The organism is Methylobacterium persicinum (assembly GCF_022179525.1).
Taxonomy (GTDB): domain Bacteria; phylum Pseudomonadota; class Alphaproteobacteria; order Rhizobiales; family Beijerinckiaceae; genus Methylobacterium; species Methylobacterium persicinum.
Genome location: NZ_BPQX01000034.1, coordinates 1 through 95,593 on the forward strand (window position 1 = coordinate 1; position 95,593 = coordinate 95,593).

At 70.3% G+C, this 95,593-nt stretch carries 90 protein-coding genes and 1 tRNA gene; 54 read left to right on the plus strand and 37 right to left on the minus strand.

Annotated elements, in window-relative coordinates; genetic code table 11:
• Window positions 1–121: 121 nt before the first annotated feature.
• The 3 genes from MFF22_RS15160 to puuE all read right to left on the minus strand — a co-directional run bounded on the left by MFF22_RS15160 (window position 122) and on the right by puuE (window position 2,160).
• Entirely contained in the window at window positions 122–637 is a 516-nt protein-coding gene (locus MFF22_RS15160; RefSeq protein ID WP_238249815.1) for an ureidoglycolate lyase, read from the minus strand.
• A gap of 78 nt (window positions 638–715) precedes the next feature.
• On the minus strand, window positions 716–1,225 hold the full coding sequence (gene uraD / locus MFF22_RS15165; protein WP_238249816.1) for a 2-oxo-4-hydroxy-4-carboxy-5-ureidoimidazoline decarboxylase: 510 nt from the start codon (window positions 1,223–1,225) through the stop codon (window positions 716–718).
• Window positions 1,222–2,160, minus strand: coding sequence for an allantoinase PuuE (gene puuE, locus MFF22_RS15170; RefSeq protein WP_238249817.1), 939 nt, complete (start codon window positions 2,158–2,160; stop codon window positions 1,222–1,224). The genes uraD and puuE overlap by 4 nt, the downstream gene beginning before the upstream one ends.
• Before the next feature lie 106 nt (window positions 2,161–2,266).
• Here puuE and uraH point away from each other — a divergent pair, with 106 nt between their 5' ends.
• Entirely contained in the window at window positions 2,267–2,635 is a 369-nt protein-coding gene (gene uraH, locus MFF22_RS15175) for a hydroxyisourate hydrolase (RefSeq protein WP_238249818.1), read from the plus strand.
• 15 nt (window positions 2,636–2,650) lie between these two features.
• Here uraH and MFF22_RS15180 read toward each other — a convergent pair whose 3' ends face one another.
• The 4 genes from MFF22_RS15180 to MFF22_RS15195 all read right to left on the minus strand — a co-directional run bounded on the left by MFF22_RS15180 (window position 2,651) and on the right by MFF22_RS15195 (window position 5,656).
• Window positions 2,651–3,487, minus strand: a complete 837-nt coding sequence (locus MFF22_RS15180) for an alpha/beta fold hydrolase (protein ID WP_238249819.1) — start codon at window positions 3,485–3,487, stop codon at window positions 2,651–2,653.
• Window positions 3,488–3,541: 54 nt separating this feature from the next.
• Complete coding sequence (locus MFF22_RS15185; RefSeq protein WP_238249820.1) at window positions 3,542–3,970, minus strand: DoxX family protein; 429 nt, start codon at window positions 3,968–3,970, stop codon at window positions 3,542–3,544.
• A 40-nt stretch (window positions 3,971–4,010) separates the two neighbouring features.
• Entirely contained in the window at window positions 4,011–4,643 is a 633-nt protein-coding gene (locus MFF22_RS15190; protein WP_238249821.1) for an alpha/beta hydrolase, read from the minus strand.
• Between the two features lie 80 nt (window positions 4,644–4,723).
• The gene (locus MFF22_RS15195) at window positions 4,724–5,656 is read right to left on the minus strand and encodes a ring-cleaving dioxygenase (protein WP_238249822.1); all 933 of its coding nucleotides are present in this window, start codon (window positions 5,654–5,656) and stop codon (window positions 4,724–4,726) included.
• Between the two features lie 113 nt (window positions 5,657–5,769).
• Between MFF22_RS15195 and MFF22_RS15200 the strand changes: the two genes are divergently transcribed.
• Window positions 5,770–6,684 (plus strand): LysR family transcriptional regulator, encoded by a 915-nt coding sequence (locus MFF22_RS15200; protein WP_238249823.1) that lies wholly within the window; start codon window positions 5,770–5,772, stop codon window positions 6,682–6,684.
• A gap of 58 nt (window positions 6,685–6,742) precedes the next feature.
• Here MFF22_RS15200 and MFF22_RS15205 read toward each other — a convergent pair whose 3' ends face one another.
• Complete coding sequence (locus MFF22_RS15205) at window positions 6,743–8,587, minus strand: methyl-accepting chemotaxis protein (protein WP_283206183.1); 1,845 nt, start codon at window positions 8,585–8,587, stop codon at window positions 6,743–6,745.
• 688 nt (window positions 8,588–9,275) lie between these two features.
• On the opposite strand from MFF22_RS15205, the gene MFF22_RS15210 reads away from it, so the two are divergent.
• Entirely contained in the window at window positions 9,276–9,740 is a 465-nt protein-coding gene (locus tag MFF22_RS15210; protein ID WP_238249825.1) for a PAS domain-containing protein, read from the plus strand.
• On the plus strand, window positions 9,668–10,369 hold the full coding sequence (locus MFF22_RS15215) for a PAS domain-containing protein (protein WP_238249826.1): 702 nt from the start codon (window positions 9,668–9,670) through the stop codon (window positions 10,367–10,369). Before MFF22_RS15210 ends, MFF22_RS15215 begins: the two co-directional genes overlap by 73 nt.
• Before the next feature lie 21 nt (window positions 10,370–10,390).
• Here MFF22_RS15215 and MFF22_RS15220 read toward each other — a convergent pair whose 3' ends face one another.
• On the minus strand, window positions 10,391–12,079 hold the full coding sequence (locus MFF22_RS15220) for a hypothetical protein (protein WP_238249827.1): 1,689 nt from the start codon (window positions 12,077–12,079) through the stop codon (window positions 10,391–10,393).
• A 259-nt stretch (window positions 12,080–12,338) separates the two neighbouring features.
• Here MFF22_RS15220 and MFF22_RS15225 point away from each other — a divergent pair, with 259 nt between their 5' ends.
• The 3 genes from MFF22_RS15225 to rpsI all read left to right on the plus strand — a co-directional run bounded on the left by MFF22_RS15225 (window position 12,339) and on the right by rpsI (window position 14,044).
• Window positions 12,339–12,920 carry a CoA-binding protein gene (locus MFF22_RS15225; RefSeq protein WP_238249828.1) on the plus strand — a complete coding sequence of 194 codons (582 nt, stop codon included), beginning with the start codon at window positions 12,339–12,341 and terminating at the stop codon, window positions 12,918–12,920.
• A gap of 174 nt (window positions 12,921–13,094) precedes the next feature.
• A complete protein-coding gene (gene rplM / locus MFF22_RS15230) occupies window positions 13,095–13,556 on the plus strand; it encodes a 50S ribosomal protein L13 (RefSeq protein ID WP_238249829.1) in 462 nt (153 codons plus the stop codon).
• 2 nt (window positions 13,557–13,558) lie between these two features.
• Entirely contained in the window at window positions 13,559–14,044 is a 486-nt protein-coding gene (gene rpsI / locus MFF22_RS15235) for a 30S ribosomal protein S9 (protein WP_238249830.1), read from the plus strand.
• 194 nt (window positions 14,045–14,238) lie between these two features.
• Here rpsI and MFF22_RS15240 read toward each other — a convergent pair whose 3' ends face one another.
• Window positions 14,239–14,745, minus strand: a complete 507-nt coding sequence (locus tag MFF22_RS15240; RefSeq protein WP_238249831.1) for a hypothetical protein — start codon at window positions 14,743–14,745, stop codon at window positions 14,239–14,241.
• A gap of 185 nt (window positions 14,746–14,930) precedes the next feature.
• Here MFF22_RS15240 and argC point away from each other — a divergent pair, with 185 nt between their 5' ends.
• From argC to MFF22_RS15255, 3 genes are all read left to right on the plus strand, one after another.
• A complete protein-coding gene (gene argC / locus MFF22_RS15245; protein WP_238249832.1) occupies window positions 14,931–15,878 on the plus strand; it encodes an N-acetyl-gamma-glutamyl-phosphate reductase in 948 nt (315 codons plus the stop codon).
• 425 nt (window positions 15,879–16,303) lie between these two features.
• Window positions 16,304–17,281 (plus strand): quinone oxidoreductase family protein, encoded by a 978-nt coding sequence (locus MFF22_RS15250; protein ID WP_238249833.1) that lies wholly within the window; start codon window positions 16,304–16,306, stop codon window positions 17,279–17,281.
• A gap of 188 nt (window positions 17,282–17,469) precedes the next feature.
• Entirely contained in the window at window positions 17,470–17,670 is a 201-nt protein-coding gene (locus MFF22_RS15255) for a hypothetical protein (protein WP_238249834.1), read from the plus strand.
• 153 nt (window positions 17,671–17,823) lie between these two features.
• On the opposite strand, the gene dinB is transcribed toward MFF22_RS15255, so the two are convergent.
• The 5 genes from dinB to pabB form a co-directional block, all read right to left on the minus strand.
• Entirely contained in the window at window positions 17,824–18,906 is a 1,083-nt protein-coding gene (dinB, locus tag MFF22_RS15260) for a DNA polymerase IV (RefSeq protein ID WP_238249835.1), read from the minus strand.
• Window positions 18,907–19,251: 345 nt separating this feature from the next.
• A complete protein-coding gene (locus tag MFF22_RS15265; protein WP_238249897.1) occupies window positions 19,252–19,629 on the minus strand; it encodes a DoxX family protein in 378 nt (125 codons plus the stop codon).
• A 23-nt stretch (window positions 19,630–19,652) separates the two neighbouring features.
• Entirely contained in the window at window positions 19,653–20,546 is an 894-nt protein-coding gene (locus MFF22_RS15270; protein ID WP_238249836.1) for an aminotransferase class IV, read from the minus strand.
• On the minus strand, window positions 20,533–21,138 hold the full coding sequence (locus MFF22_RS15275; RefSeq protein ID WP_238249837.1) for an anthranilate synthase component II: 606 nt from the start codon (window positions 21,136–21,138) through the stop codon (window positions 20,533–20,535). The genes MFF22_RS15270 and MFF22_RS15275 overlap by 14 nt, the downstream gene beginning before the upstream one ends.
• Window positions 21,135–22,505: an aminodeoxychorismate synthase component I gene (gene pabB, locus MFF22_RS15280; protein ID WP_238249838.1), complete on the minus strand. Its 1,371-nt coding sequence runs from the start codon at window positions 22,503–22,505 to the stop codon at window positions 21,135–21,137. Before pabB ends, MFF22_RS15275 begins: the two co-directional genes overlap by 4 nt.
• A gap of 193 nt (window positions 22,506–22,698) precedes the next feature.
• Between pabB and rimO the strand changes: the two genes are divergently transcribed.
• A complete protein-coding gene (rimO, locus tag MFF22_RS15285) occupies window positions 22,699–24,060 on the plus strand; it encodes a 30S ribosomal protein S12 methylthiotransferase RimO (protein ID WP_238249839.1) in 1,362 nt (453 codons plus the stop codon).
• Between the two features lie 136 nt (window positions 24,061–24,196).
• A complete protein-coding gene (locus tag MFF22_RS15290) occupies window positions 24,197–25,126 on the plus strand; it encodes an AEC family transporter (RefSeq protein WP_238249840.1) in 930 nt (309 codons plus the stop codon).
• Between the two features lie 7 nt (window positions 25,127–25,133).
• Here the strand turns inward: MFF22_RS15290 and mazG are convergent, their stop codons facing one another.
• The 3 genes from mazG to MFF22_RS15305 form a co-directional block, all read right to left on the minus strand.
• Window positions 25,134–25,937: a nucleoside triphosphate pyrophosphohydrolase gene (gene mazG, locus MFF22_RS15295; protein WP_238249898.1), complete on the minus strand. Its 804-nt coding sequence runs from the start codon at window positions 25,935–25,937 to the stop codon at window positions 25,134–25,136.
• Window positions 25,938–26,018: 81 nt separating this feature from the next.
• Complete coding sequence (locus MFF22_RS15300; protein WP_238249841.1) at window positions 26,019–26,294, minus strand: hypothetical protein; 276 nt, start codon at window positions 26,292–26,294, stop codon at window positions 26,019–26,021.
• Between the two features lie 6 nt (window positions 26,295–26,300).
• Complete coding sequence (locus MFF22_RS15305; protein WP_238249842.1) at window positions 26,301–28,163, minus strand: glycosyltransferase family 2 protein; 1,863 nt, start codon at window positions 28,161–28,163, stop codon at window positions 26,301–26,303.
• Between the two features lie 165 nt (window positions 28,164–28,328).
• Here MFF22_RS15305 and MFF22_RS15310 point away from each other — a divergent pair, with 165 nt between their 5' ends.
• From MFF22_RS15310 to MFF22_RS15350, 9 genes are all read left to right on the plus strand, one after another.
• The gene (locus MFF22_RS15310) at window positions 28,329–29,144 is read left to right on the plus strand and encodes a transporter substrate-binding domain-containing protein (protein ID WP_238249899.1); all 816 of its coding nucleotides are present in this window, start codon (window positions 28,329–28,331) and stop codon (window positions 29,142–29,144) included.
• 197 nt (window positions 29,145–29,341) lie between these two features.
• Window positions 29,342–31,030: a methyl-accepting chemotaxis protein gene (locus MFF22_RS15315; RefSeq protein WP_238249843.1), complete on the plus strand. Its 1,689-nt coding sequence runs from the start codon at window positions 29,342–29,344 to the stop codon at window positions 31,028–31,030.
• Between the two features lie 68 nt (window positions 31,031–31,098).
• On the plus strand, window positions 31,099–31,980 hold the full coding sequence (locus tag MFF22_RS15320; RefSeq protein WP_238249844.1) for a LysR family transcriptional regulator: 882 nt from the start codon (window positions 31,099–31,101) through the stop codon (window positions 31,978–31,980).
• A 273-nt stretch (window positions 31,981–32,253) separates the two neighbouring features.
• Window positions 32,254–32,994 carry a hypothetical protein gene (locus tag MFF22_RS15325; RefSeq protein WP_238249845.1) on the plus strand — a complete coding sequence of 247 codons (741 nt, stop codon included), beginning with the start codon at window positions 32,254–32,256 and terminating at the stop codon, window positions 32,992–32,994.
• 253 nt (window positions 32,995–33,247) lie between these two features.
• Window positions 33,248–33,400, plus strand: coding sequence for a hypothetical protein (locus MFF22_RS15330; RefSeq protein ID WP_238249846.1), 153 nt, complete (start codon window positions 33,248–33,250; stop codon window positions 33,398–33,400).
• Between the two features lie 12 nt (window positions 33,401–33,412).
• Window positions 33,413–33,712 carry a DUF3892 domain-containing protein gene (locus MFF22_RS15335; RefSeq protein WP_238249847.1) on the plus strand — a complete coding sequence of 100 codons (300 nt, stop codon included), beginning with the start codon at window positions 33,413–33,415 and terminating at the stop codon, window positions 33,710–33,712.
• Between the two features lie 432 nt (window positions 33,713–34,144).
• Entirely contained in the window at window positions 34,145–35,833 is a 1,689-nt protein-coding gene (locus tag MFF22_RS15340) for a thiamine pyrophosphate-binding protein (RefSeq protein ID WP_238249848.1), read from the plus strand.
• A gap of 65 nt (window positions 35,834–35,898) precedes the next feature.
• Window positions 35,899–36,153: a type II toxin-antitoxin system prevent-host-death family antitoxin gene (locus MFF22_RS15345; RefSeq protein WP_238249849.1), complete on the plus strand. Its 255-nt coding sequence runs from the start codon at window positions 35,899–35,901 to the stop codon at window positions 36,151–36,153.
• Window positions 36,150–36,578, plus strand: a complete 429-nt coding sequence (locus MFF22_RS15350) for a type II toxin-antitoxin system VapC family toxin (RefSeq protein WP_238249900.1) — start codon at window positions 36,150–36,152, stop codon at window positions 36,576–36,578. Before MFF22_RS15345 ends, MFF22_RS15350 begins: the two co-directional genes overlap by 4 nt.
• A gap of 1 nt (window position 36,579) precedes the next feature.
• Here the strand turns inward: MFF22_RS15350 and MFF22_RS15355 are convergent, their stop codons facing one another.
• Window positions 36,580–37,905, minus strand: a complete 1,326-nt coding sequence (locus MFF22_RS15355) for an Nramp family divalent metal transporter (RefSeq protein WP_238249901.1) — start codon at window positions 37,903–37,905, stop codon at window positions 36,580–36,582.
• Between the two features lie 153 nt (window positions 37,906–38,058).
• Between MFF22_RS15355 and mntR the strand changes: the two genes are divergently transcribed.
• On the plus strand, window positions 38,059–38,517 hold the full coding sequence (gene mntR / locus MFF22_RS15360) for a manganese-binding transcriptional regulator MntR (protein WP_238249850.1): 459 nt from the start codon (window positions 38,059–38,061) through the stop codon (window positions 38,515–38,517).
• Window positions 38,518–38,526: 9 nt separating this feature from the next.
• Here mntR and MFF22_RS15365 read toward each other — a convergent pair whose 3' ends face one another.
• Complete coding sequence (locus MFF22_RS15365) at window positions 38,527–39,711, minus strand: zinc-binding metallopeptidase family protein (protein WP_238249851.1); 1,185 nt, start codon at window positions 39,709–39,711, stop codon at window positions 38,527–38,529.
• Window positions 39,712–39,944: 233 nt separating this feature from the next.
• Between MFF22_RS15365 and MFF22_RS15370 the strand changes: the two genes are divergently transcribed.
• Genes MFF22_RS15370 through MFF22_RS15380 form a run of 3 tightly spaced genes read left to right on the plus strand, consistent with a single transcriptional unit; the run spans window position 39,945 to window position 46,694 of the window.
• A complete protein-coding gene (locus MFF22_RS15370; RefSeq protein ID WP_238249852.1) occupies window positions 39,945–43,220 on the plus strand; it encodes a transglutaminase family protein in 3,276 nt (1,091 codons plus the stop codon).
• Window positions 43,217–45,745, plus strand: coding sequence for a circularly permuted type 2 ATP-grasp protein (locus tag MFF22_RS15375; RefSeq protein ID WP_238249853.1), 2,529 nt, complete (start codon window positions 43,217–43,219; stop codon window positions 45,743–45,745). Before MFF22_RS15370 ends, MFF22_RS15375 begins: the two co-directional genes overlap by 4 nt.
• A gap of 49 nt (window positions 45,746–45,794) precedes the next feature.
• Complete coding sequence (locus MFF22_RS15380; RefSeq protein ID WP_238249854.1) at window positions 45,795–46,694, plus strand: transglutaminase family protein; 900 nt, start codon at window positions 45,795–45,797, stop codon at window positions 46,692–46,694.
• Between the two features lie 184 nt (window positions 46,695–46,878).
• On the opposite strand, the gene MFF22_RS15385 is transcribed toward MFF22_RS15380, so the two are convergent.
• Both MFF22_RS15385 and MFF22_RS15390 read right to left on the minus strand, forming a co-directional pair.
• Window positions 46,879–47,424 (minus strand): c-type cytochrome, methanol metabolism-related, encoded by a 546-nt coding sequence (locus MFF22_RS15385; protein ID WP_238249855.1) that lies wholly within the window; start codon window positions 47,422–47,424, stop codon window positions 46,879–46,881.
• A gap of 86 nt (window positions 47,425–47,510) precedes the next feature.
• The gene (locus tag MFF22_RS15390; protein ID WP_238249856.1) at window positions 47,511–49,214 is read right to left on the minus strand and encodes a lysine--tRNA ligase; all 1,704 of its coding nucleotides are present in this window, start codon (window positions 49,212–49,214) and stop codon (window positions 47,511–47,513) included.
• 199 nt (window positions 49,215–49,413) lie between these two features.
• On the opposite strand from MFF22_RS15390, the gene MFF22_RS15395 reads away from it, so the two are divergent.
• Window positions 49,414–49,896 carry an SRPBCC family protein gene (locus tag MFF22_RS15395; RefSeq protein ID WP_238249857.1) on the plus strand — a complete coding sequence of 161 codons (483 nt, stop codon included), beginning with the start codon at window positions 49,414–49,416 and terminating at the stop codon, window positions 49,894–49,896.
• A gap of 255 nt (window positions 49,897–50,151) precedes the next feature.
• Window positions 50,152–50,478 carry a hypothetical protein gene (locus tag MFF22_RS15400; RefSeq protein ID WP_238249858.1) on the plus strand — a complete coding sequence of 109 codons (327 nt, stop codon included), beginning with the start codon at window positions 50,152–50,154 and terminating at the stop codon, window positions 50,476–50,478.
• Window positions 50,479–50,591: 113 nt separating this feature from the next.
• Here the strand turns inward: MFF22_RS15400 and fdhE are convergent, their stop codons facing one another.
• The 5 genes from fdhE to MFF22_RS15425 all read right to left on the minus strand — a co-directional run bounded on the left by fdhE (window position 50,592) and on the right by MFF22_RS15425 (window position 57,150).
• Window positions 50,592–51,605 carry a formate dehydrogenase accessory protein FdhE gene (gene fdhE, locus MFF22_RS15405; RefSeq protein ID WP_238249859.1) on the minus strand — a complete coding sequence of 338 codons (1,014 nt, stop codon included), beginning with the start codon at window positions 51,603–51,605 and terminating at the stop codon, window positions 50,592–50,594.
• Between the two features lie 151 nt (window positions 51,606–51,756).
• On the minus strand, window positions 51,757–52,479 hold the full coding sequence (locus MFF22_RS15410) for a formate dehydrogenase subunit gamma (protein ID WP_238249860.1): 723 nt from the start codon (window positions 52,477–52,479) through the stop codon (window positions 51,757–51,759).
• A 129-nt stretch (window positions 52,480–52,608) separates the two neighbouring features.
• Entirely contained in the window at window positions 52,609–53,541 is a 933-nt protein-coding gene (gene fdxH, locus MFF22_RS15415) for a formate dehydrogenase subunit beta (RefSeq protein ID WP_238249861.1), read from the minus strand.
• Window positions 53,542–53,556: 15 nt separating this feature from the next.
• Window positions 53,557–56,637 carry a formate dehydrogenase-N subunit alpha gene (gene fdnG / locus MFF22_RS15420; RefSeq protein WP_238249862.1) on the minus strand — a complete coding sequence of 1,027 codons (3,081 nt, stop codon included), beginning with the start codon at window positions 56,635–56,637 and terminating at the stop codon, window positions 53,557–53,559.
• Between the two features lie 183 nt (window positions 56,638–56,820).
• Complete coding sequence (locus MFF22_RS15425) at window positions 56,821–57,150, minus strand: hypothetical protein (protein ID WP_238249863.1); 330 nt, start codon at window positions 57,148–57,150, stop codon at window positions 56,821–56,823.
• 276 nt (window positions 57,151–57,426) lie between these two features.
• Between MFF22_RS15425 and MFF22_RS15430 the strand changes: the two genes are divergently transcribed.
• The 7 genes from MFF22_RS15430 (at window position 57,427) to MFF22_RS15460 (ending at window position 63,598) form a co-directional block, all read left to right on the plus strand.
• A complete protein-coding gene (locus MFF22_RS15430) occupies window positions 57,427–57,579 on the plus strand; it encodes a NepR family anti-sigma factor (protein ID WP_370877566.1) in 153 nt (50 codons plus the stop codon).
• A 329-nt stretch (window positions 57,580–57,908) separates the two neighbouring features.
• Entirely contained in the window at window positions 57,909–58,937 is a 1,029-nt protein-coding gene (locus MFF22_RS15435; RefSeq protein WP_370877565.1) for a sulfate ABC transporter substrate-binding protein, read from the plus strand.
• Window positions 58,938–58,950: 13 nt separating this feature from the next.
• Window positions 58,951–59,826, plus strand: a complete 876-nt coding sequence (gene cysT / locus MFF22_RS15440) for a sulfate ABC transporter permease subunit CysT (protein ID WP_238249866.1) — start codon at window positions 58,951–58,953, stop codon at window positions 59,824–59,826.
• Window positions 59,819–60,700: a sulfate ABC transporter permease subunit CysW gene (gene cysW / locus MFF22_RS15445; RefSeq protein WP_238249867.1), complete on the plus strand. Its 882-nt coding sequence runs from the start codon at window positions 59,819–59,821 to the stop codon at window positions 60,698–60,700. The genes cysT and cysW overlap by 8 nt, the downstream gene beginning before the upstream one ends.
• Window positions 60,701–60,716: 16 nt before the next feature.
• A complete protein-coding gene (locus tag MFF22_RS15450) occupies window positions 60,717–61,742 on the plus strand; it encodes a sulfate/molybdate ABC transporter ATP-binding protein (protein ID WP_238249902.1) in 1,026 nt (341 codons plus the stop codon).
• A gap of 146 nt (window positions 61,743–61,888) precedes the next feature.
• Window positions 61,889–62,044: a hypothetical protein gene (locus MFF22_RS15455; RefSeq protein WP_007563230.1), complete on the plus strand. Its 156-nt coding sequence runs from the start codon at window positions 61,889–61,891 to the stop codon at window positions 62,042–62,044.
• A 204-nt stretch (window positions 62,045–62,248) separates the two neighbouring features.
• Window positions 62,249–63,598, plus strand: coding sequence for an MFS transporter (locus tag MFF22_RS15460; protein ID WP_238249868.1), 1,350 nt, complete (start codon window positions 62,249–62,251; stop codon window positions 63,596–63,598).
• 247 nt (window positions 63,599–63,845) lie between these two features.
• Here MFF22_RS15460 and MFF22_RS15465 read toward each other — a convergent pair whose 3' ends face one another.
• From MFF22_RS15465 to MFF22_RS15480, 4 genes are all read right to left on the minus strand, one after another.
• Window positions 63,846–64,556, minus strand: coding sequence for a DUF1013 domain-containing protein (locus MFF22_RS15465; RefSeq protein ID WP_238249869.1), 711 nt, complete (start codon window positions 64,554–64,556; stop codon window positions 63,846–63,848).
• A 165-nt stretch (window positions 64,557–64,721) separates the two neighbouring features.
• Window positions 64,722–65,621, minus strand: a complete 900-nt coding sequence (locus MFF22_RS15470) for a hypothetical protein (RefSeq protein ID WP_238249870.1) — start codon at window positions 65,619–65,621, stop codon at window positions 64,722–64,724.
• A 48-nt stretch (window positions 65,622–65,669) separates the two neighbouring features.
• Window positions 65,670–66,614, minus strand: a complete 945-nt coding sequence (locus MFF22_RS15475) for a ribose-phosphate pyrophosphokinase (protein WP_238249871.1) — start codon at window positions 66,612–66,614, stop codon at window positions 65,670–65,672.
• A gap of 157 nt (window positions 66,615–66,771) precedes the next feature.
• Complete coding sequence (locus MFF22_RS15480) at window positions 66,772–67,008, minus strand: DUF4170 domain-containing protein (RefSeq protein ID WP_238249872.1); 237 nt, start codon at window positions 67,006–67,008, stop codon at window positions 66,772–66,774.
• Window positions 67,009–67,263: 255 nt separating this feature from the next.
• On the opposite strand from MFF22_RS15480, the gene MFF22_RS15485 reads away from it, so the two are divergent.
• The gene (locus tag MFF22_RS15485; protein WP_238249903.1) at window positions 67,264–67,686 is read left to right on the plus strand and encodes a hypothetical protein; all 423 of its coding nucleotides are present in this window, start codon (window positions 67,264–67,266) and stop codon (window positions 67,684–67,686) included.
• 28 nt (window positions 67,687–67,714) lie between these two features.
• Here the strand turns inward: MFF22_RS15485 and MFF22_RS15490 are convergent, their stop codons facing one another.
• Together MFF22_RS15490 and MFF22_RS15495 are read right to left on the minus strand one after the other, a co-directional pair.
• Window positions 67,715–67,930 carry a hypothetical protein gene (locus tag MFF22_RS15490; RefSeq protein ID WP_238249873.1) on the minus strand — a complete coding sequence of 72 codons (216 nt, stop codon included), beginning with the start codon at window positions 67,928–67,930 and terminating at the stop codon, window positions 67,715–67,717.
• 71 nt (window positions 67,931–68,001) lie between these two features.
• A tRNA-Sec gene (locus tag MFF22_RS15495) sits at window positions 68,002–68,094 on the minus strand.
• Between the two features lie 175 nt (window positions 68,095–68,269).
• Between MFF22_RS15495 and MFF22_RS15500 the strand changes: the two genes are divergently transcribed.
• The 9 genes from MFF22_RS15500 (at window position 68,270) to MFF22_RS15540 (ending at window position 79,052) form a co-directional block, all read left to right on the plus strand.
• Window positions 68,270–70,657, plus strand: a complete 2,388-nt coding sequence (locus tag MFF22_RS15500; RefSeq protein WP_238249874.1) for a sensor histidine kinase NtrY-like — start codon at window positions 68,270–68,272, stop codon at window positions 70,655–70,657.
• Complete coding sequence (ntrX, locus tag MFF22_RS15505; protein ID WP_238249875.1) at window positions 70,654–72,018, plus strand: nitrogen assimilation response regulator NtrX; 1,365 nt, start codon at window positions 70,654–70,656, stop codon at window positions 72,016–72,018. Before MFF22_RS15500 ends, ntrX begins: the two co-directional genes overlap by 4 nt.
• 189 nt (window positions 72,019–72,207) lie before the next feature.
• The gene (gene hfq / locus MFF22_RS15510; RefSeq protein WP_238249876.1) at window positions 72,208–72,459 is read left to right on the plus strand and encodes an RNA chaperone Hfq; all 252 of its coding nucleotides are present in this window, start codon (window positions 72,208–72,210) and stop codon (window positions 72,457–72,459) included.
• Between the two features lie 344 nt (window positions 72,460–72,803).
• A complete protein-coding gene (gene hflX / locus MFF22_RS15515) occupies window positions 72,804–74,213 on the plus strand; it encodes a GTPase HflX (protein WP_238249877.1) in 1,410 nt (469 codons plus the stop codon).
• Window positions 74,214–74,224: 11 nt separating this feature from the next.
• Window positions 74,225–75,484: an adenylate/guanylate cyclase domain-containing protein gene (locus tag MFF22_RS15520; RefSeq protein WP_238249878.1), complete on the plus strand. Its 1,260-nt coding sequence runs from the start codon at window positions 74,225–74,227 to the stop codon at window positions 75,482–75,484.
• 130 nt (window positions 75,485–75,614) lie between these two features.
• Window positions 75,615–75,845, plus strand: a complete 231-nt coding sequence (locus MFF22_RS15525; protein ID WP_238249879.1) for a hypothetical protein — start codon at window positions 75,615–75,617, stop codon at window positions 75,843–75,845.
• A gap of 119 nt (window positions 75,846–75,964) precedes the next feature.
• Window positions 75,965–76,852: a putative selenate ABC transporter substrate-binding protein gene (locus tag MFF22_RS15530; RefSeq protein ID WP_238249880.1), complete on the plus strand. Its 888-nt coding sequence runs from the start codon at window positions 75,965–75,967 to the stop codon at window positions 76,850–76,852.
• Window positions 76,853–76,863: 11 nt separating this feature from the next.
• A complete protein-coding gene (locus tag MFF22_RS15535) occupies window positions 76,864–77,529 on the plus strand; it encodes an ATP-binding cassette domain-containing protein (RefSeq protein ID WP_238249881.1) in 666 nt (221 codons plus the stop codon).
• Complete coding sequence (locus MFF22_RS15540) at window positions 77,529–79,052, plus strand: PhnE/PtxC family ABC transporter permease (RefSeq protein ID WP_238249882.1); 1,524 nt, start codon at window positions 77,529–77,531, stop codon at window positions 79,050–79,052. The genes MFF22_RS15535 and MFF22_RS15540 overlap by 1 nt, the downstream gene beginning before the upstream one ends.
• Before the next feature lie 134 nt (window positions 79,053–79,186).
• Here MFF22_RS15540 and MFF22_RS15545 read toward each other — a convergent pair whose 3' ends face one another.
• Both MFF22_RS15545 and MFF22_RS15550 read right to left on the minus strand, forming a co-directional pair.
• Window positions 79,187–81,430 carry a TonB-dependent siderophore receptor gene (locus MFF22_RS15545; protein WP_238249883.1) on the minus strand — a complete coding sequence of 748 codons (2,244 nt, stop codon included), beginning with the start codon at window positions 81,428–81,430 and terminating at the stop codon, window positions 79,187–79,189.
• Between the two features lie 279 nt (window positions 81,431–81,709).
• Window positions 81,710–82,924 (minus strand): alpha/beta hydrolase, encoded by a 1,215-nt coding sequence (locus tag MFF22_RS15550; protein WP_238249884.1) that lies wholly within the window; start codon window positions 82,922–82,924, stop codon window positions 81,710–81,712.
• A gap of 241 nt (window positions 82,925–83,165) precedes the next feature.
• Here MFF22_RS15550 and MFF22_RS15555 point away from each other — a divergent pair, with 241 nt between their 5' ends.
• The gene (locus tag MFF22_RS15555) at window positions 83,166–83,348 is read left to right on the plus strand and encodes a hypothetical protein (RefSeq protein ID WP_238249885.1); all 183 of its coding nucleotides are present in this window, start codon (window positions 83,166–83,168) and stop codon (window positions 83,346–83,348) included.
• 9 nt (window positions 83,349–83,357) lie between these two features.
• Here the strand turns inward: MFF22_RS15555 and MFF22_RS15560 are convergent, their stop codons facing one another.
• A complete protein-coding gene (locus MFF22_RS15560) occupies window positions 83,358–84,986 on the minus strand; it encodes an acyl-CoA synthetase (RefSeq protein ID WP_238249886.1) in 1,629 nt (542 codons plus the stop codon).
• 66 nt (window positions 84,987–85,052) lie between these two features.
• The gene (locus MFF22_RS15565; protein ID WP_238249887.1) at window positions 85,053–85,610 is read right to left on the minus strand and encodes a PAS domain-containing protein; all 558 of its coding nucleotides are present in this window, start codon (window positions 85,608–85,610) and stop codon (window positions 85,053–85,055) included.
• Window positions 85,611–85,968: 358 nt separating this feature from the next.
• Between MFF22_RS15565 and MFF22_RS15570 the strand changes: the two genes are divergently transcribed.
• The 9 genes from MFF22_RS15570 (at window position 85,969) to MFF22_RS15610 (ending at window position 95,298) form a co-directional block, all read left to right on the plus strand.
• Window positions 85,969–86,616 carry a division plane positioning ATPase MipZ gene (locus MFF22_RS15570; protein ID WP_238249888.1) on the plus strand — a complete coding sequence of 216 codons (648 nt, stop codon included), beginning with the start codon at window positions 85,969–85,971 and terminating at the stop codon, window positions 86,614–86,616.
• Entirely contained in the window at window positions 86,600–86,977 is a 378-nt protein-coding gene (locus MFF22_RS15575) for a ribbon-helix-helix domain-containing protein (protein ID WP_238249889.1), read from the plus strand. The genes MFF22_RS15570 and MFF22_RS15575 overlap by 17 nt, the downstream gene beginning before the upstream one ends.
• Window positions 86,978–87,430: 453 nt before the next feature.
• On the plus strand, window positions 87,431–88,651 hold the full coding sequence (locus MFF22_RS15580; RefSeq protein WP_238249890.1) for a septal ring lytic transglycosylase RlpA family protein: 1,221 nt from the start codon (window positions 87,431–87,433) through the stop codon (window positions 88,649–88,651).
• Between the two features lie 171 nt (window positions 88,652–88,822).
• A complete protein-coding gene (locus tag MFF22_RS15585) occupies window positions 88,823–90,055 on the plus strand; it encodes a D-alanyl-D-alanine carboxypeptidase family protein (protein WP_238249891.1) in 1,233 nt (410 codons plus the stop codon).
• 24 nt (window positions 90,056–90,079) lie between these two features.
• Window positions 90,080–90,781 carry a dTMP kinase gene (tmk, locus tag MFF22_RS15590; protein WP_238249892.1) on the plus strand — a complete coding sequence of 234 codons (702 nt, stop codon included), beginning with the start codon at window positions 90,080–90,082 and terminating at the stop codon, window positions 90,779–90,781.
• Entirely contained in the window at window positions 90,771–91,820 is a 1,050-nt protein-coding gene (locus MFF22_RS15595) for a DNA polymerase III subunit delta' (protein WP_238249893.1), read from the plus strand. The genes tmk and MFF22_RS15595 overlap by 11 nt, the downstream gene beginning before the upstream one ends.
• A gap of 41 nt (window positions 91,821–91,861) precedes the next feature.
• The gene (gene metG, locus MFF22_RS15600) at window positions 91,862–93,433 is read left to right on the plus strand and encodes a methionine--tRNA ligase (protein WP_238249894.1); all 1,572 of its coding nucleotides are present in this window, start codon (window positions 91,862–91,864) and stop codon (window positions 93,431–93,433) included.
• 229 nt (window positions 93,434–93,662) lie between these two features.
• Window positions 93,663–94,451: a TatD family hydrolase gene (locus tag MFF22_RS15605; RefSeq protein WP_238249895.1), complete on the plus strand. Its 789-nt coding sequence runs from the start codon at window positions 93,663–93,665 to the stop codon at window positions 94,449–94,451.
• Window positions 94,452–94,494: 43 nt separating this feature from the next.
• Window positions 94,495–95,298: an MBL fold metallo-hydrolase gene (locus MFF22_RS15610; RefSeq protein WP_238249896.1), complete on the plus strand. Its 804-nt coding sequence runs from the start codon at window positions 94,495–94,497 to the stop codon at window positions 95,296–95,298.
• Window positions 95,299–95,593 lie beyond the last annotated feature (295 nt).

Sequence of the window (95,593 nt, forward strand, 5' to 3'; positions counted from 1 at the left end):
CGATGGATGCCACCCGCCGGGAGATCCCCGGCGGGTGGCATCCATCGTCACGAGGATGTCGGCGTTCGTCAGGAGCAGGGAGGTCATCGCGTCTCTCTCCGGGCCTTCGGGTGGGGACCGGTCACGGCAGGGCCACCGTCCAGGGCTCGTCGTAGACGAACTCCTCCAGGTTCGCCCCGGCACCGCCCCGGTCCACGACGACGAAATCCTGGGCTTGGCCGAACGGGGTGAGCACCCCATGCCAGGTTCCCGGGGCATAGCACACGCCCTGCCACGGGGCGGTGAGGAAGGCCTGCGGCCGGCCCGGCCGGCCGGCCTCGTCGGGGCATGTCACGACGAGGAACGGAGCCGCGTTCAGGGGGATGAAGGCCTGGCTGCCGAGGGGATGGCGCTCCACGAGACGGAACACCAGGGGAAGCGGGTAGGGCTGCGCCTCCACGAGGCCGACCACGGCGCGGGCTCCCTCGCCGGCCACGCGGATCTCCGCGAGGTCATGGAAGCGGCGCGCCATCCCGGCATTCATCGGCCGCGGCGGGGTGCCGGCCCTGTCGATGACCGATCCGAAGGGCGCGAACCCCTCGGCCGTGAGGGGGCGGGCCGTGAGGAGTCGGCCGTCGGGAAGGGAATGCGTCGTCATCGCCCGCTCGGGAGTGGTGTCGTCCTGCCCGTATCCGCCGGGAGCGCCCCGGGCGCCAGCCTCCCCGATCCCGCGCCGTCAGCCGTCGACCACGGATTCCAGGCGCAGGGCCGCGATCCGCCCGACCTGCCGCAGGGCCTCCGCCCGCTCGGCCTCCGGTGCGTGGGTCAGGCGCCGCTCCAGCGCGGCGAGGATCGCCTCCCGGTCGAGGCCCCGGACGGCGATGATGAACGGGAAGCCGAATCGGTCCGAATAGGCCCGGTTCAGGGCCTGCATCCGCGCGAGCGAATCGGCGGGGGCTTCGAGGAGGCCGCTGCCGCCCTGCTCGCTGAGGGAATGCGGGGTCAGCTCGCCCTTGAGGGCGGCGCCCCCGGCGAGTTCGGGGTGGGCGCGGAGCAGGGCGAGCTGCCGCGCCGGATCGGCCTGCGCCACGATGGCCTCCATCGCCCCGTGCAGGTCGCCCCGGGAAGCGAACGGCCGGCGGGCGAAGGCCGCCTCGGCGACCCAGGGCGAATGCTCGTAGATCGTCCCGAGGAGGGCCACGAAGGCGTTCCGGGGCAGGGCGTTCAGGTCGGCGATGGCGATCACGGGCACGGTCCCCCGTGGGGCATGGGGTGATGCTCCGCCCAGTGCCGGGCGATGTCGATCCGCCGGGCCACCCAGACGTCGGGATGGGCGAGGACGTGGTCGAGGAAGCGGGCGAGGGCGGGCAGGCGCGCGGGCCGCCCCACGAGCCGGCAATGCAGGCCGACGGAGAGCATCTTGGGCGCGCTCGCCCCCTCCGCGTACAGGCAGTCGAAGGCATCGCGCAGATGGGCGAAGAACTGCTCGCCCGAGGGGAAGCCGCCGGGCACGGAGAAGCGCATGTCGTTGGTGTCGAGGGTATAGGGCACGACGAGGTGATCCCGGCCCGCCGCCCGGACCCAGTAGGGCAGGTCGTCGGCGTAGCTGTCCGAATCGTAGAGGAAGCCCCCGTGCTCGACGACGAGGCGGCGGGTCTGGGGGCTGTCCCGGCCGGTATACCAGCCCAGGGGAGCGTCGCCGGTCAGGGCGCGGATCGTCTCCACCGCCCGGGCGAGGTGCTCCCGTTCCACCGCCTCCGGGACGTCCTGATAGGGCAGCCAGCGCCAGCCGTGGCCGGCGATCTCGTGGCCGTCGCGCAGGAAGGCCTCCACGGCGGCGGGGTTGCGCGCCATCGCCAGCGCCACGCCGAAGATCGTGAGGGGCAGCCCCCGCTCCCGGAACAGGCGCAGGACCCGCCAGACCCCCGCCCGGGCGCCGTACTCGTAGAGGCTCTCCATGCTCATGTGGCGGCTGGGGAAGGGCAGGGCGCCCGCGATCTCGGAGAGGAAGACCTCCGCATGGGGGTCGCCGTCGAGGACGGAGCGCTCGCCGCCCTCCTCGTAGTTCAGCACGAACTGGACGGCGACCCGGGCGCCGCCGGGCCAGCGCACCGGGGGTGGGGTCTCGCCGTAGCCGATGAAGTCGCGGGGGGCGTCGTCGCCGGAATCCGACACGGTCATCGGCCCCCTTCGTGCAGGATCGGGTACATTGCCGGTCCACCCTCCGCGCAAGGCGCTCCCGGACGGGCGCGCTGCAAGCGGTGTGCCCATCCAGAAGGACTATCCCATGGGTCACGTCTCGACGCACGTCCTCGACACCGCCGCTGGACGGCCGGCGGCGGGGGTCGCCATCACCCTGCGCCGCCTGACCGCGGACGGGCCGGGCGAGCTTCTGGCCCGCGCGGTCACCAATGCCGACGGGCGAACCGACGGCCCCCTCCTCGAAGGGGCGGCCCTGACCGCCGGCACCTACGAGTTGCTGTTCCAGGTGGGCGCGTATTTCGCCCGGTCCGGCGCCGCGGGCGGGAGTGGGGACGGGGAGCCCCCGTTCCTCGACGCCGTCCCCGTCCGGTTCGGCGTGTCGGATCCGGACGGGCGCTACCACGTCCCCCTGCTGATCACCCCGTGGAGCTACGCCACCTACCGGGGGAGCTGATCTCCCCGGACCGGGTCAGCTTTGCACGAAGGCGAGGAGGTCGGCGTTGAGCACGTCGGCGTTCACGGTGAGCATGCCGTGGGGATAGCCGGGATAGGTCCTGAGGGTGCCGCTCCGCAGGTGCGTGATCGCCTTCAGGGCCGCGTCGGCGATGGGCACGATCTGGTCGTCCTCCCCGTGCAGCACCAGAGTGGGCACGCCGATGGCCTTCAGGTCCCCGGTCTGGTCGGTCTCCGAGAAGGCTTTGATGCCCTCGTAATGGGCCAGCGCGCTGCCCATCATGCCCTGCCGCCACCAGTTCCGGATCACGCCCTGCAGGGGCGTCGCCCCGTCCCGGTTGAAGCCGTAGAACGGGCCGGTCGGGACATCGAGGAAGAACTGGGCGCGGTTGCCGGCCAGCGCCGTGCGAAACCCGTCGAACACCTCTTTCGGCAGCCCCTCCGGGTTGTCCCCGGTCCTGATCATCAGGGGCGTGACGGCGCTCACCAGGACGGCTTTGGCGACGCGGCCCTGCGGCTCCCCGTGCCGGGCGACGTAGCGGGCCACCTCGCCGCCGCCGGTCGAATGACCGACATGGACGGCGTTCCGCAGGTCGAGGTGCTGCACGACCGCCGCCGCGTCGGCGGCGTAGTGGTCCATGTCGTGGCCCCAGCCGACCTGGGCCGAGCGGCCGTGGCCGCGCCGGTCATGGGCCACCACCCGGTAGCCGTGGCCGACGAAGAACAGCATCTGCGCGTCCCAATCGTCCGACGAGAGCGGCCAGCCGTGGTGGAAAACGATCGGCTGCGCGTCCTTCGGGCCCCAATCCTTGAAGAAGATCTCGGTCCCGTCCTGTGTAGTGACGAATGGCATGGTCGGCTCCTGTCGGCTCGTGAAAGAATTGCCGTTCGCATGATGGGCGCCTGATCAATCACGCCCCTGCCGGGCATCGAGGCTGATTCTGCCTGCACCGAAGGCGACAACTTGAAGCAAGCCGCCGGCCATGGCGAGATTCTTCAGGAAGTGGATCATCTGGTTCTGGTCCGTGAAGGCCGTGTGAAAGGTCAGCGCCGTGACCACCGCGAAGGCCGCGAGCACCAGGGCGACGATCCGCGTCCGGTATCCGGCGACCAGGAGCAGCCCGCCGCCGATCTCGACCGCCGTGGCGGCGGCATAGGAGATCTCGGGGAACGGCAGGCCCACGGCCTCGATCGTGGACAGGGTGGCGGCCGGCGCCATGAGCTTGCCGGCTCCGCTCGCGAGGAAGATCGCGCTCATCAGGAGGCGGCCGGCAAGGGGAAGCGCACCGCCGGTGATGGTGCGGGCGGGGGTGAGGGGGAAGGCGTGGGAGGTCATGGCGGCATCGGTCCTGTGCGGGTTTCGGGTCTGGCGATGGTCAGGCCGCCGCCGGGGCGGGGAGGGCGGCGATCCATGCGGCGGCAAGGCCGATCTCGGCCTGCGACAGGCCGTGGCCGGCGGGCAGCATCCGGTGGGTGACGGCGGCGCCCCCCGCCTCGAGCTGCCCGGCGAGGCGGCGGGCGTTCTCGACGGGGACGATGGGGTCCATCGCGCCGGAGAGGATCAGCACCGGCTTGCCGGCGAGATCCGGCCGGGGCGGTGTCGCGAAGGGCACCATCGGGCGGATCAGCACCGCCCCCGCCAGGGTCTCCGGCCGCTGCAGCAGGGTCGCCGCGGCGATGTTGGCGCCGTTCGAGAAGCCGAGGGCCAGGGGGGCCTCGAGGCCGTAGCGCGACCGGGCGGCCGCGACGAAATCCGCGAGGTCGTCCGTGCGGCGGCGCAGGTCGTCCTCGTCGAACACGCCCTCGGCAAGGCGGCGGAAGAAGCGCGGCGCGCCATTCTCGCTCACCGCCCCGCGGGGGGAGAGGAGGGGCGCGCCCGGCGCCACCGCCCGGCCGAGGGGCAGGAGATCCGCCTCGTCGCCGCCGGTCCCGTGCAGGAGCAGCACCGGGGGCAGGCCGGCATCGCCGGGCTCGAAGCGGTGGACGAAGGACAGGGATTCGGCTTGCATGACGGCCTCCTGGAGGACGGAGTGAAGGGCGGACGGCGCCCCCTCTTCCCGCCTGCGGGACGAGGGGGCTCCCTTACGGATCACGCGAGGGCGGGGAGCACCGCCTCGATCTCGGCCCGGTGCCGTTCCAGGCCCGGGGACAGCTTCAGGGCCTGGCCGAGGGCGTCCTGCGGTTCGTCGACGGCGAAGCCGGGGGCGTCGGTGGCGATCTCGAACAGCACCCCGCCGGGCTCCCGGAAGTAGACCGAGCGGAAATACTGGCGGTCCCTCTGCTCGGTGACGCCGAGGCCGTAGGTGCCCTGCAGGGCCTCGGCCATGGCGGCCTGGGCCCCGTCGTCGGCGGCCCGGAAGGCGATGTGGTGCACCGAGCCCGCCCCCTGGCGCCCCGGCAGGAAGGAGCCCACCGCCCGCAGGGTGACGTGGCCGCCCCGCGCCGCCGTGCCGGAATAGCGGGTCGCCGACCCCTCCCGGCCGGTCTCGCGGAAGCCGAACACCCCCGTCAGGATCGCCGCCGTGGCCTCGCCATCGGCCAGCAGCAGCGTCACCCCGTGCAGGCCGGTGATCGCGTGTTCGGCCGGAACATCGCCGCCGGTCCAGGCGGAGGCCTCGCCGTCCGAGCCCTCGCCCCCGACGAGGGCGAGCATCATCCCGTCGGGATCCCGGAAGCGCAGGGTCGGCTCGCCGAAGGCCTGCACCAACGCCTCGTGGCGGACTCCCTTCTCCACGAGCCGGTGGGTCCACCAGCCGATCGAGGCGCGGGGCACCCGGAAGGCGGTCTCCTGGGTCTCGCCGATCCCGACCCGGCCGGGGGCGGCATGGGGGATCGGGAAGAAGGTCAGGATCGAGCCCGGATGCCCGGCCTCGTCGCCGTAATAAAGGTGGTAGGTCCCTGGGTCGTCGAAGTTCACCGTCTTCTTCACGAGCCGCAGGCCGAGCACCCGGGTGTAGAAGTCGAGGTTGCGGGCGACGGGGCCCGAAAAGGCGGTGACGTGGTGAAGGCCGGTCTCGGACATGGCGTCGTCTCCAGGGTGCGCCCGGCGGGGCGTCTGCGATGGACACAATCTGCCCCTTGCCCTGGCCCGTTAAAATAGAAACGATGGAAACTCATCGTTTCCGGAATTGAGCCATGCGCCTGCCCGATTTCGAAGCCTGGGCCATCTTCGCCAAGGTGGTCGAGACCGGTTCCTTCGGGGCCGCCTCCGTCGAACTGTCCCTGTCCAAGGCCACCGTCTCGAAGGCGGTGGGTCGGCTCGAGGCGCGGATCGGCGCCCGGCTGTTCCACCGGACCTCCCGGCGGCTCGCCCTGACCGAGGCGGGCCTCGCCGCTCGGGACGACGCGGCGCGGATCCTCGCCGAGGGGGAAGCCGCCGAGGCGCGGGCCACGGCCGGGGCGTCCCTGCCCCGGGGCCTCGTGCGCCTCGCGGCGCCGATGAGCTTCGGGGTGCTCCATGTGGCGCCCCTGCTGCCGGCCTTCCTGGAGAACCACCCGGCGGTGTCGGTGGACCTGCACCTCGCTGATTCGGTGATCGACCTCGTGGGGGGCGGGTTCGACATCGGCTTGCGCATCGCGGCGCTGCCCGATTCGTCCCTGCGGGCGCGTCGGCTCTGCCCGGTCCACCGGTCGCTGGTCGCCACGCCGGGCTACCTCGACCGGCGCGGGCGTCCCGCCCACCCGGACGAGTTGTCCGACCATGCCTGCCTCGGCTACGCCTACCTGCCGAGTCCGGACCGTTGGCGCTTCCGCCATGCGGACGGGCGGGAGGCCCATGTGGTGCCCGGTGGGCCCATGCGGGCCAACAACGCCGACGCCCTGGCCCCGGCCCTGCGGGCGGGGCTCGGCCTCGCCCTCCAACCCGACTTCATGATCTACGACGACCTCGCCGCCGGCCGTCTGGAGCGGGTCCTGCCGGACTGGTCGGCCCCGCCCATCGCGCTCCACCTCGTGATGCCGCCGGGCGAGCCCCGGCCGGCCCGGGTCACCGCCCTGATCGGCTACCTCGCCGAGACTCTGGCCGCGGCTCCGTGGGCGCGGGAGGCCTGATATCCCCCCGCCATCCCCGCCCTGAGGGTCGGCGGAGGGGTCGGCGGCCTGGCCCCTGTCAGCTCGCCATCTGCCGGGAGGCCTCGCGGACCTGCCGGGTCGATTGGTCGAGGTCCTGGCTGGCGCTGGCGATCAGGCCGACATTGCGGCTGATCTCATCGACGGCCGTCGTCATGGCCTGCATGTTCGCCGACATCTCCCGGGCGACGGCGGCCTGCTGCTCCACCGAGGCGGAGATCGCCGAGGAGATCTCGTTCACCTCGCCGATGGTTTGGCCGATCCCCACGATGGCCGAGGCGGCCTCGCCCGCGGCCTTCTGGGTCTGGGAGATCTGGGCGCTGATGCTCTCCGTCGCCTTGGCGGTCTGGGCGGCGAGGTTCTTCACCTCGGCCGCCACCACGGCGAACCCCTTGCCGGCCTCCCCCGCCCGGGCGGCCTCGATGGTGGCGTTGAGGGCCAGCAGGTTGGTCTGCGAGGCGATGTTGTCGATCATCTCCACGACGGCGCCGATGCGCTGGGCCTCCGCGGCGAGGCCCCCCACCACCGCCGAGGTGGCGTTGGCCTGATCCACCGCGCGGTTGGTGATCTGCACCGCCCGCTGCACCTGCTGGCTGATCTCGCCCACCGAGGCGGCCAGTTCCTCCGCCCCCGCCGCCACGCTCTGGACGTTGCCCGAGGCCTGCTCCGAGGCGCTGGCGGCGCTCACCGCCTGCTCGGAGGAGCGGGTGATGGCGTCGGCCACGGCGTCGAGGTCGCCGTCGATCGCCCGCTGGAGCCGGTTGCGCTCGAGGCGCTCGGTCACGGCCGGGGTGACGTCGGTGGCGAACTTCACCACCTTCACGAGGCGCCCGGACGCATCCCTCACCGGGTTGTAGGTCGCCTGGATCCACACCTCCCGCCCGCCCTTGGCGATGCGCTTGTATTCGGCGGCCTGGAACTCGCCCCGGCGCAGGGCTTCCCAGAACCGGGAATAGGCGTCGGACTTGACCTCCACCGGATCCACGAACAGGGCGTGGTGCCGGCCCCGGACCTCGTCGAGGCCGTAGCCCACCACCGCGAGGAAGTTCGGGTTGACGTCGAGCACCTTGCCGTCGAGGTCGAACTCGATGATCCCCTGAGAGCGGTCGAGGGCCCGGAGCTTGCCCTCGAAATCGGCGTTGCGCAGCTTCTGTTCGGTGACGTCGGTGGCGAACTTCACCACCTTCGCGACGCGACCGGACACATCCCTCACCGGGTTATAGCTTGCCTGGATCCATACCTCGCGCCCGCCCTTGGCGATGCGCTTGTACTCGGCGGCCTGGAACTCGCCCCGGCGCAGGGCCTCCCAGAACCGGGAATAGGCATCGGCCTTGACCTCCGCCGGATCCACGAACAGCGAATGGTGCCGGCCCCGGACCTCGTCGAGGTCGTAGCCCACCACCGCGAGAAAGTTCGCGTTGGCATCCAGCACCTTCCCGTCCAGGTCGAACTCGATGATCCCCTGAGAGCGGTCGATCGCCCGGAGCTTCCCCTCGAAATCGGCGTTGCGCAGGATCCGCTCCGTCACGTCGGAGACGAGCCCCAGGATCCCCGTCACCTCTCCCTTGCGCCCGCGCAGGGGTAGGTACTCCTCGCGCAGCCACAACTCGCGCCCGGTGGCGCTCGTGCGCCGGACTTCCTGCAGGCCGGGCTCCCCGCGGCGCAGCCCGTGCCAGAAATCCCGGTAGGCGGTGCTCTCCCGCTCCCCCGGCTCCACCAAAATGGCATGATTCCGACCGATCAGGTCCTCGGACTGGTAGTCGAGCATGGCAAGAAAACGCGCATTTGCAGACGTCACGGTTCCGTCGGGGCGGAGCTCGATGACGGCGACGTGATCCCGGATCGCCTGCGCATGCGAGGGGAAAGCAGCAGCCCAGAACGCCATTATAATTCCTCTGCGCTAAATCAATCAGTGATTGCCTTAAGCTCTAATTAGACGTTCGCGCCTTACCGAAGAGTCAAACCGAAAGCTGATTTATGCTGATTTCGGTCCTTATCAGGTCTAAAATCGTCTGATTTTCTGTTATAAAAACCCTCAAATTGTTGAACGTGCGCATTTTCATGTCATATCGGGGGAAAGTCGGCTATAAAATTCGCAGATTGGCGGCCGCATGCCTCCTTAAGCCGCACAAAGGCGTCATCTTGCCGGTTCGGGCGGCGTCCGCAACTTACTTCTTTCGAACCATGATTGCGAGCACCGGGCGCCAAGAGCCGAAAAATGGACTTCTATCTATCCGTAACGGGCAACTCTATTCCCGAATCGCGATTTTATTTCTATGCTTGAATCGATAATGCGATTTGGGATTGATTGACCAATTCGATTATAAACTTGCATTTTGCAGGATAGTGCGACAAAAAGCCCCCATGAATTGATCCATGGCGGCTTGCGCATTTTGCCCGATCCTCCATCAAGAACGTACCAAGCGCCCGGAGGAAACGCGTCGTTCTATTCCTTGCGGACGCTGAATGAGTGATCTTCTGAGCGAGGATCTGTCTTTGGTACCGTTCACGGCCGCCCGTGGGGCTGGCCACCCTTCATGATTTGACCGGATAGCCGGAACAGGCCGCACCCCATGCCCACCCGCTCCCTCATGCGAATCCAGGCGGATCCTGCCCCGAAGGGGGGAGCCGCGCGCTTTTTCTCGTCACGCAACTACCTCAAGATCATCGAGGATACGGGGGAGGTCGGGTTCTGGTCGGCCGACCTGCGCGTGGGCACCCTGGACGCGACGCCGGGCCTCTACCGGATCCTCGGCCTCGATCCCACGATCGAGATCCCCATCGCCCTGTTCGTCGACATGATCCACCCGGAGGATCAGCCGGTCCACGGCGACCAGTTCGCCATGCTTAGCGCGGGGCAGCCGATCAACCGGGAGTTCCGCATCATCCGGCCGGACCGGACCCAGCGCTGGCTCCAGCACAGGGGTGGGGGGCCCTCGGGCCGGACGGCCGGCCGAGCTACGCCATGGGCGTGGTGTTCGACGTCACCTCCCGGCACGATGCGATGCAGGCGGTGCTGCAGCGCCACGACCGGCTGAACGCCCTCGTCACCGTCACGGCCTCCGCCTTCTGGACCACGAGCCCCAACGGCGAGCTCAACGAGTGCGCGCAGTGGATGGGGCTGACGGGGCAGACCTACGCCCAGACCCGGGGGCTGGGCTGGCTCGATGCCGTCCACCCGGAGGACAGGCCGCGGACCCAGGCGGCCTGGATGACGGCCGTGCAACACGCCTCCGCCTACAACACCGAGTACCGGATCCTCTGTTCGGATGGGATCTACCGCTGGTTCAATTCCCGGGGCGCGCCGGTCCTCAACAAGGACGGCACCGTGCGGGAATGGGTCGGGATCTGCCTCAACGTGCCGGGCCAGAGCCGCTATGGCGCCCAGGGGCTCGCCGCGTCCGACGCGAGGACCGAGGCCGAATCGGCGGACCGGCCCCTCACCGCGGCGCAGGTGCGCGCCGCCCGGGGCATGGTCGGCCTCTCGAAGGAGGAACTCGCCAAGATGGCGGGCGTCTCGATCTCGACCATCGTGCGGCTGGAAGACGTCAACTCGCCGGTGCGCCCGCGGCACGACACGGTGATGGCGGTGCGCCGGGCCCTGGAGCAGGCCGGGGTGGCCTTCACCTTCGAGGCCAACGCCAAGCCCGGCGTGCGCGAGGTGTGAGCGGCGGCGGCGGGGCCGCCCTCAGAACGGGTAGTAGCGCAGGGAGGTCAACCCCGTGACGAGGTGGGCGGAGGGCTGGATGCCCTGCGCCCCGCGGAAGGCGTCGCGCTCGGTGTAGGAGACCTGCGCCCCCGCGACGAGCCGCCCGAACTGGCCCTTGTACAGGTCGTGCCAGAAGCCGCCGGTGATCTGGCGGATGTCCCGGGTTTCGGCCTGGCACGTCCCGCTGGCGGCGCCTTCGACGTCGCAGCCCGTCACGACCAGGGTCGGCGAACCGTAGCCGGCCGTGCTGGCGGCCCCGGCCCGGGAGGCGTGCTCCCAGCCGGCGTAGACGTAGAGGTCGGTCCCGGGCTGGACGTGGAACACGCCCCCCGCCAGCAGCTGGAAGACCGGGATCGGCGCGATGGAGCCGTCGGCCTTCAGGGCAAAGTCCGGCAGCTGCGAGGATCCGTAGCGGCCGATGCCCTGGCCGGCGAGGCCGCTGACCTGGAGGTCGAGGCGCTTGTCGATGACCGGCAGGGTCGCCGCGCCGCCGAAGCCGTAGCCCACCGCCCCATCCGAGCGGCCGGGGCTGCGCAGGGTCCCGGCCAGGGCGGTCGGCGCGACCCGGTCGTCGAAGAACCGGACCAGCCCCTTCACCTCGTAGTGGCCGAAGCCCGGCTCGAAGGCGAGCTTGCCGGCGATGTCGGGAACGCTGTTGTTCGAGTAGGTGGTCGAGTTGTTCAACAACCCCGCCGCGTCGCCGGAGTTGTTGACGTTGACCGTCGACGGCGCCGCGAACGGGCTCGGCGGCAGGATGCTCTGGGGCGATTCGAAGGACAGGCCGGCCCAGAGGCCCGGCATCACGTCCTTGACCACCCGCACCTGCGGGTTGCGCGTCCAGTTGAAGCCCACGACGTACTGGGCGTCGATGGTGAGCGGGATCTGCTCCTTGAGGGGCGTGATCCCGGCGAGGTCCGTGGTGATCAGGCTCCAGGCCTGCCCCGCCAGGACGTGCCAGCCGGTATCGAGGGAATCGACGGTGGCGAAGATCTGCCGGATCCGCGGGACGTAGCTGTTGCTCTCGCGGGAGTTCGAGGTGACGCCCGCGGCCAGGAAGTCGATCTCGTAATAGCCCGAGACCTGCAGGGTCGGCTCGACCCGGGCGGCGAACAGGCCGGAGAGCCGGCTCTGGCGGGCGGAGAAGCGGAACTCGCTCTCCCGGGATTGCGGGCCGTTGCGGAACGGGATGCCGTTGAAGTCGGTGGCAACGTCGGAGACGACATTCGCGCTCCGGTAGAATCCGGCGAGTTCCACGAAGCCGCCGGGGGTGAAGCACATCGCCGGACCGAGGGCGTAGCTGCCGGCGTTGCAGATGAGGTCGTTGGCGAGGATCACCGGCGTGTGCTCGCTCGCCGCCGGCCGGGCGCCCCCGGGGCCGCCGGCCTGGGCGACCTGCTGCTGGCGGCTCTGCCGTTCGGCGAGGCGGGCCTGCTCGCGGGTCAGGGCGCGGCGCTCCCGGGCCTCCCCGACGAGGGCCTGCCGCTGCGTCCCGGCCTGTCGGCGCAGGGCGGCGAGCTCCTGCTGCATCGCCAGCATCTGGCGCTGCATCGCATCCATCCGGGCTGCCATCTCGGCAACGCTCTGGGCCCGGGCTGGCCCGGCGGCCAGGGTGGCCAGGGCGACGGAGGCGCCAAGCGCCGCCTTCCGGTGCTTCGTGAGGGATGACATCACAGCCCCGCGGGACGGGCGCCGCGACGGACATGCCACCGGGCGCGGGAAGGGAAGGCCATGCTGGGCTTCCCCGCGCGACACTTGCATGACGCTTAGGTGATCGCTCAAAGGTTGTATAACGGCGGTGACGATCCGGGTCCGTTTCCCGCGCCGGCGTGGCTTGGCGGTGACAACCTGGAGCAAGTCCCGCCGCGTTGACGCCGGGTCGGACGGGGGCGTAGCCCGTGCATCCGGAACCCTGCTTGGCGGCCCGACCATGACTCACGACCTGGACGACATCGCCGCGCGGCACGCCCGCTATCGCGACGAGGCGATCCGCACCATCCTCGACGGGACCCGCAGCATCGCCCTGGTCGGCGCCTCCGCCAACCCGGCGCGGCCGAGCTGGATCGTGATGAAGTATCTCCTCGCCCGGGGCTACGCCGTCACGCCGGTCAACCCCGGGCTGGCGGGGCAGGATCTCCTCGGGCGGCGGGTGGCGGCGACCCTCGCCGAGGTCCAGGCCGCCCTCGGCGGGGCGCCCATCGACATGGTCGAGATCTTCCGCAACTCCGCGGCGGCCGGGGGTATCGTGGACGAGGCGCTGGCCCTCGACCCCCTGCCCAAGGTGATCTGGATGCAGCTCGGCGTGCGCGACGACGAAGCCGCCGGCCGCGCCGAGGCCAGGGGCGTCACCGTCATCATGAACCGCTGCCCCAAGATCGAGTACGGGCGCCTCTCCGGCGAGATCGGCTGGACGGGGGTGAATTCCCGCATCCTCAGCGCGAAGAAGCCGGTCCTCGCCAAGGGCGGCGTGCAGAAGCTCACCATCGCGGACCGCCGCTCGCCCCGCTCCTGACGACGCGGTATCATGATACCGCAACGGTGAACCCGCTCTCGGAACACGCGTTTTCGGCTCCGGCTCACGCGATTTCCTGTTGACCTGCCGGGTGGCCGCGTCTATTCAGCCGGCATCGCCGCCGCGTGTCCTCACGCGGCGGCTTGCTTTTCCGGCACCTGACGGGATTTGGGCATGAAGACTACCTCGCTGAAGCCCGCCGAGGTCGACAAGAAGTGGATCGTGATCGACGCGGAGGGCCTCGTGGTCGGCCGCCTCGCTTCGATCGTGGCGATGCGCCTGCGCGGCAAGCACAAGGCCGCCTACACGCCCCACGTCGACTGCGGCGACAACGTGATCGTCATCAACGCGGAGAAGGTGAAGTTCACCGGCCGCAAGTACAATCAGAAGAGCTACTTCTACCACACCGGCTACCCGGGTGGCATCAAGGAGCGCACGGCCAAGTTCATCCTCGAGGGGCGCTTCCCCGAGCGCGTCGTGGAGAAGGCCGTCGAGCGCATGCTGCCCCGCGGGCCGCTGTTCCGGCAGATCCTCGGCAACCTTCGCGTCTACAAGGGCACCGAGCATCCCCACGTGGCCCAGCAGCCGCAGGCGCTCGACGTCGGCGCCCTCAACCGCAAGAACGTGAGCGCTTGATCATGGCGACCCTTCAGTCCCTCGCAGACCTGAACCGGGCCAACACCGGCGCGGCCGACCCGGCCAACGAAGCCCCCGTCCACGTCCAGAAGCTGGACGCGCAGGGCCGGGCCTACGCCACCGGCAAGCGCAAGGACGCGGTCGCCCGCGTCTGGATCAAGCCGGGCACCGGCAAGGTCGTCGTCAACAAGCGTCCGGTGGAGACCTACTTCGCCCGTCCGGTGCTGCGCATGATCCTGCGCCAGCCGCTGGAGATCGCCGGCCGCGTCGACCAGTACGACATCACCGTCACGGTGGCGGGCGGCGGCCTCTCTGGCCAGGCGGGCGCCGTGCGCCACGGCCTGTCCAAGGCCCTGACCTACTACGAGCCGGAGCTGCGCGCCCCCCTGAAGCGCGAAGGCTTCCTCACCCGCGACGCCCGCGTCGTCGAGCGCAAGAAGTACGGCCGCGCCAAGGCCCGCCGCAGCTTCCAGTTCTCGAAGCGTTAATTTTTCGACTGTTCCGCACGAAAGGGGAGGGCGGTGCCGCTTGGCACCGCCCTTTCTCGTTTCCGGCCCTGTGATCGCGCATCACCTTCGTCATCGCGAGCGACGCGAAGCGACCCTGGGATGCGCGCGCTCGGAAAATGCGGCGCCGCCCTGGATTGCTTCGCTGTCTCTCGCAAAGACGGAGTGGGGCCGCCTCAAGCGTGGACCGCCCGGGCCAGCTCGGCCTTCGACATCTTCGAGCGGCCGGGGATATCCTGGGCGCGGGCCTTCTTCATCAGATCGGCCTTGCTCGGCTCGGACTTGCCGTCCTTGCGGGCCTTGGCCGACTTCTCGGCCGCTACCTTGGGCTGCTTGGAGAACTGCTTGCCCTTCTTGGTGTCGGCCCGCTTCTTGGCGGTCGATTCGGCGTATTCCTTGTCCGACAGCTTCTCGCGGGCCTTCTTGGGCAAGTAGCGCTCGCCGGTCTTGCCGCTCTCCTTGCCGGACTTGGTGCCCCACTCCTCCTCGGTCCACTGCTTGAGGTGGTTGTCGTCGGACTTCTTGCCCTCGTAGCCGCCGCCTTCCTTTTTGTATTCGCTGCTCGCCATCTGCGCCTTGCGGGCCGACCACTGGCCGGGCTTGCCGCCCTTGTCAGACTTTGTGACCTCTTTCTTGACCTTCTCCCAAAGCTTCGGGTCGGTCTTCTTCGCGGTTCCGGCCATCGTCGTGTCTCCTGCTGGATTTGGGCGTCAAATCCGTCGCAGGGCCGGCGTTCCCGCGGCGGATCGGCCGCCTGTGGACGAAGGACGTGGCGGGGGACGTGCCGAAGGGCGTTGACATGGCGCCTCCGCACCCCCCACCTGCCGGGCGGCGACGGCCGAACGCGAATCCGGCACGCGGGGCGACGATGGCGAACAGGGACGAGACGGCGCAGCCGACGGTGTTCATCGACGGCGAGGCGGGGACCACCGGGCTCGGCATCCGCGAGCGCCTGGAGCGCGAGGGCAAGGTGCGCCTCGTGAGCATCGCCCCCGAGCACCGCAAGGACCCCGCCGCCAAGCGTGACCTGCTCGCGCAGGTGGATCTCGTCGTCCTCTGCCTGCCGGATGGGGCCGCCAAGGAGACCGTGGCCCTGGCCGACGCGTTGCCCGGCGGCGGTCCGCGGATTCTCGACGCCAGCACCGCCCACCGGGTCGCCCCCGGCTGGACCTACGGCTTCCCGGAGATGGCCCCCGGCCAAGCCGAGACGGTCGCCCGGGCCCGGCGGGTCGCCAATCCCGGCTGCTACCCGACCGGCGCCATCGCCCTCCTGCGTCCCCTGGTGGAGGGGGGCCTGATCCCCGGCGATCATCCCGTCAGCGTCAACGCAGTCAGCGGCTACAGTGGCGGCGGCAAGGCGATGATCGAGGATTACGAGGCGGGCCGGGCCCCGCCCTTCATGCTCTACGGCCTCGGCTTCGCGCACAAGCACCTGCCGGAACTGCAGATCTACAGCGGGCTCACCCGCCGGCCGATCTTCGTGCCCTCCGTGGGCAACTTCCGCCAGGGGATGCTGGTGAGCGTGCCCCTCCACCTCGACGCCCTGCCGGGGCGCCCGAAGGCCACCGACCTGGAGGCGGCCCTGGTCGCCTGGTACCGGGGCCAGCCCCTGGTGCAGGTGGTGGAAGGTGCGGGCACCGGCGCGCACAAGGAGCGGATCGAGGCCGAGGATCTCAATGACACGGATCGCCTGGAGCTGCGGGTGTTCGGCTCGGACGAGCACGGGCAGGCGGTGCTGGTCGCCCGCCTCGACAACCTCGGCAAAGGTGCCTCGGGCGCGGCGGTGCAGAACCTGTCGCTGATGCTGGGGCTGTGACGGCGGCCCGCCGGGGCCTTCGTCACGACACCGGGCGGGCGCTGCCGCGTCTCTGACGGCAATGGCGCTTCCTCCCATCCCTGCCCTCATCCTGAGGTGCACGCGCCAGCGGGCCTCGAAGACCTCATCCTGAGGTGCACGCGCCAGCGGGCCTCGAAGGAGGGCTCCAGATCGCACGGTGATCCCTGGAACCCTCCTTCGAGGTGGCTCTGCCGCACCTCAGGATGAGGGAGTGGACGGGACACAACCGGCTATCCGGCCAGATCCTCCGGATGAGGGGAGGGTGAACTCGGCCACCGGCGACCGGGTCGCACGACGATCCCCCTCTCGACGAGGGCGAACGGCCGGGCCTCATTTTCCGATTGCCTCTGGCGCCCGTACGCTTATCTCGCTGCGGGACGGGGCGGACAGGACGGGAGAGAACGATGCCGAAGGCGATCCGGGTCTACGAGTACGGCGGCCCCGAGGTGATGAAGCTCGAGGACGTGCCCCTGGCCGAGCCCGGCCCCGGGCAGATCCGCGTCCGCCAGGAAGCCATCGGCGTCAACTTCATCGACATCTACTTCCGCACCGGCGCCTACAAGTCGCCGCACATGCCCTTCACCCCCGGCAAGGAGGGCGCGGGCACCGTGACCGCCGTGGGCGAGGGCGTGGCCCAGTTCAAGGTTGGCGACCGGGTGGCCTACGGCTCTGTTGCCGACGGCTGCTACGCCGAGGAGCCGCTGATCGCCGCCTCCGCCGCCGTGTCGATGCCCGACGGGATCGACGCGCAGACCGCCGCGGCGATGATGCTCAAGGGCCTCACCGCCGAATACCTCCTGCACCGGACCTACAAGGTGAAGCCCGGCGACACGATCCTGTGGCACGCGGCGGCCGGCGGCGTCGGCCTCATCGCCTGCCAGTGGGCGAAGCACCTGGGCGCCACGGTGATCGGCACCGCGGGCAGCGAGGAGAAGGCGGAACTCGCCCGTCAGAACGGCTGCGACCACGTCATCCTGTACCGCAGCGAGGACGTGGCCAAGCGGGTCCGTGAGCTGACCGGCGGCAAGGGCGTACCGGTCGTCTATGACGGCGTCGGTCAGGCGACCCTGATGGGCTCCCTGGACAGCCTCGCGCCCACCGGCCTGCTCGCGAGCTTCGGCTCGGCCTCCGGGCCGATCACCGGGCTCGACCTCGGCCTGCTGGCCGCCAAGGGCTCCCTGTTCGTGACCCGGCCGACGCTGGCGACCTTCTCCAGCCAGCGTCCGGTGCTGGAGGAGGCGGCGGCCAACCTGTTCAACGTCGTGCGCTCCGGCGCGGTGAAGATCGCCGTCAATGCGGTCCGGCCGCTCGCCGAGGCGGAGGGCGTCCACCGGGACCTCGCCGGCCGCGAGACCACCGGCTCCACGGTGATGGTGCCCTAAGTCCGGGGTTCCCAAAGGGACCATCCCTTTGGTGGGGTCGTCCAGGGGCAAGGCCCCTGGAACAGGGCAAGGCTCCGCCCTGCACCCGCCGAAGGGCTCGCCCTTCGGGATCCCCATCGGGGACCAACCGCCGCAGGGGTGGGACCTGCGGCACCAGCCTGCGTTGCCCCCGCTCACCAGGAGGCAGCATGTCCAACAAGCAACCGAAGACCACTACGCCGACCGATGCCGACCTCAAGGGCAACCCCGGGATCGGCACCTCGAAGGGCATGAGCGGGGCGGACCCGGAAGAGCTGGAGCTGGATTCCACCTTCGAGGGCGATGTCGAGAATGAGACCACGCCCGAGGGCGGGGTCGATCCGAACCACCGCCCGCGCAAGAACAAGTAAGGGGCGGGGGGCAATGCCCCCCCCATTACTCACCACCCCGTCATTGCGAGCGCAGCGAAGCAATCCAGGGATCCGCCACCTCCGAAAAGGTCCCGCTGCCCTGGACTGCTTCGCTTTCGCTCGCAATGACGCGGGGAGCGGAACGAGAAGGCGTCAAAGCCCGAGGCCGAGCTGTTCCGGCCCGTCCGGTGCCTCCTGTTCGAACCCCGACAGCGAGACCCCGATCAGCCGGGCGCTGCGGCGCAGGGGGAGGAGGCCACGCAGCAGGTCGAGGCCGATCCGCTCCAGGCTGTCCCGGTCGGGGACCGGGGCCGGCAGGGACTTGGCCCGGGTAACGAGGGAAAAATCCGAAAACTTGAGCTTCAGCGTCACCGTGCGCCCGCGCATGGCCTTGGCCTCGGCGCTGCGCCAGACCTTGTCCACCATCGGGGCGAGGCGTTCGGCGAGCAGGTCGTAGGCGGCGGTGTCGTCGGAGAAGGTGGTCTCGGCGCCGATGGACTTGCGGATGCGGTGCGCCCGCACCGGCCGCTCGTCGATGCCCCGGGCGACGGCGTAGTAATAGCTCCCCGACGAGCCGAACGTGTCCTTCAGCCTGTCGAGGCTCCAGGCCCGCAGGTCGGCGCCGGTCTCGATGCCCAACCGCTTCATCTTGGCCTCGGTGACGGGTCCGACCCCGTGGAACCGCCCGATCGGCAGCTCCGCCACGAAGTCCGGCCCCATCGCTGGGGTGATGACGAACAGGGCGTCGGGCTTGCGGTGGTCCGAAGCGACCTTGGCCAGGAACTTGTTGTAGGACACGCCCGCCGAGGCCACGAGGCCGGTGCGCTCTAGGATCTCGGCCCGGATCGCCTTCGCCACCGCCGTCGCCGTCGGTAATCCCAAAAAATTCTCGGTGACGTCGAGATAAGCCTCGTCGAGGGCCACCGGCTCGATCAGGTCGGTATGCCGGGCGAAGACCGCGCGGATCTCCTCCGACACCTGCCGGTAGGCATCGAAGCGGGGCTTCACGAAGACGAGGTCAGGGCACAACCGCCGGGCGGTGGCCGCCGGCATGGCCGAGCGCACGCCGAAGGGCCGGGCCTCGTAGCTCGCGGCCATCACCACGCCCCGCTCCCGGGAGCCGCCCACGGCGAGCGGCTTGCCGCGCAAGGACGGGTCGTCGCGCTGCTCCACGGAGGCATAGAACGCATCCATGTCGATGTGGATGATCTTCCGGAGGGCGCCCTCCGCCTGCATCGCTCACGCCTCGGATGTTCCCGGTTCGTTCAATGACAACGGGAAGGGAGGCGGGTCAAGGCGACAGGCGCCGGAGGCCACAGGCGATTGCGCGCGGCTCGCGTTGCCGCTCGGAATGGTATCCGGCCGGCTGGCGATGATCCCCTCTCCCCGCCCGCGGGGAGAGGGCTGAGCCCCCCTTGTCGGGGGCGAAGCAAGGCGGCAGCCGGGGGTGAGGGGGGCGGCCGGACGAGGCTCATCCTGCGAGCCCCCTCACCGCCGCTCCGGCTTCGCCTCCGCTTCCCGTTTGCACGACGAGGTGCAAACGGGCCTCTCCCCGCCTGCGGGGAGAGGGGGGAACAGCCGTCAGCGCCCCCGCCGGAACGGCCAGTCGATCAGCCCCCCGGCCCAGAGGGCGGCCCAGACGAAGACCGGCTGAAACGCCAGACGCGGCCCGTGGTACCACCAGGAATCCGGGATGCCGTCGATGTGGATGTGCTCGAAGGCGTGCTTCAGGTTCGCCGGGTAGACGCAGACCGCGTAGAGGGCGAGGCCGATTGCGGCTGCCTTCCGGGTCGCCGGGATCTGGAGGCCCAGCGCCCCGGCAAGTTCGCACAGCCCCGTCGCCTGGATGACGAGGCGGGGTTCGGGCACCCAATCGGGCATCAGCGGCAGCATCGCGTCGGTGGCGACGAGGTGGACCACGCCGATGAAGGCGTAGACCCCCGACAGCCCCCAGCGCAGGCCGGCGCGTCCCCGTTCGTGGCTCACGCGACCTCCTCCGGGGGGACGCCACAGGATTCCGCCACCGCACCGCGCAGGGCGTCCCGCAGGCGCGGGAAGGCCGGATGGCCGGCGCTGTCGTAGGCGACCTCACCCACGGCCGTCACCGGGGCGAGGAGGCGCAGGGAGTTGGTGAGGAAGACCGCCTTCGCCGCGCGCAGGTCGTCGCGGGTCAGGGAGCGTTCCTCCACGGCGAGGCCGCAGGCAGGGGCCAGCGCCAGCACCTGCGCGCGGACGATCCCGGCGAGCACGCCGTCCGTAAGGGGCGGGGTGACGAGGGTGAGGCGCCCCTCTGCGTCATCGCGGGCGGCGCCAAGCGATGACGGCGGCATCACATAGACCAGGTTCCCCGTTCCCGCGCAGGCGACCATCCCCCTGGTGTTGAGGAACATCGCCTCGTCGAACCCCGCCGCGGCCGCGTCGCGGGCCGCGAGCACGGCATCGAGGTAGCCGAGCGTCTTGAGCCGTGCCGTAGGGGAGGTGTCGTTGCGGGCGATCGCCGTCGGCCACAGGCGAAGCGGGGCGAAGGCCAGGGCCCGGCCGCTCGGGGCGGCCGTGGCGAATAGGGTGGGGTGCGGCGCGTCCGGCGGCTTCAACCCCCGCGGGCCGGCGCCGCGGGTCAGCGTCGTGCGGATGGCGAGGCGCGGGCCCCGCCCGGCGAGGGCGCGCATGGCGGTGCGGATCGCCTCCGCCTCGACGGGGATGCCGAGGGTCTCCGCCGCCGCGACGAGCCGGTCGATATGCGCAGCCTCGAAGGCGATCCGGCCGCCCAGGGCGAGCGCCGTGTCGAACAGTCCGTCGCCCAGCGTCAGGCCCCGGTCGGCATGGTCGAGGGGCGCCGTGGTGCCCTCGCCCACATGCCCGTCACGCCACAGCATCGCGCGTCCCCTCCCGCCACCTGCGGGCGAGGCCCAGGAAGTTCGAGAAGATGGCGTGGCCGTTCTCGGTGAGCACCGATTCCGGGTGGAACTGCACCCCATAGGTCGGGTGCCGGAGGTGGGAGAGGGCCATGACCTCGCCCTCGTCCGAGACGGCATCGACGGCGAGGTTCCGGTCCATCCCGGGCTGGGGCGTCACGACGAGGGAATGGTAGCGCCCCACCGCCATCGGTGCGGGCAGGCCGGCGAAGAGGCGCTGCCCGTCATGGGCGACGGGGGTCGCCTGCCCGTGCAGGGGCCGCCGGGCGCGCTCGACCTTGCCGCCGAAGGCCGCGCCGATGGCCTGATGGCCGAGGCAGACGCCGAGGATCGGGAGCGTGCCCGACAGGTCCCGGATCGCCGGGAGGGACACCCCCGCCTCGGCCGGGGTGCAGGGACCGGGCGAGACCACCAGGGCGTCCGGGGCGAGGGCCCGGATGCCGTCGACGTCGAGGGCGTCGTTGCGCACCACGCGCACGGTCTCGCCCAGCTCCTCCAGGTAGCGGACGACGTTGAAGACGAACGAGTCGTAGTTGTCGAGGACGAGGATCATGAGAAAGCCCGGAACACCCGCTCCGCCTTGGCCAGGGTCTCGTCGTATTCCGGCCCCGGCTCGGAGAGCAGGGTGACGCCGCCCCCCGCCTGCAGGACCGCCGTCCGGCCGTCCATGAACACGGTACGGATGGCGATGGAGGTGTCGAGGTCGCCGTCGAAGCCGATCCGGCCGATGGCACCGCAATAGATCTCCCGGGCATCGCCCTCGATCTCGGCGATGATGTCCATGGCCCGGATCTTGGGCGCCCCGGTGATCGAGCCGCCGGGAAAGGTCCGCTCCAGGAGGTCGAGGCCGTCGAGCCCGTCCCGCAGGGTTCCGGTCACCACCGACACGAGGTGGTGTACGCCGGCATAGGTCTCCAGGCCGCAGAGCACGGGCACGGCGACGCTGCCGGGCTCGCAGACCCGGGACAGGTCGTTGCGCAGGAGATCGACGATCATCACGTTCTCGGCCCGGTCCTTCGCCGAGGCGGCCAGGGCCTCCGCGGCCTCCCGGTCCGCCCCGGGATCGGGCAGGCGCTTGGCGGTGCCCTTGATCGGCCGGGTCTCGACGTGCCGCCCGTCCAGGCGCACGAACCGCTCCGGCGAGGAGGAGGCGACACAGAGCCCCTCGAAATCCTGGTAGGCGCCGAAGGTGGCAGGGTTGGTCTCGCGCAGGCGCCGGTAGAGGGCGAAGGGATCGAACCCCGCCGGCAGGTCGGCGGTGAAGCGCTGGGCGATGTTGGCTTGGTAGATGTCGCCCGCCCGGATGTAGTCCCGCACCCTCTCCACCGCCGCCTCGTAGGCCGGGCGGTCGAAGTTCGAGCGCCACGCGAGGTCCCCGCAGGCGGGGGCGGGTTCCGGTGGGGGCACGTCCCGCAGGAGGTCGGCGAACTGTGCGAGCCGGGCCTGGGCCCGCCTCTCCCGGGCGTCGGGCGCGGTCTCGGGGAAGCCGGTGGCCACGAGGCGGGCGGAGCCGGCGGCGTGGTCGATGACGAGCACCGTATCGTAGAGGTCGAGGGCGATGTCGTCGGTCAGCCCCGCCCGGCGGGCGGGATGGGCGACCCGCTCCAGGGAAGCCCCGAGATCGTAGGCGAAGTAGCCGATGGCGCCGCCGGGGAACGGGAAGGCCGGGTCCGCCGGCAGCCGGTAGGGCGCGAGGCAGGCGCGCAGGGCCTCGAACGGGCCGCCGGGCAGAGGGCGCCCGTCGAGGGTGGCCCTGCCGTCCCGGACCCGGAACCGGTCGAAGGGGTCGGCGGCCACCACCGAGAGCCGGCCCAGGGCATCGTGCCGCATGGCGCTATCGAGGAAGGCGAGCCCCGGCAGGGACCGCAGCCGCGCGGCGGCGGCGATCGCGTCGATGGGGGGCAGGTCTCGGGTCCACATGAACCGGGTTCGGGCCTTCGGATCGCGGCGTCGGAACGCCCTCGCACAGGCGATGCCGCGGGGGAAGCGGCTCGTGGCGCGGGCCGGCCTCGCGCCGGCGGCCGGAACCCGCTATATCGGGGCCGATCCCGAAGACTGCCAGCGTTCTCGCAGCGCCCCAGCGGCGCAAGCCGCGCCGTATCCGATGCCGATGATGACCAGCACCGCCTCGCCCGACACCAAGGGCGCCCCCAAGAGCGCCCCCAACTGCGCTCCGAAGATCTCCTTCGTCTCCCTCGGCTGCCCGAAGGCGCTGGTGGATTCGGAGCGGATCCTCACGCATCTGCGCGCGGAGGGCTACGAGCTCGCCCGGAAGCATGACGGGGCGGACCTCGTCATCGTCAACACCTGCGGCTTCCTCGATTCCGCCAAGGCAGAGTCCCTCGCCGCCATCGGCGAGGCCATGGCCGAGAACGGCCGGGTCATCGTCACCGGCTGCATGGGCGCCCAGCCGGAGGAGATCCGCGAGAAGTACCCGGATCTGCTCGCCGTCACCGGTCCCCAGGCCTACGAATCGGTGGTCGCGGCGGTGCACGAGGCGGCGCCCCCGGCCCACGACCCGTTCCTGGACCTCGTGCCGCCCCAGGGCATCAAGCTCACGCCGCGCCACTACGCGTATTTGAAGATTTCCGAGGGCTGCAACAACCGCTGCAGCTTCTGCATCATCCCGTCGCTCCGTGGCGACCTCGTGAGCCGCCCGGCGGCGGACGTGCTCCGGGAGGCCGAGAAGCTCGTCAAGGCGGGGGTGAAGGAACTCCTCGTCGTCTCGCAGGACACCAGCGCCTACGGGCTCGACATCCGCTACGCCGAGAGCCCCTGGCGCGACCGGCAGGTCCGCGCCCGCTTCGCCGACCTCGCCCGGGAACTCGGCGAGCTCGGGGCCTGGGTGCGGCTGCACTACGTCTACCCGTACCCGCATGTGGACGAGGTGATCCCGCTCATGGCCGAGGGGAAGGTCCTCCCCTACCTCGACATGCCGCTGCAGCATGCGGCGCCCTCGGTGCTGAAGCGGATGCGCCGGCCGGGCAACCAGGAGAAGCAGCTCGACCGGATCCGGTCCTGGCGGGCGGGCTGCCCGGATCTCGCCATCCGCTCGACCTTCATCGTCGGCTTCCCCGGTGAGACCGAGGCCGAGTTCGAGGAATTGCTGGAGTGGCTCAAGGAGGCCAAGCTCGACCGGGTCGGCTGCTTCGAGTTCGAGCCCGTGGCGGGGGCGACCGCCAACGGCATCGCCGCGCCCGTGCCGCCGGAGGTGAAGGCCGAGCGCAAGCGGCGTTTCATGGAGACGCAGAACGCCATCTCCCTGCGCCTCCAGCGGGCGAAGGTCGGCCGGCGCATGCCGGTCATCGTCGATGCGGTGGAGGGCGGGATCGCCCGGGGGCGCTCCAAGGCCGACGCCCCGGAGATCGACGGCACCGTCCACGCCGCCTTCCGCCGCCCGGTGCGGGTGGGGGACATCGTGTCGGTGAAGGTCGACCGGGCCGAGGCGTACGACCTCTACGGCAGCGTGGTCTGAGGGGATTGCAGAACGGGCCCCGCGCCTCGTTCCTCGCCGTCGTCACGCTCGCAATGACGGCGGGGCGGCTCTATGAGGGACCTGCCCGAGCACCGGACCCGATGCCCTCTTCCTCCCCACAGCCTGAGCGCGCCCCATGACCGGCGCGGTCCTCCTCGCCCTTCTGCCGATCGCCCTGCTCATTGGCCTCGGCGCCCTGCTGCGGCGGATCGGCTTCATCGGGGAGGCATTCTGGCCGCAGGCCGAGCGGCTCGGCTACTACGTGCTGCTGCCCTCCCTGTTCATCCACGGGCTGGCCACCGCCCGGCTCGACGGGGTGCCGGTCCTGTCGCTGGCCGCCGTGCTCGTGGCCTCGACGGTGACCGTCGCCCTCGCCCTCCTGGCCCTGCGCCCCCGGCTCGCCCTGGACGGAGCGGCCTTCACCTCGGTGTTCCAGGGGGGAATCCGCTTCAACAACTATGTCGGGGTCTCGGCGGCGGTCGGGCTGTTCGGGGCCCAGGGCCTCGCCCTGGCCGCCGTGGCGAACGCCGCCATCGTGCCGACGGTCAACGTCCTGTGCGTCCTCGTCTTCGCCCGGTTCGGCTCCGGGGGTCGACTCGCTCCGGCGGCCATCGCCCGGCAGCTCGCCTTCAACCCCCTGGTGGTGGCGAGCGTGATCGGCATCTCCCTCCAGGCCACGGGCCTGCCCCTGCCCATCGGGGTGGATGCCATGCTCAAGGCCCTGGGACAGGCCTCCCTGCCGCTCGGTCTGCTCTGCGTCGGGGCAGCCCTGGATTTCGGCGCGGCGCGGACATGGTTCCGGCCGGTGGCGGTGTCGTCGGCGGTGAAGTTCGGGCTGATGCCCCTCGTGACGGTGCTGGCCTGCCTGCTGCTGGGCCTGCGGGGACCGGCGGCGGCCACGGCCCTGCTGTTCCAGGCCCTGCCGACGGCCTCGTCCTCCTACATCATGGCCCGGCAACTCGGCGGGGACGCGCCCCTTATGGCCGGCATCACCGCCCTGCAGACGGTGCTGGCCGGGGCGGCGATCCCCCTCGTCCTCACGGTGCTGGACGGCGTGGCGGCCTGAGGGCCGCTCAGCCCTTCTCCGCCCGCTTCACCCGGCCCCAGGCCGCCTCCATGGCGGCGAGGTCGGAGCGGCCGAGCTCGCCGCCCTCCGCGCGCAACGCCTCGGCCATGGCCTTGAAGCGGCGCTCGAACTTGGCGGTGCCGTCGCGCAGGGCCGCCTCGGGGTCGATGCCTGCGTGGCGGGCGAGGTTGGCCACCGAGAACAGGAGATCGCCGATCTCCTCGGCAAGCGCCCCCGCCTCGCCCTGCGCCAGGGCCTCGGCGACCTCGTCGGTCTCCTCGCGGACCTTGTCGATCACCTGGGCCGCATCGTCCCAGTCGAACCCGTAGGACGCCGCCCGCCGGGAGACCTTTTCCGCGCGAGCGAGGGCGGGGAGGGCGTGGGCGACGCCGCCCAGCGGATCGGGCGCGGGCATCGGCTTGCCGGCCCGCTCCTGCGCCTTGATCGCCGCCCATTGCGCCTCCACCGCGGCGGGGTCCCGGCGCGGGGAGCCCTCCGGCAGGAGGGATCCGTCCGCCGCGAAGACGTGCGGATGGCGGCGGATCAGCTTGGCGGCGATGGCGCGGGCCACGTCGTCGAAGGCAAAGGCGCCTTCCTCCTCGGCCATGCGCGCATGGAACACCACCTGCAGCAGCAGGTCGCCGAGTTCGTCGCGCAGGTCGTCCCGGTCCCCCCGGGCCACGGCGTCGGCGACCTCGTAGGCCTCCTCGATGGTGTAGGGAACGATGGTGGCGAAGGTCTGGGCCACGTCCCAGGCGCAGCCCCGCTCGGGATCGCGCAGGGCGGCCATCAGGCGCAGCAGCGCCGGCATCGGGCTGTCGTCGGGAGTCGTCACGGTCCGCTCCTTGTGGCGGCCCGCTCTAGCACCTTCCGCCAGGCCGGCGGTCGAAAATCAGGGCTCCCGGCGGTCCGGGTCCGGCATCGCCGTCACGCCGTCGCGCTCGCGGACGCGCTCGGCCTGGAACTCGCTGAGATAGGCGCTGAGCCGGTCGCCCGCCGCCCGGTCGCCGCATTGTACCCAGAGGGGCGCGGGCAGGGCCCGGGGGGGAAGGCGCAGCAGGAACAATTCCGCGGTGCGGGCGGCGTCGCGCTCCGTGGCCGAGGCCAGGAGCCGGGCTCCGGCCGGGGTGCCGATCAGGATCGCGATGGTGGCGGACGGATCGCTCATGCCGGGTCAACGGCCGGACAGGCGCTTCCGTTGCGGGCCGCCACCGCCGAGACGGCCGCTGCGGGAGGATCGCGACAATCCATGCTCGGTCTTGTTCCAGCGGTAGGGGGCCCGGATCAGCTCGTCCACGGCGCGCACGGCGGCGAGGCTTACGAGGAGGAAGTAGAACGGCAGCAGGGGAAGGACCGGCCACAGGTCGGTCCAGCCCCGCCGCCGACACCCCAGGGCAGCGGGCCCCACCAGGGCGACGAGGCCGGCGAGGAAGACGGTCACAGCGAGGCCGGAGCCGAGGTTGTCGGCGAAGGCCGGCCCGGGTTCCATCCGGCCGGTCAGGAACGCCGCCGCCGCCGCGACGAAGCAGACAGGGTAGGCGAGGGCCGAGACGACGGCGCCGGGCAGCAGCGCCAGGAGGCAGAGGCTTCCGAAGGACCCGAGACGGGTCCAGGTCCGGATCGGGTGGCTGCCGTGGACGAGGCTGGTCTGCAGGAAACCCTTGATCCACCGGGTTCGCTGGTCGAGCCAGCGGCGCCAGCCCTTCGCCGTCTCCTCGTAGGTCGCGCTCGGCAGGTCGCCGACGCGGTAGCCGGCGAGGGCGAGGCGGATGCCGAGATCGGCATCCTCCGTCACGTTCCAGGCATCCCATCCGCGCAGGTCCCGGAGCACCTGGGTGCGCAGGTGCATCGTCGTGCCCCCGAGGGGCACCGGCAGGTCGAGGGCCGCCAGCGCCGGGTTCAGCACGTCGAAGAGCCCGGCATATTCGGCAGCGAACAGCTTGGGCAGCAGCCCGTCCCCGTGGTCGTCGATCACCAGCCGGCCCTGGAGGCAGGCGGTGACAGGGGGCTCGGCCGCGAAGATCGCCGCCGCCTTCCGGAGCTGGTCGGGCTCGGGCACGTCCTCGGCGTCGTAGACGACGAGCAGGCTGCCCCGGGCCAGGGGCAGGGCGACGTTGAGGGCCCGGGGCTTGGTGCGGGGCATCCCCGGCGGGATGGTGACGACCTCGAACCGGGCGGGGAGGGGGATCGCCGCGAGGCAGGCGGCCGTCTCCCCGTCGTCGGCCTCGATGAGGAGCTTGATGTCGAGCTTGGCCGCCGGATAGTCGAGGGCGGACAGCCCGCGCAGGAGCCGCCCCACGACCCGCCCCTCCCGGTAGAGCGGGACGAGGATCGTGTAGACCGGCAGGGCGGCGTCGAGCAGGGGCGGGGCCCGCACCTCCGTCGGGGGAACCGCCAGGGCCGCGATGCGGAACACCGTCAACGCCAGGACCGCCGCCTGCACGGCGAGGAGGGCTGCCTGGCCGAGGACCGGCGGCGCGGCCGCGGCGAGGCAGCAGGCCGCCCCGACGCCCAGGGCGAAGAGGAGGAGCCGGTGTCCCGGCGGCTGCATCGCGCTCCCGCGGGAGCACAGCCGCAGGGCCTCCGCCGCATGGCCGGCCACGGCCTCGGGGATGTTGGCGAACACGGCCTCCCGCAGGCGGGTCGGGGTGGTGATCGCGGGCGTCGCCGCCCGGTCGGCGCCGAGCAGGAGTTCCGCCACCGCGGCCCCCCGCGGAGCGATCACCGCCGCCGCCGCGGAGCCGGGCGCCAGGAGCGCGAGGCCGGCCATGAGACAATCGGGGTAGCGCAGCCCCGCGCCGAAGGGGATCTTGCCGTCGAGGAACGGGGTCCGGAGCGCCCGGGCGAGGGCCCGGTAATAGGTCTCTTCGGCCATGAGGCCCCCGTGCAGCAGGGCCGTCGCCGCATCGGTTCCGGCCTGCTCGGCCATCGCGGCCGCCCGGGCGAGCAGGCGCGGGTCCACGCCCTCGGCCGCCAGGAAGGCGATCTCGGGAGGGAGGTGCTCGCAGCTGCCGGTTGCAGTCGCCGCATACGACACTGCAGGTTCTACTCCCGCAGGGGGCCCGGGCCGTGTTAGGGGAGGGGGGTGAGCCCGTCCCCCTTCCTTCCCTCCGCCAGGAGCATCGCCCGCCGGTCACGGTCAAGCTCGGGCCGGGGATGGGCTGTGGGTGCCGCCCTCGCCTCCGTCCTCGTCCCGGCCCTTATCCTGGCCGCCCCGGCGCAGGGGGCGACCGCCGCCGCGCCCGTGCCCTCGGTGGCGGTGCCGAACTTCTGGAATCCCCGCAGCCGCGGCGAGCGGGTGGAGGCGCCCCAGACCGGCCGGGCCGTGCGCTTCCTGACGGACGACGAGTTTCCCCCGCTGCATTTCGCCGGCCCCGACGGCACCCCGACGGGCTTCGTCGTGGAACTCGCCCGGGCCGTGTGCGAGAAGCTTGCGATCACCTGCACGGTGCAGGCCCGCCGGTTCGACACCCTGCTGGACTCCCTCGATTCCAAGCAGGGCGACGTGGTCGCCGCTGCGATCCCCCTCACCGCCGGGCTCCGGCAGAAGTTCACGGCGACGCGGCCGTATTTCCGCTGGCCGGCCCGCTTCGCCGCCAGGGCCGACCGGGGCCTGCCCCTGCCCTCCGCGAAGACCCTCGCGGAGCGGAGCGTCGGCGTGATCGGCGGCAGCGCCCATGCCGCCTATCTCGGCACCTTCTTCCCCAAGGCGAAAGCCCACGAATTCGCCGACCTCGCCGCCGCCGAGGGGGCACTCAAGCGCGGAGAGATCGACTACCTGTTCGCCGACGGGCTGAACCTCGCCCTCTATGTGGGCGGGCAGGAGGCGGAGAATTGCTGCGCCCTGGTCGGCGGCGATTACCTCGAGAACCGGTACTTCGGCGAGGGAATCGGGCTCATCACCCGCCAGGACGACGCTGCCCTTGCCCGCGCCCTCGACGACGCCCTGCAACGGGTGTGGGACGACGGAAAGTATACAGAGCTGTACTTGCGATTCTTTCCAGTCAGCCCGTTCTAGTTGTACTTGCTAAAGAATCGCCAAAAAAACGGCTGATCGCAGACCCGATCGACGCAAACTATGCAAAATGAACTATTTTTTGCCGTGACAAACTGCCCGGCGTGCGATCCGATTTGTCGAATACCACCATAAATTAATGTCCGATCGCCAGGATGCTGGGGAAGCCACCTGATTCCCAATCTCCCCAAGGTCATCCCATGCGCTCGCTTGCCGACATCAAGATCACGACGAAGATGGCGGCGGCCTTCGTGTCGCTCTCCGCAGTCACCATCGCGATCAGCATCCTCGGCTACGGGCGCTTGGCGCAGATCGAGCACAACATTCACTGGACCGAGCACACCTATGAGGTGCTCGAGACCCTCGACGGCATCAAGATCGCGATGCTCAACAGGGAGACGGCCCTGCGCGGCTACATCATTGCGGGGAATACCCAGTTCCTGGAACCGTACCGGACCGGCGAAGCCGACTTCCAGAAGAACTTCGACCATGTAAAGGATCTGACCTCGGACAACCCCGGCCAGCAGGCTCGCCTGGATACCCTCGCGAAGGCGGTTTCGACCTGGTCGACCGACATCGCCGGCAAGGAGATGGCCGAGGTCAAGGCGGGGCACCTCGACGTAGCCCAAGGCATGGCGGGGAACGGCTCCGGCAAAGCCGTGATGGACGCGGCGCGCGCCGTCGCCGAGGAGATGGCCAAGGTCGAGCGCGACCTCCTGGCGGTCCGCGCCGCCGACCAGCAGAAGTCGTTCGACGCGGCGTATTTCTCGAGCGTCGCCGGCAGCATCGCCAGCATCGTCATGGCGATCCTCCTGACGCTCGGCGTCTTCGCCATCATCGTCCGCCCCCTGGGCCGGCTGGTGAGCGTGCTGCAGCGGATGGCGCAGGGGGACGTGAACGCGACGATCGCCGAGGCCAAGCGCGGGGACGAGATCGGCGCGGTGGGCAAGGCGGTCGAGGGGATCAAGGCGATGGTGGCGCAGAAGGCCGCCGAGCAGGCCGAGCTGAAGCGCATCGCCGACGAGGCCGCCGCCCTGGAGCGCAAGCGCACGATGCTGGAACTGGCCGACGGGTTCGAGTCGGCGGTGGGCGGCATCGTCGGCATGGTCTCGGCCTCGGCCACGGAGCTGCAGGCCACGGCCCAGCAGCTGAGCTCGGCCGCCGGCGAGGCGGCGTCGCAGTCGACCACGGTGGCGGCGGCGGCGGAGGAGGCGTCCTCCAACGTGAGCACGGTGGCGGCGGCGGCCGAAGAACTCGGCACCTCGGTGCAGGAGATCGGCCGGCAGGTGCAGGGCTCGGCTGAGCTGGCCCGGGTCGCGGTGGGTGAGGCCGACCAGACGGCGGCCCTGGTCCAGGCCCTGCGCCAGACCTCGGCGCGGATCGGCGACATGGTCGGACTGATCTCCAACATCGCCTCGCAGACCAACCTGCTGGCCCTGAACGCCACCATCGAGGCCGCCCGGGCGGGCGAGGCGGGTCGCGGCTTCGCGGTGGTGGCGGCCGAGGTGAAGGAGCTGGCCAACCAGACCGCCAAGGCCACGGACGAGATCGCCGGGCAGATCAGCGAGATCCAGGGGGTGACCGATCAGGCGGTGTCGGCGATCGGAGGGATCACCGGGCGCATCCGCGAGATCAACGCGGTGGCGACCTCCATCGCCGCGGCGGTGGAGCAGCAGGGGGCGGCGACCCAGGAGATCGTGCGCAACGTGGCGCAGGCCTCCACCGGCACCAACGAGGTGACGAGCAACATCGTCGGCGTCGCCCGGGCCTCCGAGGATACCGGCGCGGCCGCCACCCAGGTGCTCTCCGCCTCCGGCGAGCTGTCCCGCCAGTCCGAGCACCTCACCGCCGAGGTCTCCCGCTTCCTCGGAAACGTCCGCGCGGCTTGATTTCGCCCGCGCCTTCGCGGTGAGATGCGTCCCCGTCGCCCGGCGGGGACGCGACCGTTTGAGCAGCGATGTTCCGCTTCGACCTCGTCGATCTCGGCCTGTTCCGGCATGTGGTGGAGGCCGGCTCGATCACCCACGGGGCGCAGAGGGCGAACCTCGCCCTCGCCGCCGCCTCGGCGCGGGTGCGGGGCATGGAGGAGAGCCTGGGCGCCCCCCTCCTCACCCGGGGGCGACAGGGCGTCAGCCCGACTCCGGCGGGCCGGGCGCTTCTGGCCCATGCCCGCGCGATCCTCGCCGGAACCGAGCGGCTGCGGGAAGAGATGGCGGCCTATTCCGGGGGGGCGGCCGGGCAGATCCGGGTGGTGGCCAACACCCACGCCCTGATCGAATTCCTGCCGGGGCCGCTCTCGGATTTCCTCGCCGCGCATCCGGGGATCGCCGTCGAGATCGAGGAGCGCACCTCCGACGAGATCGTCGGGCTGGTGGCGGAAGGGGTGGCCGATTTCGGCCTGCTCTCGGGCACGGTCGATACGGGATCGCTGGCGACCATCCCGTTCCGGGAGGACCGCTTCGTCCTCGTGGCCGCCCGGGGCGATCCCCTGGCCGGGCGGACGGAGGTGGCCTTCGCCGAGGTGCTGGAGCGGGAGATGGTCGGCCTCGACCGCCGCAGCGCGATCAGCCGCTTCCTCGCCGAGAAGGCCGCCCGGGCCGGGTGCCCCATGCGCCTGCGGGCGCAGCTGCGCGGCTTCGAGCCCGTCTGCCGGCTCGTCGCGGCCCGGGTGGGTCTGGCGATCCTGCCGGAGAGCACGGCGCTCCGGGCGGCCCGGACCCTCGCCATCGCCGTCGTCCCCCTCTCCGACCCCTGGGCCCGCCGCGACCTGACCCTGTGCCTGCGGGACCTCGGCGCCCTGCCGCCCTTCACGCAGGCCCTGATCGACCGGCTGCGCTGACACGGGGTGTCCCGAGGGCTAAGCCCTCTGGCGGGTGCAGCGGCCTTATGGAGCAAATGCACCAATGAGGATTGAAGGCTATCTGCTTCGATCGCCGCTTGCGCCGGTTGGGAGCCCCGATATTAGCTTGGCGGCAGGTGGATACGCCGTCACTGGCGCAGCTTTGTCGCCTTCATTCTGTTCGTCTGGACCGTCAGCGTTCGTGTTGTTGGGTAGGCAGGTTCGGTCGATCTGGTCATTTCGCGCACCCAAGACCCAGCATGGGTGGGGACCGTGATCGGCTACCTGCTCAACCCATCGCCTTGGCTCGACATCATTCTTGTAGGCGGCGGCTTGGGCCTAATCTGGTGGGATGTCCGCCGCCCGCGTGGCTCGCCCGGTCTTGCAGGTGCGGCTGCTACCGCAGTTCCATCACTCAAGCAGGCCACCGCACCGGCTGCCATTGACCAGAAGGCAAGCAAGCCAGCCGAACAGGATCACGTCGCCTACCTTGAAAAGAAGCTTGAGGAAGCGCGGGCAAATCTGATCCACGTGAATGCTGTCCGCCGGCTGTTCGAATTACCCGAGGACGGGCAGCCGCTAGATTTCCCGGTTCACATGAACCTAGCCCGCCTTTTCTTGACCGGCGAACTGATGGCGCTTGCGAAGGCGGCAATGACAAGCGGGAACGGTGCTCCACTCAACACGCGCGAGATCGCGACTTTCGTGATCCGGCATAAGGGGTGGACATTAAAGACCCTGTGCTTCGGCACGCGGTCGCGCACCGACTGGTCTACGTATTGGCGAAAGCCGCACGGCGTAATGCCATCACCTCCCCCGGCTACGACAAGGGCGTCACGCTATGGTCCCTGCTGGGGAGTGAGGTTCGGCTTTTGTCTCGGCCTTTGCGGGGCCTGGGAAGGCCGTGGGCGGCGATTTATCCAAGCTGCTTGGATAACCGGCTCGCACGACAAAGCGGCCGCTGGTGGCCCAATTTTAAAAGAATCTGCGCGAGTCCCGCCCGCAGGCTATTGACCGATCACCCCAAAGGGTAGAGCTTAGAGCGGTTGGGCCAATACTTAGGCCCAATGTTGGAAAAGCCGGGGGTGGAGCCCCGGCTTCCCATCACGTTCAGCAGATCCCTTAGAAGGCTGCTGAGGTCGCTCTGACAACGTGCATCCTATGCACGCGCGCCCTCATGTCAACCTTCTAAGGGCCCACATAAAGGGTTCTTTATATCATGGTTGGCAATTCGAAACCGTCGCGTCACCTCACGCTCGAAGACGCGGTGATCATCTGGCACTGGCACTGGAACGGCGAGTTCCAGCATCGGATCGCAGCGACGTTCGACGTCAATCCCGGTCGGGTGAACGAAGTCCTCAAGGGACGTCGCCACCCCGAGAGCCGGGCGCTCGCCCTCTCGCGTCGCCTCGCGGCTTAAGGGAGGTCGAACATGACTGTTACCGCATCAACGATTGTCGTACAGGCGTCCTGTATCCGTAAGCGTCCCAGCCATTACGACCCGCATACGCGGGTCGCGGGCATTGGCGGCTATCACGGTGGAAGCCGGTGGTACTTGTCGGAAGATGAAGCGATCCGCGACATCGATGCCGGCAAGTACCGCTTCTATACCTCCGTGAGCGGCCACTCCGTGTGGATCATCATCGCGAGCCACAACGGACGACGCTACCTTAAGACTGAGGCGGACGGCTACGCTCCGAACAATCTTCTGAGCCTGCCGGAGTGTCCGTAAGCATCTGAAACGGGCTCTTGGCTCCCTCGGGGTCAAGAGCCCAGCTTAGAGCTTGCTGAGCGGCGTAAAGCTCTGCGTGCCGCTCGACTTGTTGCGGATCGAGAAGCGCACCGCGGATGTGGTCCAACTCTCTCTGAACGAACGACATAAGTGGCTCCGTAAGACTTGCCGGCCAAACCCATCGGCGTAGCGTGGTGATCCCGGCCTCTGCGGGTTAGGGATTGTCAGTCGGAACCACCCCATCGCGCGAAGCGGCGGCCCTAATCCGGTCGCCGTTCTCGTTTGCTCTTATCCCGTGGTGCATTTGCTCCATAAGGCCGGGGTGCAGGGTGGCGCCCTGCCTCCCCCAGGGGCGTCGCCCCTGGACCCCACCAAAGGGCTTGGCCCTTTGGGAACCCCGGACTAGCCTCGCGGCGTGTTGGGGGAACAGCGATGACCATCACCACCGTCGAGGCGGCCGGGCGTCGCCGGGGGGCGGAACTGCTTGTGGAGGTGCTGCGCTCCGAAGGGGTGCGCTACATCTTCGGCAACCCCGGCACCACCGAACTGCCCCTCATCGACGCCCTCACCGAGGCGCCGGACGTCGCCTACGTCCTCGCCCTGCAGGAGGCCACCGCCGTGGCCATGGCGGACGGCTACGCCCAGGGCGCCCGGCGCCCGGCCTTCCTCAACCTGCACACCGCCGGGGGCCTCGGCCACGGCATGGGCAGCCTCGTGAACTCCCAGGTCTCGGGCACGCCGCTGGTCGTCACCGCCGGCCAGCAGGACCTGCGCCACGCCCTCACCGACCCGCTGCTGATGGGCGACCTCGTGGCCATCGCCGACCCGGTGGTGAAGTGGGCCCGGGAGGTGACGAGCCCGGACCAGATCCCCATCCTCCTGCGCCGGGCCTTCCACGATTGCGCCGCCGCGCCCTCCGGCCCGGTCTTCCTGTCCCTCCCCATGGACGTGATGGACGCCCTGACCGACGTGCCGGCCGGCGAGACCTCGACCATCGACCAGAGGGCCGTGGCGGGCTCCCTCGACCGCCTCGCCGACAGGCTCGCCGCGGTCCCGCCGGGGCGGCTCGCGCTGATCGCCGGGGACGAGATCGATTCCTCCGACGCCGCCGCGCAGACCGTGGCGCTGGCCGACCTGATGGCCGCCCCGGTCTACGGCTCGTCCTGGCCGGCGCACATTCCCTTCCCCACGAGCCACCCCCTCTGGGCCGGCAACCTGCCGACCCGGGCCGACGCCATCGCGGGCCTCCTCGGCCGCTACGATGCGGTGTTCGCGCTGGGAGGCAAGTCGCTCATCACCGTGCTCTATTCGGAGGTCTCGGCGGTGCCGCCGGGAACCGCCGTGTTCCAGCTCTCGGCCGACGTGCGCGACCTCGGCCGCACCTACGCCACGGCTCTCTCGACGGTGGGCGACATCCGCGCCTCCCTGGACGCCCTGCTGCCGCTGCTGGCCCCCCGGGTGGCCGACAGGGCCGACGCCTTCGCGCGGCTGCGGGCGGAGGCGGTGACGGCCCAGGCCGAGCGCCGCCGCGCCCTGAACGCGGCGGCCGATTCCGCCTTCGAGGACCCGGTGATCGCCCCCCTGGTGGCGGCCCGGGAAGTCGCCCGCGCCGTGGGGGCGCAGACCACCATCGTCGACGAGGCCCCGGCGACGCTCACCCACCTGCGCACCTTCCTCGACAGCCCCTCGACGCACCAATACGCGGCGATGCGCGGCGGCGTCCTCGGCTGGGGCATGCCGGCGGCGGTGGGGTTCTCCCTCGGGATCGACCGGGCGCCGGTGGTCTGCGTGGTGGGGGACGGGGCGGCGATGTATTCCCCGCAAGCGCTCTGGACGGCCGCGCACGAAAAGCTGCCCGTCACCTTCGTGGTGATCAACAACGCCGAGTACAACATCCTGAAGAACTACATGAAGGGCCAGTCCCACTACGCCTCGGCCCGGGCCAACCGGTTCATCGCCATGGACCTCACCGACCCGCGCATCGACTTTCTGGCCTTGGCCGCCTCGATGGGCGTGCCGGCCAAGCGGGTGATGCGGGCCGTCGACATCGCCCCCGCCATTGAGGCCGGGATCGCGTCAGGCGGGGCGAACCTCGTGGAGGTGGTGGTGCGGGCGGGGTAGGGGGCCGATTGACAACCGCTGTCGCGGCGACAATGTCTGTACGTCACGACAGGGGGAGGCCGGAGATGGCTGCGCGCACTTTCACCAGCCGCGAATTCAACCGTGAACCGAGCCGCATCAAGCGCGCCGCCACCGAGGGCTTGGTCGTCATCACCGAGCGCGGCAAGCCGATCATGGCCGTACTGCCCTATGGCGCGTACGAGAGCCTGAGGGCGGGCGCCGGCACCATCCTCGATGCCCTCGACATGGACGGCGTCGGCGAGATCGAGATCGATTTCACCCGGCCCCCGACGCACCCACGCGCGGCCACCTTCGACTGATGTATCTCCTCGACACCAACGTCCTGTCCGAATTGCGCAAGCGGCGCAGCGGACGGATCGATCCGGCGGTCGAGGCCTGGGCGAACGGGACCGATCCGGCGCGGCTCCACCTGTCGGTCATCACGATCATGGAGGTCGAGTTCGGCATCGCCCAGCTCGACCGCCGCGACGGCACGCAGGCGGCCACCCTCCGGCTCTGGCTTCACGAAAAGGTCCTGCCGGCCTTCGCCGGGCGCATCCTACCGATCGACACACCCATCGCCCTGCGCTGTGCGCATCTCCACGTCCCCGATCCGAGGAGCGAACGCGACGCCTGGATCGCCGCCACCGGCCTCGTCCACGGCCTGACGGTCGTGACCCGCAACACCGCCGACTTCGCCGCGACGGGCGTGACGCTCCTCGATCCGTGGCGGTTGGGGGATTGAGTCAGTCCCCCAACCCCGGCACCGGCACCCCGAGCGCCTGCGCCAGCAGCACGACGTTGAGGGCCAGCACCACCGCCGCCCCGGCCGTCGCCGCGGCCTTTGTCCACGGTCCGTTGGCGAAGGCGCCCATCACGCTGCGGCGGCCGGTGAAGAGCACGAGGCCGATCATCGGCACCGGCAGGGCCAGCGACAGCACCACCTGGCTGAGCACCAGCGCCCGGGTCGGATCCACCCCCGCCGCCACCACGGCGAAGGCTGGGGCCATGGTCACGAGGCGGCGCACGAGGAGGGGGATCCGCCAGCCGGTGAAGCCCTGCATCACCATCTGCCCGGCGAGCGTCCCGACCACCGACGAGGACAGGCCCGAGGCGATGAGCGAGACGAGGAAGGCCGCCCCCGCCGCCGGCCCGAGGAGGGGCGTCAGCGTCTTGTAGGCCTCGCCGATCTCGGCGATCTCGCTGTGGCCGGCATGGAAGGCCGAGGCGGCCATGATCACCATGGCGATGTTGACGAGCCCCGCCAGCGCCAGGGCCACCATCACCTCCCGGTCGGAGAAGCGCACGAGGAGCCGCCGGTCGGCCTCGTTCCGGGGGGCGCCGCGCCCTTGCGTCAGGCCCGAATGCAGGAAAAGGGCATGGGGCATCACCGTGGCGCCGATGATTCCCACCGCGATGGTCAGGGCCTCGGCGTCGGGGATGCGCGGGGTCACGAGGCCCCGGGCCGCCGCGCCCCAGGCCACCGGGGCGATCAGCAATTCAGCCGCGTAGCAGAGGCCGATGGTGCCCACCATCGCGCCGATGGCGATCTCCAGGGGCCGGAAGCCCCGGTTCTCCAGGAGCAGGATCCCGTAGGTGGCCACCGCCGTGATCGCCATGCCGGCCATCAGCGGGATGCCGGCCAGCAGGGACAGGCCGATGGCCCCGCCCAGGAACTCCGCGAGGTCGGTGGCCATCGCCGCCACCTCGCTGACGCCCCAGGCTGCGAACCGCCAGCGGCGGGGCAGGGCATCGCGAAAATGCTCCGCGAGGTTTTTACCGGTGACGATGCCGAGGCGGGCCGACAGGGCCTGGAACAGCATCGCCGTCAGGTTCGCCGCCAGCACCACCCACAGCAGGCTGTACCCGTAGCGGGCGCCGGCCTGGATGTTCGTGGCGAAATTGCCGGGGTCCATATAGGCGATGGAGGCCGTCACCGCCGGCCCGACGAACAGCAGGAACCGGGCCCGCCCCCCGGCCCGCCCGTCGAGCACCGCCCGGATTCCCTCCTCCGTCGCACGGCTGAGGCCGCCTTCCTGCCCCTCCGCCGAGACGAGTTCGCCTGATGCCATGCCCATTCAGCCCTTCGATATAGCTGATGCTATATAGAAAAGCCGAGGCTCGCGGCAAGGCTCGGGACGCCGCGTGCGATTGCAACCCGATCGGGCTAGGTTCTAGAGCAGGGCTCTGACGGCGGGATCGACGCCCCGGAGGAGGCCGCGCGGATGCAGGAACCGGAAGGCTCGGAGCGGAGCGAGACCGCCCTGGTCGATCCCGAGCGGCATGTCGAAAGCTTCCGGCAGGCCCGGGAGGCCCGGCGGCTTGAGCTGGTCGAGGATTACGTCGAGCTGATCGATGACCTGATCGGCGACGGCGGCGAGGCGCGGCAGGTCGACATCGCGGCGCGGCTCGGGGTCGCGCAGCCGACCGTCGCCAAGATGCTCAAGCGCCTGTGCGACGAGGGGCTGGTGCAGCAGCGGCCCTATCGCGGGGTGTTCCTGACGGAGGCCGGCAAGCGGCTGGCCGGGGAGGCGCGGGAGCGCCACCGGATCGTCGAGCGGTTCCTCTGCGCCCTGGGCGTCAGCCCCGAGACCGCCCGGCGCGACGCCGAGGGCATCGAGCACCACGTCAGCGCGGAGACGCTGGAGGCATTCCGCGCCTTCGCCGAGGGACGCCGGGGATAGGCCGCCCCCTCACACTGTCGGCGCGGCCACCTTCTGGCGCAGGCCCATGATGACGGCGCGGAGGATGTCGGCCTCGGCCTCGTCGGGGGTCGGCACCACGCCGACCCGGGCGGCGTAGATGCGCTCGTGGACGAAGGCGAGCTTGGCGATCACCGCCGGCGTCAGCTTGAACGGGTAGAGCGCCGGCTGGCCCATGCTGCTGGAGAGGGAGTTCACCGCGTAGGTCAGCGGCAACCACGCCTCGATCAGCCGGTCCATGTCCGACGTGTCGTAGGGGTCGAAGTCGATCACCGTCGGCGCTTCCGACCCGTGGCGCAGGCGGGGCCGCACGTGCAGCTCGAAGGTCGAGGCGGTCTCGATCGTGTCGACGATGTGCAGGTAGTGGGCGAAGGTCTCGGCGAAATCCTCCCAGGGATGGGCGGTGGCGTAGGCCGAAACGTAGCTCTCCCCCCAGTCGGAGGGGGCGCCCCTGGCGTAATGGTCCTGCAGGGCGTGGACGTAGTTGCGGCTCTCGTCGCCGAACAGGGCGCGGAACGGCTCCATGAAGGGCCCGTTCATGACGAGCAGGTACCAGAAATAATGCCCGATCTCGTGGCGGAAGTGCCCGAGGAGGGTGCGGTAATGCTCGCCGAACAGGATGCGGCGGCGCTCCCGCTCCACGTCGTCGGCCTCGGCGATGTTCATGGTGATGAGGCCGTTGATGTGGCCCGTCAGCACGGAGGGCCCGCCCCCCGCCCCCTCGGACGGGTCCACCAGGAAGTCGAAGGCCAGCCCGTCCGTGTACTGGAGGCGGGTGGCGAGGGGCAGTTCTAGGCGCAGGAGCGAGTAGAACAGCCGGTGCTTGGCCGCCTCGATCTGCCGCCAGCGGGCGAGGTTCCACGGCGCGGTGAGGTCCGGCACGACCCGGTTGTGGCGGCAGCAGGTGCAGAAGACGTCCGCGCTCTCCTCTGCGACGAGCCAGTTGCAGGCGTTCCAGACGGCGTTCTGGCAGTAGCGGTAGCGCGGCCCCGGATCCGCATAGGCGTGGAAGATCTGCGCCCCGCCCATCTGGAGATGCCGCGAGAAGCCTGCGGGCTCCAGGGCCGAGACCTCGTGGCGGGCGCAGACGTAGCCGAGGCGGCGCTCACAGCTCTCGCAGCCGGTCGCCTCAAAGGTGACCGGCTGGTCGCAGGCCTGGCACTGGAAGATCTTCATGATGGGGGCCCCAGGGGCCGGCACGCCGGCCCCTCGCGATCAAGCGGAGGGAAAAGGCAAAGTTCCTGCCGGACGGCGAAGGGGAGGGGTGCGAGGGAGGAGACGGGTGTGAGACGAGGGATCAGAGGGCTCTCCCGCACGGAAATTGCTTTGCAGGCCGCGCCTGCCCCATAACCGGAGCCGCGCCGGTCCGGTCCGCGCCATCCTGCCCGCGATCCTGAGACGGAGCCCCCGTGTCGATCAAAGTCGCCCTGCACCACGTCACCCATTACCGCTACGACCGGCCGATCAGCCTCGGGCCGCAGGTGGTGCGCCTGCGCCCGGCGCCGCATGCCCGCACCCAGGTGCCGGCCTATGCCCTGAAGGTCAGCCCGGCCAACCACTTCATCAACTGGCAGCAGGATCCGAGCGGCAACTGGCTTGCCCGCTTGGTCTTCCCGGAGAAGACCGACGAACTGAAGATCGAGGTCGATCTCACCGCCGAGATGGCGGTGATCAACCCGTTCGACTTCTTCGTCGAGGATTACGCCCAGACCCTCCCCTTCGCCTACGACCCGGACCTGCGGGAGGAACTCGCCCCCTACCTCGCCCCCGTCGATGCGGAGGGCCCCGAGATGGACGCCCTGCTGGCCCGCCTGCCGGAGGAGACCGGCACCGTCCTGTTCCTCGTGGCCCTCAACGGGATGATCGCCCGGGAGACCGCCTACGGCGTGCGGATGGAGCCGGGGGTGCAGAGCCCGGCCGAGACCCTGACCCTCAAGAGCGGCTCCTGCCGCGATTCGGCGTGGCTGCTGGTGCAGGTGCTGCGCCGGCTCGGCCTCGCCGCCCGGTTCGTCTCCGGCTACCTGATCCAGATCGTGCCCGACACCACCGCCGTGGACGGGCCGACCGGCGCCTCGCAGGACTTCACCGACCTGCACGCCTGGGCGGAGGTCTACCTGCCGGGCGCCGGCTGGGTCGGCATGGACGCCACCTCGGGCCTGCTCACGGGCGAGGGCCACATCCCCCTGGCAGCCACCCCGCATTACCGCTCCGCCGCGCCGATCTCCGGCCTCGCCGAGCCGGCGAAGACGACGTTCGACTTCGCCATGAGCCTCACCCGCGTCGCCGAGACGCCGCGGGTGACGAAGCCCTATTCGGAGGATGTCTGGACCGCGATGGACCGCCTCGGCGAGACGGTCGATGCCGACCTCGCCGCGCAGGACGTGCGCCTGACCATGGGCGGCGAGCCGACCTTCGTCTCCGTGGACGACTTCGAGGCGGCGGAATGGAACATCGCCGCCGTGGGCCCGACCAAGCGCGACCTCGCCGACAAGCTCATCCGCCGCCTGCGGGACCGGTTCGGACCGGGGGGCCTGCTGCATTACGGCCAGGGCAAGTGGTACCCCGGCGAGAGCCTGCCCCGCTGGGCCTTCGCCCTGTACTGGCGCAAGGACGGCAAGCCGGTCTGGACCGACGCCTCCCTGATCGCCCCCGAGGGCGGATCCGGCGGGGCGACGGCGACCCAGGCGAAGACCTTCGCGGAGCGCCTCGCCGGGCGGCTCGGCCTGGAACACTTCGTCTTCCCCGCCTTCGAGGACGGGGACGTCTGGGAGAAGAAGCGCGCGGAACTGCCCGTCAACGTCACCACGGCGGCGGCCAAATCGGGCTCGGTGGAGTTCGATTCCCGCATCAACCGGGTCTACGAGCGCGGCCTCGGCGAGGCGGTGGGCTACGTCCTGCCGCTCGCCAGCCTGCCCACGGGCAAGGACGGCGAGTCCGACCGGGTCTGGATCTCCGAACGATGGGAGTTCGGACGCGGGCACGCCTACCTCGTGCCAGGCGATTCGCCCCTCGGCTTCCGGCTCCCGCTCTCCTCGCTCCCCTACGTGCCGCCGGAGCATTATCCCTACTACCAGCCCCAGGACCCCCTTGAGGAGCGCGGCGCCCTTCCGGAGAAGGCAGCCGCCCCGGCGGCCCGGGTCGCCAACGGCGGGGGCATCGCCGGGGTGGCCGTGCGCACGGCGCTGGCCGTCGAGCCCCGGGACGGGGTGATCCGCATCTTCATGCCCCCGGTGCAGCGGGCCGACGAGTACCTCGAACTCGTCGGCCACCTGGAGGCGGTGGCGGCCGAGCTGAAGCAGCCGATCCATATCGAGGGCTACGAGCCGCCCTTCGATCCGCGCCTGTCGCTCATCAAGGTCACCCCCGATCCCGGCGTGATCGAGATCAACGTCCACCCGGCCGCGTCCTGGCGGGAGGCGGTGGACATCACATCCGGCCTCTACGAGGAGGCCCGGCTGACCCGGCTCGGCGCCGAGAAGTTCATGACCGACGGGCGCCACACCGGCACCGGCGGCGGCAACCACGTGGTGCTCGGCGGCGTCACGCCGGACGATTCGCCGTTCCTGCGCCGGCCGGACCTGCTCAAGAGCATCGTGCTCTACTGGCAGCGCCACCCGGCCCTGTCCTACCTGTTCTCCGGCCTCTACATCGGCCCGACGAGCCAGGCGCCCCGCATCGACGAGGGCCGCCACGACGGGCTCTACGAGCTGGAGATCGCCCTGGCGCAGGTGCCCGCGCCCGACACGCCCAACATCCCCCGGTGGCTGGTCGACCGGCTGTTCCGCAACATCCTCATCGACGTCACCGGCAACACCCACCGGGCCGAGATCTGCATCGACAAGCTCTACTCCCCGGACGGCCCCACCGGCCGCCTGGGCCTGCTCGAGTTCCGGGCCTTCGAGATGCCCCCGGACGCCCGGATGAGCCTCGCGCAGCAGTTGCTCCTGCGGGCGCTGGTCGCGTGGCTGTGGCGGGAGCCGCAGGAGGGCGGCTGTGTCCGCTGGGGCACGAGCCTGCACGATCGCTTCATGCTCCCCCATTTCCTCTGGGCGGACTTCCTCGATGTGCTGGAAGACCTGCGCCGGGCGGGCTACGATTTCGATCCCACGGCGTTCGAGGCACAGGCCCTGTTCCGATTCCCGGTCTTCGGCACCGTGGAGCAGGGCGGGGTGCGCCTGGAACTGCGCCAGGCGCTGGAGCCCTGGCACGTGATGGGCGAGGAAGGGACGAGCGGGGGCACCGTGCGCTTCGTCGACAGTTCGGTCGAGCGGCTGCAGGTCAAGGTCGAGGGCTTCGTCCCCGGCCGGCACGTCGTCGCGTGCAACGGCCGGCGCCTGCCGATGACGGGGACCGGCCGGGCCGGGGAGGCGGTGGCGGGCCTGCGCTTCAAGGCGTGGCAGCCGGCCTCGTCCCTGCATCCGGCGCTGCCGGCGAACTCGCCCCTGACCTTCGACATCCTGGACGCGTGGAGCGGGCGGTCGCTGGGCGGCTGCCGCTACCATGTCGCCCATCCGGGCGGCCGCAACTACGAGACCCATCCCGTCAACGCCTACGAGGCCGAGGGGCGCCGCCTCGCCCGGTTCCAGGCCCAGGGCCACACGCCGGGCCGCATCGCCATGCCGGCCGAGGAGGGGAGCGCCGAGTTCCCCCTGACCCTCGACCTGCGAACCCCCGCGCCACGATGACGGCGGCGCTCGCGATCGGCATGGAGCCGGGCGAGAGTCCGGCGCAGCGGGTCGCGCGCTGGACCGCCTCGTACCGGCCGGAGACCGGCCTGCCCGACGAGTTCGTCGGCCCGGACGGTCAGCCCCGTGCCGTGTGGGAGCGTCTCCTCGACCGGCTCGGCGGCCTGACCGAACCGGAGATCATGGCCCGCTTCGTCTCGGCGGAGCGGCACATCCGGGACGCGGGCATCTCTTTCCGCATCGCCGGGGACCAGCGGGAGCATCCCTGGCCGCTTGGCTCCATGCCCCTCGTCATCGAGCCGCAGGAGTGGCGCGACCTCTGCGCCGGCCTCGTCCAGCGGGCCGAACTGATGGAGGCGATCCTCGCCGACGTCTACGGCCCCGGCGACCTCGTCGCCACCGGGCAGTTGCCTGCGGCGGTCGTAGCCGGCAACCCGGACTTCCTGCATCCGCTCCACGGGGTGGCGCCCCCCGGCGGCCACCACCTGCGGCTCTACGCGGCCGACCTCGGCCGGGGCCCGGACGGGCGCTGGCAGGTGCTGGCCGACCGGACCCAGGCCCCCTCCGGCCTCGGCTGGGCCCTGGAGAACCGGATGGTCCTGGCGCGGACCTTCCCGGACTTCTTCCAGGACCTCCACGTCGAGCGGCTGCCCGCCTTCTTCCAGGCGTTCCGGGAGGGGCTGGCGCTGGGCGCCGAGCGGGCCGACCCGCGGATCTGCCTGCTGACCTCCGGCCCGTACAGCTCGTCCTATGTCGAGCAGGCGGCGCTGGCCCGCTACCTCGGCCTGATGCTGGTCGAGGGGGACGACCTCGTCATGCGCGACGGCCGGTTGCACGTGCGCACCGTCTCGGGCCTGAAGCGGGCCGACGCCCTGTGGCGGCGGATCGATGCCGACTACCTCGACGCGCTGGAACTCAACCCCGCCTCGCGGCTCGGGGTGCCGGGGGTGCTCGACGCCCTGCGCAACGGCACCCTGGTGATGGCCAACATGCCGGGCTCGGGCCTCGTCGAGTCGGCGGCGCTCGCCCCCTACCTCGACGGTCTGTGCCAGCGCCTGCTCGGCGAGCCCCTGCGCCTGTCCCATCCCCGGGCCTGGTGGTGCGGCGACCTGGAAGGGCTGGCCCATGTCCGGGCCAACCTCGACCGGCTGGTCCTGCGCCCGGCCGCGACGCCGCAGCGGGGGGCGGGGCGGGACGCCCTGCTCGCCCCCTCGGCGCTGGCGGCGGAGCGGGCCGCTGTGGTCGATGCCCTGCGCGACAGGCCCTTCGATTATGTGGCGCAGGAACCCGCTCCCCTCTCCACCATGCCCGGCTGGGAACGGGGCGGCGACGGGCTCTACCTCGTGCCCCGGCCCTTCGTGATGCGGGTCTTCGCCGCCCGCACCGCCTCGGGCTGGACGGTCATGCCCGGGGGGTTCTGCCGGATGGCGGAGCGGGACAACGTGGACCCCCTGGAGTTGCGCCTGGGCATCCGCTCGGCCGACGTGTGGGTCCTGTCGGACGAGCCCGTGGCGGCGCCCCTCGTCGGCTCCCAGGGCACGCCCCGGGTGCGGCGGCTCGGCGGCCACCTCCCGGCCCGGGCGGCGGACGGGTTGTTCTGGTACGGGCGCTACGCCGAGCGCGCCGAGGCGGTGACCCGCCTGACCCTGGCCCACCTGCGCAGCTTCGGCGACGCGGTGGGCGCCGACATCTCCGGCTCCCCGGACGCGCCGGCGGCCCTGGCGATCCGCGCCCTCCTCGACGAATGGGCCTGCATCGGCTCCGCCGACCTCCCCACCGCCGCCCTGGCGCAGGAGGCCCTGTGCGGGCGGGACCAGCCGGGCTCGGCGCGGGCTCACATCATGGCGGCAAGGCGCAACGCCGCCGCCCTGCGCGCCCGCCTGTCCGGCGAGATCTGGCGGGTGCTGGCGGACCTGTCCGACCTCCTGTCCCTGGATACCGGGCGAGCCTTCACGGAATCGCAGCTCGCCACCCGGGCGGAGCGGACCCTCAGCCATCTCGCGGCCCTCTCGGGCCTCGCCCACGAGAACACCAGCCGGGCGGAGGGCTGGCACTTCGCCGAACTCGGCCGCCGGATCGAGCGGGCAATCAACACGTGCGCCTTCGCGCTGGCCTTCGTCAACGACGAGGCGACGCCGGGCTGCCTCGGGACGATGCTGGTGCTGGCCGATTCGCAGATCAGCTACGGCCGCCGCTACATGCAGGGGGCGGCCCTGGATCCCGTCCGGGACATGGTGCTCCTCGACCCGTACAACCCGCGCTCGATCGCCTTCCAGATGGATGCGATCGTCCGCCATCTTGCGGAACTGCCGGCGCTTGCCGCCGACGGGATGCCCGAGCCCCATTGCCGGCTGGCGGCCCGGCTCCAGGCCGAATTGCGGGCGGGCGAGGCCGCCGATTTCGACGCGGTGCGCCTTGCCGCCCTGGCCGCCGACCTCGAACGCCTCGCCGACGGCATCGCCGCCCGCTACTTCCCGACCGGGCCGTATGCCCTGCGGCCCGAGAAGCTGACGGGGCTGGCCTGATGGCAGGACTTTCTCTGCTCGGAAGCCTCCCTCATTCCGCGGGCTGGGCATGATCTACACCCTGCGCCACCGCACCACCTACCGCTACGGCCGGGCGGTGAGCTTCGCCCGCTGCTCGCTTCGCCTCAAGCCGGCGGACGGCGAGGGGCAGAGCGTGCTGGCAAGCGCCGTCACCCTCGAACCGAGTCCGGCCAGGGCCGTGACCCGCCGGGACTATTTCGGGACCGAGGCCCTGGCGGTCATCATCGAGGTGCCGCACACCACCTTCAGCGTCGAGGCCCTTTCCACGGTGCGCGTCGAGCGCCTGCCGCCCCCACCGCCGGAGGAGGGCGCCCCGTGGGAGACGGTGCGCGACAGGGCCGTCTCCACCAGGGACCTGTCGGGGCGGGCGCCGGTCCACTTCCTGTTCCCCAGCGACCGGGTGCCCCTGCTCCGGGCGGTGACGGACTACGCCCGCCCGAGCTTCACCCCCGGCCGCAGCGCCTACGGCGCGGCCCACGACCTGATGATGCGGATCCGAGGCGACTTCCGCTTCGACGCGAAGGCGACGAACGTCCACACGCCTTTGGCCGAAGCCTTCGCCGGCCGGGCCGGGGTCTGCCAGGACTTCGCCCACGTGATGATCGCGGGCCTGCGCGGCATGGGCGTGCCGGCGGCCTATGTCAGCGGCTACCTGCGCACGGTGCCGCCCCCCGGCCGCCCGCGCCTGCGGGGGGCCGACGCGAGCCACGCCTGGGTCGCGGTCTGGTGCGGCGACGGCTGGCACGGCCTCGACCCGACCAATGCCTGTGCCGTGCAGGACGACCACATCGTCGTGGCGCGGGGCCGCGACTACGGCGACGTGGCCCCCATCGACGGCATCGTCAGCGGCTCCGGCCGCCAGCGCCTCAAGGTCGAGGTCGATGTGATCCCCGAGACCGAGATGCAGGATCTGGCACTGGTGGGGTGATGTCCCCGGTCATGATCCCACCCGTCGCCTCATCCTGAGGTGCTGCGAAGCAGCCTCGAAGGAGCCCTCCAGGGATCGCCGAGCGGGCTGGAGCCCTCCTTCGAGGCCCGCTTGCAGCGGGCGCCTCAGGATGAGGGGGAGGGTGGGACACGACTTCCCGGGACGGCGACGGCTGCCCCCGCCGTCACTTCATGCAGGCATCCTCGGCCTTGGTGAAGGCGGCGGGCTTGGCCTCGTGTTCTTCGGGCCGGTTTCGGCCCACGGCGCCGTCGGACCGGGCGCGGAGGTAGGTGTAGATGTCGGGCATGTAGCACATGACGTTCCGGTTATCGCCGAAAGCCGGCATGACCAGCTCCTGCGAGGCGGTGACGTCCTTCTTGCCGCCGACGATGATGCCCGCGAAATGGGCGTAGTCCATGCCCTTCAGGGCATCGACCAGGGACGGGGCGTAGGTCGAGCCCATGCCGTCCGGCCCGTGGCAGACGATGCAGTTGGCGTTGTACCGGAGGTAACCGGACATCGTGTACCAATCGACCTTCTTGCCGCCGTCGGTGACGTGGTAGGTCGGGTCGCCGTTCTTGTCGGTGTATTGGCCGTCCTGCACCTTGGCCGGCTGGGTCGGCCCCAGGCTCTTGAGGTCCGTGGCGGCGGCGGAATCGGGCGGGGTCGCCGCAAGGGCGGGCACCGCGCCCGCCAGCAGGCCAACGAGTCCGATGTAGATGCCGCGCATTCGTCGTTCCTCCCGTCACGGCGCTGGCTCTCTGGCACAGCGACAGGACAACAGGTTGACGCGACGGGAATTCCGTTGCCGGATGATCAAGTTGTCGTGCGCGGACCGCCCGTGAACGCCTCGTGCTCGGCCACCAGCTCGCCCGAGAGCGCCTTGGCGATCAGCGCCCGGGTCTCCGCGACGCCGTAGAGGGCGACGAAGGAGCCGAAGCGCGGGCCCCGGGCCTCGCCGAACAACACGTTGTACAGGCTCGTGAACCACGCCTGCGACACGCCGGGGCGCCCGTCCGGGCTCTTGGCCTTGCCGGACAGGTCGGGGAAATGCCGCCGGCCAACCTCGTAGACCGCCGCCTGCAGCGCCTCCGCATCGGTGGAGCCGGCCTGCCCGGCCAGGGTCGCGGAGAGGTCCTCCAGCGCCGCCCGCTCCTCCGGGGTCGGCTCCCGGTAGGTCTTGGCCGGGCGGACGAAGTCCGAAAAGTACTTCAGGGCGTGGCCGACCAGCCGGTCGAGGCCCGGATGGGTCTTCGGGCCGACGCCGGGGGCGTAGCGGCGGATGAAGCCCCACAGCACCGCTGGATCCTCGGTGTTCGCCACCGCCGCGAGGTTGAGGAGCATGGCAAACGTCAGGCTCGCGCCCTCGACCTTCTCCGGCTCCGGCGGGCTACCGGCGTGCAGATGCCAGACTGGGTTGCCGAGGCGGTTCTTGGCGTCCTGCCCCGCATAACGGTCGAGGAAGCCGATATATTCATCCACGTGCCGGGGGATCACGTCGAAGAACAGACGCTTGGCCTCCCGCGGCTTGGTGTACATGAACAGGGCCAGCGAATCCGGCGTGCCGTACTTCAGCCACTCGTCGATCGTCAGGCCGTTGCCCTTCGACTTGGAGATCTTCTGGCCCTTTTCGTCGAGGAACAGTTCGTAGTTGAAGCCCTCCGGTGGCTCTCCGCCCAGGGCCTTGGCGATCTTGCCCGACAGCTTGACCGAATCGATCAGGTCCTTGCCGGCCATCTCGTAATCGACGCCGAGCGCCACCCAGCGCATCGCCCAGTCGGGCTTCCACTGCAGCTTGGCATGGCCGCCGATGACGGGGGTCTCGTAGCCCTCGCCGGTCGCCGGGTCCCGCCACACGATGGTGCCCTTGTCGGCCCGCACCTCGTCGATCGGCACCTGCATCACGTGGCCGGTGACGGGGTGGATCGGCAGGAACGGGGAATAGCTCGCCGAGCGCTCCGCCCGGAGGGAGGGGAGCATGATCTCCATCACCGCGTCGTAGCGCTCCAGCACCCGCAGCAGCGTGTCGTCGAACAGGCCGGCGCGGTAGCACTCGGTGGCCGAGCGGAACTCGTAGGCGAAGCCGAAGGCGTCGAGGAAGCGGCGGAGTTCCGCGTTGTTGTGGGCGCCGAAGCTGTCATGGGTGCCGAACGGGTCGGGGACCTTCGTCAGCGGCTGGTTCAGGTGGGCGGCCAGAAGCTCCCGGTTGGGGACATTGTCCGGCACCTTGCGCAGGCCGTCCATGTCGTCCGAGAAGGCGATCAGCCGGGTCGGCACGCTGTCCCGGGTCAGCACCCGGAAGGCGTGGCGGACCATGGAGGTGCGGGCCACCTCGCCGAAGGTGCCGATATGCGGCAGGCCCGAGGGACCGTAGCCCGTCTCGAACAGCACCTCCGTCTTGCCGAGCTTTTCCAGCCGGACGACGAGCTTGCGCGCCTCCTCGAAGGGCCATGCCGCGGCGGCGGTGGCGGCCTCGATCAGGCCGGGGTCAAGGGTGAGGGCGGGCGGGGCGGCGGCCATGATGTCCAGGGTTCGGGATCGGTCGAAAGAAGCTCCCTTACCGGGATTCCGGCTGCGGCGGAACGCCTGCGGAGACGGGGGAGGGGGCGGATCGCTTGCGCTGCCATTGTCTCGGCGCGAAAGGCACCTAGCTGAAGCGCGGCCACAGAAAGCCGCCGCGGCTTCAGCCGCGATGACCCAACGGATGGAGACTGCCCGAATGCCGACCCTTTCCCGCCACGCCCTCGCCCTCGCGGCCCTCGCCCTCACCGCCGCCGCGCCGGCTTCCGCGATCGAACTGACGCGCACGGCCGACATCGCGGCGCCCCCGGCCAAGGTGTGGCAGACGATCGGCGACTTCTGCGGCATCGGCAACTGGCATCCGGCCGTCGAGAAGTGCACCCCCTCCGAGCAGGACGGCATGAATGTGCGCCTGCTCAACCTCAAGGGCGGCGGCACCATCAAGGAGGAGCAGGTCTCCCGCGACGACAAGGTGATGACCTACACCTACACCATCCTGGAGAGCCCGCTGCCGGTCTCCGACTACAAGTCGACGCTGTCGGTGGCCCCGGAGGGCTCGGGCTCCAAGGTGACGTGGAGCGGCACCTTCAACGCCAAGGGCGCCCCGGACTCGGTGGCCAAGGACGCCGTCCAGGGCATCTACGATTCCGGCCTGAAGGCCCTCTCCGAGAAGGCGAAGTAAGACCGTTCCGCTCGAACGGCCCGGTCTTACCCGTCCGCCGTCATTGTGAGGCGGAGCCGACGCAATCCAGCGCGCGACCTCTCCGGATGAGGCGGCGGCGCCTGGTTTGCTTCGCTGACACCCGCAATGACGGTGAGGGTATCGGAGCGGCATAAGACGGGGTGCGAGGGGGCGTGGCCCCGATTGACCCAAGGCCACGCTCGGCCCAAAACCCTCCGGTTCGCCGGAGGGTACCGGCGCGAAGGAAAGACCGCCGTGGCCGCGTCCCGTCTCTGCCTCGTCCTCGTCGCCGTCGCCGCCCTCGGGGCCTGCCAATCGCAGTCCAAGGTGCGCGAGCCCGTCGTCCCGGTGGGCGGCCCGCCGGCGCCGCCGGTTCTCCCCACCGGGACGGGCTGCGGCCCCGAGATCGCCCGCACCCGGGCGATCGTCGCCAGCGACGTCGCCACGGAAAACCTCAACAAGTCCGTCGGAGACCGCTTCGATGCGGATCTCTCCCGCGCCGCCTCGGAATGCGCCGCGGGCAAGTCAGGCGAGGCCCTGCACCTGCTGGCCGCCGCCAAGGCGCGCTACGGCTACCGGTAGGGCGGGCGCTCCCCGTCTCGTCTTTGCGAACACAGTGAAGCCATCCAGGACGGTGCTGTCCTGGATGGCTTCGCTTTCCTTGCCATGACGACGACGGGGACGGTCGCGGCGCGTCAGACCACGAACAGCAGGTTCAGGCCCGCGCGCCTGAATCCCTCCTCGGCGATCTTCAGGTCGAGACCGTAGGACGCGATGTCGTCGGCCACGGGGTCGAGGCTCGGCTCCCGGTGCTGGTGCAAGTGCTTAAGGTAGCTGTGGCAGGTGGTGCAGGTCTCGACCTGCACGTCCTTGGAGACTTCATCGAGCCCGTAATAGCTGATGCCTTCGCCCGCGCCACAGGCGGTGCACCGGATGCGGACGTGGTTCCACAGGGTGCCGCAGAGGGAGCAGCTGAGGTAGCGGGCCTTGTCGGCGGGGGTCCAGCCGACGATCAGGCTCGCCGTCGGGGCGCCGCCGCAGCAGGGGCAGACTCCGTCCGCCACCGGCTTGAGGGCCTTGGCGTCGAGGCGGGCCGCCCGCCGCGCGAGGCAGACCTGCAGGGCCGCCGAGACGAACAGACACTCGGCGACGCGCTCCAGCGGAATCGCCCCCTCGAAAACCTGCACGGCGAGATCGAGGCGGTCCTCCTTGGGAGCAGCTTGCAGGGCGTCCCGCGCCGCCTTTGCCTCCTCCGGCGCGGCGGAGAGGTCGAGGGCCGCGAGCAGGCTGTCGAGGCCATCGTGAAAGGTCGGGTCGGCCTCGATCACGTGGCGTGAGAGCGGCGGCATGCCGTGCTCGACCCGGACCGCCCGCCCCGCCTCGTCGGGGTCGGCGACGTCCCAGCCGGCCGCGGCACGCTCGGCCTCCACGACGCCCTGCGCGCGGGCGACCTCGGCCACGAGGCGCAGATAGGCTTCGAGGGTGTGGCCGGGCGCCAGGGCCAGCAGGCGCACGGCCCGGGCCTTGAAAAGGGCACCAGGTTCCGGCAGGCGCACGAAGGGCACCGAGCCGGAGATGCCGATCTTGTCGGGATCGGGCTTGATCTCGTCGAAGGACTTTTTGTCGGCGGGGGCGGGCTCGCCCCTGGTCATCTCGTCCTCGGGCTTTTCACCCTTGGACGCAGCGCCGCGCTTGAAGAACCGAACCACGGGTGAAATCACCTTCTCGTCACGTATCCGCGCAGAAGTGCCTGCCCGTCATTGCGATCGACGCGAAGCAATCCAGGGTGGCGCGACATCGGAGGACGTGGCGCTTCCCTGGATTGCTTCGCGTCGCTCGCAATGACGGCGAGGGAGGCCCCTACGACCCGCGCTTGTCCACCGGCCCCCGCCGGGCGAGGCCGCCAGCGATCTGCCGGAACCACTTGCGGTGATGCCGGTAGGCCCAGCCGCCGGTGACGGTGCCGCGGACCATCGCCCGGCCGGTGCCGCGCACCCAGATGCCCGCATAGATATGCACCACGATGATCGCGATGGCGACGACCGCCGCGAGCGAGTGGGCCAGGAGCGCCCAGCGCTGAGTCTCGATCGTGGTCAGCCCACCGAAATAGGTGTTCCAGATCATGAGGCCGGAGACCAGCATCACGGCGATCAGGCCGGTCTGGCCCCAGAACACCATCTTCTGCCCGGCATTGTACTTGCCGAGTTCCGGCAGCCGGTCCTCGCGGTTGGTCACCACGTCGCCAATCTTCTTGGACCACTCGACATCGTCCTTGTTGGGGATGTTGAGCTTCCAGAAGCGCACGAACAGGAACACGAAGCTCACGGCGAGCGCCACGCCGAACCACGGATGGATCGCCCGGGTCGCCTGCCCGCCGCCGAACAGGCCGGTGAGGGAGAACAGGTAGGGCGAGAACATCGCCAGCCCGGAGAGGGTCAGGAGGGTGAACAGGATCGCGGTGATCCAGTGGTTCACCCGCTGCACGCCGGTATAGCGGGGCACGTAGAGCACTTCAGGGGCGGCGCCCTTGTCCTGATGCAGGGGCCGGGTCTCCCCGTCGCGGATATCGGTGTGGATCGTCATCGGCTTCACCCGGAAATCATGGGTTTCAAAAGGGCGAGCCCTTTTGCGGGTGCAGGGCGGAGCCCTGCGAGATGCCGGGATTTTACCCCGGCACCCCACCAAAGGGATTTCCCTTTGGAAACCCCCTACCTAGTGCGGCCGTGCCTCGCCGCCGTCCTGGCGGCGCTTGGCGTCGGCCATCTCGACGGCCTCTTCCTCTTCCTCCGGCGCGACCTCGTTCGGCCCCGCCGTGACGTAGTGGAAGAAGCCGGCCACCGCCGCGAAGCCCATGGCGGCCAGCCCGAACACCTTGGCCCCGCCCTTCCAGAAGGCGACCAGCGGGGAGATCTTCGGGTCGTTCGGCAGGCCGGAATAGAGGCTCGGCTGGTCGGCATGGTGCAGCACGTACATGACGTGCGTGCCCCCGACGCCGGCCGGGTCGTAGAGCCCGGCATGCTCGAACCCGCGGGACTTCAGATCCTCCACGCGCGTCTGCGCCTGGTCGATCATCGCCTGCTTGGTGCCGAACATGATCGAGCCGGTCGGGCAGGCCTTGGCGCAGGCCGGAGCCTGACCCACCGCCACCCGGTCCGAACACAGGGTGCACTTGTACGCCTTGTGGTCGGTCTGGCTGATCCGCGGGATGTTGAAGGGGCAGCCCTTCACGCAATACCCGCAGCCGATGCAGTTCTCTTCGATGAAGTCGACGATGCCGTTGGAGTACTGCACGATCGCGCCCGGGGACGGGCACGCCTTGAGGCAGCCCGGCTCTGTGCAGTGCATGCAGCCGTCCTTGCGGATCAGCCACTCGAGGTGGTTCGTCTGCGGGTTCTCGTATTCCTCGAACCGCATCAGGGTCCAGGTCTTCGCCGTCAGGTCATGGGGGTTCTGGTAGGTCCCCGTGTTGACGCCGATGTCGTCGCGCAGGTCGTTCCACTCCTCGCAGGCCGATTGGCAGGCCTTGCAGCCGATGCACTTCGACACGTCGATGAGCTTGGCGACCTCCACCTGGCGGCGGATCTCCGGCGGCGTCTCCGTGGAGGCGGAGCGCTGGCGGATGTCGAGGGAGCTATAGTCAGCCATGATGCATGCTCCCCCTTACGCGACCGCATCCGAGGGCGGAGTGGTCGGCTCGATGTTCACGAGCCAAGCCTTGAACTCCGGCGTCTCGGTGTTGGCGTCGCCGACGACGGGCGTCAGCGAGTTCGGGTGCCATCCCTTCTTGGTCAGGCCCATGAAACCCCAGTGCTGCGGGATGCCGACGACGTGGACGGGCTTGCCGTCGCAGATCAGCGGCTTGATCCGCTTGGTCACCAGGGCCTTGGCCTTCAGGGAGCCGCGCTTCGACCAGACGCGGACCCATGAGCCCTTCTCGATGCCCTTTTCCTTGGCGAGCTCCTCCGAGATCTCCACGAAGGCCTCCGGCTGGAGGATCGCGTTGATCCGGGCGTGCTTGGTCCACCCATGGAAGTGCTCGGTGAGGCGGTAGCTCGTCGCCGCGTAGGGGTAATCCTTCGCGTCGCCGAGGTCGGCGAGGTCGTCCTTGAAGATCCGGGCCGCCGGGGCGCCCTTGATCCGCGGGAAGGCGACGTTCTGCACCGGGGACTCGAAGGGCTCGTAGTGCGCCGGGAACGGCCCGTCGCGCATGAGGCCCCGGGTCCAAAGGCGGGCGACGCCCTCCTGGTTGAGGATGAACGGGCCGACGCCCTTATCGGGTGCCACGGTGACGCCGTAGTCCGGCACGTCGAAGCCGATCCACTGCTTGCCGTTCCACTCGATGAGCTTCTTCTTCTCCGACCAGGGCTTGCCCTCGGGGTCGCAGGAGGCGCGGTTGTAGAGCACCCGCCGGTTGGCAGGCCACGCGAAGGCCCAGTTGGGGGCGATGCCCTTGTCGCCGGGGTCGGTGTTGTCCCGGCGGGCCATCATGTTGCCCTTCTCGGTGTAGCAGCCGGAATAGATCCAGCAGCCACAGGCCGTCGAGCCGTCGTCCTTGAGCTGGGCGAAGCCGTCCACCTGCCGCCCGGCCGGGAGCGGAGCCCCGTTCAGGTCGGTGGTCTGGGTCACGGTGTAGCCGTTGAGCTCGCGGGCAAGCTCCGTCGGCGTCGGCGAATCCGCGACGGCGTAGTTCCAGGTCAGGTTGACCATCGCGTCGGGGAAGGCGCCCCCGTCCTTCTGGTACATCTCCTTCATGCGGAGGAAGATCCCCGACATGATCTCGATGTCCGAACGGCACTCGCCCGGGGCCTCCTGAGCCTGCCAGTGCCACTGGAGCCAGCGCGACGAGTTGGAGAGGGAGCCCTCCTCCTCGACGAACAGGGTGGTCGGCAGCTCGAACACCTCGGTCTGGATCTTGGTCGGATCCACGGGATTGTACTCGCCGTGGTTCTCCCAGAACCGGGCCGTCTCGGTCTTGAGCGGATCCATCACCACGATGAACTTCATCTTGGAGAAGGCTTCCGTCATCTTGGCGCGATTCGGGAACGTCATCAGGGGGTTGAAGCCCTGGATGATGTAGCCGGTCATCTTGCCCTGCTTCGCGAGCTCGAAGCCGCGCAGCACGTCGTAGGTCGGCACGTCGAGCTTGGGCAGGTAGTCGTAGGCCCAGTCGTTCTCCTTGGCCGCCTTGTCGCCCCACATCGCCTTCTGGAACGAGACGAAGAACTTGTTGTAGTTCTGCCAGTAGCTCGTCTGTCCCGGACGCAGCGGCTTGAACTGCCGCTTGGCGATGTAGCTCGCGTAGTCGGGCTCCTTTTCCACGGGGATGTTGAGATAGCCGGGGATGAGGTTGCTCATCAGCCCGATATCGGTCAGCCCCTGGATGTTGGAGTGGCCACGCAGCGCGTTCATGCCGCCGCCGAGCATGCCGATGTTCCCGAGCAGGGTCTGCACGATGCACATCGAGCGGATGTTCTGCGAGCCCTTGGAATGGTGCGTCCAGCCCAGCGCGTAGAGCGAGGTCATGACCCGCTCCGGCGACGAGGTGGTCGCGATCATCTCGCAGACCTTGAGGAACGTCTCCTTGGGCGAGCCGCAGATCGTCTCCACCATCTCGGGGGTGTAGATCGCGACGTGCTTCTTCAGGAGCTGCATGACGCAGCGCGGGTGCTGCATCGTCTCGTCCACCACGGCGTAGCCGTCGGGGCCGATCTCGTAGTCCCAGGTGGTCTTGTCGTAGTCGCGCTTGTCGGCATCGTAGCCGGCGAACAGACCGTCCACGAAGTCGTAGCCCTCACGGACCACATAGCCGGCGTTCGTATAGGCTGAGACGTAGCGCTTCTGGATCTTGTCGTTGTCGAGGAGGTACTTGGCCACGCCCGACAGGAACGCGATGTCCGTCCCCTGCCGGATCGGGCAGTAGAGATCGGCCACCGACGCCGTGCGGGTGAAGCGCGGGTCCACGACGATGAGCTTGGCGTTGTTATGCGCCTTCGCCTCGACGACCCACTTGAAGCCGCAGGGGTGAGCTTCGGCGGCATTGCCGCCCATCACGGTGATGACGTCCGCGTGCTTGATGTCCATCCAGAGGTTGGTCATCGCACCGCGTCCGAAGGAGGGCGCCAAACTGGCGACCGACGGACCGTGTCAAACTCTTGCCTGGTTGTCGAAGACCAGGGCCCCCATGCTTCGGACCACCTTGTAGGTGAGCCAAGCCGTCTCGTTAGTGGTGGCCGAGGCCCCGAGGAAGCCCATCGTGGTCCAGCGGTTGACCGTGAGGTCCCCGTTCTTGGCCACGAAGTTCCGGTCCCGGTCCTCCTTCATCAGGGTGGCGATCCGGTCCAGGGCGAAGTCCCAGGAGACCCGCTTGAACTCGGAGCTGCCCGGTGCCCGGTGGAGCGGGTACTTGGTCCGGGTGTCGGCGTGGACGAAGTCCAGGAGGGCCGAACCCTTGGGGCAGAGGGTGCCGCGGTTGATCGGATGATCCGGATCGCCCTCGATATGCATCACCGACGAGCGGGCGTTCTTCGACCGGTCGCCGAGGCTGTAGAGGATGACGCCGCAGGCCACCGAGCAATAGGGGCAGGTGTTGCGGGTCTCGCGCATCTGCGCGAGCTTGAACGGCCGCACCGCGGCGGCCATGGCGGGTTCCAACCCGCCGAAGCCGAGGGCCCCGAGGGACCCTCCTGCAAGACCGGCGCCGACCCCTTTCAAAAGGCCGCGCCGGGAGACCTGGACCGTCATGTCCGCTCCCTGCTGTAAACTGGTTTAATTCGAACCTGTCACAGAGAACCGGGCGCGAGGCAAGTGCGGTGGCATGACACGGGAAGCGATTCTGCTATCCTTCCCGGCCACGGTTTTCACCTGGTCTTAATCCATGCTCTCGCGGCAGAATATTTCCTCTTGGCCGGAGCCAGGCTAGAGCCGTCAGCGCGAAGGATTAGCCGGGTTGTTGCCTGACGGGGAGGGCGTCCGGTGGTCGAGGGGCGCCTGGGGGTCCGTCGCGGAGTTGCCCGTGGGGTTGGCGGCCGGGACCGGGCGGTCCTTGTTCTCGCTGATGGAGTTGCCGCCGGGGTTGGGGGCATCCTTGGCCGCCGATTCCTCCCGCGGCACGGGGGCCTGGCTCCAGCCGTCCTGGGCGCTGCGGGACTTGTCGCCCATGGCGTCGACTCCCTTGATCTCCCCGGGCTTGGTCTGGGCCAGGGCGGGTGTCGCCGCGACCAGCAGGACGGCGAGGGCGGCGGCGATGCGGGACAAGGGTTTCTCCAGGTGAACGGGTGTTCCGGGCAACGTCGCCCCGGTTCGGCCAGTTCCGCCCCAAGCCGCCGCAGGCCACTTCAAGCCGCCGCAGGCCGCCGCAGGCCGCCGGCCCCGACGGGTTCGTCGCAAATCGAGGGGGAGAGGTGAGGGGGCGTTAACCACGCACTGCCATCCTCGGGCTGCCCGAATCCGCTTCCACCCCGCCCGAGGCCCGCCGCCATGTCCAAGACGCACGCCGAGCGGTCGCCGCAATCCGCCGATCCCGCCCCCGCGATGGGTCCCTCCGGCGCCACGCCGCCCCTCAGCCCCGCCGTCCGCCGCCATCTCGGCCGGAACCTGCAGGGCCACTACGCCGAGGCCCTCTCGGAGCCCGTGAGCGAGCGCCTGGAGGCCCTTATCGCCCAGCTCGACAAGCCGTCCCGCTGAGCGCGTCCGCCGGGCCTGCAACGCGATCGCCGAGGCGCTCCGCCCTGCGCCTTCCTGTGCGCCAGCACACATAAGATCGTTCTTTCTTTCATACGGCCTGTGGCAGGAATTTCCATCTGGGTTCTGCGGGACCCGGAGAAGATGCTCACTTTCTCCCTCGGAAACCGGCTCCATTTCCTTCTCCCGAGGTCGCCACGTGCAGCCGTCGGGTCTCCGGCCGTACCCCCCTTCGCTTGACTTCGTTCGTTAGAAAGAACGAACTCCGCGCCGCATCCCGGATTGTGGTCCGGGTTTGGCCGGAGGATCCGATGCGGACGGTGTGGCACTCGATGACCCGGACAGGCAGCGTGCCCGGATCCCGCCGGGCCGGATGCCTCGCCCTGCTCGGCGCCCTGGCGCTCGGCCTCGCGGCGCCCGCCGCAGGAGCGCAGACCGCCCTCCTCAACGTCTCCTACGACCCGACCCGGGAACTGTACCGGGAGATCGACGAGGCCTTCGCCAAGAGCTGGAAGGCCAAGACCGGCGAGGACGTGACGGTGCGCGCCTCCCACGGCGGCTCGGGGGCCCAGGCCCGGACGGTGATCGACGGCGTGGACGCCGACGTGGTCACGCTGGGAATCCCCTCCGACATCGACGCCATCGCCAAGCTGACGAAGAAGATTCCCGCCGACTGGCGCGGAAAGCTGCCGAACGAGTCCCTGCCCTACACCTCGACGGTGGTGTTCCTCGTCCGGAAGGGCAACCCGAAGGGCGTGAAGGACTGGGGCGACCTCGTGAAGCCCGACGTGAAGGTCATCACCCCCAACCCCAAGACCTCGGCGGGCGGGCGCTGGAACTTCCTGGCCGCCTGGGGCTACGCCTATGGCCAGGACAAGGACACGGCCAAGGCCGACGCCTTCGTCGGGCAGCTCTACAAGAACGTGCCGGTGCTCGACACCGGCGCCCGGGGCTCCACCGTCACCTTCGCCCAGCGCAGGCTCGGGGACGTGCTGCCGACCTGGGAGAACGAGGCCTACCTCGTCCTGCAGGAATTCGGCGCCGACAAGTTCGACATCGTGGTGCCGCCGACCTCCATCTACGCCGAGCCGCCGGTGGCCCTCGTGTCCGCCAACGCCGAGCGGAAGGGAACGACCAAGGTCGCCCAGGCCTATCTCGACTACCTCTACACCGACGAGGCCCAGGCGATCTTCGCCAAGCACCATTACCGGCCGTTCAAGGCGGAGGCCGCCAAGGGCGCCGGCCTGCCGGACGTCAAGCTGTTCAAGATCGAGGATTACCAGGGCTCCTGGGACGATATCCAAGCGAAGAACTTCGATTCCGACGGCCTGTTCGACCGGCTGAGCCGGGCCGGCCGCTGAGGCTCCGCTTCCGATGGCCGCCACCCTCGCCCCTGCGGACGCGCCGCCGCGCCCGCCCCGGCCCTTCCGCCGCCCGAGCGTGCTGCCGGGCTTCGGCCTGAGCTTCGGCTACACCCTGGCCTGCCTCGGCCTCGTGGTGCTGCTGCCGCTGGCCGCCCTGGTCGCCCGGGCCTCCGGGCTCGGCCTGTCCGGGATCTGGAAGGTCGCCACCGACCCGCGGGTGGCGAGCGCCCTCAAGCTCAGCTTCGGCGTGTCGCTGCTCTCGGCCCTGGTGGCCTCGGTCTTCGGCTTCCTCGTGGCCTGGGTGCTGACCCGCTACGAGTTCCCCGGCCGCAAGATCGTCGATGCGGCGGTGGATCTGCCCTTCGCCCTGCCGACGGCGGTGGCGGGCATCGCACTCGCCTCCCTGTACGCCCCGGACGGCCTGGTCGGCGCTCCCCTGGACCGCCTCGGCATCCAGGTCGCCTACACGCCGATCGGCGTGTTCGTGGCCATGACCTTCGTCGGCCTGCCCTTCGCCGTGCGGACGGTGCAGCCGCTGATCGCCGAGATCGACAAGGAGATCGAGGAGGCCTCGGCGACGCTCGGCGCCTCCCGCCGGTCGACCCTGCTGAAGGTGGTGCTGCCGCCCCTGGTGCCGGCGGTCCTCACGGGCTTCGCCCTGGCCTTCGCCCGGGGCGTCGGAGAATACGGCTCGGTGATCTTCATCGCCGGCAACCTGCCCTACGTGTCGGAGATCGCCCCGCTCCTCATCGTCATCAAGCTCTCCGAGTTCGACTACGGCGGCGCGGCGGCCATCGCGACGATCATGCTCGGGATCTCGTTCCTGACCCTGCTCGCCATCAACCTGATCCAGGCCTGGTCGCGCCGGAGGTTCGGCTATGTCTGAGATCTTCTCGCCCGTCCGGCTGCCCGATTCCCGACCCGCGCCCGTGACCGGGGAGGGGCGGGGCGTGCGCACGGTCCTGATCGGGATCGCGGTCGCCTTCCTCGCGCTGTTCCTCGTCCTGCCCCTTGGGGCGGTGTTCGCGCAGGCCTTCGCCCACGGGATCGGGGCCTATCTCGACGCCTTCCGCGAGCCGGACGCCCTCTCGGCCATCCGCCTGACCCTGACGGTGGCGGCCATCGCCGTGCCGTTCAACCTCGTCTTCGGGGTGGCCGCCTCCTGGGCGATCGCCAAGTTCGAGTTCCCGGGCAAGACCTTCCTGATCACGCTGATCGATCTGCCCTTCTCGGTCTCGCCGGTGGTCTCGGGGCTGATCTACGTGCTGCTCTTCGGCAGCCAGGGCCTGTTCGGCGGCTGGTTGCAGGCGCACAACATCCAGATCCTGTTCGCCCTGCCGGGGATCGTGCTGGCGACGATCTTCGTCACCTTCCCCTTCGTCGCCCGGGAACTGATCCCGCTGATGCAGGAGCAGGGATCGTCGGAGGAGGAGGCCGCGCTCACCCTCGGCGCCTCCGGCTTCCATGCCTTCCGCACGGTGACCCTGCCCAACATCCGCTGGGGCCTGCTCTACAGTGTCCTGCTCTGCAACGCCCGCGCAATGGGCGAGTTCGGCGCGGTCTCCGTCGTCTCCGGCCACATCCGGGGACTGACGAACACGATGCCTCTCCACGTGGAGATCCTCTACAATGAGTACAACTTCGTCGCCGCTTTCGCTGTCGCCTCGCTCCTCGCAGCCCTCGCCCTTGTCACCCTCGTCGTCAAATCCGCCCTCGAATGGCGTTTCAGCGACGACCTCGCGGCTGGTCGGCGGCACTGAGCGCGCCTCGACGGCGATCCGCGTCGAGGACGTCTCGAAGACCTTCGACACGGCGGCCGTCCTGCACGACCTCTCCCTCGACGTGCGGGCGGGGGAGCTGCTGGGCCTCCTCGGTCCCTCGGGCTCGGGCAAGACGACGCTGCTGCGGATCATCGCCGGGCTCGATGCGCCGGACCGGGGCCGCATCCTGTTCGGGGGCGACGACGCCACCGGCCTGCCGGTGCAGGAACGGGCGGTGGGCTTCGTGTTCCAGCACTACGCCCTGTTCAAGCACATGAGCGTGGCCGACAACATCGCCTACGGCCTCAACGCCCGCCGCCGGGCGGAGCGCCCGGCCAAGGCCGAGATCAAGCGCCGGGTGGGCGATCTCCTCGACCTGATCCGCCTCTCGGGCTTCGGCGACCGCTACCCCTCGCAGCTCTCAGGCGGCCAGCGCCAGCGGGTGGCGCTCGCCCGGGCGCTGGCCGTGGAGCCCCGCGTCCTCCTGCTCGACGAGCCCTTCGGCGCCCTCGACGCCCAAGTGCGGAAGGATCTGCGCCGCTGGCTGCGGGAGATCCACGACCGCACCGGCCAGACCACGATCTTCGTCACCCACGATCAGGACGAGGCCTTGGAACTGTCCGACCGGGTGGCGGTGCTGGACCGCGGCCGGCTGGAGCAGGTCGGCACGCCGGACGAGGTGCAGGAGAACCCGGTCTCGGCCACCGTGCTGAAGTTCTTGGGCGATTCCGTCGAGGTCGAGGCCATCGCCGAGGGCGGGCGGGTCCTGGTCCGGGGCCGGGAGACCCCGGTCGCGGCCCCGGCCGGGATCATCGGTCCGGTGAAGCTCTACGTGCGCCCCTGGCAGCTCCAGCTCGTGGAGCTCGACGCCGCCCATCTCTCGGGCGTGGTGCGCTCCTCCTACCGCAGCCAAGGCCGGCAGCGGATCGAGGTCGAGGAGGCGGGGGGGCAGATCCTCGCCGTGGAGGATTTCGACGGCGTCCGCTACGCCCCCGGCCATCCGGTGGGCCTGCGGATCAACGGAGGATACGTGTTCGGCTAGGAGCGGAGCCTCGGCACGTGTGGCCGACAAGCCTCATCCCTCAGCCGACTCACGAAAAACTGCGCATTCCGCTGAACAGAACGAATTGTCGCGGCGTTTGAACGGTCACGCTCGCCACACTGCGACCGTTCGGAGACCGCACAGTTATGTCCCTTGTCACCATCCTCCTCATCATCCTGATCATTCTCGCCTTCGGCGGCGGCGGCTTCCTCGGCGGCGGCGCCTATCGCGGGCCGGGCTTCGGCCTGGGCGGCATCCTGCTCATCGTCCTGATCGTCCTGCTGGTGACCGGGCGGCTCTGACGCGACAGGCATCCCCCGCCCCGGCGGGGGATGCTGCGGCCAAAGCCGAAAGAGTCTAAGCCCGACAGGGGCTGGGTTCTGTCAACGGACCCGGGCTTCCGGACCATGCCGCTGTCGCGAGTTCCGCTCGCCACGGTGGCATCAGGGGCGGGGGCCAGTTCGGCGCGCCGGGATGGTCGCGCACGAACACCAGGGAGGACGACGATGACCGCAGGCAACGCCCTGCTGCGCGAGGATGCCAAGGCGAGCTGGCATGCGGGCCTGACCCGGCGCCACTGGCGCATCCTCTGGGGCAGCTATCTCGGCTGGATCTTCGACGGCTACGAGGCCGTGGCCCTCGTCTACGCCCTGCGCCCGGCGCTCGGCACGATCCTCACCCCGGAACAGGCGCAGACGCCGGCCTTCTATGTCGGGGCGGCCATCGGCATCACCCTGCTCGGCTGGGGGCTGGGCGGCCTGCTCGGGGGCATCGCCGCCGACTATATCGGCCGCAAGCGGATGATGATGATCTCCATCCTCGGCTACGCGGTGTTCACGGGGCTCACCGCCTTCGCGGAGAGCTTCGTCCAGCTCGCGGCGCTCCGCTTCATCACCGGGCTCGCTATCGGATCGGAATGGTCCACCGGCATCGCCCTGGTGGCCGAGACCTGGCCGAACAAGGCCCGGCCCAAGGGCTGCGGATTCCTGCAATCGGGCTTCGGCGGCGGCGCGGTGCTCGCGGCCATCGTTTGGGCGGTGCTGGCGGCCACCAACCCCCTGGGCAACGAATCCTGGCGGATCATGTTCGCGCTCGGCGCGCTGCCGGCCTTCGTCTGCCTGTACCTCCGCCGGGCGCTGGAGGAATCCGAGCAGTGGATGCAGGCCCTCAAGGAGCAGCGCTGGGCGGCCACCGCCGAGGATGCCGGCCACGCCCCCAAGAGCGCCCAGCGCCCCTTCACCCTGGCAGAGATCTTTCGCGAGAAGGAGAGCCGGCGGCGGGTGCTGCTCGCCACCGCCATGTCCTTCGCCACGACGGTGGGTTGGTGGGCGGTCTCGTCCTGGCTGCCGGCGTACACGGAGGGTCTGGCCAAGGTGGCAGGCGAGCCGGCCAACGTCTGGGGGCCGCGGATGGGCATCGTCTACAATGTCGGCGCCATCACCGCCTACGTCGTCTCGGGCTTCGTTGCCGACGCGATCGGCCGGCGGCCTTTCCTGATCCTCACCTATCTCGGCTGCATCGCCACGTCGCTCGCCTGCTACCTCTGGCACGGCGGGCTGATGCCGTTCATGGCGCTTGCCTTCCTGAACGGCTTCTTCACCCTGGGCTTCGCCTTCTCGTGGATGGCGATCTACCTCGTGGAGCTGTTCACTCCGGCGGTGCGGGCGACGGCGGCGAGCTTCGTGTTCAACGGCGCGCGGCTCATCGCGTGGGTCTTCCCGATCATCGCCGGAGAGATCGTCACCCGCTTCGGCGGCGTGGCCGCGGCGGCGCTGACCCTGTCGAGCGTCTACGTCATCGGCCTGATCGTGCCGTGGTTCATGCCCGAGACCACGGGCCAGCCCCTGCCGGAGTGAGGGCGGAAACGCTTTGTCCCGGCTCCCGGGGAGCGTTGCGGAACCCGGACGGGCCCTCGGATCCCCCGGTCGTCTTTGCGAGCGTCAGCCAAGCAACCCAGGGCAGCGGGACGGTCCGAGGCCGTGGCGGATGCCGGGATTGCTTCGCTCCGCTCGCAAAGACGGAGTCGGCAGCCGGGGGATGGTCAGGGGCGCCGCATCCCGCAACGCCCCCGCAGGACGGGGAGAGGGGAAGACCCGCGCTCCCTCACTCCTCGTCGTCGTCCTCGTCCTGGTGCCGGCCCTTGAGCTTGGCGAAGACCGAGTCGGCGTCGAGCCGCTCGTCGCGGCCACCGCGCGCGTCATCGGCCTCGTGCTCCGGCTCGCGCTGGGTCGAGACCTCGGTGGGCAGGAGCGAGGCGCCGCCCTCGGCGGCCAGCGCCGCCGGACGGTCGGCGGCCGCCTTCTGCACCTCGAAGTCGAGGTTGATCTGGGTGGTCAGGCCCAGCGTCACCGGATCGAGGGGCTGCAGCGAGCCCGAATTCCAGTGGGTGCGCTCGCGGATCTGCTGGATCGTCGACTTGGTGGTGCCGACGAGGCGGATGATCTGCGCGTCCTTCAACTCGGGGTGGTTGCGCAGCAGCCAGAGGATGGCATTCGGCCGGTCCTGGCGGCGGGAGAGCGGCGTGTAGCGCGGACCCTTGGTGGTGCGCTTCACCTCCGGCAGCTTCACCTTCGAGACGGCGGGCTTCAGCTTGTAGTGCGGAGCTTTCTGCGCCTTCTCGATCTCGTCCCGGGTGAGCTGGCCGGTGGTGATCGGGTCGAGGCCCTTGATGCCCGCCGCGACCTCGCCGTCGGCGATGCCCTTCACCTCCAGCGGGTGCAACTTGCAGAAGTCGGCGATCTGCTCGAAGGCGAGCGACGTGTTCTCGACCAGCCAGACGGCGGTCGCCTTGGGCATCAGCGGACCCTGGGACATCTCTTCACGCGGCTCCAACCTGGCGGAACGGGTCGGGCCGGACATCGGTCCGCGGGCTCCGGGAGGACCATCCCGGAGAAGACCCGTATCACGCTGGAAAAAGGGGGATGCCCGTATATAGGCCCCACCCTTCCGGCACGCAATCGCCCCGAGGGGCCAGCGCGCTCACCCCCGGGCCTCCCCGGCCAGAAAATCCGCGACGATCCGCGAGACCTCCGGCGTGCGCAGGTAGCCATAGGACTTGTGGGTGTTCGGACGGCCGTCCGGGGCGCGGTAGGCGTTCACCACCGGCACGTCGCGGATCCGCACGCCGGCTCCGTTCGGCGACACGATCCCGCCGAGATCCTCGCCCACGGTGGCGATGTCGTTCCGGTCCATGAGGTTGGCCCAGGCCGTCACCGAGCGGGGCACGGACAGGTCGCCGTGCTCGGCCTCGAGCGTCAGCTTCACCTCCGCGAGGCCGAAGGGCGAGCCGAGGGTGACGAGGTGCACCGGCCCCGCCACGGCGCCGTCCCGCTCGGCCAGCCGCAGCACGTCGTAGGCGATGAGCCCCCCCATCGAATGGGCGAGGAGCAGGATCGGCCCGTCCCGGTGGCGCGCCAGGGCCTTGCGCAGGCGGTCCCGGGCGGCCCGGCAGAATTGTGGGTCGTCGTGGTAGCCCCAGAGGTCGTCGAGGCGGTATTCGAGGATCGCGTCATCCACCGGAGTCAGGCCGACGGCCTCCTCCAGGGTGGCGAGGCCCCGGTAGATCCGGTCGGTCAGGGTCGGCTTGGCCCGTTCCGGCTCCCCGGCGGGGCTAGGGAAGGGGCCAAGGCCGTCATCGGGCTGGTAGGGCTCGCGATTCTCCCCGTTGCGCAGGGGCTCGGCATAGCGCAGGTCCGCCCAGTAGACGAACTCGAGGGGCACGGCGTCGTCGCGGCCGAGGTTGCGCCGCAGCCCCTCCTGGACGGCTTCGGCCCACCATCCGGCCTTCTCCTCGCGGGGCGGCTTGTTGGCGAGACCGTGGATTCCGACGATGCTGTTTCGGATAGCCGCCTCCCACGGCTCGGCCGCAGGGAGAATCATGTAGATCAGACCGCCGCAGCCTGAACTGCGACAAAAATCCCAAAAAGATCAGTCGAACAGGCTGGAGACGCTCGATTCCGTCGCGGTCCGGCCGATGGCCTCGCCGAGGAGGGGCGCGATCGACATCACCCGGATGTTGCGGGCGAGCTTCACCGCCTGGGTCGGCTGGATCGAATCGGTGATCACCAGCTCCTTCATCCGCGAGGCGGCGATGCGGGAGACGGCGCCCCCCGAGAGCACCCCGTGGGTGATGTAGGCGGAGACGTCCTTCGCCCCGGCATTGAGCAGGGCCTCGGCGGCGTTCACCAGGGTGCCGCCGGAATCGACGATGTCGTCCACGAGGATGCAGGAGCGCCCGCGGACGTCGCCGATGATGTTCATGACCTCGGACTCGCCCGGCCGCTCCCGGCGCTTGTCCACGATGGCGAGCTGCGCGTCGATCCGCTTGGCCACCACCCGGGCGCGGACCACGCCGCCGACGTCGGGCGAGACCACCATCCGGTCCTCGGCGGGCATCCGCTCCTTGATGTCCCGGACCATCACCGGGGCGGCGAAGAGGTTGTCGGTGGGGATGTCGAAGAAGCCCTGGATCTGGCCGGCATGGAGATCGAGGGTGAGCACCCGGTCGGCCCCCGCCTCGGTGATGAGGTTGGCCACGAGCTTGGCCGAGATCGGGGTGCGGCCGGAGGTGCGCCGGTCCTGCCGGGCGTAGCCGAAATAGGGAATCACCGCCGTGATGCGCCGCGCCGACGACCGCCGGGCGGCGTCGATCATGATCAGCAGCTCCATCAGGTGGTCGTTGGCCGGGAAGGAGGTCGATTGGACGATGAACACGTCCTCGCCGCGGACGTTCTCCTGCAGCTCGACGAAGATCTCCATGTCGGCGAAGCGCCGGACCATGCACTTGGCGAGCGGCAGTTCGAGGTAGGCGGCGATGGCCTCGGCCAAGGGCCGGCTCGCGTTGCCGGCGATGATCTTGATCGAGGATTTCATGCTGTCCCGTCCGTACGCGGCCCGCGCAACCAGCACGGACGCGGCCCCCGCCCCGCGGGTCCCGGGGCAGATCCATGACGGGAGAGGCTCATATCAGCGAGGCCGAAGTGTCACAATGCCTTCATGGGCCCTTCGCACAGGGCAGGGGCCGGCGGCCTCAGACGCCCTGGGGCTCCAGGAGGCGGTGCAGGTGCACCACGAAGTAGCGGGTCTGCGCGCTGTCAACCGTGGCCTGCGCCTTGGCCCTCCAGGCGGCCTGGGCGGAGGCGTAGTCCGGATAGATTCCGACGATGTCGAGATCCTTCACGTCGCGGAAGCGGACTCCGTCGAGATTCTCGAGCTCACCGCCGAATACGAGGTGGAGCCGCTGGTCGCTCTCGATCGTCGTGGCCATGATCTCTCCTGTCGCAGGCCCCGGCGGGGGCCGATTCGGAAGGCCTGTCCGCCGTGCCGGGGCATGCTCCTGCGCTCGCAGACGGCGCCGGGAGCGTCAAGCCTCGCCGGTGGATGGGTGGGGCGCAGGGCGGGGAGGGCAAGGAGGGGAGGGCAAGGAGGGGAGGGCAAGGCGGGGAGGGCAAGACGGGGAGGGCAAGACGGGGAGGGCAAGACGGGGAGGGCAGGGCGTCCGGCCCGTGCTAGACTGGCGGCCATGAGCCGTCGTCCCCCGCTCCTCGCCGCTCTCCTCTGCGCAAGCCTCCTCGGCGCGAACCTCCTCGGCGCCTGTCTGCCGGCCCAGGCCCAGCAGCCTCTCCGCCCGAAGGCGGGCGAGAAGGCCGCGGCGGACAAGGCGGCCCGGGGGCCGGCCCCGGCGGCGGTGATCGCCTGCCCCTCCGTCGCCAATTACCGGATGCTGATGCAGGCCGGCGCCACCGCGGCGGCGGCGACCCTCGCCGATCCGAAGGCCGACCATCTCGGCTGCGCCGCGCTCCCGCGCCAGCGGATCGGCGCCGTGGTCGACCGGGTGACCCTCGCCGGCCGCTCGTACGACTGCGCCGCGGTGAAGGACACCACCGTCTGCCACTGGGTCGAGGCGGGGACGCTCCCCGCGGCCGGGGCGCAGGGCTGGCGCTGACGGCCCCCGGCGAAGGGGAGCGCTGGCGCTAGCGCAGGTACCCGCGGGCGCGCAGCTCGCGCTCCACCTCGGCCTCGAGGGCGGCGAGGGGGTTGTCGTTCATGGCGGCGGGGGGCCGGACGGGGCGCATGGGCGCCGGACGGGTGTCGAGGCCGGGCAGGATGGTGGGGCCGGCCGGGCCGCCCCGGGCGGTGAGACGCCGGAGCGCCTCGCGGGCGCGCGTCTTGAACACGCTGTGGAACATCGTCGGCCTCGGGCGTCCGGTCTGTGAAATGCCGGGCGGGGCGCCGTGTTCCCGATCGCGGATGAGGAGAATGGCGGAAGCGGATGGGAATCGAACCCACCGTACGCTGTTGGCGTACCGCTGGTTTTGAAGACCAGGAGGGCCACCAGACCCCGTTCGCCTCCGCCGACCGGCCTATGCGCCGGCTCACCTCCGGTCAAGGACGGACGCCGGGCCTGGGACCTGAGGCGTCAGTCGGACGCAGGCCGGAGGGGCGATCCGTTTCCTTGGGGCAAAACCCTTTCGCGCCGGGGCCGATTCGTATTAATTCCGCCACACTGTTGTGGCCCCGCACCACTCATGCCTTTTCTCTCCCGTTCCGGGAGCGCCGCCCCTGCCTCGCCCCCCGACGGGGGCGGCCCGGGCTCCGCTCCAGACCCGGCCGGCGCCGCACCGGGCGTGGATGCGCCCCTCGCCGAATCCCTGCGCCCGGGGCCGCGGGGTCCGGGGTGGATCGGCGCCGCCGTGGTGGTCACGGCCCTGGTCTTCGCGCTCACCACCTTCCTGATCCTGGCGGGCGTCATCCGGGTCACCCCAACGCCGACCTACGGGATCACCCTGCTCGGCATCAACGTCGCCCTGGTCTTGGGGCTTGCGGTGGTCATCGCCTGGGAGGCGCGGGTCTTCCTGCATGCCCGCCGGGCGAACGCCGCCGTGGCACGGCTGCATTCGCGCATCGTCGGCCTGTTCTCGCTGATCGCCATCCTGCCGACGATCCTGCTCGCCGTGGTCGCCTCGGTGACCATCGACCGGGGCCTGTCGCTCGGCTTCACCGACCGGGTGCGGGACGTGGTGCTGAAATCCGTGGAGGTGGCGGACGCCTACCAGGAGAATCAGTGCCAGTCGCTCGCCCGGGAGATCCGCATCCTCAACGACGACCTCACCCGGGCGCGGCCGAACTTCGACGTCAACCGGACGTGGTTCGAGACCTTCCTGACCACCCGGGCGACCAATCTCGGCCTGCCGGTGGCGCAGATCATGCGCGGACCCACCGACGTGGTGGCCCGCGCCAACATCGACGTGCTGAAGCAGGTGCGCCTGCCCTCGGCCGCTGCCTTCGAGGATGCGGGCAAGTCGAGCGACCCGATCTGCCTGCTGCCGACGGAGGGGCGCGTCTTCGCCGCCCTATTGCGGATGCCCGCCTACGACGACGCGGTGCTGATGGTGCAGCGGGAGGTGAACCCGCTCGCCATCGAGTTCCCCGGCGTGTCCCGGGCGGCGGCGGCGGAATACCTGACCTACGATTCCCTGCGCCGCTCCATCCAGATCACCTTCGCGGTGGTGTTCCTGCTGATCGCGCTGATCGCCCTCCTGTCGGCGGTGTGGTTCGGACTGAACTTCGCCAACCGGTTCGTGGCCCCGATCCGCCGGCTCATCAACGCCGCCGACCAGGTGGCCTCGGGCAATTTCTACGCCCAGGTGCCCACCAAGAAGACCAGCGGCGACCTCGCCAGCCTCGGCGAGAGCTTCAACAAGATGACCCAGGAACTGCGCCGCCAGCATGCCGGGCTGATGGCCGCCAACGACCTGATCGACGCCCGCCGCCGCTTCACCGAGGCGGTGCTCTCCGGCGTCTCGCCCGGCGTGATCGGCCTCGACGCGGCGGGCTTCGTGACCATCGCCAACCCCGCCGCCGAGCGGATGCTCGACCTCGGCAGCGACCGGCTGGTGGGCCAGCCCCTCGGGGCCGCCGTGCCGGAGCTGGCCCCGGTGCTGGCCGAAGGCGAGGCCCGCCAGCGGGCGGTGCAGCAGCAGATCCAGCTCACCCGCACCCGGGGCGAGCGCAAGGAGGAGCGCACCGTCACCGTGCGCGTCACCGGCGAGCAGGCACCGGGCGGGGCCCGGGGCGCGGTGGTGACGCTCGACGACATCACCGACCTCGTCCAGGCCCAGCGCACCTCCGCCTGGGGCGACGTGGCCCGGCGCATCGCCCACGAGATCAAGAACCCGCTCACCCCGATCCAGCTCTCGGCGGAGCGGATCCGGCGCAAGTACGGCAAGGTCATCCTCACCGACCGGGAGGTGTTCGACCAGTGCACGGCGACGATCGTGCGCCAGGTGGACGAGATCAAACGCATGGTGGACGAGTTCTCGGCCTTCGCGCGGATGCCCAAGCCCGCCATCGCCCCCAACGACCTTACCGAGATCGCCAAGCAGAATCTCTTCATGATGCGGGTGGCACACCCCGATATCGACTTCGCCTTCTCCGCCGAGGGCGGTGCGGGCGCGTCGGAAAAGATCGTGGCGGCCTTCGACATCCGGCTCCTCAGCCAAGTGATCACCAACATCCTCAAGAACGCCGTCGAGGCGGTGGCCGAGGTGCCCCCCGAGGTGCTCGGCAAGGGCAAGATCGCCCTCGCGCTCGCCGTCGAGGACGGGTTCGCGGTGATCACGGTGACGGATAACGGGAAAGGTTTCCCCGCCGAGGGGCGCCAGAGGCTGCTGGAGCCCTACATGACGACCCGCGAGGGCGGGACCGGGCTGGGTCTTGCCATCGTGAGCAAGGTGCTTGAGGAGCACGGCGGCGGCATCGCCCTGAACGACAACCCCGCCGGGCGCGGCGGGCAGGTGCGGATGCGGGTGCCGCGCGAAGGTGCCGGCGAAGCCGGTCCCGGGCGACCACCGACCACGGCAGAGGAGAAGGGCGCCGCACCGACGGCCCCCCGGATCGCGGAGATGCAGGCATGAGCGCCGATATTCTGATCGTCGACGACGAGGCCGACATCCGCGACCTCGTCGCCGGCATCCTGGACGACGAAGGTCACCGCTGCCGGACTGCGGGGGGCTCCGACGAGGCGCTCGCCGCCATCGAGTCGCGGCGTCCGCACCTCGTCTTCCTGGACATCTGGCTGCAGGGCTCGCGCCTCGACGGGCTGCAGGTCCTCGACCTGATCAAGGCAGGCCATCCCGACCTGCCGGTGGTGATGATCTCGGGCCACGGCAACATCGAGACCGCCGTCTCGGCGATCAAGGCGGGGGCCTACGATTTCATCGAGAAGCCGTTCAAGGCCGACCGGCTGATCCTCGTGGCGGAGCGGGCGCTGGAAGCCTCCCGCCTGAAGCGGGAGGTCCGCGACCTCAAGGCCCGCACCGGCGCCGCCGACCAGATCGTCGGCTCGTCGCTGGCGGTCAACCAGCTCCGCCAGACCCTGGAGCGGGTCGCCCCCACCAACGCCCGGGTGATGATCACGGGGGCGCTGGGCGCCGGCAAGGAGCTTGCCGCCAGGACCCTGCACCGGGCCTCGGCCCGGGCGAACGGCCCCTTCGTGCTGCTCAACGCCGCTACCATCCTGCCGGAGACGATGGAGGCGGAGCTGTTCGGCGTCGAGGGCGAAAACGGCCGCCGGGTCGGCGCCCTGGAGGAGGCCCACGGGGGCACCCTCTACCTCGACGAGGTGGCCGACATGCCCCGGGAGACGCAAGGCCGGATCCTGCGCGTCCTCGTGGACCAGAATTTCCAGCGGGTCGGCGGCACGACGCGGGTGCACGTGGACGTGCGCATCATCTCCTCCTCCTCCCGGGACCTCCAGGAGGAGATCGCGGGGGGGCGCTTCCGGGAGGACCTGTTCCACCGCCTCTCGGTGGTGCCGATCCGGGTGCCGGCCCTGTCCGAGCGCCGGGAGGACGTGCCCGAGCTGATTCGCTTCTTCATGGACAATATCTCGTCCCAGACCGGGCTGCCCAAGCGGGTGATCGCCGAGGACGCGATGGCGGTGCTCCAGTCCCACAACTGGCCGGGCAATATCCGCCAGCTCAAGAACAACGTCGAACGGCTGATGATCCTCACCCAGGCCGATCCGGACCAGGAGGTCACCTCCGAGATGCTGCCCTCGGAGATCGGCGCCCTGGTGCCCACCACCCCGGCCGGGGCGGGGGGTGAGAAGCTCATGAGCCTTGCGCTGCGCGAGGCGCGGGAGATCTTCGAGCGGGAATACCTCGTGGCGCAGATCGCCCGCTTCTCGGGCAACATCTCCCGCACCGCCGAATTCATCGGCATGGAGCGCTCGGCACTGCACCGGAAGCTCAAATCCCTGGGGATCGGCCCGTGAAGTCGCTCGCGGGGCCGTGAAAGGGCCCGCGATCCGTCACGCCCGGACCGGAACGGCCCTTGCTTCGGTTCGCGCTTTGGACTGCTAATGCTTTATGCATCACCGTCAGCGGGAACTCGGACGATTCCGTGAGACGACGACCCATCCCGGTCCGGGATCACCGGCCGGGACAACAAACAGGCGAAGAAAATGGCCGGCGAGCGCGCACAGAACCTTCAGGACACCTTCCTCAACCACGTCCGCAAGAACAAGATTCCCCTGACTATCTTCCTCGTGAACGGCGTCAAACTGCAGGGCGTCGTCACGTGGTTCGACAACTTCTGCGTGCTGTTGCGCCGGGACGGTCATTCGCAGCTCGTCTACAAGCACGCGATCTCGACCATCATGCCCGGCCACCCGGTGCAGCTCTTCGAGCCGGACGAGACGCCCGAGAAGGCGTGAGCGCCGCTCTTCCGCTCCCATCCTCCCCCTCATCCTGAGGTGCGGCGAAGCCGCCTCGAAGGCCTCATTATGAGGTGCGGCGAAAGCGGCGGCCTCGAAGGCCTCATCCTGAGATGCCGCCGCAAAGCGGTGGCCTCGAAGGAGGGCTCCAGAAGGCTCCGCGATCCCTGAAGGGCTCCTTCGAGGCCCGCTCACGCGGGCACCTCAGGATGAGGCCGGGGGTGGGACGCATCGTGCCGGGATCCCCGGATGACAGGACGAAGGCCAGCCCGTTGGCATCCGCCCGCGCCGCGCCCATATGAGGCGGAGCGAACAAAAGCGAACCGGCGAGTCCCAAAACCTGCATGAGCGAAACTCTGACCTCGGGTGAGGCCCGACTGAGGGCACACGCGGCTCCCGAGGGCGAGATCGCTGCCTCGACACGGACCCTGGTGATCGGCCCCTACCTCGCCCGCGGGACGGCGGGGCCCGGCCGGGCCGCCCCGCCCACCCGCTCCGTGGAGGCCCGTCTCGACGAGGCCACCGGCCTCGCCGCCGCTATCGAGCTCGACGTCACCCAGAGTCTGCCCGTCAGCCTGCCGCGGATCCGGCCCTCGACCTATCTCGGCAAGGGCCGGGTCGACGAGATCGCCGGGCTGGTGAAGGCCGAGGAGATCGGCCTCGTGGTGATGGACTGCGCCCTCTCGCCGGTGCAGCAGCGCAACCTCGAGAAGGCCTGGGGCGCCAAGGTCATCGACCGCACCGGCCTGATCCTGGAGATCTTCGGCCGCCGGGCCTCGACCCGGGAGGGCACCCTGCAGGTGGAGCACGCCCACCTCGCCTATCAGAAGTCCCGCCTCGTCCGGTCCTGGACCCACCTGGAGCGCCAGCGGGGCGGCTTCGGCTTCCTCGGCGGCCCGGGCGAGACCCAGATCGAGGCCGACCGGCGGATGATCCAGGAGCGCATGACCCGGATCGAGCGCGACCTCGACGCCGTGGTGCGCACCCGCGGCCTGCACCGGCAGAGCCGCGCCCGGGTGCCGTACCCGATCGTGGCGCTGGTGGGCTACACCAATGCCGGCAAGTCGAGCCTGTTCAACGCGCTCACCAAGGCCGAGGTCACGGCCAAGGACATGCTGTTCGCCACCCTCGATCCCACCGCCCGGGCCACCAAGCTCCCCCACGGGGAGACGGTGATCCTCTCCGACACGGTGGGCTTCATCTCCGACCTGCCGACGCCCCTCATCGCCGCCTTCCGGGCGACCCTGGAGGACGCCATCGAGGCGGACGTGCTCCTGCATGTCCGCGACGTCAGCCACGAGGACAACGCGGCCCAGGCCGAGGATGTGGGCGAGGTGCTTGGCGAGCTCGGCATCGACACGGCGGACGGCCGGCTGATCGAGGTCTGGAACAAGTCCGACCTGCTGGACGAGGGCGAACGCACGCGCCTGTCGAACCTCTCCGGTCAGGGCCGGGTGCGCAACGACCGGGACAGCGACGCGCCGGTCCTCGTCTCGGCCCTGACGGGGGAGGGGCTCGCCGCCCTGACGAGCCGGATCGAGGCGCGGATCGCCCGGACGCGGACGAGCTTCGCCGTCTCCCTGCCCCCGGAGGACGGCGCCGCCCTCCACTGGCTCTACGAGAATGCCGAGATCCTCGACCGGCGGACGGAGAGCGACGGGACGCTCCACCTCGCCGTGCGCGTCGCCCCGGAGAAGGAGCCGCGCTTCCTCAACCGGTTCGCCGGGGCACGGCGCCTCGGCCGCGCCGGATGACCCTGCCCGCCATGGCGTCCGCCGTCCGGGCCGGCGAATCCGACGACGATGCCGCCCTCCGGGTGATGCGCGCGGGCGGGCGCCCCCGCCTGATGGCCCTGCGCATCGCGATCGTGCTGGTGCTGCTCATGGCGGCCCAGGCCTATGACGGCTCCCTGCACGCCCTCAGCCACTGGATCATCCTAGGCCTGTACGGGCTCGGCACGGTCTGGTTCGCCGTGGCCGAATGGCGGCGCAGCCCGGACGCGGCGGCCTACTCCCTGGCCGGGACCGGCCTCAACGCCGTGCTCGCGGTCTACGTCATCGTCGAGCACATGATGTCCGGGGGCGGGACGGGGGACGGCGCCGACACGGTGAGCCGCCTGCCCGCCTACCTGCTGCTGCTCCAGACCGGCCTGAGCATGCAGGTCTCCCATACCGTGCTGTTCTGCGGCATCGTCACGGGAAGCTGGGTCGGGGCCTTTCTCCTGGGCCTCGCCCTTCCCGGCCTGTTCCCCGGCTTCACCGGCGACTTGTCGATGCAGGTCATCGGCCTCGCCACCTTCATCGCCATGGGCCTCCTGGTGATCGACGGCGTCACCCGCCTGCGCCGGGCCGTGGACCGGACCCTGGAGGTGGAGCGTGAGCGCGGCCGCCTCGCCCGGTTCGTGCCCAATGCCATCGCCCGGGACCTCGCCTCGGACGCGCTGGGCATCCACCGCCGGCACGCCTGCCTGCTGATCCTCGACATCCGTGGCTTCTCGGCCCTCAGCCGGGCGCACCCGCCGGAGGAGATGGTGGCGGCGCTGATGGCGGTGCGGGCGCAGGCGCAGGGTGCCGTGGCCGGGCAGGGCGGGATCGTCGACAAGTATATCGGCGACGCGGTGCTGGCCCAGTTCGTCACGGGAACGCCCGGGGACCAAGCCCGCGCCGCAGCCGCCTGTGCCCTCGACATCCAGGGGCGTCTCGCCGAGGTCAACGTCCGGCGCCGGGCCGCCGGCCTGTTCCCCATCCGCACCGCCACCGCCCTCCATGCGGGCGACCTCCTCGTCGGGGTGTTCGATGACGGGGTGCGGGCGGAGTACACGGTGCTCGGGCCTGCCATGAACATGCTGGCCCGCATCGAGGCAAGGGCCAAGGCCGCCGACCTCGCCGTCGCCGCCTCGGCGGATTTCGTGGCCCTGCTCGACGGCCCGCCGGGTCACGCGTTCCGCCCGCGCCCCGTCCCCGGCACTGCCTGCGACGGGCAGGGGGACCTGTTCACCCTCGCGCCGACGGCCACGGCCGGCTGAGGCGGATCCTCTCATCTCCTACCGATCACGTTTGCGTGCACGCGCCCTTCCCCCCTGCGGAGGCTAGGAACTCAATCGTGCGCGATCGGTTCGCAGCCGGCGGCGCAAGGCCGTGGAGAGACCGTTTCCTATGAAGAAGATCGCCTTCGGTGCCCTGCTCGTCCTCGGGCTCGCCGCCGGAACCGCTGCCCCGAGCTTCGCCGGTCCCGGCGACGGCCTCGACCGGAACGCCGCCGCCCAGGGCAACGGCCGAACCGGCAACATGCACAGCGGCGCCCGGATGGGCTCGCGGGGCATGATGATGCGGGGCCATGGCATGCGCCATCATCATCATCACCGCCGCCACCGTCACCATCACTGATCCGGGTGCCGGAGGGGTCGAGACAACTCCTCCGGTCCATTTCCCTCGGCCCTGACCTGCTTTATCCGCAACGGGCACAGGCGGAGCCTTGCGCCAGGGGCTATGACTCGGGGGATTCGATGATCGGGATCGGACGTATCGCGCGGCTCGCCTGCGGCCTGCTGGCGGCGGGGCTTTCCCTCGCGGCACCGGCGCAGGCGCAGGAGAAGCCAGCGCTGGTCTTCACCGGCATCCCCGATCAGGACGAGAGCCGCCTTGTGGAGCGGTTCGGCAAGGTCGCCCAATACCTCGAGGGCAAGCTCGGCGTGCCGGTGCGCTACGTGCCGGTGAAGAGCTACCCGGCGGCCGTCACCGCCTTCACCAACGGGCAGGTGCAGCTCGCGTGGTTCGGCGGCTTCACCGGGGTGCAGGCCAGGAAGGCCGTGCCCGGCTCGCAGGCGATCGCACAGGGGGCGGAGGATGCGGCCTTCCGCTTCTACCTCATCGCCAACGCCGCCACCGGCCTCACCCGCTCGACGGAGCTCCCGAAGGCCATCGCGGGCAAGACCTTCACCTTCGGCGCCCGGGCCTCGACCTCCGGCCGGCTGATGCCCGAATACACCCTCCGCCAGAACTTCCCGGGCCAGAGCCCGGATCAGATCTTCTCCCGGGTCGGCTTCTCCGGCGACCACTCGCGGACCATCCAGCTCGTCCAGTCGGGTGCCTTCGAGGTCGGCGCGGTGGACTACTCCGTCTGGGATCTCGATTCCAAGGCGGGCAAGATCGATCCCAAGGCTGTGTCGGTGATTTGGGAAAGCGCCCCGTTCCCCGACTACCAGTGGACCGTGCGCGGCGACGTGGAGAAAACCTACGGCGCGGGCTTCACGGACAAGCTCCGGGCCGCCCTCGTGGGCATCACCGATCCGACCATCCTGGAGCCCTTCGGGCGCTCGAAGTTCATCCCCGTGTCCAACGCCGCCTACGAACCACTCATCGAGGTCGGCAAGGCGACGGGGCTGCTGGACTGACGATCAAGCCGGTGTCCGAGCCCGTCCTCGTCCTGGCGAACGCCCGGGCCGCCTATGGCGGGCGCGAGGTCCTGGCCGGCATCGACCTGACGATCCGGGCGGGCGAACGGGTCGCCCTGATGGGGCGATCCGGGGCGGGCAAGTCCACCCTGCTCGGGCTGATCCGGGACCGGATCCCGGACCGGGTCGCCCTGGTGCCGCAGGCCGCTGCCCTGGTGCGCACCCTGTCGGTGTTCCACAATGTCTACATGGGCCGCCTCGACCGCCACCCGACCCTGCACAACCTGCGGACCCTGGTCTCGCCGGCCCGGGCCGACGTGGCGGCGGTCGAGACGGTGCTCGCCCGGGTGGGCCTCTCCGACAAACTCTGGGCGAAGGCGGGGGAATTGTCGGGGGGGCAGCAGCAGCGGGTCTCCGTCGCCCGCGCCCTCTACAACGGCCGGCCGGTCCTGCTCGGCGACGAGCCGGTCTCGGCCCTCGACCCCCGGCAGGGCGACGCGGTGCTCAGCGAGCTTTCCGCCGCCCATGCCACCCTGATCCTCGCCCTGCACGATGCCGGGCTGGCCCTGGCCCATTGCGACCGGATCGTCGTGCTGGAGGCGGGCCGCATCGCCCTCGACGCCCCTACGCGCGAGGTCGATCCCGCCCGGCTCCGGCCGTTCTACGAGACCGCCTGATGCGGCTCACCATGCCGGTCCCGGGCTATCGCGGCATCAGCGGCTGGTTCGCCCTGGCGGCCCTGGCCTGCCTGCCGGTGGCCGACCTGCACGTCACCACCCTGCATCCCCTCGCCGACCTGATGCGCCTCCTCGGCGGCCTGGTCCGGCCGGATTTCCCCGCCGTGGAAGGGTGGAGCGTCGTCTACACGGTCGCCTTCGCCGTGCTGGGCGTCTCCGTGGGGGCCGGGACGGGGCTCGCGCTGGCCATCCCCTTCGCCCGCTCCCGGACGGTGCGCCTTGCCTGCGCGGCCCTGCGCTCGGTGCACGAGTTGTTCTGGGCACTGCTCCTGATGCAGGTCTTCGGCCTCTCGGCCACGACGGGGGTGCTGGCCATCGCGCTGCCCTATGCCGGCATCTGCGCCAAGGTCTATTCCGAGATCATCGAGGAGGCGGACCTTTCCGCCCTGCGGGTGCTGCCGCCGGGGACGGGGGCCGTCTCGGCCTTCGCCTTTGCCCGCCTGCCGGACCTCGCGGGCCGATTCGCCGACTACACCCTCTACCGCCTCGAATGCGGGATGCGCTCGAGCCTCGTGCTCGGCTTCATCGGCCTGCCGACCATGGGCTTCACCCTCGAATCCGCCTTCCGGCAGGGGCGCTACGCCGAGGCGGGGGCCCTGCTCCTGGTCTTCTACGCCCTGATCGGCACCCGGCGGCTCTGGGTGCGGGGCTGGAGCGTGCCGCTCCTCGTCGTCGGGGCGGCCATCGCCCTGCCGCCCTCGGTCGGCCACGCGGATGTGGGCCCGAGCCTCGTCCGCTTCTTCACCCACGACATCGTCCCGGCGCCCCTGCGGGCGGGGGACGGGACGCCCGCGAGCCTCTGGGCGTGGTTCCGGCCGATCCTGACGGAGCAGATCCTGCCCGGGACGGCGCAGACCCTGATCCTCGCCCAGATCGCCCTGGTGGTCACGGCGCTGGGTGCCCTGGTCCTGTTTCCCCTGACCGCCCGGCGCTTCGCCGGCCCGGTGGGACGGCCCTTCGGCCGGGTGCTCCTCGTCGTGGTGCGCTCCACGCCGGAATACATGCTGGCCTATCTCTGCCTGCAGCTGCTCGGCCCCTCGATGCTGCCGGCGATCATCGCCCTGTCGCTGCACAATGCCGGCATCATCGGCTACCTGATGGGCCGGCACGCCGACGCCATCCCCTACCGGGCGGACGCGCCCACCGGCCTCGACCTCTACGCCTACGAGACCCTGCCGCGGCTCTACGGGCAGTTCCTGGCCTTCCTGCTCTACCGCTGGGAGCTGATCCTGCGGGAGAGCGCGATCTTCGGCATCCTCGGCGTCACGACGCTCGGCTTCTATGTCGATGCGGCGATCTCGGAACTGCGCCTGGACGTGGCCGTGGTGCTGATCGCCGCCACCGCCCTGGTGACGGTGGCGGTCGATGCCTTCTCCCGCACCCTGCGCCGGACCCTGCGGATCAACGATCTGCCGACGAGGCTTTCGGGCCCCCAGGCTGCGGCCTGCGGCGAGGGCGGCTGAGCGCCCCGGATCCGTCTCTGCTCCCCGTCCTTGCGAGCGCCGCGACGCAATCCAGGGCAACGGGACCTCTCAGGATGTGGCGGATCCCTGGGTTGCTTCGCTCGCAAGGACGGGCAGGGCGGCGCACGATCACCTCACCACTTGTAGCTCAGGCTCGCCAGCACCCGCCGCGCATCGCCGTAGAAGCAGGAAGCGGAGGACTGGCAGGATGAGACGAAGCGCTTGTCGGCGATGTTCGAGGCGTTGACCGCCAGACGCCAGCGGTCCCACTCGTAATGGACCTGCGCGTCGAACAGCACGTAGTCCGGCACCCGCAGGGTGTTGGCGGTGTCGGCGAAGGAGCGGCCGACATAGCGCACGCCCCCGCCGAAGCCGAAGCCGCGCCAGTCGCCCGTCTGGATCGTGTAGTCGAGGAACAGCGAGGCGAAGTTCTCGGGGATGTTGACCGGCACCTTGCCGAGGATGTCGGCGGTGCCGCGCTCGTTGGTGAGTCCGTAGATCGTGTAGGAGGCGATGGCGTTGAGCCCGTCGGTCAGGCTCGCCACCAGCTGCGCCTCGAAGCCGGTGGAGCGAACCTCGCCGAGCTGCGCCTGGAACAGGACGTTGGCCGGGTTGGCGGTGAGCACGTTCTTGCGGTGGATGTCGAAGCCGGCCAGCGTCAGGAAGTAGCCCTGGCCCGGAGGCTCGAACTTCACGCCGCCCTCGACCTGCGTGCCGGTCTCCGGCTTGAAGGTCTGGTTGTCGATGCCGGTGCCGATCAGCGGCTGGAACGAGGTCGAGTAGCTGACATAGGGGGCAAGCCCGTTGTCGAAGTTGTAGATCAGCGCCGTGCGGTAGGTGGTGCCGCTGTCGCTGCGGCCGTTGCTGCCGGTGCCGTTGTTCAGCTTGTCGACCACCCGGTCGTCGGCGAAATCCTGGCGGCCGCCGAGCACCAGGGTCAGGTGGTCGGAGATCTTGATCTGGTCCTGCAGGTAGACGCCGAGCTGCGTGAACGAATCGGCATTCACGAGGTAGGGCAGGGGGCGCCCGGTCGCCGGCCCGTAGGCGGGGTTCAGGATGCTCAGGTCGGGGACCGTGTATCCGGCCGCGAAGTTCGTGCCCTGATTGTCGTGAAGCTGGTAGTTCTTGTAGTCGAGCCCCAGCAGCACGTCGTGACGGAAGTATCCGTCCGAGAAGCGGGCCTCCAGCTGGTTGTCGACCTGGAACAGGTTGACCTTGGTACTGGTCAGGAACTGGTAGCGGGCGAGGCGGGTCTGCGCGGCATCGCTGTAGCCGAGCTGGCCGATATCGGCGTTCTGCGCGCTCTGGTTAAAGCCGTAGCGGAGATTCTGCCGGAAGGTGAAGGTGTTGTCGAAGGCGTGCTCGAACTCGTAGCCGACGAAGGCCTGGTCGCGGGTGAAGGTGTTGAAGCCCGCATCGCCGAGGTTCAGGGAGCGCGGGATGCGCAGGCCCGAGAGGTTCGGGCGCACGGTGCCGAGATAGGGCAGGAAGTTCGAGGTCACCGCCGTGTTGTCGTGCTGGAAGCTCGACAGCAGGGTGAAGTGGGTCGCCCCGTCGGGCTTATAGGTGATGGCCGGGGCGATGTAGTAGCTGTCGTCCGGCGCGCCATCGACCTGGGTGCCGCCGTTCCGGCCGTAGCCGGTCAGGCGGTAGAACCAGTGGCCCTCCTTGTCGGCCGGTCCGCCGATGTCGAAGGCGCCGTACTTCTGGCCGAAGGAGCCGCCGCCCACCTCGACATACCCGAACGGGGTCTCCGTCGGGCGCTTGCTGACGGTGTTGACGATGCCCCCCGGCGAGCCGGCGCCGAACAGGACCGAGGCGGGGCCACGCAGGATCTCGATCCGCTCCAGGCCGAACGTGTCGACCTTGAAGTAGCCGAAGCCGTAATTCAGCAGCTGCAGCCCGTCCCGGTAGATGCCGTAGTCGCTCACCACGAAGCCGCGCAGGGTGAGGTAGTCGATGCGGGTGTCGGCGCCGAAGGTGCCGGCATAGGCGCCGGCCACATACTGCGTCGCCTGGGTCAGGGTCTGGGCGTTCTGGTCCCGGATCTGCTGCTGGCCGATCACCGTGATCGATTGCGGCGTCTCGATCAGGGGGGTGTTGGTCTTGGTGGCCGTCGTCGTGCGCGTCGCCACGTAGCCGGCGATGGGGCCCTTGGGATCCTCGACCCCCCGGGCCGCGGCCCCGCCCGTGCCGGACGTCACCGTCCCGGCCGGCATGCCGGCGCCCTGCGCCTCGACGCTGATCTCGTCGAGCCGCACGCTGGAGCCGCCCTGCTGGGCGTGCGCCGCGGTGAGGGCGGCCGTGAGGGCGACAAGGGATGCCCCCGCCAGGACCAGGGTCCGCGGGGCTTCCGTGCGTGTGCGACCGACTCTCACTGCCTCGCTCCTCGAACTCACCGGACAGCCGATCCCGTTCGGCGGAGGGGGCTCCGCCGGGGCTGACGCGCTGTTTAGAATTATGATAAACTATTGCGCCAACTGCGCTTTTTCGCTTGGGTACGCGGAGCGTGGCACTACCGCAAGGGGTGATCGGGCTGTTACCGTGGGTTGTGGCGAAACGATCACGCCCGCGCGACCTCTCGGCCGGCGGGCGTGTTGCAAGGCGTAAACGCTCCGTCGTCGCGAACGAAGGAGGGGGAGGGTGGGGCGGCCGACCTACTTCGGCCGCCCGGACAGCCACCCCATCACGGTGTCGGCAACGAGGTCGCTGTTCTTCTCGACCATGACCATGTGGCCGTTACCGCGGACCTTCTGGTCGGCGAGGCGAAGGATGTCGGGCTTGGCGCCGGCCTGGGTCAGGAAGGCGGCGGTGCAATCATCGTAGGCGGCGTGGAAGGACGCCTCCGCCGTCACGATCACCGTGGGCACCTTGGCGATGTTGGGCAGGGTGTGCACCGGATCGCCCTGCAGCCAGCAGCGGATCTGCCCGTCGGCCGAGGGCTTGGCCTGCTGGACGACGACGAGGTCCTCGGGGGTCTTCACCGGCGGATCGAAGGTCAGGGGGATGCGGGTGAGGCCGTAGGCCCGGGACCGTCCGTCGCCCGACTTCTCCCAGAAATCCTTGCCGCCGCGGAACTTGACGTCGAAAAAGGGCGGCCCGCTGGGCTCGACGGCGATATGCGCCTTCACGAGGTCGGGCCGGGAATCGGAGAGGGCCCAGCCGAACAGGGCGCCCTGCCCGTGGGTGAGGAGGATCGCCGGTCCGGTTCGATCGAACAGGGCCATCATCGCCGTATCGACCAGTTCCTCGGTCTGCTGGCTGTTGGCGAGGTAGGGCACTTGGCTCGCGAAATACTGGTCGAAGCTCGGGTTGCCCTGGACGCCCGCTCCGTTCGCCCACTGGGTATGGAGCTTGGCCTGGGGATAGAGGTCGTAAACTTCCGGCGCGGTGTAGGTCCGCTCCAGGTCCCGGGTCCCGAGCCGGTCGTAGGGTCCGTAGACCTCAGGATTCGTGCCGGAGCGGCCGCGGCCGACCTGATCGACGACGTAGACCTGATAGCCCCATTCCACGAAGCGCTGGGCCCAGCCGGACCGGCCGTCCGGCGTCGCCAGGAAGTTCACGCCGGTCTGGGCGAGGCCGTGGACCATCACCACGGGGTAGGGCTGCGTGACCTTGGCCGGGGTGCGGACCTGCACGAACATCTGGCCGACCATCAGGGTCTTCTCGCCGACCTTCTGGTAGCGGCCCCCGACGTAGAAGTAGCTCGACCTCGTCACCGGATCGCTGGGCGCCGGGTTCGGCGGCTCGTTCGACACCCGCGGAACCGTCCCCTGCGCCAGGGCGGGTGGGACGGTCAGGATCCCCGCGACCAGAACCCCTGCGACCGTGGCCGCCACCGCCGCGCCCCGTCTCCGCTTCCGTCCGACCATTCCACTCCCCCGGGACCAACGCCGTCGGCCGCGCTCGCGGCGGCCGACGCAAACGCGGCCGGCCCGGGCTGATATCCTTTAGCCCGGCCGGCGCGCATCAGGCGGTGGTAGCGGCAGAACGTGACGTTTCGTGCGGCGCGCCCGGCGCATGCCAGCGCCGACGGGAAAGCCGGTGGCGGATCGGGCCGACCGACGCCACCTTGTCCGTGTGCCGACAGGCATCAGACCGAGGATTCCCACCGTGGACGCCGAAACCGCCAAGACCCTTGTCTCCGCTGCCCTCGTCTCGGGCATCGCCCTGTTCAGCCTTGTCTCGTTCCGCGCCGTGCTGGTGCAGGTCGCCGAGGATCTGAAGGCGGCCCGGCGTGTGCCGGTGCGGGTACAGGCCGAAGCCCGCCGCGCCCCGCATCGCCCGGAAGCCTGACGCGCCGCGTCACTCCTCCCGGGCCTGGGCGCGCAGGACGTATTTCTGGATCTTGCCCGTCGAGGTCTTGGGCAACTCGCCGAAGACGACGTGGCGGGGCAGCTTGTAGGACGCGAGCCGCCCCCGGCACCACTGGATCAGGTCGTCGGACGAGACCGTGGCCCCCGGCTTCAGCTCCACGAAGGCGCAGGGGGTCTCCCCCCATTTCGCATCGGGCCTCGCCACCACCGCCGCCGCCGCCACGGCCGGATGCTTGAAGAGCGCATCCTCCACCTCGATGGAGGAGATGTTCTCGCCGCCGGAGATGATGATGTCCTTCGAGCGGTCCTTGAGCTGCACGTAGCCGTCGGGGTGCTTGACGCCGAGGTCCCCCGTGCGGAACCAGCCGCCGCGGAAGGCCGCCTCCGTCGCCTTCGGGTTCTTGAGGTAGCCCCGCATCACGACGTTGCCGCGCATCATCACCTCGCCCATCGTGGTCCCGTCGGCGGGGACCGGCTCCATCGTCTCGGGATCGCGGACGTCGAGGGCTTCGAGCACGGGGTAGCGCACTCCCTGGCGGGCCTTCTTCGCCGCCCGCGCATCGGCCGAAAGGGCGTCCCAGCCGGCGTGCCATTCGTTGACCACGGCCGGGCCGTAGCTCTCCGTGAGCCCGTAGAGGTGGGTCACGTCGAAGCCCGCTTCCGACATGCCGGCGAGCACCGCCTCCGGGGGCGGGGCGGCGGCGGTGAAGAAGGCCACCCGCCGGGGCAGGGGGCGGCGCTCCGCATCGGAGGCGTTGATCAGGAGCTGCATCACCACCGGCGCGCCGCACAGGTGGGTGACCCCATGCTCGGCCATCAGCCGGTACATGGCCTCCGCCCGCACCTGCCTCAGGCAGACATGGGTGCCGGCCACGATGGACAGGGTCCAGGGGAAGCACCAGCCGTTGCAGTGGAACATCGGCAGGGTCCAGAGATAGACCGGGTGCCGGCCGAGCCCGCCCGTGACCACGTTGGCGAGGGCCAGGAGGGCCGCCCCCCGGTGGTGGTAGACGACGCCCTTGGGGTCGCCGGTCGTCCCGGACGTGTAGTTGAGGCTGATCGCGTCCCACTCGTCCGCGGGAAGTGCCCACTCCTCCTCGGGATTCCCCCCGGCGAGGAACGCCTCGTAGCCGAGTTCGCCCAGGGCCTCGCCGGAACCATCATACTCCGGGTCGTCCACGTCGATGACGAGGGGCCGGGCCGCCATGCCCTCCAGGGCCGGCCCGGCGATGCGGGAGAATTCCCGGTCGACGATCAGGACCTTCGCCTCCCCGTGTTCCAGGCAGAAGCGGATCGCGGCGGCGTCGAGGCGGGTGTTGAGGGTGTTCAGCACCGCCCCGGTCATCGGCACGCCGTAGTGGCACTCGATCATCTCGGGCGTGTTGGCGAGGAGGGCGGCGACGGTGTCCCCCCGGGCGATTCCCCGGGCCTTCAGGGCGGAGGCGAGACGCCGGGCGCGGCCGTAGAGCTCCGCATAGGTGCGGCGCAGGCCGCCGTGAATGACTGCGATATGGTCGGGAAAGACCCTGGCCGCCCGGTCGAGATAAGGGAGGGGCGACAGCGGCTGGTGGTTGGCGGCGACCCGATCGAGGTCCCGGTCGTAGATCGTGTCGCCCATCGTCCCCTCCGTCTTTCCGGAACGGTAGCGCGCCTGCGCCGGGCAGTTCAATCGCCGGGGACCCGCTCAATGCAGGAGTTCGTCCTCCGGCTCGGGCACGAACCGGGCGAGCTCGAAGCCGACCGCCACCATCAGCTGCTCGACCCGCTCGATGAGCACCGGGCGGCGCAGGGTCTGGGCGAGGCCACGCAGGGCGATCACGTGTTCGGCCATGCGGTTCATGATCAGCTCGGCCTGGGCGAGGCCGGCCACCTGCTCGTCCGTGCGGTCGATGGCGATGCCGCATCCCTGCGCCACGGACCCGGTGGGGTCGCGCTCGATCCGGCCCCGCATCACCAGCGTGCGGATCCCCGAGAGCGAGTCGCAGGTCCGGAATTCGGCCTCCACCGGGCCGCCCATGGCGCCCACGGCGTAGAGGTAGTTCTCCATGCGGATCCGGTCGTCCGGATGGGTCCGGTCGAGGAAGGCCGCGAGGGGCACGCCCCGGGCGGCCATCACCGGGTCGAGGCCCAGGAGCCGCGGGAAGCTCCCAGAGAGCGAGAGTCGGCCCGCCCAGTGATCGTGGACCCAGGTGCCCACGACACCGGAGGCCTTCAGCACGGATTGCGGGATCGGTTTGTCCATCGTGACTGTCCTGACCGGCGTAAACCTGAGGTTAGAATACCTCGGGGTCCGGCCGTAAGACGATGAGGCTACGTCATTCTTTTCACACTGGAAAGAGTGAATGACGCGATCTCGGCCATTTCAAAACCTTAGGTATGAATTCCACAGGACTTTTGTGCCGGGGCCATCCGGATCGCCTTGCCCCGTATGGTCATTGCGATTCGAGCCTCTTTAACGAACCATTAACCATACTGCGTCCACCTCTGACGCCATGATCCTTGGATCGCAGGATCGCAGATGGTGGTCCGAATCCGGTCTCACGCGGCTCCTGTGACAGGACCGCCCCGGGGGTTCGGCCCAGGCAGGAGGACGTCCGCGGATGAAGGCGCTGACATTCGTCACCCAGAAGGGCGGAAGCGGCAAGAGCACGCTCTGCATCTCCCTGGCCGTGGCCGCGCGGGAGGCGGGGCATTCGGTCTGCATCCTGGAGATGGACCGGCAGGCCACGGTCTCGGACTGGCTCGACCACCGCACCGTGGAGGGGCCCGAGGTGGCCCAGATCGACGCCGCGCAGCTCGACCCGGTGATGGAGCGCCTGCGCGAATCGGCCTACGACTACGTCTTCATCGACACGCCCGGCGTCGATTCGCCCGGCACCCTGTCGGCGATCCGCGCCGCGGACCTGTGCATCATCCCGTGCCGGCCGACGCCGGCGGACCTGCGCGCCTTCAAGCCCACCCTCGCCGCCGTCTATCGGCTGGAGAAGAAGTTCGCCTTTGTCCTGAACCAGACCCCGCCCCGCTCCTACCGGGTGCGCGACGCCTCCGACGGCCTGGCGGTCCTCGGCATCCTGCCGGACGTCAACATCGTCGCCCGCACGGACCACCAGGACGCCATCGGCCTCGGCCTCGGCGTCACGGAGCTGAACCCGAAGGGCCAAGCCGCCGCCGAGGTGCGCAAGCTCTGGAGCTGGATCGAGCGCCGCACCCAGGCGGCCCGGACGGACAAGCATGTCCAAGCAGCCTAAGCTCAGCCTCGCGGCGATCGTCGCGGCGGCGAGCCCGCCGGAACGCCCTGCCCCGGGCCGGGGCGGAGCCGGCCTGCGCAGCGCCGAGATCGTGTCCCTCGCCCCGGCCACCAAGCCGGACGGGCGGGCCGGAGACGAGAACGAGAAGACGGGCGAATCCCTCCGGGCCGCCCAGACCCTTAAGCAGCGCGCCCGCCAGATGTCGGTCTATCTGGAGCCGCCGGTCTACGACCAGCTGCGCGATCTCGCCTATGCCGAGCGCACCAAGATGCACGGCCTGATGCTGGAAGCCCTCGATCTGCTGTTCAAGCAACGGGGGGCCCGCTCGATCGCCCAGCTCACCGATCACCCGCCGCGCTGACAAGGCGCCGGGGGGCAGAGGCGCGCACCTCCCACCGTCTTTGCGAGCGGAGCGAAGCAATCCAGGGCAGCGGGACGCCTCAGGACGACGCGGATCCCTGGGTTGCTTCGCTCCGATCGCAAAGACGAGGTGGAAGGGTCGCTGGCATTTCCCGCCACAAGACAATGACTTGGCGCCCTATCCTCATAGATCGCCTGAGGAGAGCTCCCTCACGTCGGGATACCGGCTATTCCCTTGCCCATCACCCGGTGGAACCTCTCTCCGCCAAGGGGTTGAGCCCCGCTCCTCATCCGTTGCCTGAAGCCTCGGCGTGCACGAGACCGTGGATGGCGGGGTCCCGGGCCGTTCCGTTCAGGCTTCCTTTACGTCACGGCGACAATTCTCCAGGGACCCGGCGGTGCCGGCGAGGTCCGGTTCCGGGCCGGTCCCGAGTAGAGTTGGTATCCCCGCGTGATGCGTATGACGCAAACCCGGCCCGGGCATTTCGCCCTGCGGTTCCTGGCCGTCTCCGCCGTGGCCCTCGCCACCGCCAACTGCGCCTCGAACACCGCGACGAAGCTCGCCGGAGGCAACGGGGTCGACCCGAAATACGGGGTCAAGGCGAGCCCCCGCCTCTACAACGAGGGCGACGTGATCCCCAAGGGCGGCGGGCGCCGCTACACCGGCAAGCCCTACGTGGTCGCCGGGGAGACCTACACGCCAAAAGAGAATCCCCGCGGCTATGTCCGCGAAGGGCTGGCGTCATGGTACGGCTCCGCCTTCCACGGGCGGATGACCGCGAACGGCGAGGTGTTCGACCGCCACTCCATTGCCGCCGCCCACCCGACCCTGCCGCTCCCGAGCTACGCCCGGGTCACGAACCTCGACAACGGGTCGTCGATGATCGTGCGGGTGAACGACCGTGGCCCCTACCATGCCGGGCGGGTCATGGATGTCTCGGAGGAGGCTGCGGAGGCTTTGGGCTTCCACCGCAAGGGCACGGCCCATGTCCGGGTGGAGTATGTCGGCAAGGCCGCCCTGGCCGGCTCGGACGACCGCAAGCTCATGGCCACCCTGCGCACGGACGGCCGCCCGGCCGGTTCGCGCTCCTCGGTGATGGTGGCGGACCTCGGCCCCTCCGAGGAGACCGAGGGCCTTTCCCGGGGGGCGACCCCCCTGGCCTACAAGCCGGCCCCGGAACCCGCGGAGGAGGCCCCGCGCCGGCCGGTGCGGGCGCCGATCGTGCTGGCGAGCGCCGCCGTCGCGGTCCCGGCCGCGGTGCAGCCCACGGCCGTCCGGACGAGGGAGTTCAAGCCGGCGCCGGTCCAGACCGCCGCGGTCAGGCTCGCCCCGGTCAAGGTGGCCGGCGTCGCCGTGTCGGCGGGCAATCCCGGCCCGCTGCATCCGTCCGTGACGGTGAAGGCCGCCTCCGGGCGGCACGAGGCCCCCGCCGTCACCAAGCTCGCCTCGGCTGCCCTCGAGCCCCGCAAGGGCGGCCGAGGCCCGGTCCCGGCGGCGATGCCGGAATCGGCCAAGCTCGCCATGGCCCGCCTCGCCACCCAGGCGGCGCCCGCAGGCAAGGGCGGGAAGGGCAAGGAGTCCGTCAACAAGGAGCCCGTCAAGCAGGTGGCGAAGGCAGCCGAACCCGCCTCCCGTCCCACCGGCCACGGCGCCCGCTACGCCGGCATCTACTGAGGGAACCCGCGTCCCCGCGGCAATTCGCGTTCGATTGCGGTGCGGAAACGCGATATGGTCACGCTCGTCGCTCTGTGCTGTTCCGTTCCGCAGGTTTCTGACGCAGAAGCGGCAGACGCGACCGCCGATCCTCATGAAGGATCGCAATCCGTGGCCCGCCGGAGATCCGCGATGCGCAGGACCCTTTTGTCTCTCCTGGCCGCCCCCCTGGTCGCAGCCTCGGTTGCCGCTCTGGCCTTCGCCGCGCCCGCCGTGGCCCAGAGCTTCCAGACGGCGGCACCGCACGCGATCCTCATCGATGCCGATTCCGGCTCGGTCCTGTTCGAGCGGGCCGCCGACGAGCGGTTCTCCCCGGCCAGCATGGCCAAGCTGATGACTACGGACATCGTGTTCGAGGCCCTGAAGTCCGGCCGCCTCTCCATGGACACCGAGTTCACGGTGACGGAGGACGCCTGGAAGCGCGGCGGCGCCGGGGGCGGGGGCTCGTCGATGTTCGCCCAGGTCAACAGCCGCATCAAGATGTCGGACCTGCTCCGCGGGCTGATCGTGCAGTCGGGCAACGACGCGGCGATCACCATCGCCGAGAACATGGCCGGCACCGAGGAGGCTTTCGCGGGGCTGATGAACCAGCGCGCCAAGGAGATCGGCCTGACGAACTCCACCTTCCGCAACGCGACGGGCTACTCGGCGCCCGACCAGAAGGTGACCGCCCGGGACATGGCGAGGCTCGCCATCCACATCATCGAAACATACCCGGACCTGTACAAGATCTTCTCCGAGAAGGAGTTCACCTGGAACAAGATCCGGCAGCAGAACCGCAACCCGCTCCTCACCCTCGACATCGGCGCGGACGGGCTGAAGACCGGCTTCCTGGAGGAATCCGGTTACGCCCTCACCGGCTCGGCGGTGCAGAACGGCCAGCGGCTGGTCCTCGTGGTCTCGGGCCTCAAGACCGCCCGGGACCGGGCCTCGGAATCGCGCAAGCTGATGGAATGGGGTTTCCGGGCCTTCGAGCCCCGGCAGGTCTTCGCCCCCGGCGAGACCGTGGCCGAGGCGTCCGTCTTCGGCGGCGAGGCGGGCTCCGTTCCCCTCGTGGCGAAGAAGCCGGTGCGGGTGCTGCTGCCCCGGGGCGCCAACGACCGGGTCAGCGCCAAGGTGATCTACCAGGGCCCCCTCGAGGCGCCCGTGACAGAGGGCCAGCAGGTCGGCGTCCTGCGGGTCCAGCGGGGTGACGTGGTGGCCCTCGACCAGCCGCTCTATGCCGGCGCCTCCGTGGCCCAGGGCACCCTCAGCCAGCGGGCCATGGATGCGGCCCTGGAATTCGGCACCGGCCTGATGCGCAAGGCCTTCGACAAGGCCGCCGGGGCCAAGCCCGGGGAGCGGGCCGCCGCCAACCCCTCGTGACCGCCGTCCAGTGACGACCCCTCCGTGACGATCCAGGACAGGGAGCCCGCCGGCCGGGGCGTCTTCATCACCCTCGAAGGCGGGGAGGGGGCCGGCAAGTCGACCCAGGCCGCCCGCCTCGCGGCGACGCTCCGCGCCCGCACCGGCCGGCCGGTGACCGTGACCCGCGAGCCCGGCGGCTCGCCCTGGGCCGAGGAGATCCGCACCGCCCTCCTCGCCGGCGTGGCCAAACCCTACGGGCCCTTCGCCGAGGCCCTGCTGTTCAGCGCCGCCCGCCTCGATCACCTCGACCGGTTGATCCGCCCCGCCCTGGCCCGGGGAGAGAGCGTCGTCTGCGACCGATTCATCGACTCGACCCACGCCTACCAGGGCGCGGCGGAGGGGCTCGACCCGGCGGTCCTCACGGCCCTGGAGCGGGTCGTCGTGGGCCGCACGAGGCCCGACCTGACCCTGATCCTCGACCTGCCCCCGGAAACGGGTCTCGCCCGGGCCGCCGCCCGGGGCGAGGCGGTGGGGCAGGGGCCCGACAGGTTCGAGGGCGAGGCCCTCGGCTTCCACACCCGGCTGCGGGCCGCCTTCCTGGAGATCGCGAAGGCGGAACCGGGGCGCTGCGCGGTGATCGACGCCACGTCCGGTCCCGATGCCGTGGAGGCCGCGATCCGCGGGGAACTGGACCGTCGGCTGCCGGGCCTCGCCGGGGCAGGGGAGGCGCGCGATGGCGGCTGACAACACGGATGAGGAGATCGGCGACCGGCCGGGACTGCCCCGCCCCCGGGAGACCGCGACCCTCGTCGGGCACGGGTCGGCGGAAGCCGCCTTCGGGGAGGGCATCGCCGACGGACGCCTTCACCATGCATGGCTGATCGGCGGGCCGGCGGGGATCGGCAAGGCGACCCTGGCCTACCGCGTGGCGCGGCGCCTCCTCGGCTACCCACAGGGCGACGGGCCGCCGGGGCTCGCGATTCCGGCGGATCACCCCGTCCACGGGCAGGTGGCGGGCCTCTCGCACCCGAACCTCGTCGCCCTGCGCCGTCACAGGGCGCCGGGGGTCAAGACCCTGCCGACGAAGATCTCCGTCGACATGGTGCGCAAGGCCCTCGACCTGTTCGCCTCCACGGCGGCGGATTCGGGCTGGCGGGTCTGCATCCTCGACAGCGCCGAGGACCTCAACGCGAATGCCGCCAACGCCCTGCTCAAGGTGCTGGAGGAGCCCCCGCCCCGGGCCCTGTTCCTGATCCTCGCCCACCAGCCGGGCCGGCTGCTGCCGACCATCCGCTCCCGCTGCCGGGCACTGATGCTGCGCCCCCTGGGGGACGGGGAGGTGGCGGAGGCCGTGCGCGCCCTGCCGCCGCCCTTCGTCCAGCCGGACGAGGCGGCCCTGGCCCGGGCGGTCGGCCTCGCCGAAGGGTCCGTCGGCCGGGCCCTCGGGCTCATCGACCCCGTCACCGCCGGCCTCGTCGCCGAGGTCGAGACCCTGCTCTCCCGGGCGGCCTCCCCCGATTGGGGCCGGGTCCTCAAGCTCGCCGAGACCCTCGCCGGCCGGGACGGGGAGGAGCGGTTCGCCGCCGCCGGCGACGCGGTGTTGCGCTTCGTCTCCGCCGAGCTGGCGCGGCGGCAGGGGGAGCCCGTGGCCCGCCTTGCGGCGCTCGTGGAGGTGTGTGAAAGGTTCGCCCGCAGCGCCCGGGAGGCCGCGACCTACAACCTCGACCGCCGGCCCGTCGTCCTGTCGCTCTTCGCCGACCTGAGCCGGGTGGCGGGCGCCTGAGGACGCGGGAGCCCCGGGCCCCTTGATCAGCGGACGCGAGCGTGACGGACGGCCCTTCCCCCCGCAAGACCTTCAGCCTCTCGACGGCGATCTCCTACCCCAACGGCGCCCCGCATATCGGCCACGCCTACGAGGTGATCGCCGCCGACGCCATCGCCCGGTTCCACCGGCTCGACGGCTGCGACGTGCTGTTCTCCACCGGCACGGACGAGCATGGCCTCAAGATCCAGCAGGCGGCGACGAAGGCCGGGATCAGCCCCCGCGCCTATGTCGACGGCACCGCGGCGCGCTTCCGCGAGATGGCCGACCGGATGGGTTGCTCCTACGACCGGTTCATTCGCACCACCGAGCCCGCCCACTACGCCGCCGCCCAGTCGATCTGGCAGCGGATGGAGGCCAACGGCGACATCTACCTCGATAAATATGCCGGCTGGTACTCGGTCCGCGACGAGGCCTACTACGACGAGGCCGAGACCCGGCTGCTGGAGGACGGCAGCCGCCGTTCCATCGCCACCGACACCCCCGTCGTCTGGATGGAGGAGGAGAACTTCCTGTTCCGCCTCTCGGCCTATCAGGACCGGCTCTTGAAGCTCTACGAGGAGCAGCCCGACTTCATCGGGCCGGACACACGCAGGAACGAAGTGGCGAGCTTCGTCCGCGCCGGGCTGAAGGACCTCTCGGTCAGCCGCACCAACTTCGACTGGGGCGTGCCGGTGCCGGGCCATCCCGGCCACGTCATGTATGTCTGGGTCGATGCCCTGACGAACTACCTCACCGTGACGGGCTTCCCCGACGAGGCGAGCACCGGAAAAAAATTCTGGCCGATGGACCTGCACATCATCGGCAAGGACATCGTGCGTTTCCATGCCGTCTACTGGCCCGCCTTCCTGATGTCGGCGGGTCTGCCCCTGCCCAAGCGCGTGTTCGGCCACGGCTTCTTCCTCAGCAAGGGGGAGAAGATGTCGAAGTCGCTCGGCAACGTGGTCGATCCGTTCGACCTCGCCGAGACCTTCGGCGTCGATGCCGTGCGCTACTTCTGCCTGCGCGAGGCACCCTTCGGCGGCGACGGCAACTACGACCACGCGGCGATCATCAACCGCATCAACGCCGACCTCGCCAACGACCTCGGCAACCTCGCCCAGCGCTCCCTGTCGATGGTGGCCAAGAACTGCGACGCCGCCGTGCCCGATCCGGGCGAGCTGGCCGAGGTGGACCGGGTGATGCTGGCCCAGGTCGACGCCCTGGCCGACAAGGCGCGGGGCCTGATGAAGGATCTGGCGCTTCACACGATCCTCGCCGAGATCTGGGCGGTGGTGGCCGAGGCGAACCGCTACTTCGCCGGCCAGGAGCCGTGGAAGCTGCGCAAGAGCGACCCGGCCCGGATGAACGCGGTGCTCTACACCACCCTCGAGACGATCCGCGGCGTCGGCATCCTCGTGCAGCCCTTCGTGCCGGACTCGGCGGGCAGGCTCCTCGACCTGCTGGCGGTGCCGGGCGACGCCCGCGATTTCGCGGCGCTGGGGGAGGGCGGCCGTCTCGTACCCGGCACGCCCCTGCCCGCCCCGAGCCCGGTCTTCCCCCGCTTCGAGCGGCCGGAGGCGCCCGCGGCGTGAGGCTCATTCCCCTCTCCCCACCTGCGGGGAGAGGGCCGCGGCGACCTCGTCGTCGCCGCGGCGAGGCGGCAGCCGAGGGTGAGGGGGCGTGCCCCATGAGGCCCCTCCGTGGGGCCCCCTCACCAGCGCTCCGGCTTCGCCTTCGCTCCCCGTTTGCACGGCGGGGTGCAACCGGGCCTCTCCCCGCAGGCGGGGAGAGGGGAACGCCACTGCAACCGACAGCCTTGCGATGCTCATCGACAGCCATTGCCATCTCGACTTTCCCGCCTTCGCCAGCGACCTGCCGGGCGTGATCGCCCGCGCCAGGGAGGCCGGGATCGGCGGGATGCTGACCATCTCGACCCGGGTGGCGAAGGTCGCGACCTACCGGGCCATCGCCGAGGCTCATCCGGAGGTCTGGTTCACGGTGGGGACCCATCCCGACGGGGCAGGGGAGGAGCCCGATACCCCGCCCGAGACCATCGCGGCGCTGGCCGACCACCCCCGCTGCGTCGGGATCGGCGAGGCGGGCCTCGACTACCACTATCCCGATGGGGCCCCCGCCGCCGTGCAGGAGGGTGTGCTGCGCGCCCATATCGAGGCGTCACGGCAGGCGGGGCTGCCCCTCGTCATCCATGCCCGCGACGCCGACGACCACATGGAGCGGGTCCTCACGGAGGAGATGGTCAGGGCCCCCTTCCGGGCCGTGCTGCACTGCTTCTCCTCCGGCGCCCGGCTGGCCGCGGTGGGGGTGGAGATCGGGCTGTTCGTCTCCTTCTCGGGGATCGTGACGTTCCGTCGCTCCCACGAGCTGCGCGATATCGCCCGGAGCATCCCCCGCGACCGCATCCTCGTGGAGACCGACGCGCCCTTCCTCACGCCCGAGCCCCATCGCGGGCGCACCAACGAACCGGCCTATACCGCCCATACGGCCCGGTCCCTCGCCGCCACCCTCGACCTGCCGGAGGAGGAGTTCGCGGCGATCACCACGGCCAATTTCTTCCGTCTGTTCGACAGGGCGCAGCCCGGACGGGCGTGACAGGCGCGGCTTTCCCGCGATACGACCGAGCCGGGAGATCCGGATGGCTACGCTGACCTTGCGCATCCTCGGCTGCGGCTCGTCCGGCGGCGTGCCCCGCGTCGGCAGCGGCTGGGGTGCCTGCGATCCGAACGAGCCACGCAACCGCCGCCGACGCTGCTCGATCCTCGTCGCGCGCGATGGGGAGGGCGGGCGCACCAGCGTCCTCGTGGACACCTCCCCCGACCTGCGCGAGCAGCTCTTGGATGCGGAGGTGGACCGGCTCGACGGGGTGTTGTTCACCCACGCCCACGCCGACCACACCCACGGCATCGACGACCTGCGTCCCCTGGTGATCCGGATGCGGGCCCGTATCCGGGTCCATGCCGACGCCTACACCCGGGCCCTTCTGAACGTTCGCTTCGGCTACTGCTTCGAGACGCCGGAAGGTAGCGAGTATCCGCCGATCCTCGACCTCCACGACCTCCCGCACGAGGGGCGGGTGGCCGTCCAAGGGCCGGGGGGCGCCATCGAGGCGGAGCCCCTCCCCGTGGAGCATGGCAATGAGCCGGCCCTGGGCTTCCGCTTCGGCAGGGCCGCCTACGTGCCAGACGTGAGCCTGATCCCGCCCCGGAGCCTGGAGCACCTGCGGGACCTCGATCTCCTGATCGTCGATGCCCTGCGGCACACCCCGCACCCGACCCACTTCTCGGTGTCCGACGCCCTCGCCCTGATCGCCGAGGTGAAGCCGGGCAGGGCGGTGCTCACCAACCTGCACACCGACCTCGACTACGCCACCCTCGCCGCGCGCCTGCCGGAGGGCATCGAGCCGGCCTATGACGGGATGGTCCTCACCCTCCCCGCCTGAGGCTGTGACAGGCTGCGGCACGGGATTCGGCATTTCCGCGAAAATCGGTGTTGACGACCCTGAGCCGACTGCGTATACCCCTGTTCATCGGCGCCGGCCGCGGAAGCGAACCGGACGCTGCACTGTCTGTCTCTGGTGCTGTTGTGGCGCTGTGGCGGACGACCTTACCGACAATCGAGCGATGCGTGCCGGGCGGTGGTGCAAGCCTGGGGTGGATCGGTTCGTGAGTTCCGTAGGGTGTAGGGTCTCTGCCCTTGGGGCGGGTGATCGTGGTTCTTTGACATTGTGATTTGAG

Coding starts and splice junctions, on each gene's coding strand:
- MFF22_RS15160 (WP_238249815.1), bottom strand. CDS start 637: ATGACGACGCATTCCCTTCCCGACGGCCGACTCCTCACGGCCCGCCCC.
- puuE (WP_238249817.1), bottom strand. CDS start 2,160: ATGACCGTGTCGGATTCCGGCGACGACGCCCCCCGCGACTTCATCGGC.
- uraH (WP_238249818.1), top strand. CDS start 2,267: ATGGGTCACGTCTCGACGCACGTCCTCGACACCGCCGCTGGACGGCCG.
- MFF22_RS15180 (WP_238249819.1), bottom strand. CDS start 3,487: ATGCCATTCGTCACTACACAGGACGGGACCGAGATCTTCTTCAAGGAT.
- MFF22_RS15185 (WP_238249820.1), bottom strand. CDS start 3,970: ATGACCTCCCACGCCTTCCCCCTCACCCCCGCCCGCACCATCACCGGC.
- MFF22_RS15190 (WP_238249821.1), bottom strand. CDS start 4,643: ATGCAAGCCGAATCCCTGTCCTTCGTCCACCGCTTCGAGCCCGGCGAT.
- MFF22_RS15195 (WP_238249822.1), bottom strand. CDS start 5,656: ATGTCCGAGACCGGCCTTCACCACGTCACCGCCTTTTCGGGCCCCGTC.
- MFF22_RS15200 (WP_238249823.1), top strand. CDS start 5,770: ATGCGCCTGCCCGATTTCGAAGCCTGGGCCATCTTCGCCAAGGTGGTC.
- MFF22_RS15205 (WP_283206183.1), bottom strand. CDS start 8,587: ATGGCGTTCTGGGCTGCTGCTTTCCCCTCGCATGCGCAGGCGATCCGG.
- MFF22_RS15210 (WP_238249825.1), top strand. CDS start 9,276: ATGCCCACCCGCTCCCTCATGCGAATCCAGGCGGATCCTGCCCCGAAG.
- MFF22_RS15215 (WP_238249826.1), top strand. CDS start 9,668: ATGGGCGTGGTGTTCGACGTCACCTCCCGGCACGATGCGATGCAGGCG.
- MFF22_RS15220 (WP_238249827.1), bottom strand. CDS start 12,079: ATGTCATCCCTCACGAAGCACCGGAAGGCGGCGCTTGGCGCCTCCGTC.
- MFF22_RS15225 (WP_238249828.1), top strand. CDS start 12,339: ATGACTCACGACCTGGACGACATCGCCGCGCGGCACGCCCGCTATCGC.
- rplM (WP_238249829.1), top strand. CDS start 13,095: ATGAAGACTACCTCGCTGAAGCCCGCCGAGGTCGACAAGAAGTGGATC.
- rpsI (WP_238249830.1), top strand. CDS start 13,559: ATGGCGACCCTTCAGTCCCTCGCAGACCTGAACCGGGCCAACACCGGC.
- MFF22_RS15240 (WP_238249831.1), bottom strand. CDS start 14,745: ATGGCCGGAACCGCGAAGAAGACCGACCCGAAGCTTTGGGAGAAGGTC.
- argC (WP_238249832.1), top strand. CDS start 14,931: ATGGCGAACAGGGACGAGACGGCGCAGCCGACGGTGTTCATCGACGGC.
- MFF22_RS15250 (WP_238249833.1), top strand. CDS start 16,304: ATGCCGAAGGCGATCCGGGTCTACGAGTACGGCGGCCCCGAGGTGATG.
- MFF22_RS15255 (WP_238249834.1), top strand. CDS start 17,470: ATGTCCAACAAGCAACCGAAGACCACTACGCCGACCGATGCCGACCTC.
- dinB (WP_238249835.1), bottom strand. CDS start 18,906: ATGCAGGCGGAGGGCGCCCTCCGGAAGATCATCCACATCGACATGGAT.
- MFF22_RS15270 (WP_238249836.1), bottom strand. CDS start 20,546: ATGCTGTGGCGTGACGGGCATGTGGGCGAGGGCACCACGGCGCCCCTC.
- MFF22_RS15275 (WP_238249837.1), bottom strand. CDS start 21,138: ATGATCCTCGTCCTCGACAACTACGACTCGTTCGTCTTCAACGTCGTC.
- pabB (WP_238249838.1), bottom strand. CDS start 22,505: ATGTGGACCCGAGACCTGCCCCCCATCGACGCGATCGCCGCCGCCGCG.
- rimO (WP_238249839.1), top strand. CDS start 22,699: ATGACCAGCACCGCCTCGCCCGACACCAAGGGCGCCCCCAAGAGCGCC.
- MFF22_RS15290 (WP_238249840.1), top strand. CDS start 24,197: ATGACCGGCGCGGTCCTCCTCGCCCTTCTGCCGATCGCCCTGCTCATT.
- mazG (WP_238249898.1), bottom strand. CDS start 25,937: ATGCCGGCGCTGCTGCGCCTGATGGCCGCCCTGCGCGATCCCGAGCGG.
- MFF22_RS15300 (WP_238249841.1), bottom strand. CDS start 26,294: ATGAGCGATCCGTCCGCCACCATCGCGATCCTGATCGGCACCCCGGCC.
- MFF22_RS15315 (WP_238249843.1), top strand. CDS start 29,342: ATGCGCTCGCTTGCCGACATCAAGATCACGACGAAGATGGCGGCGGCC.
- MFF22_RS15320 (WP_238249844.1), top strand. CDS start 31,099: ATGTTCCGCTTCGACCTCGTCGATCTCGGCCTGTTCCGGCATGTGGTG.
- MFF22_RS15335 (WP_238249847.1), top strand. CDS start 33,413: ATGACTGTTACCGCATCAACGATTGTCGTACAGGCGTCCTGTATCCGT.
- MFF22_RS15340 (WP_238249848.1), top strand. CDS start 34,145: ATGACCATCACCACCGTCGAGGCGGCCGGGCGTCGCCGGGGGGCGGAA.
- MFF22_RS15345 (WP_238249849.1), top strand. CDS start 35,899: ATGGCTGCGCGCACTTTCACCAGCCGCGAATTCAACCGTGAACCGAGC.
- MFF22_RS15355 (WP_238249901.1), bottom strand. CDS start 37,905: ATGGCATCAGGCGAACTCGTCTCGGCGGAGGGGCAGGAAGGCGGCCTC.
- mntR (WP_238249850.1), top strand. CDS start 38,059: ATGCAGGAACCGGAAGGCTCGGAGCGGAGCGAGACCGCCCTGGTCGAT.
- MFF22_RS15365 (WP_238249851.1), bottom strand. CDS start 39,711: ATGAAGATCTTCCAGTGCCAGGCCTGCGACCAGCCGGTCACCTTTGAG.
- MFF22_RS15375 (WP_238249853.1), top strand. CDS start 43,217: ATGACGGCGGCGCTCGCGATCGGCATGGAGCCGGGCGAGAGTCCGGCG.
- MFF22_RS15380 (WP_238249854.1), top strand. CDS start 45,795: ATGATCTACACCCTGCGCCACCGCACCACCTACCGCTACGGCCGGGCG.
- MFF22_RS15385 (WP_238249855.1), bottom strand. CDS start 47,424: ATGCGCGGCATCTACATCGGACTCGTTGGCCTGCTGGCGGGCGCGGTG.
- MFF22_RS15390 (WP_238249856.1), bottom strand. CDS start 49,214: ATGGCCGCCGCCCCGCCCGCCCTCACCCTTGACCCCGGCCTGATCGAG.
- MFF22_RS15395 (WP_238249857.1), top strand. CDS start 49,414: ATGCCGACCCTTTCCCGCCACGCCCTCGCCCTCGCGGCCCTCGCCCTC.
- MFF22_RS15410 (WP_238249860.1), bottom strand. CDS start 52,479: ATGACGATCCACACCGATATCCGCGACGGGGAGACCCGGCCCCTGCAT.
- fdxH (WP_238249861.1), bottom strand. CDS start 53,541: ATGGCTGACTATAGCTCCCTCGACATCCGCCAGCGCTCCGCCTCCACG.
- MFF22_RS15430 (WP_370877566.1), top strand. CDS start 57,427: ATGGGTCCCTCCGGCGCCACGCCGCCCCTCAGCCCCGCCGTCCGCCGC.
- MFF22_RS15435 (WP_370877565.1), top strand. CDS start 57,909: ATGACCCGGACAGGCAGCGTGCCCGGATCCCGCCGGGCCGGATGCCTC.
- cysT (WP_238249866.1), top strand. CDS start 58,951: ATGGCCGCCACCCTCGCCCCTGCGGACGCGCCGCCGCGCCCGCCCCGG.
- cysW (WP_238249867.1), top strand. CDS start 59,819: ATGTCTGAGATCTTCTCGCCCGTCCGGCTGCCCGATTCCCGACCCGCG.
- MFF22_RS15455 (WP_007563230.1), top strand. CDS start 61,889: ATGTCCCTTGTCACCATCCTCCTCATCATCCTGATCATTCTCGCCTTC.
- MFF22_RS15460 (WP_238249868.1), top strand. CDS start 62,249: ATGACCGCAGGCAACGCCCTGCTGCGCGAGGATGCCAAGGCGAGCTGG.
- MFF22_RS15465 (WP_238249869.1), bottom strand. CDS start 64,556: ATGTCCCAGGGTCCGCTGATGCCCAAGGCGACCGCCGTCTGGCTGGTC.
- MFF22_RS15470 (WP_238249870.1), bottom strand. CDS start 65,621: ATGATTCTCCCTGCGGCCGAGCCGTGGGAGGCGGCTATCCGAAACAGC.
- MFF22_RS15475 (WP_238249871.1), bottom strand. CDS start 66,614: ATGAAATCCTCGATCAAGATCATCGCCGGCAACGCGAGCCGGCCCTTG.
- MFF22_RS15480 (WP_238249872.1), bottom strand. CDS start 67,008: ATGGCCACGACGATCGAGAGCGACCAGCGGCTCCACCTCGTATTCGGC.
- MFF22_RS15485 (WP_238249903.1), top strand. CDS start 67,264: ATGAGCCGTCGTCCCCCGCTCCTCGCCGCTCTCCTCTGCGCAAGCCTC.
- MFF22_RS15490 (WP_238249873.1), bottom strand. CDS start 67,930: ATGTTCCACAGCGTGTTCAAGACGCGCGCCCGCGAGGCGCTCCGGCGT.
- MFF22_RS15500 (WP_238249874.1), top strand. CDS start 68,270: ATGCCTTTTCTCTCCCGTTCCGGGAGCGCCGCCCCTGCCTCGCCCCCC.
- ntrX (WP_238249875.1), top strand. CDS start 70,654: ATGAGCGCCGATATTCTGATCGTCGACGACGAGGCCGACATCCGCGAC.
- hfq (WP_238249876.1), top strand. CDS start 72,208: ATGGCCGGCGAGCGCGCACAGAACCTTCAGGACACCTTCCTCAACCAC.
- hflX (WP_238249877.1), top strand. CDS start 72,804: ATGAGCGAAACTCTGACCTCGGGTGAGGCCCGACTGAGGGCACACGCG.
- MFF22_RS15520 (WP_238249878.1), top strand. CDS start 74,225: ATGGCGTCCGCCGTCCGGGCCGGCGAATCCGACGACGATGCCGCCCTC.
- MFF22_RS15525 (WP_238249879.1), top strand. CDS start 75,615: ATGAAGAAGATCGCCTTCGGTGCCCTGCTCGTCCTCGGGCTCGCCGCC.
- MFF22_RS15530 (WP_238249880.1), top strand. CDS start 75,965: ATGATCGGGATCGGACGTATCGCGCGGCTCGCCTGCGGCCTGCTGGCG.
- MFF22_RS15540 (WP_238249882.1), top strand. CDS start 77,529: ATGCGGCTCACCATGCCGGTCCCGGGCTATCGCGGCATCAGCGGCTGG.
- MFF22_RS15550 (WP_238249884.1), bottom strand. CDS start 82,924: ATGGTCGGACGGAAGCGGAGACGGGGCGCGGCGGTGGCGGCCACGGTC.
- MFF22_RS15560 (WP_238249886.1), bottom strand. CDS start 84,986: ATGGGCGACACGATCTACGACCGGGACCTCGATCGGGTCGCCGCCAAC.
- MFF22_RS15565 (WP_238249887.1), bottom strand. CDS start 85,610: ATGGACAAACCGATCCCGCAATCCGTGCTGAAGGCCTCCGGTGTCGTG.
- MFF22_RS15570 (WP_238249888.1), top strand. CDS start 85,969: ATGAAGGCGCTGACATTCGTCACCCAGAAGGGCGGAAGCGGCAAGAGC.
- MFF22_RS15575 (WP_238249889.1), top strand. CDS start 86,600: ATGTCCAAGCAGCCTAAGCTCAGCCTCGCGGCGATCGTCGCGGCGGCG.
- MFF22_RS15580 (WP_238249890.1), top strand. CDS start 87,431: ATGCGTATGACGCAAACCCGGCCCGGGCATTTCGCCCTGCGGTTCCTG.
- MFF22_RS15585 (WP_238249891.1), top strand. CDS start 88,823: ATGCGCAGGACCCTTTTGTCTCTCCTGGCCGCCCCCCTGGTCGCAGCC.
- MFF22_RS15595 (WP_238249893.1), top strand. CDS start 90,771: ATGGCGGCTGACAACACGGATGAGGAGATCGGCGACCGGCCGGGACTG.
- MFF22_RS15605 (WP_238249895.1), top strand. CDS start 93,663: ATGCTCATCGACAGCCATTGCCATCTCGACTTTCCCGCCTTCGCCAGC.
- MFF22_RS15610 (WP_238249896.1), top strand. CDS start 94,495: ATGGCTACGCTGACCTTGCGCATCCTCGGCTGCGGCTCGTCCGGCGGC.